This window comes from Micromonospora sp. CNZ295 (assembly GCF_004217535.1).
The window spans coordinates 1,999,753-2,115,095 of sequence record NZ_SHKZ01000001.1; the positions used below are offsets into that span (position 1 = coordinate 1,999,753).

Here is a 115,343-nt window from a genome sequence, read left to right on the forward strand (position 1 = left end):
ACCGGTTCCTCGCCGGCCCGGTCAGCGGGCTGGACGGACCCGGGCGGGCGCTGCTGGCTGCCGGCTACCCGGTCCTGCTCACCGCCGTGGTGCTGGGGCTCAGCCTGGCCGTCCACCGGGGACTCCGGTCCGCCGGCGAGGACTGGCTGTTCGACCTGCCGCGCCGGGTCCGGTCCGGCCGAGGCCCGTCGCCTCGCGCCGACGCCGGCCGAGGCCCGATCCGCCGCGCTGGCGCCGGCCGGGCCGCGATCGTCCGCGCCGGCCACCTTCCGGCCGGCCCGCACCTCGAACCCGAAGGAGAGACCATGTCCCGTACCGATGTCCCGGTCCTGCCGGACCGGTCCCGTGTCGAGGAGGCCGCCCACTGGTTGGCCGGGCGGGTGGTGCGTACGCCCGTGCTGAACTCCCCGGCCATCGACCGGCTGGCCGGTGTCCGGCTCCTGTTGAAGGCGGAGAACCTCCAGACCGGCGGCTCCTACAAGATGCGCGGGGCGATGCTGGCGGTGGGGCGGCTCGTCGCGGCCGGGCACACCGGCGTGGTCGCCCAGAGCACCGGCAACCATGCGGTGGCGGTGGCGCTGGCGGCCCGCCGGCACGGGCTGGCGGCGACCGTGGTGCTGCCGGTGGACGCCGCGCCGACCAAGGTGGCCCGGGCCCGGGCGGCGGGGGCGCGGGTGATCCTCGCCGGCACCACGGTCGAGGAGCGGCTCGCGACCGCCCGCCGGCTCGGCGCCGAGCAGGGCCACCCGCTGATCGACGCGTACGACCACCCGGACGTCATCGCCGGGCAGGGCAGCGCCAGCCGGGAGCTGATCGAGCAGGCCGAGCGGGCCGGGACACCGCTGGACGCGCTGGTGGTGCCGGTCGGTGGCGGCGGGGGTGTCGCCGGCGCCTGCCTGGCCGCGGCCGGCACGCCGATCGAGGTGTACGGGGTCGAGCCGGTCGGCTGCGACTCGCTGGCCCGCAGCCTGGTGGCCGGCCGGCCAACGCCGGTCGCCCCGGCGGACACGATCGCCGACGGGCTGCGCCCCACCTGCGTGGGTGAGTTGCCGTTCGCCGTCGTGCGCGACGCGGTGCGGGGCGTCGTCCGGGTCGACGACGACCAGATCGCCGAGGCGTTCCGGCTGCTCCTGCTGGAACTCAAGGTGCTCGCCGAGCCGTCCGGCGCGGCCGGGCTGGCGGGTGCGCTGCGCCTGGCGGCGGATCCCGGCGCGGTGGTGTCCGCTCCGGCCGGTGCCGGCCGCGCCGGGGGCGATCAGCGGTACCGCACGGTCGGCGTGGTGCTGACCGGCGGAAATGTCGAGGCGGAGCTGGTGGCGCGGTTGGCGTCCCGGCAGCTCGCCGACCTGACGACGGAAGGAGCGGCGGCATGAGCGAGCAGGCACGTGTCGGAGTCCTGTTCGGCGGCCCCTCGGCGGAGCACGAGGTCTCCTGCGCCTCGGCGCTCGGCGTGGCCCGGGCCCTGGCCGACGCCGGTCACCGCGTGGTGGCGATCGGCATCACCCGCACCGGCGGTTTCCGTCTCGTGCCGGACGCGGTGCTCGCCGGTCTCCGCGCCGGCACGGGCACCGGTCGGGCGATCGACGACCGGCTGCCCGTGACCGGGCCACCGGTGCAGCTGCGCGCCGGAAACCGGGCGGGAACGGCGGTGGTCACCGTGACGAACTCGCCCGGTGCGGTGCACGCCGAACTGGACGTGGTCTTCCCGGTCCTGCACGGCCCGTACGGGGAGGACGGGGTGGTGCAGGGGCTGCTCGAGTCGCTGGGCGTGCCGTACGTCGGGTGCGGCATCCTCGCCTCCGCCGTCGGGATGGACAAGGTCGCGATGAAGCGGGCGCTGCGCGGCGAGGGCGTACCGATCACCCCGCACGTCTCGTTCGACGCGACGACCTGGCGGGAGGCGGACGACCCGGAGAAACTGGTGCTCGGCCTGCGCCGGCCGCTGTTCGTCAAGCCGGCCCGGATGGGTTCCTCGATCGGGATCTCCCGGGTGGCCGAGGGCGACGACCTGGCGGCGGCGGTGGCGGAGGCGCTGCGGCACGACAGCGTCGTCCTGGTCGAGCAGGGCGTGACCGGTCGGGAGCTGGAGTGCGGCGTGCTCGGCGGCTGGCGTCCGGAGGCGTCCGCGGTCGGCGAGGTGCGGGTGGCCGGTGGCTGGTTCGACTACCGCCAGAAGTACTTCGGCGACGCCGACCCGATGACCGTCCCGGCGCCGCTGCCCGAGGAGGTCACCGAGCGGATCCGCGAGCTGTCGGTGCGCGCGTTCGCCGCGATCGGCGGCTGGGGCCTGGCCCGGGTCGACTTCCTGTACGACGAGGCGACCGGTGACCTGTACGTCAACGAGCTGAACACGATGCCCGGCTTCACCGCGCACTCGATGTACCCGAAGGTGTGGGCCGCCGCCGGCGTGGGCTACCGCGAGGTGGTGGACCGGTTGGTCGGGCTCGCCGTCGAGCGGCACGCGGGTCGGCCGGCGGGCGTACCGGAGGGCACGCGATGATCCTGCTCTCCGATCCGCGGGTGGCGGCGGTGCCCAGCAGCGACGACGGGGAACCGCTCGTCGACCTGCGGGACGTCCCGGAGCTGCGGCTGGACGGTCGGGCCGCCGATCCCGCCGGGGCGTACGCCCGGGTGCGCCGGGGTGTCGCGGAGCGGTTGCTGGCCGCGCAGCGCGCCCTGCCCGACGGCCTGCGCCTGCTGGTCATCGAGGGGTACCGGCCGTACCAGGCGCAGCTGGACATCTTCCTCGGCTACCGGGACGAGCTGCGCCTTCGGTACCCGGAGTGGTCGGCCGATCGGCTGCACCGGGAGACCACCAAGTTCGTCTCGCCGGTGGAGGTGGCCCCGCACAGCACCGGCGGGGCGGTGGACCTGACCCTCTGCGACGTCGGCGGCGTCGAGCTGGACATGGGCACGGCGATCGATGCCACCCCGGAGGCCAGCGCCAACGCCTGCTTCACCGCGGCCGCGCACATACCGGTGGCGGCGCGCCGGAACCGGCGGGTGCTGGTGGCGGCGCTGCGCGGGGCGGGCCTGGTGAACTACCCGACGGAGTGGTGGCACTGGTCCTACGGCGACCGGTACTGGGCGCTGCTGACCGGGGCGCCGTGCACCCGCTACGGGCCGGTGTGACCGTCGGGTTCATTTGAAGGTTTGTTTTCGACAAGGGTCACAGGCCTGAACCGGGCATCGCTCCCACGCCGTACCCGCCCGCGACACGGCACCAGCGGACGAGGAGGAACGACGTGAGGGTGCAGCGCAAGCACGTACTGGCGGCGGGGGTGGCGGTGGCCGCCGCTGCGGCGGTGGCGGTCGGCACGGGCCTCGGGTTCGCCGACACCGCCTCGCCCCGCGCCTCCGTCTGCCAGGGCTCGGTGACCTTCTCGGCCGAGGGTGGTGCGCCCGCGGCGACCAGCAACCGCTTCCCGGTCGGCACCCGGCTGCGGGTGACGAACCTGGACAACAGCCGGTCGACCGAGGTGACGGTGACGGGGCCGTCGGGCAGTTGCGTGCTGCTGAACGCGGCGGCGATGGACCTCGTCCGGGAGCCGGGGAAGAACGTCATCCGACGCAACGTGGTCGAGGTGGTCGGCGAGGGTGCGGCGGCCGCGCCGTCGGACCCCGCGACGGTACGCCCCGGCTCCGCCTCGCCCGGTTCGTCCGGACCGGTCCCGGCCTCGGTCTGCCAGGGGGCGATCACCTTCGCCGGGGCGGCCGGAGCGCCGGCCGCGACCAGCAACCGGTTCCCGGTCGGTACGCGGCTGCGGGTGACCAACCTGGACAACGGCAAGGTGGTGACGGTGAGCGTGACCGGCCCGTCCGGTAGCTGCGTGCTGCTGAACGACGCCGCGATGGAGGCGATCCGCGAGCCGGGCAAGAACCTGGTCCGCCGAAACACGGTCGAGCTGGTGCGCTGACCCGAGCGCGACCAGGGGCCCCTCGCCACGGCGGTGCGATGGCGAGGGGCCCTGCGGCGCGGCCGGCGTACGGTGGCCGCGCCGGTGGTGGTGCCCCGCTAGAGGGTCAGCGTCCAGGCGTCCAGGTAGCCGGTGTCGCCGCCGGCGGCGTCCTGGATCCGGAGGGTCCAGGTGCCGTTGCGGGTCTCGCTGGAGAGGTTGACGGTGTAGGTCTGGTTGATGTTGTCGGCGGAGCCGCCGCTGCGGTTGTGCAGGGTGTAGGTGCTGCCGTCCGGTGCGACGAGGCTGACCACCAGGTCACCGATGTAGGTGTGGACCAGGTTGACCGCGACCTTGCTGGTCGAGGAGGCGGTGCCGGTGCAGCCGCTGATCGCGATGGTGCTGGTCACCGTCGCGTAGTCGCTGATCGTCACGTTGCCGCCGTTGGTGCCGGTGCACTGCTGGGTGCCCGAGCCGGCGAGGTTGAGCGTCCAGCTGTTCAGGTAGCCGGTGTCGCCGGCGGCGGCGTCCTGGACGCGCAGCCGCCAGGTGCCGTTGGCGACCTCGCCCGAGAGGTTGACGGTGTAGGTCTGGTTGATGTTGTCGGCGGAGCCGCCGCTGCGGTTGTGCAGGGTGTAGGTGCTGCCGTCCGGTGCGACGAGGCTGACCACCAGGTCACCGATGTAGGTGTGCACCAGGTCGACCGCGACGGTGCTGCCGGCGCCGGCGTTGCCGCTGCATCCCGAGATCGTGATGGTGCTCTCCACCGTGGCGTTGTCGCGGATGGTCACGTCCGTGCCGTTGGTCTGGGTGCAGCCGGACGGCGGCGGGGGCGTGGTGCCGCCGTCGCCCACGTAGAGCAGCTTGTTGGGCGAGCCGGTGCCGGGGTTGCTGACCGCGTTGCTCGTGGCGTCGGCGACCAACTTGTCGCGCACCTGCTGCGGGGTGAACGACGGGTTGGCGGCGAGCACGAGCGCGGCGGCGCCGACCACGTGCGGGGTGGCCATCGAGGTGCCGCTGATGGTGTTCGTGGCGGTGTTGCTGGTGTGCCAGGCCGAGGTGATCGAGCTGCCCGGGGCGAAGATGTCCAGGCAGGATCCGATGTTGGAGAACGACGAGCGGGCGTCGGTGCTGGTGGTCGAGCCGACCGTGATGCCGGCGGGGGTGCTGGCCGGCGAACTGTTGCAGGCGTTGGCGCCGCTGTCGTTGCCGGCGGCGAGACCGTAGCTGACGCCGTCGGCGATGGACCGGGCCACCGCGTCGTTCAGGGCCTGGCTGAAGGAGCCGCCGAGGCTCATGTTGGCCACCGCGAGCTGGCCGGCGGCGTGGTCGGCGGTCACCCAGTCGACGCCCTGGATCACGCCCGCGTCGGTGCCGCTGCCCGAGCAGTCCAGTACCCGGACGCCGACCAGGGTGACGCCCTTCGCGACCCCGTACGTCGTGCCGCCCACCGTGCCGGCGACGTGCGTGCCGTGCCCGTTGCAGTCATCCGCGCTGCCGCCGTCGATCGAGTCGAAGCCGGAGACGGCCCGCCCGCCGAAGTCGTTGTGGCCGAACCGGATGCCGGTGTCGATGATGTACGCCTTCACGCCGGAGCCGGTGTTCGGGTACGTGTACGAGTTGTTCAGCGGCAGGGCGCGCTGGTCGATCCGGTCCAGACCCCAGGACGGGGTGGGGCTCTGCGTGCCGGCGAGCCGGATGGTGTGGTTCTGCTGCACGTACTGGACCGACGGGTGGGCGGCGAGGCGCTTGGCGGCCGTCTCGGAGAGCCGCGCCTCGAAGCCGCGCAGCGCGTGCTGGTAGGTGCGGGCCACCGAGCCGCCGTGCCGGCCGACCAGGTCACGGGCGGTGTCGGTCACCGCAGCCCGGGCCGCCGAGGTGTCCTTCAGCACCACGATGTACGAATCGGCGACGGCGGTCGCGCCACCGGCCTGGAGAATCTGCCCCTCGGCTGGGGCGGCGGGGGCGGCGGTCGCGGGGGCGCTGAACGCCACGGCGGTGGCGGCCGCGGCCGCCAGCACACCGAGGCGCCGGCGGCGCGCGAACGGCTGGGGAGTCGTCATCCCTCGGGTGTTCCTCTCGCTTGACGACGGCGGGTCACGCCATCGATCACAGTTGATCAAGGTGAGAAGAATGTAGAGGGCCGACGGTCGAATGTGTAGATCTTTCGATATTTGGCTGGCGGTGGTAAAAGATGTCTCGGCCACAGCCGGGCCCGGCCCGGCCCGCCAGCGTCAGCTGCCGAAAGCCGCCTCCAGGATGTCCAGGCCACGGTCCAACTCAGTGACGGATATCACCAGCGGGGGCAGGAGGCGCAGCACGTTGCCGTACGTGCCGCAGGTGAGGGTGAGCAGGCCGGCGGCGTGGCAGGCCGCCGACACCGCGGCCGTGGCGGCCGGGTCCGGGGTGAGGGTGCCCGGCCGCACCATCTCCACGGCGAGCATCGCGCCCCGGCCGCGCACCTCGGCGACGCGCGGGTCACGGGCGGCGACGGCGCGCAGCCGGTCGCCCATGACCTGGCCGATCCGCCGAGCGGCGCCGGCCAGGTCCAGCTCGTGCATCGTCTCGATGCTGGCGAGCGCCGCCGCGCAGGCGATCGGGTTGCCGCCGTACGTGCCGCCGAGGCCGCCGACGTGCACCGCGTCCATCAGCTCGGCCCGGCCGGTCACCGCCGCGAGGGGCAGGCCGCCGGCGATGCCCTTGGCGAGGGTGACCAGGTCCGGCTCGACGCCCTCGTGCTGACAGGCGAACCAGTCGCCGGTGCGGCAGAAGCCGGTCTGGATCTCGTCCGCGATGAAGACCACCCCGGCCGCCGTCGCCCACTCGCGCAGTGCCGGCAGGAACCCCGCCGCCGGTACGACGAAGCCGCCCTCGCCCTGTATCGGCTCGATCAGCAGCGCCGCGACGTTCTCGGCCCCGACCTGCTTCTCCACCATCTCGATGGCCCGGGCGGCCGCGGTCGGGCCGTCGAGGCCGCCGTCGCGCAGCGGGTACGACATCGGCACCCGGTAGATCTCACCGGCGAACGGCCCGAACCGGTGCTTGTACGGCATGTTCTTCGCAGTCAGCGCCATGGTCAGGTTGGTCCGGCCGTGGTAGGCGTGGTCGAACACCACCACGGCCGGTCGTCCGGTGGCGTGCCGGGCGACCTTGACGGCGTTCTCCACCGCCTCGGCGCCCGAGTTGAACAGCGCCGACCGCTTCTCGAAGGTGCCCGGGGTGAGCGCGTTGAGCTGCTCGCACACCGCCACGTAGGACTCGTACGGCGCGACCATGAAGCAGGTGTGCGTGAAGCGCTCGACCTGCGCCTGCACCGCCTCCACCACCCGGGGGGCCGAGTTGCCGACGTTCGTGACGGCGATGCCGGCGGCGAAGTCGATCCACTCGCGCCCGTCGACGTCGGTGATGGTGCCGCCGCCCGCCCGGGCCACGTAGGCGGAGACGACGCTGCCGACGCCCCGGGCGACGGCGGCACCGCGCCGCTTGTGCAGTTCGTCAGAGGAAGTCATGCGGCTGTGCCTTCTTTCGTTCGCGACTGCGGGGCTCGCAAACCCGGCTCCACTCCCCGCGCCTCACTAGGCCTCGATGTTGTGCATGACGTGCTTGATCCGGGTGTAGTCCTCCAGGCTGTAGACGGAGAGGTCCTTGCCGTGCCCGGAGTGCTTGAAGCCGCCGTGCGGCATCTCGGAGATGAACGGGATGTGCGTGTTGACCCAGACGCAGCCGAAGTCGAGTCGGCGGGTCATCCGCATCGCCCGGCCGTGGTCCTTCGTCCAGACCGAGGCGGACAGCCCGTACTCGACGCCGTTGGCCCAGCGCACCGCCTCGTCCTCGGCAGCGAAGCGCTGCACGGTGATGACCGGGCCGAACACCTCCTGCTGGATGACCTCGTCGGCCTGCCGTACGCCGGAGACGACGGTCGGGGCGTAGAAGTAGCCGCGGTCGCCGAGCTGCGAACCGCCGGTCTCGACGTTCGCGTGGTCCGGCAGCCGGTCCACGAAGCCGCGTACCCGGGCGAGCTGGTTGGCGTTGTTCAGCGGGCCGTAGAGCACGTCCTCGTCGTCCGGCGCGCCGGTCTTCGTGTTGCGGGCCTGTTCGGCGAGGGCGGCCACGAAGTCGTCGTGGATTCCGGGGCCGGCGAGCACCCGGGTCGCGGCGGTGCAGTCCTGACCGGCGTTGAAGTAGCCGCCCACGGCGATCGCCTCGGCCGCCGCCGCGACGTCCGCGTCGTCGAAGATCACCACCGGGGCCTTGCCGCCCAGCTCCAGGTGGGTCCGCTTGAGGTCGGGCGCGGCGGCGGCGGCGGCGACCTCCATGCCGGCGCGGGTCGAACCGGTGATCGACACCAGCTGCGGGGTCGGGTGGGAGACGAGGGCGCGGCCGGTGTCCCGGTCGCCGCAGACGACGTTGAACACACCCGGCGGGAAGAACTCGGCGGCGATCTCGGCCAGGAGCAGTGTGGACACCGGGGTGGTGTCGGACGGCTTGAGCACCACGGTGTTGCCGGCGGCCAGGGCCGGGGCGATCTTCCAGACCGCCATCATCAGGGGATAGTTCCAGGGCGTGACCTGGGCGCACACGCCGATCGGCTCGCGCCGGACGTAGGAGGTGTGGCCGGCCAGGTACTCGCCGGCCGAGCGTCCTTCGAGGAGGCGGGCGGCGCCGGCGAAGAAGCGGAACTCGTCCACGGCCGGCGGCAGCTCCTCGTCCGCGGTGAGCTGGCGCGGCTTGCCGGTGTTGCGTACCTCGGCGTCGACCAGCTCCGCCGCGCGGGCCTCGACCGCGTCGGCGAGCTTGAGCAGCGCCTTCTGCCGCTCGGCCGGGGTGGTGTCGCGCCAGCCCTCGAAGGCGGTGGCGGCGGCCTTCATCGCGGCGTCCACGTCGGCCGCGCCGGACACCGGCGCCTGCGCGAACACCTCGCCGGTGCAGGGGTCGATCAGGTCGGCGTAGCCGCCGTCGGCCGGCTCGACGTACTCGCCGTTGACGAAGTTCCGCAGCTGCTGCTGGTCGCTCATGACGGGATCAACTCCGTTGGGGGAACGGTCTGCGCGATATCGCAATGTGCTTGCCATCTTGGCCACTGAATTCGCAGCAGACAAGGCCTACGGCGACTGTTTTCGTCGGCCCGTCGGTCGTCTAGGCTGCTCGGCGTGGAGTCCGTAGCCTTCTATGTCGCCTCCCGTCCCGCCCGCGGCGCGGACGAGCTGACCGTCCACCACCCGTACGACGGGCGCGCCGTCGGGCGTACCACCCTCGCCACCCCCGACCAGGTCGAGGCCGCCGTCGCGGCAGCCGCCGGGGTGGCCGCGGCGGCCGCGGCCCTGCCCGCGCACGCGCGCGCGGCGGCCCTGGACCACGTCTCCCGGCGGCTCGCCGAGCGGGCCGACGAGGTCGCGGCGCTCATCACGGCCGAGAACGGCAAGCCCGTCAAGTGGGCCCGGGCCGAGGTCGGCCGGGCCGTGTCCACCTTCCGCTGGGCCGCCGAGGAGGCCCGCCGCTTCTCCGGCGAGCTGCAACGCCTCGACACCGACCCCGCCGCCGGCGGCCGGATGGCCCTGGTGCGCCGGGTGCCGAAGGGCCCGGTGCTGGGGATCGCGCCGTTCAACTTCCCGCTCAACCTGGTGGCGCACAAGGTCGCCCCGGCCGTCGCGGTCGGCGCCCCGATCATCGTCAAGCCGGCCCCGGCCACCCCGCTGTCGGCGCTGCTGCTCGGCGAACTGCTCGCCGAGACCGACCTGCCGGAGGGCATGTTCTCGGTGCTGCCGCTGCCCAACGAGCGCGCGGCCGACCTGGTCGCCGACCCGCGCCTGCCGGTGGTGTCGTTCACCGGTTCCGGTCCGGTCGGCGCGGCCATCCGCCGGTCGGTGCCGGAGAAGCACGTGACGCTGGAACTGGGCGGCAACGCGGCGGCGGTGATCTGCGAGGACTGGAACTCCGACGAGGACCTGACCTTCGCCGCGCACCGGATCGCCACGTTCGCCAACTACCAGGCCGGGCAGTCGTGCATCGCGGTGCAGCGGGTGTACGTGCACGAGTGGCTCTACGACGGCTTCCTGCCGCGGCTCGTCGCCGCCGTGCAGGAGCTGCGCACCGGTGACCCGTCGTCGGAGCTGACCGACGTCGGGCCGCTCGTCTCGGAGGACGCCGCCCGCCGGGTCGAGGCCTGGGTGGACGAGGCGGTCACGGCGGGCGCCCGGATCGAGGTCGGCGGCCAGCGGGAGGGTGCCGCGTACCCGCCGACCGTGCTGTCCGGAGTCCCGAAGGACGCCAAGGTCAGCGCCGAGGAGGTGTTCGGGCCGGTGCTGGTGGTCGCCCGGGCGGAGACCGACGACGCCGCGTTCACGGCGGTCAACGACTCGCCGTACGGGTTGCAGGCGGGCGTGTTCACCCACCGCCTGGACACGGCGTTCCGGGCCGGACAGGTCCTCGAGGTGGGCGGGGTGATCGTCGGGGACGTGCCGTCGTACCGGGCCGACCAGATGCCGTACGGCGGGGTCAAGGGCTCCGGCGTCGGGCGGGAGGGGGTCCGCAGCGCGATGGACGACTACACCGAGCCGCGCGTCCTCGTCCTCACCGGCGTCGCGGTGTAAGGAAGAGCCCCCGGTTGACAACGGGGTCGCGGCTCACCACGTGCCGTCGTCGCGGACGCGGGCCGGGGCGCGGCCGAGCACGAGGGTCGTCAGGGCGGCGTCGACCGTCTCGCCGAGGAACCACTCGCCCGCCTGGTCCAGCGCGAAGACCCGGCCCTGCTCGTCGACGGCGAAGACGCTCTCGCCGAACTCGGAGCCGAACGGGAACAGCCGCGCCCCGATCACCGCTCCGAAGTCGGCCAGGACGTCGGCGGTGTGCGCGCAGTGCAGCGGGTTCGTCGTGAACCGGCTGATCCACACCGCCTCGCCCGGGCCACGGCGGCTGCTCACCACGGCGGGGAAGTCGGTGAGCGCCCGCCGCGCGGCGGGGAACGGCGCATGCCGGTGCGAGCGACCGGCCACCTCGCACGTCTCCCGGATCGCCCCCGCCGCGAGGGCCGGGTTGAACTCGCTCTCCTCCCAGCCGCCCTCCATCAGCGCGTCGGCGACCTCGGACGGGAAGCGGCCGGCGTGGTGCGGTGGCTGCGGGTCGGGCCGCCACTCGGCGGTGAAGGCCAGCTCCGACCAGGGCAGGACGTTGAAGTGCACGAGGAAGTTCAGGCACGAGTCGCAGCCGCGCTCGGCCCGGCCGGCGTACCGGTCGCCCGGTTCGCGTACCCGGAACACCTCGAAACGGGCCTGCCCGAGCAGCGTCTCCGCATCCGGCACGGCCATCGGCTCGATGCCCTCGGCGGCGCGGCGGTGATCGTACTCGTGCAGCACGTCCGAAACGACGATCAGCTCGGCGTGCCGTTCGCCGCCGCGCACCAGATGGCCCGGGGGCAGCCCGGCCAGGTACGCCCGTACCAGCGGGTGGTGGTTGAGCTCGACGTCGCCCTTGGCGCCCTGGGCGCGGAACAACCGGCCGTCGAGGCTCAGGTGCGCGGCGGTCGCCGGGGTGGGCAGCCGCCGGATCTCGCGTAGCAGTTGACCGGCGGGATCGACGGTACGCGGCGGGGTGAGGCCGGCCGGACGGCTGCGCCGGTACATCCGCTCGACCTGCTCGACCGGCACCCGGGGCCAGGTGGTCACCTCGCCGGTCCGCTTGTCGACCACCGTCGTCGGCAGGTCGCCCGGCACCGTGCGGGCCTCAGTGGACACGAGGGACCGGATCACGAAGCCCAGGTCGAACTCGTCGACGATCGGCTGGCACTCGTGACCGAGACGTTGTGAGTCGCGCCGGGCCCACACGGCGGCGATCTGCTCGGCCTGCTGGCGGTCGATCACATCCCTGAAACTACCGGACCCCACGGCTTCGTGGCAGCCGGTATGGTTCCCCCTACCGACGGTGATCGGGGAGGGTGTGCGTTGGGCGAGAGCGCGGACCGGGACGCCAACTGCGCGCTACGGGCGCGGTTCGACGAGGTGTACGAGCAGTACCAGCACTTGCGGTCCGGTGTGGACGAACTGCACCGGAAGCTGGCCGACCTGCGGATCAGCCGACGCTCCGACGACGGGCGGGTGACCGTGGTCGTCGGCGCCCGGGGTGACCTGATCTCGGTGGACCTCGATCCCGCGATCTACCGGGACCGGGACGCCCGGGGGCTCGCCCGGGCGATCACCGAGACGGCGCAACGGGCCGCGTCGGCGGCCGCCGACGCGGCGCGGGAGCTGACCGCCGGCTACCTGCCCGAGGGCACCGGAGCGGCGGATTTCCTGCGTACCGGTGACCTGTCGGCCCTGCTCGGGCGGGCCGACGCCGCGCTGCGCCGGGAAACCTGATGGGCGACCAGCTCTGGCTCGACCCGCAGCGGGCCCGGCGCGGCGGCGCCGACCTGGCGTCCGCCGGTGCCGAGGTCGCGGCCCGCCGCCGGCAGATCGGCGGTGAGATCGCGGCGGCCAGCGCCGGGCGGCCGTGGGGGCGGGACGACATCGGCGGCGCGTTCGAGCGCGGCTACCGCGGCTTCGAGCAGACGGTGCTGCGCGTCTGGGAGGGGGTGGGCCGGCACCTCGAAGGGCTGGGGCTGGACGTGGTCCGGTCCGTCGACGCCACGCAGCGCACCGACGCCGCCAACGCGGGCCGGATCGGCCGCGTGGTCGACGGCCGCTGACCGGCGAGGACGCCGATGACGTTGCTGCCGAGCCCCATCCCGCACCCGCTCGACTACTCGCCCTGGGACCTGCCCGGCTGGATGTACGACGCCCTCGACTGGGTGGTCGGGGTGGAATGGCCGGACGGCGACGAGCGGGCGGTGTGGGACCTGGCCGACCAGTGGTACGCGGTGGCCGCCACGCTGGGCGGCCCGCACGCCGACGCCGTCACCGCGGCCGCCGAGGTACGCGACGGGTACGGCGGGGTGGGCGCGGTGGCGACCGCCTTCGACGGCGCCTGGCGCCGGATCGCCGAGGGCGACGACGCCCCGCTGCCCGTGCTGCTGGTGGTCAGCCACGACCTGGGTCGGCTGGTCGAGGAGTGCGGCTGCGACATCGAGGGCGCCAAGCTGGAGGTCTGGATCGAGCTGGGCATCCTGGTCGTCGAGCTGATCGGTCTGGCGGTCGCCACCGTGCTGACCGCCGGCGCGGCCTCACCCGCCGCGGCCGCCGCGATCACCGCCACCCGCGTCATCGTCCAGCAGATCTTCAAGCGGCTCCTGGCTCAGCTCGCCCGCAAGGCCCTCAAGCAGGGGCTGAAGGAAGCCGGGGAGCGCGCCGCCAAGGAGGTCGCCCAGGGCGGCGTCCGCGGGCTCACGCGGCGGGCGGTGGTCGGTGGCCTGTCCGAGGCGGCCGAGGAGTCCGGCGTCACCCTCGCCACGCAGGCGTACCAGAACTCCACCGGCCGCCGGCACGGCCTGGACGTGACCGATCTGACCACCTCGGCGGTCGGCGGGCTGGCCGGCGGCGCGGTGGCGCCCCTCGCCGGCCTGGGCCGGCACGCCACCGGCCGGGGCGCCCGGATCGGCGAACACGTCGTCCGCGAGATGACCGGCGAGGTGCTCGCCGAACAGGCCGCGAGCCTCGCGACGGGCCAGGGGCCGGCGTCCGTGGAGGAGGCCGCCCGGGCGGCCGTCTCGGGCGTGCGCGGCTCGGCCACCACCCAGGCCGACGCGGCTCTCCACGCCCGCCTCGACGGGCGGCTCAGCGCCCTGTCGGGGATGCCGTCCTTGCCGGCGCCACCCATGGTGTCGGACCCGTCGCCCGGTGGTCCGTCCATCGTGTCCGGCGCCGTGGGTCCGACCGCGTCCGGCACCGCCCCGGTGGACGCGATCGTGCCCACCCAGCGATCGGGCGAGGTCGACACGACCGCTGTCGCGAGCGTTGCGGTGGTCGGCGGCGAGGCGTCCCCCTGGGGTACGGGGGCAGCCGAGCCGGCACCGTCGCGGGCCGGCGACGCCGCTGTCGTGGCCGACGCGTCCGGCCCGTCGTCGACGGAGCGGGTTGCGCCCGACGCGCCTCCGTCGCCCGCCAGCCCGGTGCTCTCCGCGGTGGCCGACGGGCCGACCGCGCCGGTCACCGTCACCGGACCGGTCGCGCCGGTCCCGGTCGACGGCACGGGTGCCGCACCGGCGGTCGCCGCGTCGTCGCTCGCCGGCCCGGGAGCGGCAGTCGCCGCCGGCCCACCGGTGGCCACCTCGACGGGCCCGGCGGTCACGACCGGCCCACTGACGCAAGCGGCCCCTCCGGCGCCACCAATCGTCGGGCCGGTCCCGCCGGTGGCCACCGCGTCACCGGTTCCGCCCGTGACTGCGGGTCCGGCGCCGCAGCCGGGTCCGGTGGCGCAGCCGGGTCCGGTGGCGCAGCCGCTTGCCGGGCCGGCCGTGTCCGCCCCCGCACCTCCGCTGGCCCGATCCGGCGCTGCGCCGCCGCTCCCGCCGCTCGACGCCGGCTTCGCGCCACCCCTGCCGCCGGCCCCGCCGCTGCGGCCGACGGACGACCCGCTGGTGGCCCGACCGGAGGCGCTCCGCCCCCGCAGTCCGGAGTGGTACGCGGCGCGGTGGGCGGCCGACCAGGATGCCTTCGAGCGGCGCCGCTACCGGGGGCACTTCGAGTTCCAGCGGAACAACCACGAGGAGAACCGGCGCCGCGACCGCGCGGAGCAACTGCGCTGCGCGGCGGATCGCGCGTACGACGAAGCCCGGTGGCTGCTCAGCGAGAGCCGACGGCTCGGGCAGGCCGGGTACCGCGCGGTGTCCGACCAACTCCGCGCCGAGGGCCGGGAGCGCGAGCGTTGGTGCCATCGCCAGCGGGATCTGGCGGAGGCGGTCCTGGCCGGTACGGCCGCCCCCGGCGTCGTGACCGTGCGCGGCGAGGACTTCGAGCGCGTCAACGACGACGTCGGGGACCTGGCGCCGGGCTCCGTCCGGGCCGGCGACCGGTCGGCGTTGACCGGCGACGATCACCCGCCGCCGATCGACCGGTCCCGGCCGTACCGTCGCCGCGGCGGGCTGCGGCCCCCGCTGGCGCTGCACCAGCGGGACGTCGAGCGGCAGGTACCACGCCGGTCCGACGGGACGGTGGTCCGTACCCCCGATCCCCGGGTCGGTAGGTGGTTCGGGCTGCTCAACGACGGCGGGCCGCAGGCCGACCCGACCCGCGGCATCAACTGTGTCGACTGCACCCTGTCCCTCTTCGAGACCTGGATGCACGGCCGGCCGCGGGTCTCGGCCCCCCGCACGTTCGACGCGTACGCCCTCGGCGACGTCACCCGCCCGCTCAACGGCGAGGCGAACGGCCCCGGCCGGATCGAGGACGTCACCGGCGGACGCTTCCAGCGCCTCTGCGAGCCGTCCACGACGTCGCCGGCCGAACGCGCCCGCGTCCTGGACGTCGGATACCGGAACCTGCGCGACCAGTTGCTCGTCGGCGGCCACGGCAGCTTCGCGTTCGTCATCAACCAGTGGGAGGGCGGCGGCTCCCACATCTGGGTCGCCCTGAACCAGAACGGCAGCATCCTCTACCTCGACCCGCAGTCCGGCGAGATCGCCGCCCGGCCGCTGGGCCGCCACCGCGGCGTCCCGCATCCGTACAACGCGGTGGACGTGGACGTCCTCGTCATCGGTGGGGACGGGGCGCCGATGCCACTGGCGGGCCTGCGGCGCGGCCTGTTCAGCCAACGACCGGACCTGCCGGCGTACCCGCCGGCGACCGAACACCAGGGGTACGGCGAGCCGTACCTGAACCGCCTGCACCTCTTGGCCAGCCCCGGGTCGGGTGTCTCAGGCCTTCCGCCTGGGGGAGAACATCATGAGACGTCGGCTGAGGGTGAGCGCCAAGAGCGTTGGGCTGATGTCAGGGCAATGCTTCCTTCCGATGACTCGGGCTACCAGATATCACCTCGAGACTGCGACTTCCTGGGGATAGCGCCGGACGCGGTTGTCGCATGGGCTGAGCGGATTGCGCCGCTCGGTCTAGCGGCGGATACCTTCGGCCGACTGTGCTCAGATCTGTTTACTGCATTGGAGGCCGACGGCATCCGTCCCGATCAAGTTGATGTCCGTCTCAAAGGATCCTCGGTCGAATTCTTTTCTGGACCACACAAAAGGCTACCCACGAAAGCTGAACTGGCTGAGCAGCCGGAGGCTTATGCGCGGCTGATCGAATGGCAAGGAGAGGGTGAGCTGCCGTTGCGCCGGCCGTTCGACTCTATGCACCGGTTGGGATTGGAGGACCCTAGCGACTACGACTTTCAAATCTCATCAGACGTTATGGTTGAACGGGCGCGCACCTTGGGAGGGCAGAGCTACCCAGACGTGCCCGTTGTGAACAAGACGTACGGGTTTATAACCAAGAGGATTGGCCGGCTGTGCTTCCCTGCTCTGCACGCGTGGGCTTCTGAGTACAGCGAGCGCCTCGGACGAGACGTTGTGCCGGCGATCTTCTCCAGCGTTGGTCCGCCGAACCGCTCGCACGTCGGCGTATCATCCCATTTCCGGGATTCTGATTGGCGGATCGAGGAAGGCCGTGATTGACAGCTGGGCTTTCAGACTGACGGAGAGGCTCGACCAGTCGACACTCGACAGACTGCGGTCCCGACTTGGACTGCAAGCATCCGGCAGGTTGACGGACGACTGGGACGAACTGTTCGGCGAGGTTCGCCGGATGATTGACGGAGGCTGGGTCCAGGTCGATCTGTGGCGGGACGTGGACACCTCAGAGTGGCGGATCGATGTCGAGATGCCCGCGGACCTGCCTGAGGAGGAGGTGGAAAGAACGCTTGCCGAGGTGCAAGAGGCGGTTTCCTCCGCCGGTTTGACGGTCGCGTCAAGCCTCAAACGGCCCAGCCGGCCCGCTGTCTAAAGGCCTGTTCGATAGCTGAAGGGAGCACCTCATCCCTACTGAGGATGGGACGGCGTGTCAATAGGTCTGATGGGCTATACGTACGCCAATCTCGCAGTCAACGATGCGGACTCGGAAATTGACCAGACGTTGAGCGCTGGATTGCGCGAGGCGTTCCGACCTGGACTTGAATCAGGAATGAGCCTGCTGCGGAGGCGCTGATTGTTGCGTCCGATGGTTCCGTACGAGCATCCCGGCGACGTCGCCGCCGCCCACGCCGTCCAGGATCGGCTTCGTCCCCTCGTCGACCTGGTCGGCCCCGGACCGACCGCGCCGGCTCGGGTGGCCGGCCTGGACGTCGCGTACGACGACGTCGGCGACCGACTCGCGGCGGCCGTGACGGTGCTGGACACAGCGACCCTGACCGTCGTTGATCGAGCGGTGAGTGTCGGGCGGCCGGCCTTTCCGTACGTGCCCGGGTTGTTCGCCTTCCGGGAGCTGCCCGCGCTGCTCGACGCGCTGCACCGCCTGAGTACGCCGCCGGAGCTGCTCGTCTGTGATGGGCACGGGCTGGCACATCCGCGCCGGTTCGGGTTGGCCTGCCATCTGGGCGTGCTCACCGGGCTGCCGGCGGTGGGGGTCGGGAAGACGTCGCTGGTGGGCCGGTGGACGCCGCCGGGCGAACGGCGGGGCGCCTGGACGCCGCTGGTGGACGGTGACGAGGTGGTGGGCGCGGTGCTGCGGACCCGGGACGGGGTGAAGCCGGTCTTCGTCAGTGTCGGGCACGGCATGAGCCTGATGAACGCGATCGACCGGGTGCTCGCGCTGGCGCCGCGCTTCCGGCTGCCGGAGACAACGCGTACGGCGGACCGCCTGTCCCGCGCCACCCTGGCCTCCGCCCAGCCCGCCGCCGCGGGCCCTCGTCGCTGATCATGAAGTTGTGGCTGCGACACGCCGGCGGCGAGCGCCAAAAGTTCATGGTCAAAAGCTGGGCCGGTTGCGGAAGGTGCATGATCAACTAGCCGGGGGTGGGGGCAGCGAGGACAGTAACGGGGGGCACATCCGGGGCGCTCTATGACCGGGGGTCCTTCGGGCCCGGTAGTAGCCTGACCGGCGAACCCCGATCGGGGAGAAACGGCGAGGTGATCATGGCGGTACGGCGGCTCACGGCACGGCTGGCGACGGTCTGCGCGGTCGTCGGCGCGCTGGTGACGTTCGGTGCGTCGCCGGCGCTGGCCGAGGAGGACCCGGTCCGGGTGAACGCGGCTGGGCGGTTCACCGCCGGCGGTGCGGCTCAGAGCGTCGCCGTGGAGGTGCGCAAGCGCACGGACGGCTGCGTGCTGCTGCGCACCGCGCTCGCCCTGCGCCTCGACGGGCTCCGCGGGGATCAGGTCCGGGTGCAGGTCAACGCGGGTGGCCAGTGGTTCCCGGTGGCGCTCTCCGGTGGCGGCGGTGGGGTGAACACCGCGGTGACCTCACCGGCGAACCCGCGGCTCTGCAAGGGCAAGCGCATCACCGTGCGGTACCGGGTGGCGTTCGCCGCCGACACCCCGGAAGGCCGGCTGGCCGTCGTCGGCGAGGCCACCAACGCGGTCGGCCAGGTGCTCGGCCGGGGCTCCGACGGCTCCCGGGTGGCCGGCGGCAAGGTCTCCGCGTCGCCGACGCCGTCCCGGTCGCGGACTCCCTCGCCGACGCCGAGCGCCGAGGAGACGGAGGCGGCCACCGCCGAGGACGGCACCTCGGTCGACGCCCTCGCCAACCCGGGCGGTGCGGCCAGCCCGGTGGCGGCCCAGTCGTCCGGCGGCTCGATGATCATGTTCTTCGGAATGGCCATGGTCGCGGTCGGCATCGTCCTGATCGTCCTGCTGATCCGCCGCTTCCGGGAGGACAAGACGCCGACCCCCGGCGCCCCGCCGGCCCCGGGCACCTACCGCTCCGCGCAGGCCCCACCCCCCGTCCCGGGCCAGCCCGGCCAGGTGTACGGGAATCCGGTCGGCGGCCGCCCGGCCACACCAGGGCTCTACGGCGCCCCGCCGGCACAGCGCCCCGCCCCGGGTCTCTACGGATCCCCGGCCGAAGCCACCCAGATGATGCCGGGTGGGCCGGAACCGCAGGACCCCCCGGCGGCCCCTCCGGCCCCACCCGTCCCGGGTCAGTACGGCACCCCGGCGTCGCGTCCGCCGGCCGAGGAGGACCGCACCCGGTTCATGCCCCGGCTGCCCGACTGAGGGCGCCGGTCCACGAGCTGGCCTGGCGGTTCGCCGGCCGGCTCTCCGTGTGGGCCGGAGCGCCCGGCGACCCTCCGATACGCTCAGGCCGTTGACGACCAGCAGCGCGAGGAGCGGAACCGGTGACTGATCTGTCCCAGATCGTGAAGGCCTACGACGTTCGTGGGACGGTGCCGGAGCAGTGGGACGAGCGGGTGGCGGAGGCGCTCGGTGCGGCCTTCGCCCAGGTGCTCAACGCCTCCGGAGAGTCGGGCGAGGCGGTGCTGATCGCCCACGACATGCGCGCCAGCGGTCCCGGCCTCGCCGCCGCCTTCGCCGCCGGCCTGCGGGCGGAGGGGCGTGCGGTCGTCGAGCTGGGCCTGGCCTCGACCGACATGCTCTACTACGCCTCCGGTTCGCTCGGCCTGCCCGGGGCGATGTTCACCGCCAGCCACAACCCGGCGCAGTACAACGGCATCAAGCTGTGCCGCTCCGGTGCCCGCCCGATCGGCCAGGACAGCGGCCTGGCCGAGATCCGGGACCGGGCGCAGGCGCTGCTGGCCTCGGGTGACCCGCGTCCGGCCGGGGAGCCGTCCGCTGCGGTGCACCGGCGCGACCTGCTCGCGGACTACGCGGGATACCTGCGCAAGCTGGTCGACCTCTCCCGCATCCGGCCGTTGAAGGTCGTCGTGGACGCCGGCAACGGCATGGGCGGCTACACCGTCCCGACCGTGCTCGGCGACGCGGCGCTGCCGGCGCTGCCGCTGGAGATCGTGCCGCTCTACTTCGAGCTGGACGGCACGTTCCCCAACCACGAGGCGAACCCGCTGGACCCGAAGAACCTGGTCGACCTTCAGCGGGCGGTCCTCCAGCACGGTGCGGAGATCGGTCTGGCCTTCGACGGCGACGCCGACCGCTGCTTCGTCGTCGACGAGCGCGGCGAGCCGGTCTCGCCGTCCGCGATCACGGCCCTGGTCGCCGCGCGTGAGCTGGCGAAGCACCCGGGCTCGACGGTGATCCACAACCTGATCACGTCCAGCGCGGTCCCGGAGATCATCCGGGAGAACGGCGGGGAGCCGGTCGTGTCCCGGGTCGGGCACTCGTTCATCAAGGCGGAGATGGCGCGGACGAACGCCATCTTCGGTGGCGAGCACTCCGCCCACTACTACTTCCGGGACTTCTGGTTCGCCGACACCGGCATGCTCGCGGCGATGCACACCCTGGCCGCGCTGGGGGAGCAGTCGCTTCCGCTGTCCGTGCTGGCCGGCGAGTACGAGCGCTACGTCGCCTCCGGAGAGATCAACTCCACGGTCGACGACCAGACGGCGAAGGTCGCCGAGGTGCGGGCCGCGTATCCCGAGGCCGAGGCCGACGAGCTGGACGGCCTGACGCTGCGCTTTCCCGACGGTGCCTGGTTCAACCTGCGGGCCTCCAACACCGAGCCGCTGCTGCGGCTCAACGTCGAGGCCCCGACCCGGGAACGGATGACCTCGCTCCGCGACGAGGTGCTCGACCGGGTTCGCCGATAAGATCCCGTGCGCCGGCCGGCACCGCCGACCGGTCAAGTCACAGAGGTGGAAGGAGCCGCGCCGTGGCCCTGGACCCGCAGTTGCTCGAGATCCTCGCCTGCCCGGACACGCACCACGCCCCGCTCGACTACGACGCCGGGGAGCAGACGCTGACCTGCACGGAGTGCGGCCGGATCTTCGAGGTCCGCGACGACGTACCGGTGCTGCTGCTGGACGAGGCGCGTGGCGGCCCGGCGGAGCGGTCGTGATCGACGGTACGGCCGGGGTCAGCGGCCAGCGTGAAGCCGACGAGGCGCTGCTCGACGACTCGGACGCGCTCGCCGAGCGGGATCCGGGCGGGATGCTGCGGCACACCGCCTCCGCCGGGGCGCAGGTCCGCGAGTCGGCGGCGCTCACCGCGGAGGCCAACCTGTCGGTGCTGGCCGACGAGGGGCGCCCGCGGGCGGTGGTGATCGCCGGGATCGGCACGGCCGGGCGGACCGGTGACGTGCTGGCGACCGTCGCCGGGCCGCGTTGCCCGGTGCCGGTGATTCCGCATCGCAGTGCCGGCGTGCCCGGCTGGGTGGGCGCCGCCGACGTGGTCATCGCGGTCAGCGCCTCCGGCCGGAGTCCCGAGGCGCTCGGCGCGGCCGAGGCGGCCCACCGGCGGGGCGCCCGCCTGGTCGCGGTCGGCGCTCCGGACTCGCAGCTGCAGTCGGTGGCGGAACGCGCCCGGGCCCCGTTCATCCCGGTGCCCCGGCGCGCCCCGGCCCGGGCCAGCCTCTGGGCGCTCACCGTGCCGGTGCTGCTGGCGGCTCGTACGCTCGGCCTGGTGAAGGTCAACGAGGCGGACCTGGCGGAGACCGCGGCGCGGTTGGACGCGGACGCCGACCGGTGCCGCCCGTCCGCCGAGTCCTTCGTCAACCCGGCCAAGTCGCTGGCGCTGGGCCTGGCCGGCTCGATCCCGATCGTCTGGGGCTCGTCGCCGCTGGCCACCGTCGCGGCTCGCCGCTTCGGCGACACGCTGTCGGCGAACGCCCGCTACCCGGTGGTCTCCGGGGCGCTGGGCGAGGCCGGCCGCGGCCGGGTCGGCCTGCTCGACGGGGTCTTCGGCGGCCTGGTCGAGGGGGAGCGGGACATCTTCGCCGACCCGGAGGACGAGGCGCCCACCGGTACCCGGCTGCGGTTGGTGCTGCTGCGCGACGGCGGCCTCAACCCGGAGGACGACGCCGACGAACCGCTCGTGGTCGAGGAGCGGCGCGCGGAGGCGGTCCAGACCCTCGCCGAGCGGCGGGGAGTGCGCTGCGACGTGGTGACCGCCGAGGGCGGTTCGGCGCTGGAACGGCTCGCCTCGCTGATCGCGGTTCCGGACTTCGCCTCGATCTACCTCGCCCTGGCCCACGGGCTGGACCCGATGGCCGTCCCGGCCATCACCGAGATGAAGGAGCTGGCAAACCAGTGAGCGAGCGCAGCGAGGTGGCGGCGTGAGCGAGCGCAGCGAGGTGGCAGCGTGAGCGCCAACGGTGGGACGCGGGCGATCGTCGCTGCCCTGCTGGCCAACGTCGGCATCGCGGTCACGAAGTTCATCGCGTTCCTGCTGACCGGCTCGTCGTCGATGCTGGCCGAGTCGATCCACTCGGTCGCCGACTCCGGCAACCAGGGCCTGCTGCTGCTCGGCGGCCGGCGGGCCAAGCGCGCGGCCACCCCGCAGCACCCCTTCGGGTACGGCCGGGAGCGCTACGTCTACGCGTTCATCGTCGCGATCGTGCTGTTCAGCGTGGGTGGTCTCTTCGCGCTGTACGAGGCGTACCACAAGTGGTCGCACCCGGATCCGATCGAGTCGTGGAAGTGGGTTCCGGTCACCGTGCTGGTGGTCGCGATCGTCATGGAGTCGTTCTCGTTCCGGACCGCGATCAAGGAGTCGAACCTGATCCGGGGCAAGCAGTCCTGGGTGCGGTTCGTCCGCCGGGCCAAGGCCCCCGAGCTGCCCGTGGTGCTCCTGGAGGACCTCGGCGCGTTGGTCGGTCTGGTCTTCGCGCTCTTCGGCGTGAGCATGACGCTGGTCACCCACGACGGCCGCTGGGACGCGCTCGGCACCGCGATGATCGGTGTCCTGCTGGTGACGATCGCGATCATCCTCGCGATCGAGACCAAGAGCCTGCTGCTCGGTGAGGGCGCCGAGGCGCACGACGTGGCGGCCATCGAGAAGGCGGTGACCGGCGGCCCGGAGGTCGAGCGGATCATCCACATGAAGACGCTCTACCTCGGCCCCGAGGAGCTCATGGTGGCGGCGAAGATCGGCGTGCCGGCGTGGGAGACCGCCGAGGCGCTGGCGCGCGACATCAACGCCGTCGAGGCGCGGATCCGCGCCGCCGTTCCCGAGGCCCGGGTCATCTACCTGGAGCCAGACATCTACAACCCCGCCGCGAACCAGGCCGGTGCCGGCAACGCCACGAACTCCGAAGCCGAGCCCGGAGAGGTCGCGGGACGGTCCGGAGGCTGACCGGTGGAACTGCTGTACGGGCCGATCCGGAACTACGCCTGGGGGTCCCGCTCAGGGATCGCCACGCTGCAGGGGCGGCCGGTCCCGAGCGACGAGCCGGAGGCGGAGCTGTGGCTGGGCGCGCACCCGGGCGCGCCGGCCGCGGTGGACCGGGACGGCGCCCGGGTCAGCCTGGTGGACCTGCTCCTCGCCGAGCCGGGGCACTGGCTGGGCGAGCAGGTGGTCGACCGGTTCGGCACCCGGCTGCCGTTCCTGCTCAAGGTGCTCGCCGCCGACGCGCCGCTCAGCCTCCAGGCCCATCCGGATCCGGAGCAGGCCCGCGCCGGCCACGCCGCCGACGCGGCACTGCCGGCGGCGCAACGCAACTACGTCGACCCGCACCACAAGCCCGAGTTGCTCGTGGCGCTCACCTCGATGGAGGCGCTCTGCGGTTTCCGGGATCCGGTGGTGTCGGCGGAGGCGCTCGCCGCGTTCGGCGTACCGTCGCTGGAGCCGGTGCTGGCCGCGCTGCGGACGGGGCCCGCGGGCCTGGCCGAGGCCGTACGCCTGCTGCTGACCTGGCCGGCGCCCGAGCGGGGCCGGATGGTGGCGGACGTCGCGTCGGCCGCGGTCGACGGTCCGGACGCGGAGCTGGCGCGGCAGTTGGCGGGTGCGTACCCGGGTGATCCGGGTGTGCTGGTCGCGTTGCTGCTCAACCGCGTGCGGATCGAGCCCGGCGAGGCGATCTGGATGCCGGCGGGCAACCTGCACGCCTACCTGCGGGGCATGGGTGTGGAGATCATGGCCGCGAGCGACAACGTGTTGCGCGGTGGCCTGACGCCGAAGCGCGTGGACGTGGACGAGCTGCTGCGGGTGCTGCGGTTCGAGGTGCTGCACGACCCGGTGGTGCGGGCGACCACGGTGGCACCGGGGGTGGCCTGCTGGCCGGTGCCGGTGGACGACTTCGCGCTGCACCGGGTCCGGGTGGACGCGGAGCGTCCCGAGGTGACGTTGTCGCTCGCCGGGCCCCGGGTGGTGCTGTGCTGCTCCGGCCGGCTGACGGTGGACGACGGCACCGGCAAGGTGGTGCTGGGGCCGGGGCAGGCCGCGGTCGGCCCGGCCGCGGCCGGTGACCTGCACGTCTCCGGCGTGGGCGAGGCGTACGTCGGGAGCTGCGGACCGCTGCGCTGAGCGTGCTCGGCGTGCGACACGTGCCGGCCGGCTCGGTACAAGTCCGACTTTCCCGGAATCGCTTGACGTGGCCGTGCCGCAGTGTGACTCTATGAGTACGCAGCGTTATCGCGACGACGGTCCGAGAGCGCGCGGGGAACCAAACCGGGGGGATGCACGGGGCGGCCGGAGGGTGGACGGAGAGTCCGTCCATAACCGACCGCCCCGTGCGCTGTCATGGACCGGGCGGTCCTCCGTCGGTGCGCGAGCGTAAGGTGGATGGTCGCGCTGCACATCGTCCGACAGGAGCTTTCATGACCAGCACCCTTCCGGCGTCCACGAGTGGAACGTCCCGGCCGAGCACCCTCGCCGAGGGCGACTTCAAGGTGGCGGATCTGTCGCTTGCTGAGTTTGGGCGTAAGGAGATCCGGCTTGCGGAGCATGAGATGCCGGGTTTGATGGCGATTCGTGCTGAGTTTGCTGAGGCGCAGCCGTTGGCGGGTGCGCGGGTCACCGGTTCGTTGCACATGACGATTCAGACCGCGGTGTTGATCGAGACGCTGGTCGCGTTGGGCGCGCAGGTCCGGTGGGCGTCGTGCAACATCTTCTCCACCCAGGATCACGCGGCTGCCGCGATCGTCGTCGGCCCGGACGGCACGCCGGAGGCTCCGGCGGGGGTGCCGGTCTACGCCTGGAAGGGTGAGTCGCTGGGCGAGTACTGGTGGTGCACGGAGCAGGTGCTCACCTGGCCCGACGGGCAGGGCCCGAACATGATCCTCGACGACGGCGGTGACGCGACGCTGTTGGTGCACAAGGGCGTCGAGTTCGAGAGGGCCGGTGTGGTGCCGCCGGTGGAGTCCGCCGACTCGGAGGAGTACGCGGTCATTCTGGACCTGTTGCACCGCTCGCTGGCCGCCGATGGGCAGCGGTGGTCGCGGATCGCGGCGGGGATCCGGGGTGTGACGGAGGAGACCACCACCGGGGTGCACCGGTTGTATGAGATGCACCGGGCGGGCACGTTGTTGTTCCCGGCGATCAACGTGAATGATTCGGTGACGAAGAGCAAGTTCGACAACAAGTACGGCTGCCGGCATTCGCTGATCGACGGGATCAACCGGGCCACGGACACGTTGATCGGCGGCAAGTTGGCCGTGGTGATGGGTTACGGGGATGTGGGTAAGGGCTGCGCGGAGTCGTTGCGGGGGCAGGGCGCCCGGGTGGTGGTGACCGAGGTCGATCCGATCTGCGCCCTGCAGGCGGCGATGGACGGCTATCAGGTCGCGACGCTGGATGACGTGGTCGAGACCGCGGACATCTTCATCACCGCCACCGGCTGCTTTAACGTGATCACCAATGAGCACATGGCGCGGATGAAGCACCAGGCGATCGTGGGTAACATCGGGCACTTCGACAACGAGATCGACATGGCCGGTCTGGCCAAGCGTGCGGATGTGACCCGGGAGAACATCAAGCCGCAGGTCGACCTGTGGCGTTTCGCCGACGGGCACGCGGTGATCGTGCTGTCGGAGGGGCGGTTGTTGAACCTGGGCAACGCCACCGGCCACCCCAGCTTCGTGATGTCCAACTCGTTTGCGAATCAGACGATCGCGCAGATCGAGTTGTACACCAAGACCGACCAGTACCCCACCGGCGTGTACGTGCTGCCCAAACACCTCGACGAGAAGGTCGCCCGGCTGCACCTGGACGCCCTCGGCGCGAAACTGACCACCCTGACCAAGGAACAAGCCGCCTACCTCGGCGTGCCCCAGCAAGGCCCCTTCAAGCCCGACCACTACCGCTACTGACCGGACCGGCCACGGCCGGGCCGCCGCTGCCAGCCAGCGACGGCCCGGCCGTTCCGTGTCCGGCGTGGGATCAGTCGGGGCGGCCGGGCGACCGCCGGGAAGGGCGCACCCAGGTCCAGACGCACCACGCCAGCCAGGCGAGCGAAACCGCCGCCGCGAGCGGCCGTAACCGCAGCGCGCTGAGCAGCAGCACCAGCGCGAGCACGGCCAACCAGGGCCCGAAACCCCTCATGCCCGCCATCGCCGAAGGTCGAGCGGCACGGCGGGCACCTCGGGTGCCGGTGCGGCGCTGGTGGGGGTGACGAGCTCGTCGGCCATTCGTGTCCTGTCCTGGGGCGGAGAAGCCGGATCCTCCCACAGGACGGCGCGGCGAGGTCGTCTAGGCGGGTATCGAGTTGCTGCCGGCGCGGACGCAACTCGGCGGAGAGTGATATGCCGGTGGGGCATATTCATGCCGCTCAGGAATATTGCTTTCCCGCGAGTCTGTCTTCGCGGCGCGACACGTCGAGTCGGCCGGGCTTCGTCGGTTGTGCTGGCGAGCGAACGACCGGTGCGGACGGCGGGATCGGCGAGGCCGCTGGGACCGATGTGGCGGCGGTGGTGGCGTCGGACCGCCCGGACGGGGATCATGGTGGGCACGCGGGGTCCGTCGGCGACCGAGGGCAGTACCGTGCCGGAGGACGCGGATCCCACCGATGGAGATGGGGATGGAAAATTAATCCCATGAGAGCTCGGGTACTGGTGGTCGACGACGACCCCGCGCTCGCCGAGATGCTCGGCATCGTCCTGCGCAGCGAGGGGTTCATGCCCGCGTTCGTCGCCGACGGCGAACGTGCGCTGGCCGCGTTCCGGGAGAACCGGCCGGACATCGTGCTGCTCGATCTCATGCTGCCCGGCATGAGCGGCATCGACGTGGCGCGGTCCATCCGGGCCGAGTCGGGCGTTCCGATCGTCATGCTGACCGCCAAGAGCGACACGGTCGACGTCGTCCTCGGGCTGGAGTCCGGCGCGGACGACTACGTGGTCAAGCCGTTCAAGCCGAAGGAACTGGTCGCCCGGATGCGGGCCCGGCTGCGTCGGGGTGAGGACGTCGCCCCCGAGCTGCTCACGATCGGGCCGCCCGGCAACCAGATCACCATCGACGTCCCGGCGCACACGGTCAGCCGCAACGGCGAGGAGGTGAAGCTCACGCCGCTGGAGTTCGACCTGCTGGTCGCGCTCGCCCGCAAGCCGCGCCAGGTCTTCACCCGGGAGGTGCTGCTGGAGCAGGTCTGGGGCTACCGGCACGCCGCCGACACCCGGTTGGTCAACGTGCACGTGCAGCGGCTGCGAGCCAAGATCGAGCCGGATCCGGAGCGACCGGAAATCATCCTCACCGTGCGGGGCGTGGGCTACAAGGCGGGCACCGGATAGCCTGGTCACACTGTGGCCACCTCCTCGATCCCGGGCTCGACGACGACGGCTTCCCCGCGGCGCGCCGCCGCCGGGGAGCTGTGGCGTGCCCTGCGCGCTCGGGGGGCGCGGGTGGTCGCCGGGCTGCACCAGACCTGGCGCCGCTCACTGCAGGTGCGTGTGGTGACCATCACACTGCTGGCGTCCAGCCTGCTCGTGGGTGGCTTCGCGTACCTGATCGCCGACAAGATCACCAACATCCTGCTGGAGAGCGCCGAGGCCGACGTGCACGCCCGCCTGCGTGGCGGGGCGTCGTACGCGGCCAAGCAGCTCGGCCTCTACAACCAGCCCAACGAGGCCCAGTTCCAGGAGACCGTCGACGGCACGGTGAACTACCTGGCCGGCGGCGACCCGCAGCAGACCACCGGTGTGGTGGTCGCGCTGACCGGCGACAGCTTCCCCGGGATCATCCAACCCCGGACGTCGCCGGCAGTCGGCGATCTCGGCCGGCTGATCAGCCCGGAGTTGCGCGCCACCGTCGCGGAAGGCGCCGTCGCCAGCCAGATCAGCACCGGGCGGCTCGGCGAGGCACGCACGAAATATCTGGTCTACGGGTCGCCGGTGCCCACCCGGTTCGGGCAGGTCGAGCTCTACTACCTCGTACCGCTGACCGAGCAGGACGCCACCGCCGCCGAGGCCCGGGCGACCGTGGCCGCCACCGGCGTCGCCCTGGTGCTGCTGCTCGGCCTGCTCGCCGCCCTGGTCACCCGCCTGGTCGTGACCCCGGTACGGGTGGCCGCCCGGACGGCCCAGCGCCTCTCCGCCGGCCTGCTCGACCAGCGGATGGCCGTCAACGGGGAGGACGACCTGGCGCTGCTCGCCGCCTCCTTCAACCAGATGGCGACGAACCTGCAACGGCAGATCCTCCGGCTGGAGGAGATGTCCCGCCTGCAGCGGCGGTTCACCTCGGACGTGTCGCACGAGCTGCGGACGCCGTTGACGACGGTCCGGATGGCGGCCGACCTGATCTTCGCCGAGCGGGACGAGTTCGACCCGGCGGTGGCCCGCAGCGCCGAGCTGCTCCAGGCCGAGCTGGACCGGTTCGAGGAACTGTTGACCGACCTGCTGGAGATCAGCCGCTTCGACGCCGGCTTCGCCGCGCTCGACGCCGAGCCCACCGACCTGGTGCCGGTGGTGCACCGGGTCGCCGACCGGCTGGCCGGCCTCGCCGAACGGGTCGGGGTGGCCATCGAGCTGGACGTGCCCGGCGGCTCGGTGATCGCCGAGGTCGACCCGCGCCGCGTCGAGCGAGTGCTGCGCAACCTGGTCGGCAACGCCGTCGAGCACGGTGAGGGCAAGCCGGTGCGGATCACCCTGGGCATGGACGAGACCGCCGTGGCGGTCACCGTGCGCGACCACGGCGTGGGGCTCAAGCCCGGCGAGGAGAAGCTCGTCTTCAACCGGTTCTGGCGGGCCGACCCGTCGCGGGCCCGGCAGACCGGCGGCACCGGCCTGGGCTTGTCGATCAGCCTGGAGGACGCCCGGCTGCACGGCGGGTGGCTGGAGGCGTGGGGCGCGCCGGGCCAGGGCGCCCAGTTCCGGCTCACCCTGCCGGTCCGCGCCGGCGATCGGCTCACCACGTCGCCGCTGCGGCTGGTGCCGGCCGACGCCGCCCTGCCCTTCGGTGGCCCACGCGGGGGCGGCCTGCTCGCCATCGGCCCGGGCAGTTCGGGCGCGCTGGCCGTCGGTCCGGCGCCGGCCGCCGAGCAGGCGGAGGTGGGCAGATGACCCGACGGCTGGTCGCCGGCCTGCTCGGCGGCATCCTGCTGGTCACGGCGGCGGGCTGCGGCATCCCGGACAACACCGAGGTGCGCATCGAGGGTCCGGGCCCGGCGACCGAGGCAGGTGCCAGCAGCGGGGGCCGGGTGGAGCCCCCGGGCCGTACGGCGAGTGACAGCCCGGCGGAGTTCGTCGAGAACTTCCTTTCGGCCGCCGCCGGTGAGCCGGACGGGGCGTACGACCGGGTGCGCCAGTTCATCGACAGCGCCGACCGGTCCCGGCTGCCGCACAAGCAGGGCAGCGAGGTGGCGCTGACCGTGATCCGGCTGCTGGAGCAGCCGAAGATCGTCACCGCTCCGGACGAGATCCGGGTCACCCTCAAGGTGCAGCAGGTCGGGCAGTTGGGGGCCGACGGCGTACTGGCGCCGCCGGAGGCGACCACGACGTCGTACGAGTTCGGCCTGCGCCCGATCGTGCAGGAGGCCAGCGAGAAGACCAACTGGTTCGTGGTCGACCCACCCCCGGTGCCGTTGCTCAGCGTCCAGGCGCTGGAGACCTACTACACCCCCAGGACGATCTACTTCTGGAGCACCGACCGCCGCCGCCTGGTGCCGGACCAGCGCTACCTGCCTCGTGCCGTGCCCAACGACCGGCAGGTCACCGAGGTGGTCCGGTGGCTGATCGGCGGCCCGTCGGCCTGGCTGCGCAAGAGCGCGAGCCCCCTGCCGGACCGTCCGCGGCTGATCAACAACGCCACCCGGACGGACGACCGCTGGGAGGTCAACCTGGACATGCCCGGTGACGACAGCACCCGTCTGGAGCTGTTGGGCACCCAGCTCGCGCACTCGCTGCCGGAGCTGGACGGTCAGCTCGAGCTGAAGGTCGGCAACCAGTCCCGGTTGGTCATCGACGATCTGCAGCAGCGCCGCGAGGCGCTCCCGGTGTACCAGCTCGGCAGCGAGCCGCCGCAGCCGTTCTGTGTCTACGAGGGTGCCGTCCACCCCCTTCAGTACGCCGATCCGGCGGACGTGCCGGTGCCGGTGGCCGAGGTGGCGAACACGGGTGTGGTCTCGGCTTCCTTCAGCCGCTCCGGGCAGCGGGTCCTGGCCGCTCTCGTGGTGGCCGGCGGGAACGGCCGGCAGCACCTGTCCGCCGGGTTCGGCACCGCACCCGTCGCGTCGTTCAGCCGCAGCGCCGGGAGCTTCCGGAAGATGGGCCGGCCGGTCTGGCTGCGCTCGGCCGATCCGCAGGCCCCCACCGGTCTGGTCGTCGGCGACGGCCGGCTCTACCGGTTCGACGGGCGGGCCAATCTGCACGAGGTGCAGCTGGCCGTGCCGGGGGCCGTGACGGCCGTGGCGGCCTCCCTGGACGGCCACCGGACCGCGGTCATCGCCGGTGGCGGGCTGTATGTGGCGTCGGTGGGCCAGGAGGGCGACGGGCTGACCTTCGGCCCGCCGCGCCGGCTGCCCACGTCGCTGACCGGGCTCACCGCCGTCGACTGGTACGACGAGAACAGGCTGGTCGTGGCCGGGTCCAACGGTCAGCCGGCGATCTACGAGGTCGGCGTGGACGGCGTCCGGGAGACCGAGCTGCAGGCCACGGGCGCGACGGTCACCCACCTGTCGGCGTACCCGGCGAACCCGGCGGCCCGGTTCGGGATGGTCCTGTACGAGGCCAACCGGGTGGCGTTCCGGGGCTTCCCGTCCGAGCGGATCGAGCGCGCGCAGGTGGGCGGCGTCGATGACGCCTCCGCCCGCTCGGGCGACCCGACCGTGCCCTTCTTCCTGTACTGATCTCCGTGCGGGACCTCGGCCGGCTCGTCGCGGACCTCGGCGCTCTGGTGCTTCCGGCGGACTGCGCCGGCTGCGGGGAACGCCGGCCCGGGCTGCGCCACGGCGTCTGCCCGGACTGCGTCGCCGTTCTCGACGGGCTGCGGCCCCGGCCGGTACGTCCGACCCCCGCGCCGGCCGGCCTTCCGCCCTGCGTGGCTCTCGGCCCGTACGCGGGCCCGCTTCGGGAGACGCTGCTCGCGTACAAGGACCACGGCCGGCACGGGCTGGCCCGGCCGCTGGGCGCGCTGCTCGCCGAGGTGGTGGCCGTCGCGGTCGGCGCGGCGCGGCCGGTGCTGCTGGTGCCGGTGCCGGACACTCCGGCCGCGGCCCGCGCCCGCTACGGCGACCACCTGGGCCGGCTGGCCCGCCACTGCGCCGGCCGGCTGCGCGGGGTCGGCTGGCCGGTGGCGGTCCGGCACGCCCTGCGGGCCCTGCCCCGCCCCGACTCGGTGACGCTGGACAGCGCCGGCCGCGCCGCGGCGGCGGAGGCGGCGTTCCGGCCGCGCCGAGGGTGGCGGCCGGTGCCGGCGGACGCGGCCGTCGTCGTCCTGGACGACATCGTCACCACCGGGTCGACGCTCGCCGCGGTGAGCCGCGCGCTGACCGCCACCGGCCGCGCACCCTCGGTGGCGGCGGTGCTCGCCGCCACCGAGAAAAGGCACCAGTCGTAACCGATCGTGTTTCCGTTTCACCCGTTGGTGTACGAGCTGTGAAAATTCCTGGGCCGTCCAGACAACCAGGGGTGACGGCCGCCGGAACAGGAGTTAGCGTCGTGCTGTCGGGGGTAGGAGGAGGTCTCCCACCCGCCCCCGGCGGTGAAAGGAGGCGTAGCCGCACTGACCGGTCGACGCCGAGTGGGACCGCCCCCGACGGACGCGACCGGCTACCGCATGAACGACCGTCCGATCTAGGGAGGTCACGTGGACATCGTGGTCAAGGGCCGAAATGTCGAAGTGCCGGACCATTACCGGGTGCACGTAGCGGAGAAGCTCGCGAAGATCGAGCGCTACGACCAGAAACTTATCCGCGTCGATGTCGAGCTGTTCCACGAGCGCAATCCGCGCCAGTCGGACCACTGCCAGCGGGTGGAGATCACCTGCGTTTCCCGTGGCCCGGTGATCCGGGCCGAGGCCTGCACGAACGACTTCTACAGCGCGCTCGACGCCGCCATCGCCAAGCTCGACACCCGGCTGCGCCGGGCGGCCGACCGGCGCCGGGTCCACCGCGGCCGGCCGCCGATCTCCGTCGCGGCCGCCACCGCCGGTCTGCCGGTGGCCGACCTCGCCGCTCCCGCGGCCAAGAACGGCGCCACGGCGACGGCCGTGGCCGAGCGGGTCGAGGAGGAGGAGTACGACGACCAGCCCTGGCACATCGCGCGGGAGAAGGTGCACCCCGCCGAGCCGATGACCATCGACGACGCCCTGTTCCAGATGGAACTGGTCGGGCACGACTTCTACCTGTTCCAGGACAAGGAGTCCGGCCGGCCCAGCGTCGTCTACCGGCGCCACGCGTACGACTACGGGATCATCTCCCTGGACATCTGAGCCGGGGCAGGTGCGGAGCCGGGTCGGATCGACCGACCCGGCTCGCCGACCGGCCGCCCCTCCACCGGCGCGGCCCGGTCAGCCTTCGAGGTCGCCGGGCAGCAGACCGAACAACGTGGTGTCGGCTCGGGTGCCGTCGACACCGGGGAGCCGGCCGCGCTCCCTGCCCTCCCGGCGGAAGCCGGCCCGCTCCAGCACCCGCTCGGAGGCCGTGTTGCCCACATGGGTGCCCGCCCAGATCCGTTCCAGCCCCACGTCGGCGAACCCCCAGTTGGCGAGCAGCCGTACCGTGCGGGTGGCGTAGCCGCGCCCCCGCCAGTCCGGCAGCAGGCTGTAGCCGACCATGGCCTGCCGGGTGGCCGGCTCGTCGTACATCAGCACGCAGGTGCCGGCGGCGTCCCCGCTCGCGGCGTCGAGGATCACCAGGTTCGCGGCCTGGCCGCTCAGCCACCGGCTCATGGCCTGCCGGCAGTGCTGTTCGACGACCTGCCGGGCGGGTGGCTCCGGCGGTACCCGGCTGGCGACCACCTCGGGGCGGGTGTGCAGCCCGTACATGAGGTCCACGTCGACGGGACCGAGCGGGCGCAGGGTCACCACACCGTCGGTGAGCCGGCCGCCGGGCAGGTCCGGTAGCAGTCGGGGGGCCGGCCCGGGCGGGTCGTCGGCGAGGCGTACCCAGGCGATCGAGTCGCGTCGCCCGCCGTCGCGGGCCGGGCCGGCGTTTCGGCGTACGCCCTCGTGGTGGAAGCCGGCTGCCATCGCCACCCGCTGGCTGGCGGCGTTCTCGGGGTCGGTGAGCAGCTCCAGCCGGGCGGTGCCGGTGGCGAACGCCCGCTCGGCGAGCGCCCGGGTCGCGGCCGTGGCGACGCCCCGCCCACGGGCCCACGGTGCGGTCCAGTAGCCGATCTCCGCCTGCTGCCGGACCGGGACCGGGTTGCTCAACCCGACGGTGCCCAACAGCCGGTCGGTGGTCCGGTCGGCGATCGCGTACGCGGCGCCACCGGTGGCCCAGGCCGCGGGCGCCCCCTCGGTGATCCACCGACGCGCGTCGGCCTCGGTGTACGGCGAGGGCAGGCCGGGCAGGAAGCGCTGGGTCAGCGGGTCGGCGCAGCCGGCGGCGATGTCGGCGGCGTCGTCGGGGCGGAAGGGGCGCAGCCGGACGCCGTACGCCTCGACGGCCTCCGGCGTCATGCGAGGTCCTCCGCGACGAGCGCGCCGACCCAGGCGTCCGTGCGGGTGCCCCGGTGGTTGAGCGCGGCGCGGGCGGTGCCCTCGAACCGGAACCCCGCCTTCTCGGCCGCCCGCCGGGACGCGGAGTTGCCGACGTTCGCCCGCCACTCGATCCGGGCGAGGCCCAGCGCGGTGAAGCCCCAGGCGCCCAGCGCGGTCAGCGCGGCGGACAGGTAGCCCCGGCCCCGCGCGTGCGGCGCGGTCATGAAGCCGACGCTGGCCAGCAGCGGATCGGTGGGGGAGAGCCGCAGGTCGATGGCGCCGGCGAACCGGTCGGCGGGGTCGGCGATGGCGAAACAGGCGCTGGTGCCGGCGGCCCACGCCTGCTGGCCGTAGGCGAGGTACGCCTCGGCGTCGCAGCGCTCGTACGGGTCCGGGACCGTGGTCCAGCGCAGCGTGTCGGGGTCGCGGCAGGTGACGACGATGCCTTCGACGTCCCGTTCCTCCATCGGGCGGAGCCGCACCTCGCCCGCGCCGACCGTGGCGAACAGGACCGGCTGGGCCTGACCGAAGACGGCGGCCCGGCGGGCCTCGAGCGTGCCCGGGCCGGCGGGCCCGGTCTCGCCCGGCGCCGGGACCTCACCCGGCAGCAGCGAGCCGAACCACTCGTGGGTGCCGTACGCGGGGTCGGCGGCCCGGAGCCGCCCCTCGATCTGGAAACCGGCCCGGAGCGCGACGAGCCGGGAGGCGTGGTTGCCGACGAGCGCACCCCAGAGCAGCCGGCGCAGCTTCAGGCCGTCGAACGCCCAGCGGGCGAGGGCCCGGGTGGCGCGGACGGCGACGCCGCGACCCCGCGCCCAGGGGGCGGTCCAGTAGCCGACCTCGCTGGTCTGATGGGCGCTCCGGTCGATCGAGATGAGGCCGCAGGCGCCGAGCAGTTCCCCGGTCGTCGCGTCGCAGACCGCGAACGGCGCGCCGGTGCCGCTCTCCCACTGCTGGCGGGACGACTCGGTGACGAACGACTGGGCGTGTTCCGGCAGGTAGGGGCGCGGAACGGTGGTCCAGCGCTGAATGTCCGGATCCTGGCAGGCGCGGTGCACGGCGTCGGCGTCGCCGGCCTGCCAAGGCCGCAACAGAAGACCGGCTTCGGTGATCTCGATCGGCTTCACCCGAGCCATCGTGCCGGATCGTTCGCCCACGGCGTAACCGGATAACGCGTCACCCGCGACCCGCACGTACGTTATGACTGTTTCGACCGCTCGGACCCCTGCCACCAGTGACCGCCGACGCGGTGGAGCGCCTACGATAGTTCGAGACTGTCTAGGGGAGCGTTGATCCGTGTCGATTCTGGAAAAGGTCCTCCGCGCCGGCGAGGGCCGCATGGTGCGCCGGCTGAAGGCCATCGCCGCCGCCGTCAACTCGATCGAGGACGACTACGTCAACCTCACCGACGACGAACTGCGGGCACTGACCGAGCAGTTCAAACAGCGGCTGGCCGACGGCGAGACGCTCGACGACCTGCTGCCCGAGGCTTTCGCGGTGTGCCGCGAGGCGGCCGCCCGCGTGCTCGGCCAGCGCCCGTACGACGTCCAGGTGATGGGTGGCGCGGCGCTGCACTTCGGCAACATCGCCGAGATGAAGACCGGTGAGGGCAAGACCCTGACCTCGGTGATGCCGGTCTACCTCAACGCCCTCTCCGGCAACGGCGTGCACGTGATCACGGTCAACGACTACCTGGCCGAGCGGGACGCCGCCTGGATGGGCCGGGTGCACGAGTTCCTCGGCCTCACCGTCGGCGTGGTGCTGCCCAACCGGCCGGCCGCCGAGCACCGGGCCGCGTACGAGTGCGACATCACCTACGGCACCAACAACGAGTTCGGCTTCGACTACCTGCGCGACAACATGGCCTGGTCGAAGGACGATCTGGTCCAGCGCGGCCACAACTTCGCCGTCGTCGACGAGGTCGACTCGATCCTCATCGACGAGGCCCGGACCCCGCTGATCATCTCTGGTCCGGCCGAGCACTCCGCCCGGTGGTACGGCGAGTTCGCCGCCGTGGTGGCCCGCCTCCAGCCCGGCAAGGACGGCGAGGGCGACTACGAGGTCGACTACGCCAAGCGCACGATCGCCGTCACCGAGCGCGGCGTGGCCAAGGTCGAGGACCGGCTCGGCATCGACAACCTCTACGAGTCGGTCAACACCCCGCTGGTCGGTTACCTCAACAACGCGATCAAGGCCAAAGAGCTCTACAAGCGCGACAAGGACTACATCGTCAGCGACGGCGAGGTCCTGATCGTCGACGAGTTCACCGGCCGCATCCTGCACGGCCGCCGCTACAACGAGGGCATGCACCAGGCGATCGAGGCCAAGGAGGGGGTGGAGATCAAGCAGGAGAACCAGACCCTCGCCACGATCACCCTCCAGAACTACTTCCGCCTCTACGAGAAGCTGTCCGGCATGACCGGTACCGCCCAGACCGAGGCGGGCGAGTTCAACAAGGTCTACAAGGTCGGCGTGGTGACCATCCCGACCCACCGGCCGATGATCCGCCAGGACCGCCCCGACGTCATCTACAAGACCGAGAAGGCCAAGTTCAACGCTGTCGTGGAGGACATCGCCGAGCGGCACCACGCGGGCCAGCCGGTGCTCGTCGGCACGGTCTCGGTGGAGAATTCCGAGATCCTCTCCCAGCTGCTGCGCCGCCGGGGCATCCCGCACTCGGTGCTGAACGCCAAGTTCCACGCCCGCGAGGCGGAGATCGTCGCCCAGGCGGGCCGCAAGGGCGCGGTCACCGTCGCCACCAACATGGCCGGCCGCGGCACCGACATCCTCCTCGGCGGCAACCCCGAGTTCCTCGCCGCGACCGAGCTGCGCCAGCGCGGGCTCGACCCGATCGAGCACGAGGAGGAGTACGCCAAGGCGATGGAGGAGGTCCTGCCCAAGTGGAAGCAGGCCTGCGACGCCGAGGCGGAGGAGGTCGCCGCCGCCGGCGGTCTCTACGTGCTGGGCACCGAGCGGCACGAGTCCCGGCGCATCGACAACCAGCTGCGCGGCCGGTCGGGCCGGCAGGGTGACCCCGGCGAGTCCCGCTTCTACCTCTCGCTCCAGGACGAGCTGATGAAGCGCTTCCGCTCCGGCGCGGTCGAGGCGGTCATGGAGCGCTTCAACATCCCGGAGGACGTGCCCATCGAGTCGAAGATGGTCACCCGCCAGATCAAGAGCGCCCAGGCGCAGATCGAGGCCCAGAACGCCGAGATCCGCAAGAACGTCCTCAAGTACGACGAGGTCATGAACAAGCAGCGCCAGGTGATCTACGCCGAGCGGCTGCGGGTGCTCAACGGCGAGGACCTGTCCGACCAGGTCCGGAACATGATCGACGACGTCGTCGAGGCGTACGTGCAGGGTGCCACCGCCGAGGGGTACGCCGAGGACTGGGACCTCGAGCAGCTCTGGGCCAACCTCAAGCAGCTCTACCCGGTCGGCGTCACCATCGAGGAGCTGGAGGAGGAGGCCGGCGGCTCGCGGGCGAGCATGGACGTCGACTTCCTGCTCAGCCGCCTCAAGGAGGACGCGCACGCCGCGTACGACCGCCGCGAGGAGCAGCTCGGCGAGGAGGGCACCCGCCAGCTCGAGCGGATGGTCCTGCTCCAGGTGATCGACCGCAAGTGGCGCGAGCACCTCTACGAGATGGACTACCTCCAGGAGGGCATCAGCCTCCGGGCGTACGCCCAGCGCGACCCGGTGGTGGAGTACCAGCGCGAGGGCTTCGACATGTTCGCCACCATGATGGACGGCATCAAGGAGGAGACGGTCGGCTTCCTCTACAACCTGGAGGTGCAGGTCCAGGAGCCGGAGCCGGAGCCGGACGAGGTCAAGCTGTTGGAGAAGCCGGTCGAGATCCGGGCCAAGGGCCTGGGCCGGGCGCCGCAGCAGCAGGGCCTGCAGTACTCCGCGCCGACCATTGACGGCGAGGCGGGGCGTGGCTCGGTCGCGGTGGAGCGCGCCGACCAGGCGCCGCCGCCGGCCCGGCCCGCGTCCTCGGCTCCGGCGGCTCCCGGCCGCACCGCCCCGACCGCTCCCCAGCGGTCGGCGAAGGGGGCGCTCGGCCACGCTGTCGCGGCCGGCACCGCCCGCCGGCCCGCACCCGGCCAGGCCGAGGGCAGCAACGGCCCCTCCCGCAACGCCCCGTGCCCGTGCGGCTCCGGCCGCAAGTACAAGCGCTGCCACGGCGCCCCCGGCGGGGCCGCCTGACCGGAGCCGTCAGGGCCCAGCCAGCTCGACCCGACCGGGCCGCGGTCTCCCCTCACGGGGGATCGCGGCCCGTGCCGTTTCCGGAATCCGCCGCTGCGCGTCAGAGGACCTGGAGGGCGGTGCAGAGCCAGCTGCCGCGGCGGTGCTCCAGGCGCAGGGCCATCGCCGACGTCCGGCCGGCCGGCCCGGCCAGCACGACGGCCGCCTCGACGATCCCGTCGCGCGGCTCGCACGCCCGTAGCCGGCGCAGGTGCACGGCCGGCCGGGTGGAGCGGCGCCGCGCCGGACCGGAGCGGGGCGTGGCCCGGGCCAGCTCGGGCAGCAGGTCGGCCGCCCGGGCTGGATCGAGCAGGGGGCGCAGCTGGTGGGGCGGGCGGTAACCGTTGACGACCTCCAGGCAGGTGGCGACGAACCGGTGCGCCGCCCGGGTCGCCTCGGGAGTGGCGGTGACCAGTGCCGCGGCGGGCAGCGGGAGCGGTGCGCGGCCCGGACCGGGCGGAGCCGGTCGGGACCGGTGCCGGCGGTCCGGCGGGCGCGGGATCGAGCCGCGTGCGGCCTCGAAGAGGTCGAGAGCGAGTTGGCCGTGGGCCGGCCAGCGCGCCGGGTCGTCCTCGACGCAGGGCGGGTCGAAGGAGGGGGCCGGACGCAGCCGGACGGGCGGCCGGACCGGACCGGGACGACGGTAGTCGGGCATCCGGGGCCCTCCAGATTCCTGCGTTTGCTTTCGTTTCCCTACGGACAGCATCGATTCTCGGGCACGGCAGAGCCCTCGGTCAATGCTCAGGGTCCTGTTCGGGTCACTCCGCGTCGCGGTCGGCGAGCGGATTGCTGCGTACCCACTCGGCGGTCTCCGCGTGCTTGCGGTCGATGTACTCCTCGAGCCGGGCGCGCTCCACGCGCCACTGGCCCCGCCCGCCGATCTTGATCGCGGGCAGTTCGCCGCTGCGCACCATGTGGTAGACCTGCGAATCCGAGACGTTCAACTCGGCGGCGACATCGGACAGCAGCAGGAACCTGGGCTCCGCCACGGAGACTCCCTGGGTTGGCAGCGTTTGCATCAGTTTGCCACCGCCGGCCCGGTCCGGCCCAGCGCCGGTCCGTCGCGCGGCCGGTTCCGCGCCGGGACACTCCGGGAGGGAGCTTCCACCGGGGCGGGTCTGGGTGTATGACGGTCACGGCGTACGGCATGATCGGCGCCGGTGCCGGCATCCGCCGGTGGAGGACCTGAGCAGGGGAGACGACCGGTGAGCGACGACCGTGTCCGGGTGTACGTGCCGGCGACCGTCCCGATGCTGACCCTGCTGCGCGCCGACGGGCTGCCCGCCGCCTCCGCGCACGCGGTCACCCCGGCGCTGCGCGAGTGGTATGCCGAGGGCGACGAGGAGGAACTGGAGTACGTGGCCTTCACCCGGGCCGCCCAGGACGCCCTGCAACTGCTGCGGGCCGACCCCGCCGCGCCCCGGCGCCGCGTCGTCGTCTCGGCGGACCTGCCGGCCCCGATGGTGGGGCGCGGTGACGGGGACCTGGGCTCCAGCATCGTCGAGTTGACCGGGCTCGTGCCGGTGGCGGCGGTGGCCGCGATCCACGTCGACGGCTCGGACGCGGTCGAGGACGTCGCCGCCGCGGCCGAGGTGGTGAGCGAGGCGCTCGCCGGCGACCCGGACGCGCAGTTCACCGTCGACGGCGCCGAGGACCACGAGCTGGAGTGGTACGACGTCACGGAGCTGGACCAGCTGCTCGACGCGGCCGGCTGAGGCCGGCGGGCCCGGGCCCGCCGCAGGCGGTGGCGCCGGGAAGGCCGGGGTCAGTCGGCGTCGGCGTCCCGCGGTGCCGGCCCGAGGGTACGGCCGAAGGCGATCATCGCGGTCAGCGCGCCGACGAAGAGCACCCAGATGCCGTTGTCCAGCCGGGAGGTGCCGAGCGAGGTCTGCGCCACCGCGTCCGCCTCGCTGAGCGCGCTGGCCAGGTCGAGCAGTTTGCGCCCGCCGGTCCGCAGGATCACCTCGGTGAGCAGCAGCAGCAGGCCGGGGCCGGCACCGGCCAGCAGGTACGCCGGCCAGCGTAGGCCGGGCGTCTCCGGGGTGCGGCGGGTCGCCCGGCGGCGGGCCCAGGTGAGGTAGCCGAAGGCGAGCAGCCCGGCGACCAGGCCGGCGAGCAGCGACTCGGTGCGGGACACCCACTTCGCGGCGCTGAGCAGCGACTCCTGCGTGTCACCCGCGCCGAACAGGTCGAACAGCGGGTCCCGGGCCCGGCTGAACGCCACCACGAAGACGAGCGTGCCGAGGGCGGCGGCCACCACCGCGCCGACCACGGGCGCGGTCCGCGCCCCGGCGACCGCGCCGCCGATGATCGCGGCGGCGGCGGTGGTGCCGGCGATCACGTTGGTGGTCGCGTTGTCGGCGTACGTGAGGTTGACGGCGAACGCGGCGGCGAGGCCGACCAGCAGGCCGGTGGCGACCGCCGCCACGAAGCGCACGGTGGCCCGGTCCCGGCCGCGGCGCGCGAGCAGGTCGACCCCGAACAGCGCGAAGGCGGCGCCGGCGACGAGCGCGGCGGAGATCACGCCGGGCAGCGCGAACGCGGAGAGGCTGATCGCGGTGACGCCGGCCGCCGCCGAGGTGATCGCCTCCCGGGTCGACCAGAGCATCGCGGCCAGCCAGGCGAGCGCCAGCAGGGCGAGCGCCGGAGCGCCGGGCGCGAGCGGGGGCGTCGCGCCGGCCGCCGCGTCCGGGGTCGACTCGTCGGTGACCGGGCTCGGCTGCTCCGACTCCGCGGCGGAGGAGCCGCCGGGCTGCTTGGTCATCGTCTTCCCTTCGACGGACGCCCGGCCCACGCGAGGCCGGCGGTTCACCGGTCACCCAGGGTACGCGTCCGCCGTCGCCGGCTTCCCGGAGCGCGTCCGCCGCGGAGCGGGGGTGGTGGGGTGCGGGCCGGGTCGTGGGAGAATCGGCCGAGGTCCCGCCGCCGTGACCGGCCCTGGCCGGCTGGCGCCCGGCGTCCGGTCGTCCGGCCGGTGCCCGCGGGTCCGATTTCGCCACCGCTGTCGAGATCGCACAGGAGCCTGTGATGGACGCCGTGTTCTCCGTACCCGAGCCGCGCAACGAGCCGGTACGCACCTACGAGCCGGGGAGCGCCGACCGGGAGCGGCTGCAGCGGCGGCTGGCCGAGCTGGCCGCCGAGCGGATCGACCTGCCGATGACCATCGCGGGCGAGCGGCGGATGGCCGGCGGTGAGTCGATCGACGTGGTGCAGCCGCACAAGCACGCGCACGTGCTGGGCGTCACCGCGCACGCCACCCACGACGACGCCCGCGCCGCGGTCAAGGCCGCGAAGGACGCCGCGCCGATGTGGCGGGCGCTGCCGTTCGAGGAGCGGGCCGCGGTCTTCCTGCGCGCGGCCGACCTGCTCGCCGGCCCCTGGCGGGACACGCTGAACGCCGCCACGATGCTCGGTCAGTCGAAGACCGCCGTCCAGGCGGAGATCGACGCGGCCTGCGAGTTCATCGACTTCCTCCGGTTCAACGTCCACTTCGCCCGCAAGCTCCTCGCCGAGCAGCCGATGTCCTCTCCGGGCGTGTGGAACCGGTTCGACCACCGGCCCCTCGAGGGCTTCGTCTACGCGGTCACGCCGTTCAACTTCACCGCGATCGCCGGCAACCTGCCGTCGGCCCCGGCCCTGGTCGGCAACACCGTGGTGTGGAAGCCGGGCCCCACCCAGCAGTTCGCCGCGCACTTCACGATGCGGCTGTTCGAGGCGGCCGGCCTGCCTCCCGGCGTGATCAACATGGTCACCGGGCGGGGCGAGGAGGTGTCCGACGTGGTGCTCGCCGACCCGGACCTGGCCGGCATCCACTTCACCGGCTCCACGAAGGTCTTCCAGCACCTGTGGCGGACCGTCGGCGAGAACATCGCCCGGTACCGGGGCTACCCCCGGCTGGTCGGCGAGACCGGCGGCAAGGACTTCGTGGTCGCGCACTCCAGCGCCGACGTGGACGCGCTGCACACCGCCCTGATCCGGGGCGCGTACGAGTACCAGGGCCAGAAGTGCTCGGCGGCCTCCCGCGCGTACGTCCCGCGGTCGATCTGGGAGGGTGGGCTGCGGGACCGGCTCGCCGCCACCGTGGAGTCCCTCAGCTACGGTGACGTGACCGACTTCAGCAACTTCGGCGGCGCCGTCATCGACGACAAGGCCTTCTCCCGGCACACCGCCGCCCTGGAGCTCATCTCCGGCGACGACACCTGCCGGATCGTCGCCGGCGGCACCGCCGACGACTCGGTCGGGTACTTCGTGCGGCCGACGCTCTTCGAGTGCACCGACCCGGCCCACGAGACGTTCACCACCGAGTACTTCGGGCCGATCCTCGGCGTGCACGTCTTCGACGACGCCCGGTTCGACGACGTGGTCGCCCAGGCGGAGTCGATCGCGCCGTACGCGCTGACCGGGTCGATCTTCGCGACCGACCGCCGGGTGGTCGACCGGGTCGCCGAGACGATGCGGTACGCGGCGGGCAACTTCTACGTGAACGACAAGCCGACCGGCGCGGTGGTCGGGCAGCAGCCCTTCGGTGGTGCCCGGGCCAGCGGCACCAACGACAAGGCCGGCTCCTGGCACAACCTGGTCCGCTGGACGTCGCCGCGGACGATCAAGGAGACCTTCGTCCCGCCGACCGACCACACCTACCCCCACATGGGCTGAGCGGTGCGGAGGGGCCCCGGCCGAGGCCGGGGCCCCTCTTCCGTGACGGGTGCGACAGCTGATGCGCCCCCTGCGGACTGTCGCCCGCCGACAGTGCACATAGGAACCCCCCATCGGGTGGCGAAACCGCCAAATCCTGGACGCCGGGTCGGCAAAGTGGCAGCGTGATGGCTATGGCGGAATCCGGAGTCAACCCCACGGCGGCAGCCCTGCTCGGGCTGCTCCACGAGGGCCCGATGACAGGTGGCCAGTTGATGGCCGCCGCCGAGCGCCGGTTGGCGCCGTATTGGTCGATGACCCGCAGCCAGGTCTACCGGGAGCTGCCCGTGCTGGCCGAGAAGGGGCTGGTCCGGCTCGGCAAGCCCGGGCCGCGGATGAGTCAGCCGTACGCGATCACGGCGGCCGGGAAGCGGACGTTCTCCAGGTGGCTCGCGGAGGACCCGGGCCGGGACACCATCCGTAACCCGATCGCCCTGCGGATCGCCTTCGGCGACCTCCACTCGGCCAGCCAGCTCAAGAGCCTCCAGGCGGCGGCGAACGAGTACCACACCGAGGCCCTGGCGCGGGTCCGCGAGCAGGTGAAGAACGCGAAGAAGGAAGGCGAGACGTACGACGCCAGCGCGCTGGAGTTCGCCGTCGCCTATCACAAGGCGGCGCTGTCCTGGCTGAAGTCCGCCCCGGTCGGGTGACGCAGTACGCTTGTCTGTCGTGACCGCTGCCGACTTCGCCGAACAGCTCAAGGACCTCGACGCCACCCTGCGCAACATCGAGTCGGTGCTCGACATCGACACGCTGCGGGCGGACAAGGCACGCTTGGAGGAGGCGGCCTCCGCCCCCGACCTCTGGGATGACCAGGCCAAGGCGCAGCAGGTGACCTCCCAGCTGTCGTACGTCAACGGTGAGATCGGCAAGCTCTCCGAGCTCCGTTCCCGCCTCGACGACGCCCAGGTGCTCCTGGAGCTGGCCGAGGCCGAGTCCGACCCGGGCGTCCTCGCCGAGGTCGAGACGGAGATCACCGGGCTCACCAAGGCCATCGAGGAGATGGAGGTCCGCACCCTGCTCTCCGGGGAGTACGACTCCCGGGAGGCGCTGGTGGCGATCCGGGCCGGCGCCGGTGGCGTGGACGCGGCGGACTTCGCCGAGATGCTGCTGCGGATGTACCTGCGCTGGGCCGAGCGGCACGGCTACCCGACCGAGGTCTACGAGACCTCGTACGCCGAGGAGGCCGGGCTCAAGTCGGCCACCTTCGCGGTCAAGGTGCCGTACGCGTACGGGACGCTCAGCGTCGAGTCGGGCACCCACCGGCTGGTCCGGATCAGCCCCTTCGACAACCAGGGTCGCCGGCAGACCAGTTTCGCCGGTGTCGAGGTGCTGCCGGTCGTCGAGCAGACCGACCACATCGACATCCCCGAGAACGAGATGCGGATCGACGTCTACCGGTCGTCCGGTCCCGGTGGGCAGAGCGTGAACACGACCGACTCGGCGGTCCGGATCACCCACATCCCGACCGGGATCGTGGTCACCTGCCAGAACGAGAAGTCCCAGCTGCAGAACAAGGCCTCCGCGTTGCGTGTCCTCCAGGCCCGGCTCCTGGAGCGCAAGCGCCAGGAGGAGCAGGCCAAGCTCCAGGGCCTGAAGACCGACGCCGCGGGCTCGTGGGGCGACCAGATGCGCTCGTACGTCCTGCACCCGTACCAGATGGTGAAGGATCTCCGGACCGAGCACGAGACGGGCAACCCGTCGTCGGTGTTCGACGGCGAGCTGGACACCTTCATCGAGGCGGGCATCCGGTGGCGGAAGCAGCAGCAGCTCGCCGGCGACAGCGCGTGACCGATCGTGGGCGCAGCGCGTCGTCGATCTTCACGATCCCCTGCAAATCGATGACGCGCCTCGCAACCGAGGGGCGTGGGGCTTGGCAGTCCGGTTACACCGCGTAGACTCACCACCCGTGATTCAGCTTGAGCAAGTGACGAAGACGTACCCGAAGGCGTCCCGGCCTTCGCTCGACAACGTGTCCGTCGCGATCGAGAAGGGCGAGTTCGTCTTCTTCATCGGCCCATCCGGCTCCGGCAAGTCCACGATCATCAAGATGCTGCTGCACGAGGTCACCCCCAACAAGGGTCGGATCGTCGTGAACGGCAAGGACGTCACGTCGATGCGTTCGTGGAAGCGACCCGCCTTCCGGCGCTCGATCGGCTGCGTCTTCCAGGACTTCCGCCTGCTGCCGAACCGCACCGCGTACGAGAACGTGGCGTTCGCCCTCGAGGTGATCGGCAAGACCAAGGCGGTCGCCCGCCGGGTCGTTCCCGAGGTGCTGGAGCTGGTCGGTCTGGGTGGTAAGGAGCACCGCTACCCGCACGAGCTCTCCGGCGGTGAGCAGCAGCGGGTGGCCGTCGCCCGGGCCTTCGTGAACCGTCCGCTGATCCTCCTCGCGGACGAGCCGACGGGAAACCTCGACCCGGACACCTCCATCGAGATCATGCGCCTCCTGGACCGGATCAACCGCACCGGCACGACCGTGGTGATGGTGACGCACGACTCCAACATCGTGAACCAGATGCGCCGCCGCGTCATCGAGATCGAGAGCGGCCGGATCGTGCGTGACCAGGCCCGCGGTGTCTACGGGTGAGCCGGCGCCGCACCCCGCCTGACGACGACCACCTCATGCCGGAGCCCCGGAGGAATCCCCGATGCGCGTGAAATACGTCCTGTCCGAGGTCTTGGTCGGACTGTGGCGCAACGTGACCATGACCGTCGCGATGATCATCACGATGGCGGTCTCGCTGACCATGCTCGGCGCCAGCGGTCTGATCTACACCAAGGTCGCCGACATGAAGGAGCTCTACTTCGAGAACATCCAGGTCTCCATCTTCCTGGACAACGAGGTGACCGATCAGCAGAAGGCCGAGCTCCAGGCCAAGCTGGACGCCGACCCGCTGGTCGCGGAAGTCACCTACGTCAACAAGGACGAGGCCTTCAAGCGCTTCCAGGACATGTTCCGGGACTCGCCCGACCTGCTGAGCGCCGTCAAGCCCGACGTGCTGCCCGAGTCGTACCGGCTGAAGCTGGTCGACCCGCAGGAGTACAAGGCGATCAACGAGCAGTACACGAACGTCGAGGGCGTCGATCAGGTGGTCGACCAGAGCCGGGTCCTGGACAAGATCTTCAATCTCTTCACCGCCGGCCAGAACATCGCCCTGGTCGCCGCGGTCGCGATGGCCATCGCCGCCCTGCTGCTGGTCGCCAACACGATCCAGGTCGCCGCGTACAGCAAGCGGCGTGAGGTGGCGGTCATGAAGCTCGTCGGCGCGTCGAACTGGTTCATCCAGGCGCCGTTCGTCCTGGAGGCCGTGGTCGCCGGGCTGATCGGCTCGGTGCTGGCGCTCGGCGCCCTCGTCGGCCTGAAGGTGTTCCTGTTCGACGGCGCGCTCGCCGCGCTCCAGGGGCTGTTCGCGCCGGTCAGCTGGGGCGAGGTCCTCCTGGCGTTCCCGCTGATGGCCGGCGTCGGGGGCCTGATCAGCGCGGTCACCGCCTGGGTCACGCTCCGCTTCTACCTGCGGGTCTAGCCGGGAGTACGGGTGTGACAGGGCCCTTCCGCGCTGGAATAAACGGCGCAGAGGGGCCCTTGTGTCTCCGGTAGCATGATCTCCGCTCTCCGGTCGCCGGCGAGCGACCAGGAAGGGAGGTGGCGCCGATGCCACGGGAAAAGGGACGCAAGGTCGTCGCCTCCAACCGGAAGGCCCGCCACGACTACTCGATCCTCGACACCTACGAGGCGGGGATGGCGCTGACCGGCACCGAGGTCAAGTCCCTGCGGGCCGGGCGCGCGTCGCTGGTCGACGCGTTCGCCCAGGAGCGCAACGGCGAGCTGTACCTGCACGGGATGCACATCCCGGAGTACACGCAGGGCACGTGGACCAACCACGAGCCGCGGCGCACCCGCAAGCTGCTGCTCAAGCGGCTGGAGATCGACCGGCTGATCGGCAAGACGCGGGAGAGCGGGCTCACGCTGGTGCCGCTGCAGGTCTACTTCTCGGACGGCTGGGCCAAGGTCGAGCTCGGCCTCGCCAAGGGCAAGAAGGCGTACGACAAGCGGCAGGACCTGGCCAAGAAGGACGCCCAGCGGGAGATCGCGCGGGCCGCCGGCCGGCGCGGCAAGGGAATGGATGACTGATTTGTCCGCTCCATCCGAGGCCGGCGCGCCGGCCTCCGGGGCGGGATGAAAGCCGTTGCGTCAGGCGTTAGGCTTGATGGTGCCGCCGACAGGGGCGGCCCGTCGAGGGGGTGACTGGTTTCGACTTCGTACGTTGCGGCAGGGGAAGCGAGCCGAGGAAGCCGACGTCGTCTCGTGAATCGTTCGTCGGAAAACAATAAGCGCCAAGCAGAATCGCGCTGACTTCGCTCTCGCCGCCTGAGGCGGGTAGCGAGTCTGTCGGCCTGGGAGTGCCTTCGACCCAGTTAGCCGGCATCAGCTAGGAGGCTGGCCAATCGGACCCGGTCGCGGGGTCCGTGCGGCGAGATCAATCAGCGACTGGGCCCGTCACACCGACTCGCTCGCGTGATCGGAGGGGCCGAGTAGAGGCACAGCGAGCTGCGCTCGGAGAAGCCCTGACAAGGCGGCGAAGGACCCGGGTTCGATTCCCGGCACCTCCACCACCTGACCTGTGCGCCCCGGTCCTCCCGGACCGGGGCGCACAGTCGTCTTTCCGCCGGTGCGCCTGTGACCAGTGGGGCGGTTGGGGCGGATGGGTCGAATGTGGCGAGGCAGGCCCCTGGACAGGCCGGGCCGAGGAGGTTCACCATCGGCGTACGCGGTCACAGCGCGGGGAGGTGCCCATGGTCACCGGTCCGATCCAGCAACCGTCCGCCGCCCCCACGTCGGCCCGGCCCACACCGGCCCGCCGACGCCGGGCGAACCTGCTGAGCGGCGCCCACTCGCTGAGCCGGGCGGCGCTCGACACCGAGCCGTACTGGCGGGAGCGGCTCCTGCGCCGCCTGGGGCCGGTGCGTCAGGAGTTCGCCGAACACGTGCGGCTCACCGAGGGCCCCGCCGGCCGGTACGCCGAACTGCTCCACCACGCTCCTCGCCTGCACCACAGCGTGCAGCGCCTGGTGCGGGAGCACGACGTCATCGTCGCGGCCCTCGACGCGCTCCGGCAGGCCGCCGAGCGGCCGGCCGGGTCGGCGGAGGAGCTCCGCCGCGCCACCGACCACCTGGTGTGGGCGCTGGCACGGCACCGGCAGCGCGGCGCGGACCTGCTCTGGCAGGCGTACCAGACGGATCTCGGCGGCGAGGACTGACCGGTTTCGTCGCCGGCCCGGAACCGAAGCGGCCGGGGCAACGTCCAACCGATATGCGTCGAATGGTCACCTTGCTGAGTCTGTCCCTGCTGGCTGCCGCCGGCTGCGCGCCCGCCGGCTCGGAACCGGACGCGGCGCCGGCCACGGCCGATCGGGCGTCCGCGTTCGAGCGCCGGGCCGCCGAGGTCGCCGAGGCGTGGCGGCCCGGCCCGCAGTGGCGTGACGGGTACGTGCCGCTCCAGGAGCCGACGGTGCTCGTCGGCGATCCGGGTTTCAGCCCGGCGACCCTGACCGCCTTTCAGGCGGGCTGGTACCGGGACCAGATCCCGCTGCCGACGGCGCGGCCCGCCGACGGAACGATCCGGTTCCCCGACGGCACTCTCACCGTGCCCCTGGTCGGCGCGGTGGAGGCGTACCGGCAACTGGACCAGGGGGACCCGCCGCCGTGCGGGGGCCGGCCGAAGAACCCCGCGACGCCGCCCCCGGCCCAACCGGACGGACCGGACGGCACGGTGAGCAGCGGCCCGCAGGCCGCCTGCGTCCCGCTGACGGTCACCGCCGTCGAGCTGGGTGACGTGGCGGTCCGCACCAGCCGGGGCGAGGCCCGGGTGCCCGCGTGGATCTTCACCGTCGACGAGTTGACCGCCCGGGTGGCCCGGCTCGCGGTCGCCCCGGCGGCCGTCGGCGCGGCGCCCGAGCCGAGCGCACCCGCCGTGCCCACGCCGGACGAGGTGGTCGGCGCCCAGGACCTGCGCGCCGTGGACGGCGCCACGCTGACCGTGCGGCTCGGGACCGGTGCCTGCGACACCGACGTCCGGCCACTGGTGCACGAGCGCGACGACGTCGTCGTGGTCGGCGGCGGGGTGACCCGGTCGACGGAGGTCTGCACCGAACAGCTCGTGCTGGAGCCGGTGACCGTGCGGTTGGCCGCGCCGCTCGGCGCCCGGCCGGTGCTCGACGTGCTCACCGGCGCGCCGCTGCGGCTCACCACCGGCTGACCGGCACCGGCCGCGCGGCGCCGGGAGTCACAGCAGCGCGGGCACCTCGGTGCGGATCGGCGCCGGCAGCACGGTCGGCCGGTCCGTCCGCAGGCCGGCGGCCAGCGCCTCGCCGAGCTGCTCCGGCGTCTCCACGGTCGCGGTCGCGCAGCCGTAGCCGCGGGCCAGGGCGGCGATGTCCACCCCGGGCAGGTCGAGGCCGGGCACCCCGGGCGTCTGCTTGAAGTCGGCGAACGCCTTGAGGATCGCGTACTGCTGGTTGACCGGGACCACGACGACCAGCGGCAGGCGCAGCCGCGCCGCGGTCCACAACGCCTGCACCGAGTAGTGGAACGACCCGTCGCCGATCACCGCGACCACCGGCCGATCCCGACCGGTGTCCCGCTGCGCCAGCGCGATGCCCACCGCGGCCGGCAGCCCGTAGCCGAGCCCGCCGCTGGCCATCGTGAAGTACGAGCCGGGTCGGGTGATCGGCAGCCGGCGGCGCAGCGCGGACAGGTTCGACGGTGACTCCTGGACCAGCACCCCCTCCGCGGGCCAGTACCGGGCCAGCGCGGCGAACAGCGCGTCGGCGCTGAGCGGGGCACCGTCCTCGGGCGGGGGCGGCGTCGGCCGGGCCGGTGGCGGTGGACGGTCGGTCGGTGGGAGCAGGTCCAGCAGGTCCGCCAGGGTCAGCCCGGCGTCACCCAGCAGGCTGTCGCCGACCGGCGCGCGGGCGGCCTCCTCCGGGTCGTCGGTGACCTGCAGCAACCGGACGCCGTCGGGGAGGTGGTCGCCGGGGACGTGCGGGTAGTAGCGGAACACCGGCGCGCCGACGACCAGCACCGTGTCGTGGCCGCGCAGCTTCTCCGCGAGCGGCGCGATGGCGTACGGGAGGACCCCCCGGAAGTGCGGGTGGTCCTCGGGGAAGGTGGCGCGTTCCGGTGCGGGCGCGGTCCACACCGGTGCGCCGAGCCGCTCGGCGAGCGTGACCGCGGCCGGCCACGCGTCGGCCCGGTCCACCGCGGCCCCGAGGACCAGCACCGGTGCCCGGCTGGCGGCCAGCACGGCGGCGAACTGGCCCAGCCGGTACGGGTCCGGTGCGATGCGGGTGGAGACCGTCCGGGGTCGCTGGTACGGCTCGGCCGGCTGGCTCCAGTCGTCCAGCGGAAGCGACAGGAACACCGGGCCGGCCGGGGGCTGCACGGCCGTCGCGTACGCGCGCATCAGCGCCGCCGGGACGTCCTGCGCGCGGGCCGGCTCGTGGCTCCATTTCACGTACGGCTGGGGCAGCTCGGTGGCCCGGCGGCTGGTCAACCGCGGCTCGAGGAGCAGCATCTCGCGGGTCTGCTGGCCCGCCGTGACGATCAGCGGGGCCCGGTTGTGCCAGGCGGTGACCAGGTTGCCCATGGCGTTGCCGGTCCCCGGCGCGGTGTGCAGGTTGACGTGCGCCGGGCGGCCGGTGACCTGCGCGTACCCGTCGGCCATGCCGACCGCCGACGCCTCGTGCAGCGCGTGCACGTAGTGGAAGTCGTCCGGAAAGGCGGCGAGGAACGGTTCCTCGGTCGATCCGGGGTTGCCGAAGACGGTGGTCATGCCGAGGTCGCGCAGCAGGTCGTACGTGGTGTCGCGGACCGTAGCCATCGTCTTCAGACGTTATCGCCTTCGCCGCGGGCCGCTCCGGTGTTTCGGCTCATGGCAGCGCGAAGGGCAGCTTGATGCCGTCCAGCGCCCGGCCGCAGGCGCAGTCCCGGTCGGTCGGCAGCGCCGCCACCGCCGCCAGCAGCAGCCCCCGCAGCCGGTCGGTGTTCTCGCCGAAGACGCGGAACACCTCCTCCTGGGTCACCGACCCGCCGCCCGGCACGCCCGCGTCGTGGTCGGTGACCAGTGCGATCGAGGAGTAGCAGAGGGCCAGTTCCCGGGCGAGCACGGCCTCCGGGTGGCCGGTCATGTTGACCACCGTCCCGCCGATCGAGGCGAACCAGCGCGACTCGGCGCGGGTGGAGAAGCGGGGCCCCTCGACCACCACTACCGTGCCGCCGTCCACCGCCGGCACGTCCCGCTCGGCTGCGGCGGCGAGCAGCGTTCGCCGTCCCGCCGGGCAGTACGGGTCGGCGAAGGAGACGTGTACCGCGCCCCGGTCGTAGTAGGTCTGCGCCCGCCCGCTGGTGCGGTCGATCAGCTGATCCGGCACCACGAAGGTCCCCGGGCCCAGCTCCGGGCGGAGGCCACCCACCGCGCAGGGTGCGAGCACCTGGCGTACCCCGAGCGAGCGCAGCGCCCACAGGTTCGCCCGGTAGGGGATGTTGTGCGGCGGGTGCCGGTGGTCCCGGCCGTGCCGGGGGAGGAACGCCACCCGCCGGCCGGCCACCTCGGCGATGGTGACCGCGTCCGACGGCGGGCCGTACGGAGTGTCGACGCGGTGCTCGGTGGCGCCGTCGAGCAGCGCGTACAGGCCCGACCCACCGATCACCGCCAGTTCCGCCGTGGGATTCACCGGCCCTCCCCCCAGGTCTGTCGATCAGCCGACCGTCAGACCTTAGCCAGCGGCACGGGCGCGGGTTAAGGTGCCAGGCATGGCGTTGACGGTGTGGCAGACACCGGTGTCCCCGGCCGGTTCCGTGCGGTCGGTCTGACCCCGGTGTCCGGCATGCAGGGAGAGGGGCAGGCGATCGGCGGGCGGGCAACGGAGTCGATGGCCGGGCGGCTGCTGGTCGCGACACCGACGCTCAAAGATCCGAACTTCGACCGCACCGTGGTCCTGTTGGTCGCCCATGAGCCCGGCGGCGCGCTGGGTGTCGTCCTCAACCGGGCCACCGAGGTGCCCGTGGCCGACGTGCTGGGCGACTGGGGTGAGTTGGCCCGGCACCCGGCCGTGCTCTTCGAGGGGGGTCCGGTGCAGCCGGATTCGGCGATCTGCCTCGCCCGGATGCGGCACCCGATGAAGCGGCTCAAAGGGTTCCACCAGGTCTCCGGAGCGGTCGGCACGCTCGACCTGTCGGTCGACCCGGACCGGTTGCGGGAGAGCATCGGCGGGATAAGGGTCTTCGCCGGCTACTCGGGGTGGGGTTCGGGTCAGCTCGAGCAGGAGATCGAGGAGGGCTCCTGGTTCGTGCTGGACGCGCTGCCCGGCGACGCGTTCGTCGACCGTCCCGACGACCTTTGGCCGATGGTGCTGCGCCGGCAGGGTGGCATGATGGCGGCGGTGGCCCATTTCCCGCCGGACGTCGCCCTCAACTGATCTTGATGCGGCGCGGCACCCCGCGGTGTGACCATGCCGGGTGACGTGTGTATAGTTCTCCCGTGCCCGGGCGACCGGGCCGACCGCAAGGGGCCGTGGCGCAGCTGGTAGCGCACCACACTGGCAGTGTGGGGGTCAGGGGTTCGAGTCCCCTCGGCTCCACCCTTCACGATCAGGGCGTTCGTCGGACATGACGGGCGCCCTTCGTCGTTGCGCGGGCAGGGAGGGTCGCGCTCGTGCTGTGCACGGTGCCGGATCAGGCCGTGGCGCTCGCGGAGCCGCGCCGAGTGCCACGACCCGGCAGGGAGACTGGGAGCCCACGATGAGCACGCACACTCCGGTCACGGTCTACACCCGGCCCGGCTGCCCGTACTGCATGCGTCTGCGCTTCGGCCTGCGTCGCCGCAGGATCACCTTCGCGGAGGTGAACATCTGGCAGGACCCTGCCGCGGCCGCCGCCGTCCGTGCCGTCGCCGACGGCAACGAGACCGTACCCACCGTTCACGTCGCGGGGCAGTGGCTGGTCAACCCGTCCGCCAAGCAGGTGGAGCAGCTTGCCCGGAGCGGCTGACCCCGATCGCTGAGCAGAGCCCAGGGCCAGGACTCGACGATGGTTGATCTGTCGGCTGGTGGGTGTCAGACTCCCGCTTGGGAACGCTCCCAACGACTCCTGTCGATAGCCAACGGAGGTCTGCTCATGCGCCGCACCACCGCCGCCCTGATCGGCGTGGCCATCCTGGTCGCCGCCACCGGCTGCGGCACCGCACGCGAGGACCAGGGTGCTCCCGCGCCCCCGGGGATGAGCCAGCCGGCCGGCGACAGCACCCCGGTGCCGAACGGCCCGAACGTCGCCGAGGCGCTGGACATCGCCAACCGGCAGTTCAAGCTGCTCGCCGACGGCGACTGGGCCGGGGCGTACGCGCTCTGGACCGAGTCGGCCAAGAAGGAGGTCGCCCGGCAGGACTTCGAGAAGGTGAACCGGGCCTGCCCGTTCTTCCAGGGTGAGCAGATCCAGCTCCAGGACGTCAAGGCGGTGAACATGGAGCTGGTCGAGCTGACCTGGCGGCACGGCGACCACGTCGGGCACAGTGCGCTGCGCCGCGACGGCAGCACCTGGCGGTACGACCCGGGCGGCGAGACGCTCGTCGAGTACGCCGCGGGCGCGGACGCGGCGATCGCCAAGCGGAAGGCCGACAACCGCTGCCCCGCCGCCTGACGCGGCCGGGCCTGGCGCGGGGGTGCCGGGGGCGCCGGCCGCCACCCGCAGTCGACCGGTCACACGGCGCGACCTTTCTTCGCTACCCTCCCGTCAATGTCCGATCGATAGACGGGAGTATTTATGGGCATCCCTGAAAGGTTGCCGAGAAGGATCCTGGCCGGGGCGGTGTCGGCCGCCGTCGTGGCGCAGCTGGCGATCTTCGGCAGTGCGGCGTCAGCAGGGGAGAAGCCCCTGTGGGAGGTGGAGGTCGCGAAGATCCCCACCGCGGAGTACACCCGGGACGCGAAGCTCTACATCACCGAGTCGTGCCAGGCGTTGAGCCCGTACGTGGAGGGTGGGCTCGGCGACCGCCGGCTGGCTCCGGTGCTGGCCGACGTCGAGAGCCGGTACTTCGACGGCGCGCGGCTGAAGAGCGCCGCCGACGGCGAGGTCGCGTTCGACAACCTGGAGCACCTGGAGTCGTTTCTCAAGAGCCGGATGACCGGCGCCAGCCCGCCCAACGGCGAGGCCGAGCAGGCGCACGTGCGGGCGCTGGTGGAGACGCTCACCGGTGTCCGGCTGCTGGCCGACGCGGCGATCCAGGACGCCGAGGCGACCATCGGCCCGTTCCGGGCCAGCCCACCACCCGCGCCCGCCCCGGTGGGGCTGACCGAGGCGTTCGCGGATCTGGAGGCGGCGAAGGTCAACCTGGCCAAGGCCGACGAGATGCTGCGCAAGGCCAACCCGGAGCCGGCGACCATCCAGGCCGGGCGGGCCTGGGCGAACGGCTTCAACGTGCTGGCCCGGCTGGGCATCACCTACGAGGGCGACCACGACAACGACGGCGTGGTCGACGTGGTGGAGCTGCGGTTCGGCGCCAGCCCGCTGCTGGTCGACTCCGACGGTGACGGCCTGACCGACAAGTTCGAGATCACCGAACTGGCCGGCTGGACCGCACCGAACAAGGTCGACACCGACGGGGACTCGGTCGCCGACGGCGCCGAGGACGTCGACAACGACGGCCTCACCAACCTCCAGGAACAGGATCTCGGCACCTCGCCGACCAACCCGGACACCGACGGCGACGGCGTCAACGACGGCACCGAGGTGGCCCAGGGCAGCAACCCGCTGGTCGCCGACCAGCCCCGCGCTCCCCCGGCGCCGGGTGACCTGCCGCCGATCGTTCCCGCGCCCGACTTCGGAGACACCGACGGTGACGGGCTGTCCGACGTCGCCGAGGACGAGATCCTCACCGACGTCAACAACGTGGACAGCGATGGCGACGGTCTGTCAGACGGCACGGAGGTCGACGACTGGGGTATCAACGCGCTCGCGCAGGACTCCGACGGCGATGGCCTCCGCGACGACTACGAGGTGGCCCACGCCGGCGACCAGGGCCTCGATCCGGGTCGCCCGGACGAGCAGATCAGCAAGTGGACGTACGTCGCCGACTTCGCGCTCGGCCTCGTCGCCGGCGAGTTCGCGATGCGGGACTCGATGGCCTGGCTGGCCGGCAACATCTGCTCCGGCGCCCTGAGCCTCATCCCGGTGGTCGGCTGGATCGCCGGTGCGATCACCGACATCCGGGACGCCGTGGCCGCCGCGATCCGCGGCGACTGGGTCGGCGCGGGCTTCAGCGTCCTGGGTCTGATCCCGTACGCCGGCGACGCGGTGGCGATCCCGGCGAAGGTCGCGAAGTTCGTCCTTCGCTACCTGCACCGCCTGGACGCCGTGGTCTTGATGGTCGCGCGCAACGACAAGCTCGCCGACGCGGTCAAGGACCTGGCCTTCGAGCTGATCCTCGGCGAAACCTACGCCTACCTGCAGGGCGGTGACCAGACGTTCAACTTCAGCGCGCTGGCTGCCGGGTCGCGTTTCAGCGATGCCGACATCCGCAAGCTCTCGAAGGGGGACCGCACCAAGTGGAAGGCGATCGAGGATGCGATGAAGCTGCCCAACCACAAGCCGGGCGTGCCGATCGCACCGCAGCGCAACGCCAAGGCCGGCGAGGCAGCCCTGGCTGCCATCCTGCCGAACTGTGACAACACGCACATCGTGCCCACGCCGGGCTACCCGAGGGCGCGATCGAAGCATCGCAAGCCGGACTGCGTCGAGCGGGACGCCGCCGGTAACATGATCCTGCACGAGGTCAAGACCGGCGTTCCGATGTGGATCGAGAGTCTGATCGACGAGTGCCTGAAGGACGCCTGGATCCCCACCCCGGAGGGCAAGGCCGTCCACGGTCAGCACAACATCCAGAAGGTGCACTGGCACTTCATCGCGCACGACGGCTTCAACAGCGTCGGCATGGCCCCGCAGCTGTTGGAGTGCCTGACCAACAACAACATCGATTTCACCATCCACGCACCGAGCGGAGCGTAGTTGCAGTGAGCCTGGAGATGGGCATCGTCCCGTCCGGGGCCGAGCTGAGCAGGGCGACCGTGGTCGCCCTGCTCAGCAGGCTGCTCGGCGATGATCCGGACCTTCACGAGGGTGTCGCGGCCGGCGAGTACGCCGAACCGGTCTGGGACGGCGAGCGCATCAGCACCCAGTGGTTCATCCACCCGGGCACGGTGGGGGTCAGCGAGCTCGTCGTCTCGATCTGGGACTCCTTCCCGCTTCGGCCCGCCGCAGGATTCCGGGCCGAGGTGACGCCGATCATCGAGGTTCTGCAGGAGTTGGCGCAGGCGACGGGTGGGCGGTTCATCGTCGAGGAGGGCGATGTCACCGGCCGGCCGCTGGCCGAGGTGCTCGACCTGATCTCCTCGGACGGGGACCGCGTCACACCGACCGGGATGGTCCTCGACGCCGTCACCGAATCTCCCGAGGACTACCTCCGGCGTTACCTGGCCGCCGGAGACGCACGGCTCGCCTGGCTGCGCGAGCAGACCGCCCGGACGGGCGGACCAGGACGGCTCGACCATTCCCGCGAAAGCCTCGTCCCGCTGTGGAGCTGGGCCATCGGCCGGCTCCGGCTCCGCCCCCCGGACGCGCCGCGGAAAAAGGTGGTGCTCGAGACCGGGGGCACCTTCCAGCGCCCGACGGGTGCCGTCCTGCCAATGTGGTACGGGCGCCGTCCGACTCTGGCTCCGGACCACTGGTCGGACGAGTCCCTCGAACTCATCGACGCGGTGGCGTTCTACACGATGGAGTGCGTGCGCCACGCCGTGCCGGAGCTGACCTGGCAGGTGGGACACAAGGACTACTGGGGCTACCACTTCGAGGGCCTGCCCGTGCTGACCGGTCGCAGCGTCGATCTGGAGCCGATCGACTCGCTGCTGCCGATAGCCGGGAAGGTGGCCTACCGGATGCTCACTCCGGAGGCCGACCCGGCGGATCCGCGCGCTCCCCGCGCCGAGGACCTGCGGGACTGGTACGACGCCGCCGTGGCGGAGCGCCGGTCAGCCAGCCGGTGAGCGGGCCGCCGGCCTAACCGGGCGGCGCGTCGGTGGGGAAGCGTTCGGTTCCCAGGACGGCGAGCAGCCGCAGCTTCTCGCACGCCTCGGTGCGCGGCGGAGCGGTGAGCACGAGCAGCGCCTGGGACTGGTCCTCGGTGAACAACGCCTGGCAGTCGAGCTCGATCGGGCCGAGCTCGGGGTGGATGAGGGTCTTGTGGTCCGCGAACCGCTTGGCGACCTCGTGCCGGTCCCACAGCTCGGCGAACTCCGTGCTCGCCTTCTGCAACGCCCGCACCAGCTCACCGGCCCGCGACCGCGGACCCATCGACCCGTAGGCGGCGCGCAGGTTCGCCACCTGGGCGCGGCTCTGCCGGTCGCGATCCTCCGCGGGGTAGCGCAGCCGTTCGGCCGGATCGGTGAACCAGCGGTAGATCTCACTGCGCGCGAGACCGGTGTACGCCGACCGGTCGCCGAAGAGCGCCTCCGCCATCCGGTTCTGCACCAGCGTCTCGCCGAGGTTGGACTTGATCAGTGCCGGGGTGTCGTGGAGGCGGTCCAGCACGCGCAGCAGGGCGGGCGCGACGTGTGTCGTGGCCGCGACGGGGGAGGGCGCGTTCCGCCCGGCCACCTGGAACAGGTAGTCCCGCTCGCTGCCCGTCAGCCGCAGCGCCCGGGCCAGCGACGCGAGCATCTGCTCGCTCGGCTGCGGGCCGCGCTGCTGCTCGAGGCGGGTGTAGTAGTCGGTCGACATGGCGGCCAGGGCGGCGACCTCCTCCCGCCGCAGGCCCGCCGCCCGACGGCGTACGCCGCCGGGAAGCCCGATGTCCTCAGGCCGCATCGACTCCCGCCGGCGGCGGAGGAAGGCGGCCAGCGCTGCACGGTCCACGGTCCCAGTATCCGTGGGCCGGGGACCGGAACCAGGGATCGCCGATCCCCCGACAGGCGCTCTCTGCCCCGCCCACCCGCCGGACGCCACTCTCGATCCCATGGACATCTCCGGTAACACCATCTTCATTCCCGGCTCCACGAGCGGCATCGGCCTCGCTCTCGCCCTCGCGCTGAAGGCCGAGGGGAACACGGTGATCGTCGGCGGCCGGCGGGACGATCTGCTGAAGCGGATCGCCGCGGAGCACCCCGGCCTCGACACCGTGCGGATCGACACGACGGACCCCGCGAGCGTCGAGACGGCGGCCCGGGAGGTGCTGGCGAGGCATCCCGATCTCAACGTCCTCGTCACGATGGCCGGGATCATGCGCGTGGAGGACTGGCGTCGGCCGCAGACCTTCCTCGCCTCGGCCGAGGCGGTCGTGACGACCAACCTGCTCGGCCCGATCCGGCTCATCGCCGCGTTCGTCGAGCACCTGCGGGCACAGCCGGACGCCACGATCGTCACCGTCTCCTCGGGGCTCGCGTTCGCGCCGCTCAAGGCCACGCCCAGCTACAACGCGTCGAAGGCCGGGATCCACATGCTCAGCGAGTCGATCCGGCTCCAGCTCGCCGACACGACCGTGAGGGTGGTGGAGCTCGAGCCGCCGGCGGTGCGTACGTCGCTGCTGCCCGGCCAGGAGAACAACGACGTCGCGATGCCACTCGAGGAGTTCGTGGCGGAGGCCGTCGAACTGCTCCGGACGCAGCCCGACGCGCGGGAGATCCAGGTCGAGCGGGTCAAGTTCCTGCGGTACGGCGAGGCGCGCGGCGACTACGACCGGGTCGTCGCGACACTCAACGCCGCCGACCCGCACGCACGGTAGGCCCTGGGTCGGCCGCTGAACGATCGAACTGTTCGGGGCCGCCGCCCGTACCAGTGTGCGGGAGGTGGACGCCATGCCCGCACGCCGGATCCTGGTCGCGGCGCTGGTCGCGGTGGCCGCCGTACCCCTCGCCGGCACACCGGCCTCGGCCCACGGCGCGCCGACCAGCCCGGTGAGCCGTGCGGCGGCCTGCGGGCCCGAGGGCGACCACGCGGGCAGCCCGGCCTGCCAGGCGGCGATCGCGGCCGGCGCCGCGCTGCGGGAGTGGGACAACATCCGGGTCTTCGGCGTCGACGGGAAGGACCGGGAGCGGATCCCGGACGGGGAGCTGTGCAGCGGTGGGCTGTCCGCGTACCGGGGACTGGACCTGGCCCGCGACGACTGGCCGGCGACGGAGCTGACCGCCGGCGCGCGGTTCACCTTCCGCTACCGGGGAACCATCCCGCACGAGGGGACGTTCCGGCTCTACCTCACCCGCGACGGGTACGACCCGTCGAAGCGGCTGCGCTGGGCCGACCTGGAGCGGGCGCCGTTCGTACGGGCGACCGACCCGCCGTTGCGCAACGGCGCGTACCGGTTCTCGGGGCGCCTACCGGCGCGGACCGGGCGGCACCTGATCTACACGGTGTGGCAGAACTCCGACTCCCGGGACACCTACTACTCCTGCTCCGACGTGATCTTCCGGAAGTCGGCCGGAAATTCCGCGCCGGCCGGGCCGGGCCGATCCCCGACGCCCTCCCCGGCCGGTCCGGTCGAGGAGGCGACCGCGCTGGGCGGCCCGGCAGCCGCCGCAGGCGGGGACGGTGGCGGTGCGCGTACCTCATCCGGAACCGCGACCGGCGGTGTGCCGGTGGCGGCGGTGTCCGACCTGGGCCTGGGGCGCTGGCCGCTGATCGGCGGCGCCGGCGTGGGCACGCTGCTGCTGGTCGTGATGGTCGCGGCGCGGCTGCGGCGGGCCGGCAGCGTGCCGGTCGGCCGGCCCTGCGAGGTGCGCAACCATCGGGCCGGTCGCCGACGGGAGTGGTGACAAGCCCTAGCCAGGGACCGGGTCTCGGCTTAACATGCACGCGCTTGGATTATTTCGGAACTTTACCGGAAGTTTTCTGGCGCCCCGCCGCCCCGATCGCGTGAGGACCCCCCCGATGCGCTCCTGGTACCCCCACCGAACACCACGCCGGTCGCGGACCCTGGCCGCGCTGTGCTCGGCCGCACTCATCGCGGCCATCGCCGCGGCACCGGCTCCGGCCGCCGCCGCGCAGACCGTCCTTTCCAACGACTTCGAGTCCGGCTCGTACGCCCCCTGGGGGCCGCGCGGCGACGTGACCCTGGCCGTCGCCGACGAGGGCCACGAGAGCGCGCACAGCCTCTCGGTCACCGACCGCACGGCCAACTGGCAGGGCCCGGCGACGAGCGCGACCGCCCTGTTCAAGCCCGGTACGCCGTACTCGGTCACCGCCTGGGTGAAGCTGCCGGCCGGCACCGAGGGCAGCGCTGGCGTGCACTTCACCGTCGAGGCGACCCCGGCCGACGGCGGCGACAACACCTACACCTGGATCGGCGGCAACGTCCCCACCACCGCGGACGGCTGGGTACGCATCGGCGGCGACTACACGCTGCCGGCCGGGGTCGGCTCGGCCACCCTCTACGTAGAGGCGGAGGGGAACACGCCGTTCCTCCTCGACGACGTTCTGATCACCGGGCCGGACGGCGGGCCGGGCGGGCCGGAGCCGGGCACCACCGTCATCGACACCGACTTCGAGGACGGGTTGGACGGCTGGGGCCCGCGGGACGGCGGCCCGGGTGCCCCGACCGTCCGGCTCACCGACGTCGCGCACGGCGGCGCGGCCGCCGCGCTGGTCACCGAGCGGGTCAACCAGGGCGCCGGCCTCGGTCGCGACGTGACCGGCCTGTTCGAGGCGGGCACGACCTACGAGTTCAACGGCTGGCTGCGGTTCGCCGAGGGCCAACCGGCCGACGAGATCTGGCTCAGCCTCGCCAGCACCACCGACGGCAGCCAGTCGTTCAGCACCCTCGCCCGGTTCGACACCGTGACCAACACCGGGTGGACCGAGGTGACCGCCCGCTTCACGATGCCGGCCGCGGACAGTGCGTTCCTCTACTTCGAGACCCGGTGGCAGGGCGCCGACGTGCCCGGCAACACCAGTGACTTCCTGGTCGACGACGTCGTCGTCCGGGTGCCCGAGCCGCCGGTCATCGAGGACCTCACCGGCATCCACGAGACCACCGGCTTCCCGGTCGGCGTGGCGATCGACAGCCGGGAGACGGTGGGCGCGGCCGCCCAGCTGCTGACCCGGCACTTCAACCAGATCACGGCCGAGAACCACATGAAGCCCGAGGCCTGGTACGACACCGACCGCAACTTCCGCCCGCACGAGCAGGCGCTGGCCCTGATGGACTTCGCCCGGGACAACGACCTGCGCCTCTACGGCCACGTGCTGGTCTGGCACAGCCAGACCCCGGCCTGGTTCTTCCAGGACGCGGCCGGCGAGCCGCTGACCACGTCCGCGGCCGACCAGCAGGTGCTGCGCGAGCGGCTGCGTACCCACATCTTCAACGTCGCCGAGTCGCTCAGTGAGCGGTACGGCCGGTTCGGCTCCGCCACCAACCCGCTCTACGCGTGGGACGTGGTGAACGAGGTGGTCAGCGACAGCGGCGAGCACGCCGACGGGCTGCGCCGCAGCGAGTGGTACCGGATCCTCGGTGAGAGCTTCATCGACCTCGCGTTCGAGTACGCGCACGAGGCGTTCAACGACGTCTACGCGGTCGCCGGAGCCGACCCGGTCACCCTGTTCATCAACGACTACAACACCGAGCAGAGCGGCAAGCAGGCCCGCTACCGGGCGCTCGTGCAACGGCTGCTCGCGCGCGGCGTGCCGATCGGCGGGGTGGGTCACCAGTTCCACGTCTCGCTGGCCATGCCGGTCGACAGCCTGGAGGCCGCGCTGGCGGCGTTCGCGGACCTCCCGGTGACGCAGGCCGTCACCGAGCTCGACGTCACCACCGGCGCCCCGGTCACCCAGGCGAAGCTCATCGAGCAGGGCTACTACTACCGGGACGCCTTCCGGATCTTCCGGGCGCACACCGACGACCTGTCCGCGGTGACGGTCTGGGGCCTGACCGACGGTCGCTCGTGGCGGTCGAGCAGCGGCGCGCCGCTGATCTTCGACGACAACCTGCGGGCCAAGCCGGCCTATCACGGCGCGGTGGACGGCGAGCTGCCCGCCCGGTTGCGGACGGCCAACGTCTTCGCCGGTGACGTGCCGATCACCACCACGGCCGCCACCACGGACCTGACCTGGCGCAAGCTTCCGCTGCACCCGGTGGAGGACAAGGCGAAGTTCCAGCTGCGCTGGGCGCCGGACCACCTGACCGCGTACGTCACGGTCACCGACGCCACCGTCTCCGACGACGACCGGGTCAGCTTCGTCCTGGGCGGCGAGACGTACCGGGTCTCCCGGGACGGCACCGGTGACGTGCCGGCCGTGGGGGCCGCCCGGGACGGCGGCTACCACCTGGTCGCCCACCTGCCGCTGACCGACGCCGCCCAGGGCGACACGCTCACCCTCGACGTGCAGGTCACCGACGGCGGTACCACGTCCGGCTGGAACAGCCCCGGTGCGGTCGGCACCCTAACCCTGGTCGAGGAGCTGTCCTACCTGGAGGTGCTCCAGACCGCCACCGCGCCGGTGATCGACGGCACGGTCGACGCCGCCTGGGCCGCCGCGGGTGTGGTGACGACGGCCAAGGAGGTCTCCGGCACCGACGGCGCGATCGCCGAGGTCCGTACCCTCTGGCGGGACCAGACGCTCTACGTGCTCGCCGAGGTCACCGACCCGGTGGTGGACGTCTCCGGCTCCGACCCGTGGACCCAGGACTCGGTCGAGATCTACGTCGACGCCGGCAACTTCAAGAACGGTTCCTACCGCTACGACGACACCCAGATCCGGATCAGCGCCGACAACGTCGTCTCGTTCGGCACCGGTGACGAGGCGTTCCAGGCCAACCGGCTGACCAGCGCGGCGGTGCGCACCGAGACGGGCTACACCGTCGAGGCGGCGATCAGCCTGCTCGAGTACGGCGGCCTGGACACGTTCCACGGTCTGGACTTCCAGGTCAACGACGCGTCGAACGGCACCCGTACGGCGATCCGCAACTGGGCCGAGCAGGAGGGCGCGGGCTACCAGAGCACCGCCCGGTGGGGCGTGGGCCGGCTGGTGCGGGGCTCCAACGTGGCGGTCGTGCTGACCACGTTCACCGAGTGGCAGTCCGGGAAGGGCGGCGGCTACTGCGCCACCATCACCGCCACCAACAAGGGCGACCAGCCGGTCGAGTGGAACGCCGTCGTCCGGCTCGACGGCGACATCTACACCGCGTGGAACTTCGAGCGGGAACGGCTGGCCGACGGCAGCTACCGGATCCGGGGCGTGGGCTGGAACCGGGTCCTGGCACCGGGAGCCAGCACGTTCAGCGTCGGCTACTGCGCCAACGTGTGACGTCCGGCGCGCCATGACCGGTGGCGGCCACCGCCGCATCGCGGGCGGTGGCCGCCACCGGCGCGGTCGCCGGACCGGACCGGTCGATGGCGTGGAGCCTCAGCCGAGGTGGCGGTCGATCTCGGCCAGTTCCTCGGCGGTGAAGTCGAGGTTGTCCAACGCGGCGATGTTGGCTTCGAGCTGCGGCACGCTGCTGGCGCCGATGATGAGGCTGGTCATCCGCGGGTCCCGCAGCGCCCAGGCGAGCGCGAGCTGGGCCAGCGACTGCCCGCGCCGTGCGGCGAGGTCGCCCAGCGCCCGGATGGTGGCCATCCGCTCCGCGTCGAGGTCGCTCTCGTTGAGGAAGACGCTGGTACGTACCCGCGAGTCCGCCGGGATGCCAGCCAGGTAGCGGTCGGTGAGCAGGCCCTGGGCCAGCGGGCTGTACGCGATGCAGCCGGCGCCGACCCGCTCCAGCGTGTCGAGCAGGCCGTCGGCCTCGGTCCAGCGGTTGAGCATCGAGTACGCCGGCTGGTTGATCAGCAGCGGCGTACCGAGGTCGCGGAGGATCGCGGCGGCCCGCTCGGTCTGCTCCGAGTCGTAGTTGGAGATGCCGACGTAGCGGGCCTTCCCGGAGCGGACGACGGCGTCGAGCGCGCCCATCGTCTCCTCCAGCGGGGTGTCCGGGTCGAACCGGTGCGAGTAGAAGATGTCCACGTAGTCCAGGCCGAGGCGGCGCAGCGACTGGTCCAGCGAGGAGATCAGGTACTTGCGGGAGCCCCACTCCCCGTACGGGCCGGGCCACATCAGGTAGCCGGCCTTGCTGGAGATGACCAGCTCGTCCCGGTACGGCTTGAGGTCGGTGGCGAGCATCCGGCCGAAGTTCTCCTCGGCGGCGCCCGGCGGTGGGCCGTAGTTGTTCGCCAGGTCGAAGTGCGTCACGCCGAGATCGAAGGCGCGCCGGACGATGTCGCGCTGCCGTTCGTACGGCCGGTCCGGGCCGAAGTTGTGCCAGAGGCCGAGCGAGATCGCGGGCAGCCGCAGCCCGCTGCGCCCGCTCCGCCGGTAGGTCATCGTCTGGTAGCGCTCATCGGCGGCGAGGTAGGTCACGATCATGAGCCTACTCGCGGCGGTCGGGCCGATCTCCCCGCCGCGGGGGAGTCGCGGCGGCCGGCGGCACCGGCAGAATGGGCCGGATGAGAGCCCCCGCGGTCCTCGCTCCGCTGGTGGCCGCCAGCACCTGGCGGCGTTCCCGGCCGCGATCCGCCGGCTCGCCGGCGCGTACGGCGGGCGGGGCACCGACCGGCTGCGGGCCGCCCGGCTCACCGACCGGGAGGCCGAGGTGCTGCGGCTGATGGCGACGGGACTGTCCAACCCGGAGATCGCCGAGCAGTTGGTGGTCGGGGTGGAGACGGTGAAGACGCACGTCGGGAACGTGCTGGCCAAGCTCGGGGTGCGGGACCGCACCCAGGCGGTGATCGCCGCGTACGAGTCGGGGTTCGTCATCCCCTCCGGGTGACCGGTTCCCCCGTGCGGGGGAGCCGGTTCACCCTCGGCCGGGAGGGTTCGCGGGGCGGTCCGGCCGAGGCTGGAGGCATGACGACGACCACCGTTCCCCGCCGTTCCCGGACGGCCGGCTGGCCCGACCGGCTCGCCCCGCTCGCCGCCGGCTGGCTCGGCCTCTGGGGCGTGCTCGCCCTCCTCGCCACCATCACCGGCGCCGGCTACCCGTTCGGCGCGAGCGAGTCGCGGCCCAGTGGGGCGAACCTGCTCCGGCTGCTCCCGGTCGAGGCGGGACCGCCGCTCTTCGCCGGTCTGCTGCTCACCGCGGCGGTCGCCGCGCTCGCCATGGGCACCGCCCGGCCGTCGCGTCCGCTGCGCGCGGCTCTGCTCGGGTACGGCTGGGCGGTTGCGTTCGTCCTGGCCGTGGTCGTGCCGGACAGCACCGTGCTGGCCACCCTCGGCTACGCGCCGATCCTGCTCGTCGGCGCACCGTTCGGCTGGCCGCCGGTGGACTACTCGGAGATCTTCACCTGGGCGCTGTTCGCCAAGTTCGCCGCCGTCGCGGGCGGCGGGCTGGTCGCCGGGGCGGCGCTCACCTTCGCGCGGCGTACCGCCGGGGCCTGCCTCGCCTGCGGCCGGGACGGCGCCGACCGGGCCTGGACCACCGCGGCGGCCGCGGCCCGCTGGGGTCGCTGGGCGGCGTGGACCGCCGCGGCCATCCCCTTCCTGTACGCGCTGACCCGGTACGCCTGGGTGGTCGGCATCCCGCTCGGCCTCGACCCGGAGTTCCTCGACGAGATGCACCGCACGGGACAGGTCTGGGCCGGCTTCGGGCTGGGCGCGTTCGCGACCGTCGGCTCGATCCTCACGCTCGGCCTGGTGCAGGGCTGGGGCGAGCGGTTCCCGCGCTGGCTGCCCGGGCTCGCCGGCCGGCCGGTGCCGGTGCAACTGGCCGTGGTGCCGGCGACCCTGGTGGCGGTGACGGTCACCGCCGCGACCCTCGGCCTGTTCAGCATCCCGGAGTTCTGGCGGCTCGGCGGCGGCTTCAGCGCGGCCTCCGCGCCGATGCTGCTGTGGCCGCTGTGGGGCCGGGCCCGCAGGTCGCGGGTGGGCTGGCCGCTGTCGGATCGGCCGGTCCGACCGCGTCGGCAGCCGGGCGCGCGCCCCGCTGCCGAGATAGCGTGGGTCGGGTGACTGCGCCTTCCCCGGTTATCCCGGTCCCGCCGGCCGACCTGCCCGGCACGCTCGGTGAGCTGCGCGCGGCCGGCCACCGGTACCGCACCGTCAAGCAGGAGCTCCGCGACAACCTCCTGGCCCGGATGGGTTCCGGCGCCGACCGCTTCCCCGGCGTCGTCGGGTACGCCGACACGGTGCTGCCCGAGGTCGAGCGGGCCCTGCTCGCCGGCCACGACCTGGTGCTGCTCGGCGAGCGGGGCCAGGGCAAGACGCGGCTGATCCGGTCGCTGGCCGGGCTCCTCGACGAGTGGACGCCGGTGATCGCCGGCTCGGTCCTCAACGAGCATCCGCTGCACCCGATCACCCCGGCCTCCCGGGCGCTCGTCGCCGAGGCCGGTGACGACCTTCCGGTGGGCTGGCTGCACCGTTCGATGCGGTACGGCGAGAAGCTGGCCACCCCGGACACCAGCGTCGGTGACCTGATCGGCGACGTCGACCCGATCCGGATCGCGGAGGGCCGTACCCTCGGCGACCCGGAGACCATCCACTTCGGCCTGGTACCCCGCACCAACCGGGGCATCTTCGCCGTCAACGAGCTGCCCGACCTGGCCGAGCGGATCCAGGTGGCGCTGCTCAACGTGCTGGAGGAGCGGGACATCCAGGTCCGCGGCTACCAGCTCCGGCTGCCGCTGGACCTGTTCCTCGTGGCCAGCGCCAACCCGGAGGACTACACCAACCGGGGCCGGATCATCACCCCGCTCAAGGACCGGTTCGGGGCCGAGATCCGGACGCACTACCCGCTCGACCTGGAGCTGGAGCTGGAGCTGATCCGGCAGGAGGCGGACCTGGTCGCGGAGGTGCCCGAGCACGTGCTGGAGGTGCTCGCCCGGTTCGCCCGCGCGGTGCGCGAGTCGCCCTCGGTCGACCCGCGCTCCGGGGTGTCCGCCCGGTTCGCGATCGCCGCCGCCGAGACGGTCGCCGCGGCGGCGCTGCGCCGTGCGGCGCTGCTGTCCGTGGGGGATTCCGAGGCGCCGGTGGCCCGGGTGGGTGACGCGGTGTCGGTGACGTCGACGCTGCGCGGCAAGGTGGAGTTCGAGAGCGGCGAGGAGGGGCGGGAGATCGAGATCCTCGCCCACCTGCTGCGGACCGCCACCGCGGAGACCTTCCGGGCCCGCCTGGCCGGGCTGGACCTGTCCGGTTTCCTCGCGCTGGTCGACGACGACCGGGTGATCGAGACCGGCGAGCTGGTCGGCTCGGCCGAGCTGCTGCGCCAGGTCGGCACCGTGCCGGGGCTGGCGAAGGCGCTCGACCGGCTCGGTCTGGGTGACGCGCCCAGTCCTGGGCAGGCGGCGGCCGGTGTCGAGTTCGTTCTCGAAGGGCTGCACCTGACCCGCCGGCTCGGCAAGGACGTCGCCGACTCCGGCCGGACCCGCTACGGCGGCCGAGGCTGACCGTGGCCGGCAACCGGTTCCGGTACGGCCAGTGGCGCGGCGGCCCCGACCCGCTTGCGCCCCCGTACGACGTGCGGGCCGCGGTCGACGAGGTCGGCGCCGAGGTGCTGGCCGGCGGCAGCCTGCGTGAGGCGCTGCGGAACCTGCTGCGGCGCGGGCCGCAGGGGCGGGGTGGCCTCGACGACCTGTCCGCGCGGGCCCGCCGGCTGCGCCGCGAGGCGCTGCGCCGGGGCGACCTGGACGGAGCGGTGACCCGGGCGCGGGCCCTGCTGGACCAGGCGCTCGCCGCCGAGCGGGACGAGCTGCGCGGTCGCGACGACGAGCACGCCCGGTTCGCCGAGGCGGTGCTGGACAACCTGCCCCGGTCGACCGCCCGGGCCGTCGAGGAGCTCTCCGGGTACGAGTGGGCCAGCGCCGAGGCCCGGGCCACGTACCAGCGGATCCTCGACGGGCTGCGCGACGACGTGCTCGGTCAGCGCTTCGCCGGGCTGCGGGACGCGGTGCGGGCGTCCGCCGACCCGGCCGCGCAGCAGCGGCTGGCCGAGCTGATGCGGGACCTCAACGACCTGCTGGCCCGGCACGCCCGGGCCGAGGACACCACCGACGCGTTCGCCGAGTTCATGCGCCGGCACGGCGAGTTCTTCCCGGAGCAGCCGAAGGACACCGACGAGCTGGTCGACGTGCTGGCCCGCCGGGCGGCCGCCGGGCAGCGCCTGATGAACTCGCTGTCCGAGCGGCAGCGCGAGGAGCTGGCCGGCCTGATGCGCCAGTCGCTGGGCGACCGGCTGGCCGGCGAGCTGGCCGCGCTCGACGCGAACCTCCGCGCGCTCCGGCCGGACCTGCGCTGGGGGCGCGGCGAGCGGGTCCGGGGCGACCAACCCCTGGGGTACGCGGACGCGGCCGGCGCGCTCGGCGAGATCGCCGAGCTGGACGACCTGTTGGACGCCCTCGAGCAGGAGCACCCGGGCGCCACCCTGGACGACGTCGACGTCGACGCGGTGTCCCGGACGCTCGGGCGGGACGCCGCCGACGACGTGCGCCGGCTGCGTGAGTTGGAGCGGGAGCTGCGCCGGCAGGGCTGGGTGAGCCGCGACGCGGAGGGGTTGACGCTCAGCCCGAAGGCGCTGCGCCGGCTCGGCGGTGCCGCGTTGCGGCGGGTCTTCGCGGATCTCACCGCGGGCCCGCGCGGCCAGCACGACCTGCGCTCCGCGGGCGCCGCCGGCGAGGTGAGCGGGGGTTCCCGCCGGTGGGAGTACGGCGACGAGCAGCCGCTGGACGTGGTGCGCACGCTGACCCGGGCGGTACGCCGGAGCGGCGGCGGTGTGCCGGTGCAGCTCGCCGTCGAGGACTTCGAGGTGGTGGAGACCGAGCGGCGGGCGTCGGCGGCGGTGGCGCTGTGCGTGGACCTGTCGTACTCGATGATCTCGCAGGGCCGGTGGGGCCCGATGAAGCAGACGGCGCTGGCGCTGGCGCACCTGATGGCCACCCGGTTCCCGCAGGACGCCCTGCAGATCGTGGGGTTCGGCCGGGCGGCGGTGCCGCTGACCCAGCAGGAGTTGGCGGCCGTCGAGCCGGACCTCCAGCAGGGCACGAACCTCCAGCACGCGCTGCGGCTGGCCGGCCGGCACCTGCGGCGGCACCCGGACGCCGAGCCGGTGGTGCTGGTGGTGACCGACGGCGAGCCGACGGCCCACCTGGACCCGGACGACGGGGAAGCGCTGTTCCACTGGCCGCCCCTGCCGGAGACGGTGGAGGCCACGATCCGGGAGGTCGACCGGCTCACCCGGTACGGTGCGACGCTCAACCTGTTCCTGCTCGGCGACGACCCGGGCCTGCGGCGCTTCATGGACGCCGTCGCCCGCCGCTCGAAGGGCCGCCTGTTCACCCCGGACACCGACGACCTGGGCGAGTACGTCGTCTCCGACTACCTCCGCACCCGCCAGTCCCGCCGCCGCTGACCACGCGCGTCGATCATGGAGTCGTGGTGGTGGACAAGAGCCGCCCATCTGGGTGAACCGGGCACCACAACTCCATGATCGGCGGGGCGGGGCGGGGTTGACTGGCGGGCATGGACAGCAGCGGGCTGCGGCGGGCGTACGCGGAGGTGCTCGCGGAGGTCGAGGCTGGGGGGTTCGGGAAGCCGCCGGAGGGGCGGCTCAGCGCCGAGCAGATCGTGGCGCACCTCGCCGCCAACGACGAGCTGATGGCCGAGGCGACGGAGGCGGTGCTCGCGGGCGGCACCTTCGCGTACTACGACCTGGCCGGGGTGCACCGGCCGGAACTGGACGCGCTGGTCGCCCGGTGCGGCGGTCTGGACGGCCTGGCCACCCTGCTGCGCGCCACCAGCCAGAAGCTGTTGACGCTGGTCGACCGGCTCGGCCCGGCCGAGACCCCGGTCGAGACGCATCTGCGCGAGGGCTTCGACCTGCGGGTCGACGAACCGCTGCCGTGGTCCCGCGTGCTGGACCTGCACGGGAGGGTCCACCTTCCCAAGCACCTGGCCCAACTCCGCACCCTCCGCGCCTGACCGCGCCCCCGGTCGTGCACCTTCGTGGTCGCGCCGCGGGCTGGAGCTACCGGGGTTGACCGATCACCCAAGCTGCCACTGCTGCTCGGGTACGCCCGCGCAGGTGGCCTGCCGGATGACGGTGCCCGCCTCGGCGCCGCCGTTGTCCGGCCGCGCGCACCGGCCGCTGTGCAGGGCCGCGAGCAGCACCTGCCCGCCGACGGGCACGAGCCGCCACTGCTGGTTGGCGTTGCCGTGGCACGGGTACTGCTGCAGCCGAGCCCCCTCGTCCTGGCTCTCGCCCGCCACGTCGAGGCACAGGTTGGAGGCCTGGTTGACCAGCGTCACCAGGTCCGGGCCGACCGGGTTCGGGACCCATCGCTGCTCGGGGCCGCCGGTGCAGTCGGCGAGCTGCGCGGTCGCCTGTTCGCCGCCGCCGTCCAGGCCGAGGCAGCGGCCGGACGCCACGCCGCGGAAGACCGTCGGGCCGGTGGGAACGGCCGCCGCGGTGGTCGGTGCGGCGCTCGGGGACGCCGCCGCGGTGGTCGGGGCGGGCTCAGCGGTGGCGGGGGTGGGAGCGGCGGCGGCCGAGGGCGTGCCGGCCGCCGCGGGTACGACCGGGGTGTCGCCGCCACCGCCCAGCACGCCGGTGGCGAGGAACGCACCCAGCACGAGGCCGACCGCGCCGACCAGCACCGCGACCCGCATCAGCGGGTCCCGGGGCAGGCCCGGACGGGCGGCTCGGCGGCCGTAGACCGTGCCGGACGGGTCGGGGTGGTCACCGGGTGCGGACATACCGGCATCCTGGCCCACCGGCGGGGGCCAGGGCCAGCCGCCCCGGCCGGGCGTGACTCGGTCGATGGCCCGGGCGCTGTGCCGGGCGAGCGGTCAGCGGGCCGGCTCCGGGTCCGTGACGTCGGCGACGGTGGCGTCGAGCGCCTCGAGCGCGGCGTCGGCGGCGACCGCGACGGCCACCCCGTGCTCGCCGGCGCCGAGGGTGATGGTCCGGCCGGTCAGCCGGGTGTCGGCGACCACCGGCCAGGCGGTGCGGGAGCCGAACGGCGTGATGGTGCCGCGCTCGTAGCCGGTGGCCGCCTTCGCGGTCGCGGCGTCCGGCATGGAGAGCCGGCTGACCCCGAGCAGGGTCCGCAGCTTCGGCCAGGAGATCATCCGGTCGCCGGGCGTGAGTACGAAGAGGTGGTCGTCCTCGCCGCGACGGACCACGATGGTCTTGACCACGTCCGGCACCTCCACTCCCCGGGCCTGCGCCGCCTCGGCGAGGCTGCGCACGGGACCGTGCCGGATGACCCGGTACGGCAGGCCGATGGCGTCGAGGGCGGCGAGGGCGGGTGACGGCATGCCGGCAACGCTAACCCGACGTCGCTGCTCGGGACGCGAAACGGCCACCGTGGACATCCCGCGAGAACCGGCGCCAGCGCGTAAGGTGATCTCATGTACGCCGTGCGTGATCATGACCAGGCGGTGGCCCGGCTCCGGCGGTCGTACGCGGCGGTGCCGCCGGGGGAGCCGGTCCGACTCGCCAAACGCACCTCCAACCTGTTCCGCCCGCGCAACGCGCCCCGGGCGCCCGGGCTGGACGTGAGCGGCCTCGACGGCGTGCTGCGCGTCGACCCGGCCGCCCGCACCGCCGACGTGCAGGGCATGTGCACCTACGAGCACCTGGTCGACGCGACCCTGCCGCACGGGCTGATGCCCCTGGTGGTGCCGCAGCTGCGCACCATCACGCTGGGCGGTGCGGTGACCGGTCTCGGCATCGAGTCCACGTCGTTCCGCAACGGGCTACCCCACGAGTCGGTGACCGAGCTGGACGTGCTCACCGGGGCGGGCGAGATCGTGACGGCCCGGCCGGAGGGCGAGCACGCCGAGCTGTTCGCGGCGTTCCCCAACTCGCTGGGCAGCCTCGGATACGCGACCCGGCTGCGCATCGAGCTGCAGCCGGTGGGCCGGCACGTCGCCCTGCGCAACGTGCGGTTCACCCGGCTGGAGGAGCTGGCCGACGCGATCGGGGAGGTCAGCGCCACGAGGGAGTGGGCCGGGGAGACGGTGGACGCGATGGACGGGGTGATGTTCAGCCCCGGGGAGGCGTACCTGGTGCTCGCCACCTTCACCGAGGACGCCGGGCCGGTCAGTGACTACACCGGCCGGGACATCTACTACCGGTCGTTGCGCCGGCGCACCCGCGACGCGCTGACCGGGTACGACTATCTCTGGCGCTGGGACACCGACTGGTTCTGGTGCTCGGCGGCGTTCGGGGTGCAGCATCCGGTGGTCCGGCGGATCTGGCCGGCGCGCTGGCGGCGCAGCGACGTCTACCACCGGCTGGTCCGGTTGGAGCACCGGCACCAGGTGGCCGCGCGGATCGACCGGTGGCGTGGCCAGCCGGCGCGGGAGCGGGTCGTGCAGGACGTGGAGATCCCGCTGGAGCGCACGGCCGACTTCCTGCGCTGGTTCGCCAAGGCCGTGGGGATGACCCCGGTCTGGCTCTGCCCGCTGCGGCTGCGCGAGCCGTCCGGCCCGGGTTCGGCGCGGGCCTGGCCGCTGTATCCGCTGCGGCCGGGGCAGGACTACGTCAACATCGGTTTCTGGGGGAGCGTGCCGATCGCACCGGGCGCCGCCGACGGCGACGTCAACCGGGCGATCGAGCGCGAGGTGTCGGAGCTCGGTGGGCACAAGTCGCTCTACTCCGACGCGTATTACGACCGGGAGGTGTTCGACCGGCTCTACGGCGGCGACACCTGGCGGGCGGTCAAGGACCGCTACGACCCGGAGCACCGGCTGACCGGACTGTACGAGAAGGCGGTAGCACGAGCATGAGCGTCATCGATCGAGATCAGGGAGCGGCGAGCGCTCCCGCGACACCGCCGGCGGGGGGCCGGCGACCGCGTCCGACCGTGGCCGACGTCGTCGGGGCGTTGACCACCGGGCCGCTGCCGGTGCGGGTGACCGGGTACGACGGCAGCGCCGTCGGCCCGGCCGACGCCGGCATCACGCTCGCCATCCGTTCCGAGCGCGGCCTGTCGTACCTGCTGACCGCGCCCGGCGACCTGGGCATGGCCCGGGCGTACGTGAGTGGCGACCTCGGGTTGGAGGGGGTGCACCCGGGTGACCCGTACGAGGCGCTGCGGGTGCTCAAGGACGACGTGCGGCTGCGCGTCCCGCCGGTCGCCGAGGCGCTGGCCCTGGTGCGCGCGCTCGGCTGGGAGCGGCTGCTGCCGCCGCCGCCCCCGCCCCAGGAGGCGCTGCCCCGCTGGAAGCGGGTGATGAACGGGCTGCGCCACTCGCGTACCCGGGACAGCAACGCGATCTCGCACCACTACGACGTGTCGAACGCGTTCTACGAGAAGGTGCTCGGCGAGTCCATGACGTACACCTGCGCGGTGTTCCGCTCGCCGGACGACACGCTGGAGACGGCGCAGGCGGCCAAGTACGACCTGGTGGCGCAGAAGCTGGCGCTCAAGGCCGGGATGCGGCTGCTCGACGTGGGCTGCGGCTGGGGCGGCATGGTCCGGCACGCGGCCCGGGAGTACGGCGTGCGGGCGCTCGGGGTGACCCTGTCGCGGGCGCAGGCGCAGTGGGCGCAGGCCGCGATCGAGCGGGAGGGGCTGACCGGCCTGGCGGAGGTGCGGCACCTCGACTACCGGGACGCCCCGGGTGAGCAGTTCGATGCGGTCTCGTCCATCGGGCTGACCGAGCACATCGGCGTACGCAACTACCCGGCGTACTTCGGGTTCCTGCGGGACCGGCTGCGACCGGACGGCCGCCTGCTCAACCACTGCATCACCAGGGCCGACAACCGGGCGCCGCACCGCTCGGGCGCGTTCATCGACCGGTACGTCTTCCCGGACGGCGAGCTGGCCGGGCCGGGCCGGGTGATCTCGGAGCTCCACGACGCGGGTCTGGAGGTGCACCACGAGGAGAACCTGCGCCAGCACTACGCGCTGACCCTGGCTGCGTGGTGCCGCAACCTCAAGGCCAACTGGGACTTCTGCGTCTCCGAGGTCGGCGCGGGCACGGCCCGGGTGTGGGGCCTCTACATGGCCGGTTCGCGTATCGCGTTCGAGCGCAACGGCATCCAGCTGCACCAGGTGCTCGCCACGAGGACGGGCCCGGCGGGGGAGACGACGTACCCGCTGCGCCCCGACTGGCTGCCCTGACCGGTCCGCACGAAGGCCGCGCCGATCATCGGCGCGGCCTTCGTCATCGCCGGGGTCCGGGGTCGGTCGCCGGGGCGGTGCGAGCTGCGCGGCTGCCACGGGACGGCCTCCCGGGAGCGCCCGTCTCGCCCGGGAAGGTGGTCTGTCGCCCGAATCAGGAAGCTCCTCACCTTTTGGTCGCCGAATGTGTGACTATTTCGTCATAGGCGCCGTTCAGGTCGAGTGCCGGGGTTCATCACACTCCTACACCTGCTGAATGGTGCCTTCCGCCTGTGTCCTCAATCGACTGATGGCGATCAGTTGTTGAGTCTGGCCAGGCCTGACCTAGGTGAGGAGCAGCAACATGATGGGACGTACCCGACTGTGGGCAGTTGCCCTGGCGGCCGGTGCGGCGGTGGTGGCCACCGCGGCGGGCACCGCGGCCATGGGCGACGGCAGGGACGACTCCGGCGACAAGCGCGACTGGAGTGACTCGCGCGACTGGGGTGACTCCCGCGACCACGGCGACCGGAAGGGTGAGCGGTTCGACGTGCGGGCGCACCTCGACGGCTACCAGGAGGACCCGCTCACGATCTCGACGCCGGGCAACGGCCGGTTCGAGGCTCGCGTCGACGAGGAGAAGAAGGAGATCTCGTACAAGCTCAGATACGAGGACCTCGAGGGGGATGTCCAGCAGGCGCACATCCACTTCGGCGGCAAGCACCAGAGCGGCGGGATCATCGCCTTCCTCTGCTCGAGCGTGAAGGACGGCAAGCACGGCGCGCCGAAGGGCACCCAGGAGTGCCCCGACGCCCCGGCCACGATCGAGGGCACGATCAAGCCCTCGGACGTCATCGGTCCGGAGGAGCAGGGCATCAAGGCCGGTGAGTTCGGCGAGGTGGTCGACGCGATCAAGGCCGGCGTCACGTACGTCAACGTGCACACCGACAAGTACCCGAACGGTGAGATCCGCGGCCAGATCAAGACCGACGACCGGAAGAAGGACGGCGAGGACTGGGGCTGGGGCTCCGAGGACGAGGAGTCGGGCTGGAGCAAGGACGACGAGGAGTCGGGCTGGAGCGAGGACGACGAGGAGTCGGACTGGTCCAAGCACGACGAGGAGTCGGACTGGTCCAGGGACTGGTCCAAGGACGACGAGAAGTCGGACCACGGCAAGGACTCGGAGCACGGCAAGGACTCGGAGCACGGCAAGGACGCCAAGGACTCGGACCACGGCAGGGACGCCAAGGGCGGCGACGCCCGGGACGAGCGCGGTGACCACAAGGACTCCGAACACCGCGAGGGCTGACGGTTCACCCGAAGGGGCATTCCCTCGATGAGGGAATGCCCCTTCATCGTGGAACCGGCCGGAGTTCGAGGTGATTACCCGCGCCCCGGTGGGTACTGGCGGGCGATGTTCTTCATCTTCGGCCTCCGCACCAACGTCAGCCGGTCCGGCGTGGTGCAGCAGGTCTGCCGCAACTGCGGCAACCACGCCGCCCAGGTCGTCACCCGCCGGTCGACCAGGTTCACGCTGTTCTTCGTCCCGCTCATCCCGGTCCGCACGCGGTACGTGCAGCAGTGCACCTTCTGCGGCGCCCAGTACGACGTCGCGAAGGCCGACGCGCAGCGGCTCACGCTCGCCTGAACCGATGGTCCGCTTCCTCCGCTGGCTGATCGGGCTCGGTGCGCCGGCCGGCTCCGCGACGGCCGCCGGGGCGGATCGTCCGCCGGCGCCCGCCGCGGTGCGCGTCGCCGCCCGCCCGCGCTGCACGCCCGGACGCCGGCGCCGCCGCCGTCGCGGCCGCCGTCCGCTGGCCGGCACCGCCCTGCCCCGCTCGCCGTGGAACCGCTCGGCGGGCCGCTGACCGGCCGGTGACCGGCCCTGTGATCTTCGCCCCGACCGGGCGGCCGTCCCCACCCCTGGCAATTAGCCTGGAGCGGCTGCAAGGAACGAGGGAATCTGTGCGCAACCACCCAGCCGTCGTGCTGGTCGCCGTCCTGCTGTCGACCTTCTCGCTGCCGCTCTCGCTGACCGGGGCGTCGGTCGCGCTGCCCGACATCGGGCGGGACCTCGACGCCGGCCTGGCCGCCGTGCAGTGGGTGGTCAACGGCTACAACGCCACCTTCGCCAGCTTCATGCTCGCCGCCGGCGCGCTCGCGGACCTGTTCGGCCGGAGGCGGGTCTTCGGCACCGGGCTCGTGATCTTCGCCGGGGCCGGGCTGCTCGCGGTCGGCGCCGACAGCATCCTGGTGCTCGACCTGCTGCGTGCCCTCGCCGGCGTCGGTGCGGCGGCCGCCGCGACCAGTGCCTCGGCCATCCTGGCCGGCACCTTCCACGGCCGGGCGCGGGTCCGCGCGTTCAGTGTCTTCGGTACGACGATCGGGGCCGGGCTGGCCTTCGGTCCGTCGATCTCCGGGCTGTTGATCGACGCCCTCGGGTGGCGGGCCGTGTTCGCCGCGCCGGCGCTGGCGGCGGTGGCGGTGCTCCTGCTGACTCCGTGGCTGCCGGAGTCACGACAGCCGCACGCCGGCCGGATCGACTGGCCCGGCACGGTGTCGTTCACCGTCGCGCTGTTGCTGCTGATCTTCGGTTTCGTGCAGGGCCCCGAGTACGGCTGGGGTGACGTGCGGATCGTCCTCGCGTTCGTGGGGGCGGTGGCGCTGCTCGCCGTCTTCGTCCGGGTGGAGCGGGCCCGCCCCGAGCCGATGTTCGACCTGGCGCTGCTGGCGAACCCCCGGTTCGTCGGGATCTGCCTGGCGGCAGCCATCGTCGTGGCCGTCATGGTGCCGCTGCTGGTCTACCTGCCGTCGTACTTCACGACCGTGGTCGGGCTGACGCCCGGCGCGGCCGGCGCGACCCTGATCCTGCTGACCGCGCCGACGGTGGTCCTGCCGGTGCTCACCGGGGCGCTGACCCGGCGGGTGCCGGCTCCGGCGGTGATCGTCACCTCGGTGGCGGTGGTCGCCGCGGGCGCGGCGTGGGCCACGGTCCTCGCTCCGGGCAGCGACGCCGGTGACCTCGCCGGCCCGTTGCTGACCATCGGCGTCGGCATCGGGCTGTCCATCGGGCTGCTCGACGCGCTCGCCATCGGCAGCGTCGCGCCGCACCGGGCGGCCACCGGCGCCGGGATGATCAACACCGCCCGGCTGTCGAGCGAGACCGTCGCGATCGCGGTCGTCGGCGCGGTGCTGGCGAGCACCACCGCCGGTCGGCTCGCCGAGCCCGGCTTCACCAGCGGGCTGCGGGCCGTGCTCTGGTCAATGGCCGGGGTGACGGTGCTGGTCGCCGTGACCGTTGCCGTCCTGCTCCGGGGTCGGGCGCGGGAGCGGGAGCCGGTCGTCGGCTGACCGGCCGCGCCGCTTGAGTCCGGGGGCGCCGCCGCCGTCCCGCGAGCACCGGGGCGCCGCCGCCGTCCCGCGAGCACCGGGCGGCGGCGCGGGCCGTCGGCCCGGGCCACTACCCGCCGTGACCTGAGCCCGGCAGCAGTGTGGCCGCCCAGCGATATTCCTGACCGGCATAGTTATGCCGGAGGGGCATAACGCTTAGCGCCGACATCTTCTCCGCGCCGCGACACGCCGAACGACACGCCGAGCGGTAAGTCGGCTTGACCCTCACGTTGCGGGAGGCGGCAGCCTGGGTCGCGGAAGGGAGGGAGACCATGGCGTACACGGTGGGACAGGTGGCGAGGGCGGCCGGCGTGACGGTCCGGACGCTGCACCACTACGACCAGATCGGGCTGCTGTCGCCGAGCGGTCGCAGCAGCGCCGGCTACCGGCGCTACGACGACGCGGACCTGGAGCGGCTGCAGCTGATCCGGTACTACCGCGAACTCGGTTTCCCGCTGGAGGAGATCGCCGCGATCCTCGACGACCCGGCGAGCGACCCGGCCGAGCACCTGCGCCGGCAGCACGAGCTGCTGAGCGCGCGGATCGGCAAGCTGCAGGAGATGGTCGCGGCGATCGAGCTTGCGATGGAGGCGCGGAAGATGAACATTCCCCTGACGCCGGAGGAGCGCTTCGAGGTCTTCGGTGACTTCGACCCGGACGAGCACGTCGCGGAGGTGGAGCGCCGGTGGGGCGACACCGAGGCGTACCGGGAGTCGGCCCGGCGCACCGCCGGCTACACCAAGGAGGACTGGCTGCGCAACAAGGCCGCGAACGAGGACTGGGGCCGCCGGTTCGCCGAGGTGATGGCCTCCGGCGCGGCGGCGGACAGCCCGGCGGCGATGGACCTGGCGGAGGAGCACCGGCAGTTGATCAACCAGTGGTTCTACGACTGTCCGTACGAGCTGCACACCTGCCTCGCCGACATGTACGTCGGGGACCCGCGGTTCACCGAGTACTTCGAGACGATCCGGCCGGGGATGGCCGCGTACCTGAGTGAGGCCATCCACGCCAACGCGGTCAGCCGCGCGTGAGACGCCGTGGCCCTGGCGGTGTGCCAGGGCCACGGCGTCCGGTCAGTCGCCGATCGTCGCGTGCAGGATGCCGCGGCCGAACGTCGCCGCGAACAGCGTCTCCGACCCGGCGTGGAAGTGCAGGTCCATGACCGGGACGGCGGGGAACGACGCGCCGACCTTCAGCCAGACGCGGCCGAGGTTCGGGGTGAAGAAGACGCCCATGTCGGTGCCGACGTAGAGCCACTGGCGGTGCTTCGGGTGCCGGATCACGTCGTTGACCGGCGCCTGCGGGAGGTTGCCGGAGATGTCCCGCCAGTTCGCCCCGCCGTCGGTGGTCATCAGCACGTGCGGCTGGGTCTCGCTCTCCGAGCGGAAGCCGGAGTACGTCACCCAGGCGGTCCGGGAGTCGGCCGGGTCGACGGTGACCCGGGTGATCCACCGGTCGGGAAGGTCCGGGTCGGTGAGCCGGGTCCAGGTGCCGCCGCCGTCCCGGGTCACCCACAGGTAGCCGTCGTCGGTGCCGACGTACACGACGTCCTCGTCGCTCGGGGCGATGCCGATGGTCGTGATCGTCGCGTACGAGGTGGCGTTGCGGGGTGTCGGCCCGCCGGTCAGGTCGGGGCTGACCGCCCGCCAGGTGCGGCCCCGGTCGTCGGAGCGGTTGAGCACGTTGGAGCCGAAGTAGACGGTGTCCGGGGCACCGGGCGCGATCTCCAGCGGCGAGACCCAGTTGAACCGGGTGCCGGCGAACCGGGACCGGATCGACTGCATCGTGTCGCCGCCGTCGTCCGAGCGGGCGCAGCCGCCGTTCTGCGAGCAGGCGTACACGTTGTTCTGGTCGGCCGGGTTGATGCGGTTCATCATCCCGTCGCCGCCGCGGTAGAGGTTCCAGTCGGCGGCGCCCCAGGAGCGCAGCGAGCCGTTGTCCTGGGTGCCGCCGGAGACCCGCGAGGGGTCCTGCGCGCTCGCGTCCATGGCGTAGAACTGCATGTACGGCTGGACGGAGGCGGCGGTCCACGGGCCGACCACGTCGCCGCCCTGGTCGGACCAGTAGAGGCCGCCGTCGTTGCCGACGTACACCCGGCCCGGGTGGTGCGGGTCCCAGGCCATCGCGTGCTGGTCGACGTGGATGCCCCGGCCGGTCACCCAGCTCAGGCCGCCGTCGCGCGACTCCATCATCGGCACGCCGGCGGAGAACACGTGGTCGGCGTCGGCGGGGTCGACCCACAGCCGCCCGAACCACCAGGCGAAGCCACCGTCGGCGGCGTCCAGCGCGGCCTCGCCGGACATCGGCCGGGTCCAGGTGGCGCCCGCGTCGTCGGAGACGAAGAATCCGGTCAGGTTGCCGATCCGGTCGTTGGTGATGGCGTACGCGCGGTCCGGGTCGTTGGGCGCGAACGCGACGCCGATGCGGCCCGGGTCGGTGGTCGAGGCGGGCAGCGGCGCGCCGATCCGGGCCCAGGTGGCGCCGCCGTCGGCGGAGCGGTACAGGCCGGAGCCGGGGCCGCCGTACTCACGCCCGTCGGGGTAGCGCAGCTTGTCCCACATGGCGGCGAGCAGCACGTCCGGGTCGGCCGGGTTGATCGCGACGTCGATCGCGCCGGTGGAGTCGTTCAGCCCATCGAGCAACTGCCGCCAGGTCGCCCCGCCGTTGGTGGTCAGGTAGACGCCGCGGTCGCCGCCGGTGTCGAAGAGCCGCCCCTGGGCGGCGACGACGATGCGCCGCGGGTCGGTCGGGTCGATGCGGATGCGCCCGATCGCGCCGGTGTCGGTGAGGCCGAGGCTCTGCCAGGTCGCGCCGCCGTCGGTGGAGCGGTAGACGCCGGTGCCGTAGTAGGAGCCGCCGCCGCCGTGGTCCGGCTCGCCGGTGCCGGCGTACAGGGTGCCGTCGGGTGCGATGGCGAGGGCGCCCATCGACTGGGGGAGGTCGTCGGACCAGGCGCTGGTGAGGGTGGCGCCGCCGTCGGTGCTCTTCCAGACCCCGCCGGTGCCGGCGGCCACGTAGACCGTGCCGGGGGTCGCCGGGTCGAGCACCACGTCGATCAGGCGTCCGCCGATGTTGGTGGGCCCGAGCAGCCGCCACTGCACGTCGGACAGCTGTGGCGAGCCGCGGCGGGTCGCGCCTTCCAATGTGCGGGCCTGGGCCAGCGCCTCCTGGTACGCGGTGGCCGGGATCGAGCCGTCCGCGTTGGCGCGCTGCGCCCACATCCACTCGGCCGGCGCGGCCGGGTTCTCCTCCTCGAACGCGATCGGGACCGGCGGGTCGCCCGCCAGGTGCACCAGGGTCGTCGCGACCGCGAGCGCGGCGGCCACCACCCCCGCGCCGATCAACCGGAACCGTGTCCGCCTCGACAGCACCGACCGCATGGGTTCACCCGGCCTTCCGCAGCATCGTCGCCGCTCGATGTGGCGGTCAGCGTACGCGGACATCGACGTACGTGGAAGGACGCTTCGACTGTCGTAGGACTGTGCGACCGTCGCTGCAGGATCAGACACACCGGAGGTTCGACAAGTGCTCATCGTCGCCGGAACTCTGCACGTCGACCCGGAGGACCGGGACGACTACCTCGCCGGCTCCGCCGAGGTGGTGACGGCCGCCCGCGCCGCCCCCGGGTGCCTCGACTTCGCGATCAGCGCCGATCTGGTCGAGCCTGGCCGGATCAACGTCTACGAGCGGTGGGACAGCGAGGACCAGTTGCTCGCGTTCCGCGGTTCCGGTCCGATCGAGGAGCAGCAGGTGGCGATCCGGGGCGCGGAGGTCCACCGTTATCTGATCGCCGGCGTCGAGGCGCCCTGACCTGGTTGGCGGGGCGCCCGGGTCACCCGTCCAGGTAGTCGTAGACGGTCCGGGCGAGCCGGCGGACCACCTCGTCGCCGGTGGCGATCGGGCCGCCGGTGAGGAAGGCGACGGCGACCTCGGTGCCGGGGATCAGGTAGTAACCGACGTCGTGTGAGGCGTCCGGCAGGTCGCCGGTCTTGTGGGCGACCGGCACGCCGGGTGGCAGCGCCGCGGGGATCTTGGTGTTCAGGGTCTGCCGGCGCATGAAGCCGATCATCAGGTCGCGGCTGGGCGGCGCCAGGATGTCGGCGTCCCAGACCGCGCCGAGCAGCGAGATCACGTCGTCCGGGCTGGTGTAGTTCTCCTCGCCGCGGCGGGCCGCCTCGGTGTCGAGCATCTTGCGGGCGAGGATCGTCTCGCGCTGGTTCATCGCGTCGATCAGGGCGTTGACCGGCGCGAATCCGCCGAGGTAGTCGATCAGCACGTTCGCGGCGGTGTTGTCACTGTAGATGATCATGTATTCGGCGAGCCGGTACAGCGTCACCACCTGGGGGAAGGTCTCGTACTGCAGCTGACCGGTGCCGCCGACCACGTCGGCCGGGGTGACCAGCACCCCGTCGTCCAGCGACACCTGGCCGCAGTCCACCCGGCGCAGCAGCTCGACCAGGATCCACAGCTTGATCACGCTGGCCGCCTTCGGGCGGAACTCGCCGTTCACGGCGATCTGCTGGTCGCCGTAGCGGCCGGAGAGGTCGCGGACCGCCACGCCGGCCGGGTTGGTCGGGGCGGCGGCGGCCACCACCTCGGCGAGCTGGCCGGTCAGGGGCACCAGCCGGCGGCCGGCGGCCGGGTCGGTGGGCGGCATGGGGTCGGTGACCACCGTGCCCAGATGCCCGTCCGGCGGCCCGGCGGGCGGGAACACCGCGAGGAAGCCACGGCTGCGGCCGGTCAGCGGGACCTGGTAGGCGTAGGTCGTACCGTCGATCGTGACCCGGCCGCGGGCGGTGCCGCTGCGCACCCGCATGCCGGGGTCGCCGACCCGGCCGGTGTCGCCGTCGCAGGCCCGGTACCGGACGGTCCGGGTCGCGGCGTCCACCGAGAACACCCCGCCGGCGAACGCCAGCCACGCCAGGTCACCGACCGGCCGTGCCGGCGCGGGCCGTGGTCCACCGCCGTCGGCGAGCGCCGGCTGCGGGAGCAGCGCCAGCACGAGGGCGAGCAGGAGTACGCGGACCGTGGCCGGCCGCGAAGATGAGTGCTTCTTGTCGGTTTTCCTCACGTTTGCACCATAAGGAACGGGCGCGGCGATGCGCGGGGCGCGCGGCCCGGTCACCCGATGGAGGCCGGCGGATCAGGACGGCGGCGGTGCCGGCGGGCGCTCCGGCGGCAGGCTCGGCGCGAGCCGGCGCAGCGAGATGAACGCCGGCACCAGCGCCTCGTACAGCTCGGAGAAGAGCGGCAGCAGCGATGCGTACGTCGCGGCGGCGGCCGGGTCGGGGTGGACGGTCTGATCGATCGCGACGAGGTCGCCGGCGACGTCGATGGACTCGACCAGACCCAGCGCCTCCATGCCCAGCAGCGCGGCACCGAAGCTCGACCCCTCGTGACCGGTGGGGAAGTGCACCGGCATGCCGAGCACGTCGGCGAGCATCTGCCGCCACAGCGGGCTGCGGGCGAAACCGCCGCTGGCCCGGATCTCGCGGATCTCGTTGCCGGCGGCCCGGATCGCGGCGAGCACCAGCGCGAGCTGCTGGCAGACCCCCTCCAGCGCCGCCCGGACCAGGTGCCGGCGCTGGTGCCCGTGGGTCAGCCCCACGAATGCGCCGCGCGGCAGCGCCGACCAGTGCGGGGCACGCTCGCTGAGCAGGTACGGCAGCATGAGCAGCCCGCCGGAGCCGACCGGCGCCTGCTCGGCCTCGGCGAGCAGCTCCTCCTCGGCGTCCGGGCCGAGGTCGGGCGCGAGCGCGCCGCCGGCCCAGCCGAGGACCAGGCCGCCGTTGTTGATGGCACCGCCGACCGCCCAGCGCCGCTCGGTGAGCGCGTAGCAGAACACCCCGCCGAGCGGATCGACGCGCGGCTTCTCGCACATCACCCGGATCGCGCCGCTGGTGCCGATCGAGCAGGCCGCCATGCCGGGGGCGACCGCGCCGAGCCCGAGGTTGGCCAGCGGCCCGTCCCCGGCGCCGACCACCACGGGCGTGCCCCGGGGCAGCCCGGTCGCCGTGGCCGCCTCGGCGGTGAGGCCGGGCAAGACCCGGGTGGTGGACACCAGCTGGGGCAGCTGCGCCTCGGTGATGCCGGCGATGCCGAGTGCCTCGTCGTCCCAGGAGAGCTGGTGGATGTCCATCAGGCCGGTCGCCGAGGCGATCGAGTGGTCGGTGACCAGCGCGTCGCACAGCCGCAGCAGCAGCCAGTCCTTGATGCCCACCCAGTACGCCGCCCGGCCGAAGAGCGTCGGCTCCTGCTCGGCGTACCAGAGCAGCTTCGGCAGGGGCGCCATCGGGTGGACCGGCGTGCCGGTGCGCCGGTGCAGGGCCAGCCCCGACGGCACCGCCCGCAGCCGCTCGGCCTGCCGGACGGACCGGGCGTCCGCCCAGGTGAGCGACGGGGTGAGCGGGTCACCGGCGGGGTCGAGCCCGATCAGGCTGTGCATGGCGCTGCCGAACGACACGGCGGCGGGCGGCCGGCCCAGCTCCGCCGCGACCGTCCGGAGCGTCTCCAGCACGGCCGCGTGGATGCGGTACGGGTCCTGCTCGGCGTACCCGGGGTGCGGCTCGTCGAGCGGGTAGCCCACGGAGTGGTGGGCGAGCTGCCGCCCCCGGATGTCGTACGCGACCGCCTTCGCGCTGGTGGTGCCGATGTCGACGCCGATCACGACGTCCGGGAGCGTGTCGGTCACCGGCCCACCCCCTCGTCCCGGCCTCCCGAACGCCGCTGACGTTACCGAGCCGGGAATGCGCCGGACGCGGAATCCGGCGTCCTGGCGACGACACGCCCGGAGGCGAGGAAGCCGTCCCGCGAAACCGCCCTATCGTCCGGGTTGGTCCACCGATCGGGCAATTTGCGTCTCGCAACCCGTCCCCGTGCGGCCGGCACCGGAGTTAACCGATGTGACACCCCGGTTGGTGGGCCTACGCGGCGAAGGAGTCGGCGTGGCAATGACTGATTCGACGGGTTCGACGTGGCGGTACCGGTGGGCACACCGGCAGAACGAACGGCGGCATCGGACGTTCCGCGAAGCCGACGGGGCGTGGCGGCGGCGCGACGAGGAGCTGCGCCGCCTGCGTACCCTCGCCGAAGAGGTCGAGGGCACGGCCGACGCGGGTGCCGGCCTTCCCATCGAACTCACCCCCGGTGAGGTGGTCTTCTGGGTGTTGCCCGCCGCCCAACTGGTCGAGGTCCGGCACAACGCGGTGCTCCCCGCGCCCGACCTCACGGTCACCGCGCAGCCGCAGCCGCTGCGCAACCGGCGGCCGGACGGCATCCGGGTCGCCGACGCCGGGATGGCGGTGATCACCAACCGCCGCCTGGTGCTGCTCGGCGGGCGTGGCCGGCGCGACTGGGCGTACGGGAAGATGACCGGCCTGGCCCACGACGCGACCGCGCCGGTCACGCTGATCCAGGTGCTGGACCGGCGGCGCGCCTCCGGGCTGCTGCTGCCGGTCGACGTGGCCGCCGACTTCCGGTTCAAGCTGACCCTGGCCTTCGCCGACGCGATCGAGCAGCGCGCCGCGGTCATCGCGCAGCTCGACGAGGCGATCACCGAACACGCCCGGGTCAAGCCGGTCCGGCCGGCCATCGCCACACCCGGGCAGGCACGGCTGACCGGGTTCGTGCCCGGTGGCCGCCGGACGGTGGCCATCGTCGCCGGGATCGCCCTGCTGGTGCCGCTGGCGCTGCTGGAGTCCGACCCGTCCGACCCGACCCGGTCCGAGGTTGCGGCCGCCGCGACCCCCGGGGGCTCGGCCACCTCGGCCACGCCGGCGACGCTCCCCGCCTCCCCGCCCGGACCTGCCCGGACTGCCGCGGCGCCGGCGCCGGCCCGGTCGCCGTCGCCGTCCGCCTCGAAGAAGCTGTGCGGGGCGCCGGCCAACCCGATGGGCTACGGCTTCTGCGCGGGTTCGCGGGTCCGCAGGCCGGCGGTCCAGGTGTGCGACTGGTTCGACTGCGTGCCCGAGTTCTGGGCCGGCCGGGGGTACCTGGTGCAGTGCGCGGACGGCTCGGTGAGCCTCGCCGGCGGCAGCCCCCGCGCGTGCGGCAGGTACGGCGGCGTCCGCCGTACCTTCCGGCACTGACCGGTCCTGCCGGTCCACTGATGTTTGACGATGCCGGCCGTGACCGACCGGATTGTGAAACGTTGTACCGTACGTGACGGCGACTTCACCCCCCGCCGACAACGGTCGACGGTCGTCCTGGCGCGCCCGGTGGGCCGAGCGGGAGAACGACCGGCGACGGCGCGTGTACGCCGGTGACGCGCAGGTGTGGCGCCGCCGAGCCGACGAGTTGACCCGGCTCCGCGTCGAGGCCACCGGCCTGCTCGGGGCCGGCCCGCCAACGCCGGCCGTGCCGGTGAAACTGCGCCACGGTGAGGTCGTCCACCGCGTACTCCCGATCGCCGAGCTGGTCGAGGTCGACAGCCGCAACGACGCCGCGCTGCCCACGCCGGGGCTGGCCGTCGACCCGGCCGGCACCGACCTGCCGGCGCGTCCGTTGCCGCGCGGCATCCGGGCGGTCGACACCGGCCGGGTGGTGGTCACCGACCGCCGGGTCGCCTTCCTCGGCCAGCGCCGCCAGCGGATCTGGTGGTACGAGGACCTGGTCGGCCCGGCCCACCATCCACATGCCCCGGTGACCCTGCTGCCGACCAACGACGGCTCCCCGCTCGCCGGGTTGCTGGTGTCCCGTCCGGCGGCGCTGACCTTCCGTTTTCATCTCACGCTCGCGTTCGCCGATGGCCTCGGCAACCGGGACGCCGTCGCCGCCTGCCTGGACGACCTGGTCGCCGCGCACCAGCGCGTCCGGCCCCCGGCGCCTCCGGTCGCCGTGCCCGACCAGGCGCCGCCGGCCGCCCGCCTGCAGGACCGCCGGTTTGCCGGCGTCGCGGTGGCGCTGGCCGCGTCGCTGGTGGCCGTCACCGCCGTCACCACCGGGCCGGCCCTCTACTCGGCCACCCCGGTGGGGAGGCCGAGCCCGGTTGTCGTCACGGACGTGACCGGCTCCTCCGGCGGTGCGCCGAGGGCCGGTGCCGCGCCCGCCGCCACGCCACCGCAGCCCGTACCGCCCGCCGCGACACCGTCTCGCCGCGCGACCCCGTCCATCACCGGCTATCCCGGCCGCCCGATGCCGGCCGCGCCGGCCACCGTCGCCGCCGACGCGAGCGCTTCCGAGGTGGTGCCGCAGCCGGTCCCGTCGCTGCCGCCGCTGGTGCTCCCGGTCGACCTCTGCGGTGCCCCGCCCAACCCGTACGGCTACACCTACTGCGGCGGCCTGCTGATCCACGACCCCGCCGCCGACGTGTGCGGCTGGTTTCGCTGCGTGGCCGACTTCGGCAGGGGGAAGGGATTCCTCGTGCAGTGCGCGGACGGGCTGATCGGCTGGGTCGGGGGACCGGGCGGCACGTGCGGGCAGAACCGCGGCCCGAAGCGCCCGGTCTACCGGCGGCTGGTCATCTGACCGGGACGGTCATTCCGGCTGGTGGCACACGGCCTCGACGTTGTTGCCGTCCGGGTCGCGGACGAACGCGCCGAAGTACGTCGCGTGGTATTCCGGCCACAGCTTCGGGGCGTGCAGCACCTCGGCGCCGGCCGCCACGGCGGCGTCGTGGAATGCCTGCACGGCGGCTCGGTCGGGCGCGGTGAACGAGCATCGGTGTCCCCTCGTCGGTGGGTCGTCGGACGGGCGCAGGCTACGACCCCGGTGTGACACGTCGGTGGCCGGTTTCGGCGAGTGTCTTGACAGCGGGTCGGTCGCCGCCCACCCTGTCTTATAGTCCTACTGCCGTAGGACAATAGGGGAGGCTACGGCGAGTGATCGAGTTCGTGTTGGACAGCCGGTCGAAGGTGAACACCTACGTGCAGCTGGTGCAGCAGGTCAAGCAGGCGTTGCGGGTCGGCATGCTGGCCCCCGGCGACCAGTTGCCGAAGGTGCGCGACGTGGCCCAGTCGCTGGCAATCAACCCGAACACGGTCCTCAAGGCGTACCGGGAGCTGGAGATCGAGGGTCTCGCGGAGGGGCGCCCCGGGGTGGGCACCTTCGTCACCCGCAGCCTGGCCGGGGCGTCCCTGCCCAACCAGGCCGAGCTCCGCGCCGACCTGGTCGCCTGGCTCCAGCGGGCGCAGGCCGCCGGGCTGACGCCGGAGGACATCACCGCCCTGGTCGAGACGACGCTGCGCGCGTCGCTCCCCGTCGAACCACCACAGCAGACCGCGTCGGCGCGATGAGAGGACAGCCCATGCAGACAGCGGTGGAGACCGACCGGCTCGGCAAACGGTACGGCAGGCAGTGGGCGCTGCGGGACTGCTCGCTGCACCTGCCGGCCGGCCGCATCGCCGCCCTGGTCGGCCCCAACGGAGCGGGCAAGAGCACCCTGCTCCACCTGGCGGTCGGGCTGTCCCGACCGGACGTCGGCGAGGTGCGGATCTTCGGCGAGTCCCCGTACCGGAACCCGGAGGCCCTGGCCGACATCGGCTTCGTCGCGCAGGACACCCCGCTCTACCGCGACTTCACCGCCGCCGACCTGATCACCATGGGCGGCAAGCTGAACCGGCGGTGGGACTCCCCTCTCGCGCGTACCCGACTGGCCGATGTGGGGGTCCCACCGGACAAGCCGGTCGGCCGGCTCTCCGGCGGGCAGCGCGCCCAGGTCGCGCTGGCTCTGGCCCTGGCCAAGCGGCCCCGGTTGCTGCTGCTCGACGAGCCGGTGGCCAGCCTCGACCCGCTGGCCCGCCGCGAGTTCCTGCAGACCCTGATGGGCAACGTCGCCGACACCGGCACCACCGTGCTGCTCTCCTCGCACCTGCTGGCCGACGTGGAGCGGGTCTGCGACTACGTGATCGTGCTCAACGCCGCCCGGGTGCGGCTCACCGGGCCGGTCGACGACCTGGTCGCCACCCACCGGCGACTGGTGGGCCCACGCCACGACGGCGGCGCGATCCCCGGCGTCACGGAGATCGTCCGGGCCAGCCACACGGACCGGCAGTCGACGCTGCTGGTCCGCACCGACGGGCCGGTCGATCCGCTGTGGACCGAGCGCGACCTGGCCCTGGAGGACGTCATCCTGGCCTACCTCGCCGACGGCGACACGCAGGCCAGCCACGAGGCATGGGGGGTGCCGGCATGATCTGGCTGACCTGGCGGCAACACCGCCGCGAGGCGTTGTTCACCCTGGCGGGGCTCGCGGTGGTCGGCGCGCTGATCGCCGTGACCGGGCTGGCGATGCGCAACACCTTCGACGACTACGGGCTGCCCGACTGCCTGCGGCGCATCCGGGAGACCGGTGGGGGACGCGCCCTCGGGGAGACCTGCGACCAGGCCTTCAACCGGTTCTACGACCAGTACGACATCCTCAACCTGGCGGGCGTGCTGTTCCTGGCGCTACCGCTGCTCGTCGGGCTGTTCTGGGGTGCCCCGTTGATCGCCCGGGAGGTCGAGCAGGGCACCCACCGGTTGGTATGGACCCAGGGCATCAGCCGCCGGCACTGGGCGCTGGTGAAGGTCGGCCTCATCGTGCCGGCCGTCCTCCTCGCGGCCGTCGGCTACGGGCTGGGTGTGTCCTGGTTGATGTCCCCGCTCAGCCAGGGCTGGGAGCAGAACCGGTTCGACGCGTTCCTGTTCGACATGCAGGGCGTGGCGCCGGTCGGGTACACGCTCTTCGCGGTGGCGCTGGGCATCTTCGCCGGCACCGTCTGGCCCCGCCTGCTTCCCGCGATGGCCACCACGCTGGTCGGCTTCATCGGCGTACGCGTCGCCGTGGGCGTCCTGGGCCGGCCCCGCTACCTGCCTCCCGAGGAGCTCACCTTCCCGATGCAGGGCGCCACCGAGATGGCCGACCGGATGGACGGGGACTGGATCCTGGCCAACGGCATCCGTGACGCCTCGGGCAAGCTGGTCTTCCCCAACGCCCAGGTGAACTGCCCCGAAGGCGCGACCGGCCCGGACGGTCGCGAGTGCGGCGCCGAGCTCGGGCTCGGGCCGGGCGCCCACAACTGGCAGCTCTACCAGCCCGCCGACCGGTACTGGCTGTTCCAGGCGATCGAGACGGGTGTCTTCGTCGCGCTCGCGGCGCTGTTGATCGTCCTTGCCGTCCGCCGGATCCGGCGGATCGCGTGACCGGGCGGGGGTGCGGGCCGCCGGCCCGCACCCCCGACTCCGCCGATGCGCCTACGGGGAGGGTTGGCGCATCCAGTCCGACGACACCCGGGTTCGGGTACTGGGTTCGCCGGACCCGAGGCCGGCCCAGTCGGTGCGGCCGGCCCAGTTCGACCCGCCGGCCGGCGCCGGCTCCGGCGAGCCGCCCGGCCGGTCCAGGCCGAGGCCGTCCACGCCGATCGGCCGGTCCTGGTTCTTCGGGCCGGTGAGGATCTCGTCGGGCGTCAGGGCCGCGGACTCCTCGGCGGTGGGTTGCGGCCAGCGCCGCCACCGGTGGACGCTCCCGACCGCGACGAGCATCAGCGAGCCGACCAGCAGACTCGTCCCTGTCCGCACCGGGGTCATCAGGTCGACCTGGTAGCCGCCCAGGGTCACGGTGTGGTCGAGCAGGGTCGTCACCACGTCCGGGCTGACCAGCAGAAGCAGATAGCTGGCCGAGTAGACCGACCCGGCGAGCACCGCCCCCGCCGGGGAGAACCGCAGCGTGGCGACGAGGCCGAGCAGGATCCCGGCCGCCACCAGCACCAGCACCGGTCGAACGAGGTCGCTGGTGGCCGGCACACCGCCGTCGGGAGCCTCCGCGAACTCCCGCACCGCCCGGTCCTGGCCGGCGGCGAACAGGACCCACGAGATCGGAGCCACGACGGCTGCGGCGAGCACAGTTCCGAGGTGTCGCATCCGGGCAACATACTGATCTTCCTGCGCGAACAGGGTGCCCGCTAAGAGAAACTTAAGGTCGCCGCGCCGCACGCGAGCCCCGGGTCGGCCGTTTCCGCCCGGGTGACCGATCCGAGCCTGGCGGCGGTGGCGGGCGTCGGACCGGCCTGCTGTCATGGTGCCCGTGAAGGAGACAGACGTACGCCGCAGCGTCGAGGCGGTGTGGCGGATGGAGGCCGGGCGGGTGGTCGCCGGGATCGCCGCGATCGTCCGCGACGTGGGCCAGGCCGAGGAGTTGGCGCAGGACGCGCTGGTCGCGGCGCTGGAGTCGTGGCCGCGCGACGGCGTACCGGCCAACCCGGGGGCCTGGCTCACCACGGTCGGCAAGCGGCGCGCCATCGACGCGGTGCGCCGCCGGCAGACCGGCGAGCGGGTGGTGGCGGAGCTGGGCCGCGACCTCGACGAGCGGATCACCGTCGACTTCGACGCCGCCGTCGAGGAGCGCATCGAGGACGACCTGCTCCGGCTCATCTTCGTGGCCTGCCACCCGGTGCTCACCCCGATCGCCCGGGCCGCGCTGACCCTGCGGCTCGTCGGCGGCCTCACCACCGCCGAGATCGCCCGCGCGTTCCTCAGCACCGAGTCCACCGTCGGCCAGCGGATCACCCGGGCCAAGGCCACCCTCGCCGAGGCCCGGGTGCCGTTCGAGGTGCCCGGCCCGGCCGAGCGCACCGAGCGCCTCGGGTCCGTGCTGGAGGTCGTCTACCTGATCTTCAACGAGGGGTACGCGGCCACCGCCGGCGACGACTGGATGCGTCCCACCCTCGTCCAGGAGGCGCTGCGCCTGGCCCGGCAGCTGCAGGGGCTGATGCCCGACGAGCCCGAGGTGCACGGTCTCGCCGCGCTGCTGGAGATCCAGGCGTCGCGGGTGCACGCCCGCACCGGCCCGGACGGCGCGCCGATCCTGCTCAACGACCAGGACCGCACCCGTTGGGACCAGCTGCTCATCCGCCGCGGCCTGGCCGCCCTGGACCGGGCCCGCACGGAGCACCCCGGCCCGTACACGCTCCAGGCCGAGATCGCGGCATGCCACGCGCGGGCGCGTACCCCCGAGGAGACCGACTGGGCGCGGATCGCCGCCCGGTACGCGGAGCTGGCCCGGCTCGTGCCCTCGCCCGTGGTGGAGCTGAACCGGGCCGTGGCCGTCGCGCAGGCCGACGGGCCCGCCGCCGGTCTCGAGGTGGCCCGGGCGCTGGCGGACGAGCCGGCGCTGGCGACGTACCACCTGCTGCCCAGCGTGCTCGGTGACCTGCTCGCCCGGCTCGGCCGGCACGACGAGGCGCGGCGTGAGTTCGAGCGGGCGGCGGCGCTGGCCGGCAACGCCCGGGAGCGGGCGTTGCTGCTGTCCCGCGCCGCCGAGTGCGGCTCGAAAAAATCTTGAGAACGGATGTCGGATCCGGCGCGGCCCGCTCGACGCGTCAGTGAGCGCCGAACTGGTTCCCTACCTGGAAGGATTCCGAGATGCGCTACATGCTGATGCACAAGCTCGACGAGAACGAGCCCCGCGCCTTCGACCCGAGCCCCGAATTCATCGAGAAGATGGGCGCCTTCATCGAGGAGGCGGCCAAGGCCGGCGTCCTCCTCGCCGGTGAGGGCCTGGAGAAGAGCAGCAAGGAGTCCGGCCGGATCACCGCCGACAAGGGCAAGGTGACGGTCACCGACGGGCCGTTCACCGAGACCAAGGAGCTGATCGCCGGGTTCGCGCTGCTGGAGGTACGCGACAAGGACGAGGCGATGGAGTGGGGGCGCCGCTTCACGAACCTGTTCATCGAGGAGGGCGTCTACGTCGAGGTGGATGTCCGCCGGGTCTTCGAGGGGCCGGCGGAGGCCTGATTCGCGCTGGGGTGCGGGTGCTCCGCCCGCACCCGGCCGCGCGTTGCCGGGTCCGGGAGGGTCAGCCGGCGTCGGACGTGTCGCTGTCGGCGATCCGGTGGCCGAGTACGGTCGAGAGCCGCTCCAGGAACTCGTCGACCTGATCGCGGACATATCCGCGCAGCGCGATGGGCAGGGCGACCCGCTCGCGGTCCAGGTCCGCCTTGGCCTGCTCGATCCGCGGCGCGTCGCCGGAGCCCAGCGCCGCGTCGCACCGCCTGACGAGCTCGTCCACCCGCACCATGTCGTAGCCCCGCAGGGACGCGCTGAAGATCGGCGGCGCCACGGACGATTCCTGGCCGGGCGGGCGGAGCTGCCCGGGCACGCTCTCGCCGGAGGGCTGCCGGCCGGCCGCGACGAACGTGACGCCCAGCACGGCTGCGAGGCAACCGGCGACGACGAAGGGGATGGAGTCGCCGGCCACGCCGCACAGCAGCACGAGGGCGCCAGACCCGATGAACACGATGCCGAGCGCACGTCGGCTTCCGCGCTGCTCCACGCTGGTACCTCGGTCTCCTGAGGGGTTGTCGATGGAGAGCATCGCACGGCGGCACAAGAGGGGGTCGACGTCACCTGACGACGTTTCCCGGACCGCCCCGCGGCACCGACATGCCCGGCGGTCGCCTTTGGAGCTGAGCAGTCTGTGCGCCCACGGTGAGGATGATCCATCCATGAGTGCAGCTCCACAGCGTCCGCGAGCGGTACTCCCTCCGCGACGGCGAGAGCCGGTCGCACCCGGAGGCACGGCCGGCTCTCGCGCTCGGCGCTGCGGAGGCTTAACCCACCGTCGCCCGCTCGAGCGGCGGCGCGGCGACCGGCCGGAACGCCCGCCCGGCCAGGGTGCCCGGCCACCAGGTGCGGCGACCGAGGTCCAGGGCCAGGGCCGGGACGAGCAGGCTGCGCACCAGGAACGTGTCGAGCAGCACCCCGACGCTGATGATGACCGCCGTCTGCACCGACGGCACCAGCGGCAGCACGCTCAGCGCGCCGAACGTCGCGGCCAGCACCACACCCGCGCTGGTGATCACTCCGCCGGTGACGGTGAGCGCGTGCAGCACGCCCGGCCGGTGCCCGATCCGCGCCGCCTCCTCGCGGGCCCGGGTGGCGAGGAAGATCGTGTAGTCCACGCCGAGGGCGACCAGGAACAGGAACGTCTGCAGCGGAATCCCGACGAACAGCTCCGGGTAGCCCATCGCGTCCAGGATCAGCCCGGCCGCGCCCATCGCGGCCACGTAGGACAGCACGACGCTGGCCAGCAACAGCAGCGGCGCGACCAGGGCCCGCAGCAGCAGCACCAGGACGACGAAGACGACCGCCAGCACCAGCGGCACCACCGTCCGGTTGTCCCGGTCGACCGTCCGCTCCTCGTCGATCAGGTACGCGGTGTCCCCGCCGACGAGCGCCTGCGCGCCCGGCACGGCGTGCACCGCGTCGCGGAGCCGCCCGACGGTGGTCAGCGCCGCGTCGCTGTCCGGCGCGTCGGCCAGGACCGCCGGCACGCGCACCCACCGGCCGTCCGGGGAGGGCTCCGGCGCGCCGACCTCGGCCACCCCCGGCACGGTACGCGCGGCGGCCATCACCTGGTCGGTCGTGGCGGCGGAGGCCAGGATCTCGGCCGGGGCGACGGTGCCGCTGGCGTAGTGCGCCTCGATCATCCGCTGGCCGGTGATCGACCCGACCTCGGTGGTGAAGGTCTTGTCTCCGGGCAGGCCGATGCTGAGGTTGCCGATGCCGAAGCTCAGGGCGACCAGCGCGGCCGCCGTACCCAGCCAGACCGGGCGGGGCCGCCGCCCGACGAACCCGGCGATGCGCCGCCACACGCCGTGCTCGGCCGCCACGGCGAGGTTGACCGCGTCCGGGGAGTAGCGGGGCACGAACGGCCAGAACAGCCATCGCCCGAAGATGACCAGCACGGCCGGCAGCAGCGTGGTCATGGCGAAGAACGCGGCGGCGATGCCGACCGCGCCGACCGGGCCGAGCCCGCGGGTGGACGGCAGGTCCGCGGCGAGCAGGCAGAGCAGACCGAGGGCGACGGTGGCCGCCGAGGCGGCGATCGCACCGTACGAGCGGCGCAGCGCGACCGCCATCGCGGCGTGCCGGTCGGCGTGCCGGCGCAGTTCCTCCCGGTAGCGGGCGATCAGCAGCAGCGCGTAGTCGACGCCGACGCCGAAGACGAGGACGGTCATGATGCTCTGGCTCTGGAAGTCCACGGCCAGGCCGGCGTGCTTGGCGAGCAGGTACACCACCGCGCTGGCGAGCTGGTTGGCCAGCGCGACCGTGATCAGCGGGATCAACCACAGCACCGGGCTGCGGTAGGTGATGAGCAGCAGCAACGCCACCGTGCCCGCGGTCGCCAGCAGCAGGGCGCCGTCCATGCCCTCGAACGCGTCGAAGACGTCGTCCTCGGCGGCGGCCATACCGGTCAGGGCGGTACGCAGGTCCGCCGGCGCGTCCGCGGCCAGCCGGTCCTTGATGGCCGACACCGCGTCGGCCCGCTGGGCGTCGTCCCCGGCCACCGGGAAGGAGAGCAGCAGCGCCTGCCCGTCCTCGCTGGGCACCGGCGGGGGCACCTGGCCGCCGTCGGCGTACCTCAGGAAGGCCGCGCGGTCGGCCTCGGCCTTGGCGCGGTCGGCGGCGGTGAGCCCGCCGTCGCGGACGTAGACGGCGACGGCGAGCGGTTTCTGCGAGTCGGGGAACGCCTCCTGCGCCCGCTGAGCGGCACGCTTGGCCTCGGCGGTGGCGGGCAGCGCGCCGAGGGTGTCGTTGTCCTGCACCTCGGTCAGCTTGATCGCCAGCGGACCGGCCGCCGCGATCAGGACGAGCCAGAAGACGAGCAGCGCGTACTTGCTGCGGCGGCCGGCCAGTCCGTGCCGCACGGTTTCGATTGTCCTGGTCATGCCCTCGATCCTTGGCCGGCTCCCGGGCGAGGACAGGAGTGTCAGGTCCCGTCCGGAGGTGGTGGTAGCACCACCGATCCGGTGGGCGGGCGTGGCGCAGAATGGGCGCCGTGGACAGCTCCGTACGTGCCGTGGTGTGGCGCTTGGTGCGGCCCGGCGCGCTTGCCGCCGGGCAGGGCCTGGCCGTGGCGCTGCTGTGCTTGACCACCAACGTGGTGCTGTTCGTGCTGTCGGTGGTGTCGTTGGCGTTGATCCCCGCGTTCGGCATCGGGTTCGCGCTCTTCCCGGCGGTGACCGTGCTGGTGCGCTGGTCGCTGACGCTGCAACGCCGGCTCAGCCGGTGGAGCCGGGCGCCGATCGCCTCGCCGTACCAGCCGGCGCCGGACGACGCGCCGCTCGGCACGTGGCGGCGGTTCCGGTGGGTGGTCGGCGACCCGTCGACCTGGCGGGACTTCGCGTGGCTGATCCCGGGTGCGGTCACCGGCGGGGTGTGCCTGCTGGCGTTCGCGCTGCCGGCGTACGGCCTCGAAGGGGTCCTGCTGGTGCCGGTGCTGCTCTACGTCATCACCGACTGGTACGGCTACGGCGTCTTCTGGCCGATGGGCAACTTCGTGCAGGCGTGGCTGTCCATCCCGCAGGGCTGGCTGCTGCTCGGCGGCGGGCTGGCCGTCGCGCCGTGGCTGGTGTGGCTGCACTTCCGGTTCGCCGGGTTCTTCCTCGCCCCGACGCGGGCGCAGGAGCTGGCGCTGCGCGTCCGGCACCTGGCCGCCACCCGCGCCGACACCATCGACACGCAGGCCGCCGAGCTGCGCCGGATCGAACGCGACCTGCACGACGGGGCGCAGGCCCGGCTCGTCGCGCTGCGGATGAGCATCGGCCTGGCCGAGGAACTCCTCGCCGACGACCCGGCGCGGGCGGCGCGGCTGCTCAGCGAGGCCCAGGAGGCCAGCGGCCAGGCGCTGGTCGAGCTGCGCGACCTCGTCCGCGGGATCTACCCGCCGGTGCTCGCCGAGCGCGGCCTGGACGGCGCGGTGCGGGCCCTCGCGCTCACCGTCAACCCGCCGGTGGCGGTGGACCTGGACCTGCCCGGCAGCCCGCCGGCGGCGGTCGAGTCGGCGGCGTACTTCGCGGTGGCCGAGCTGCTGACGAACGTGGCGAAGCACAGCGGCGCGTCGCGGGCCTGGGTCCGGTTGCGCTACTCCGACGGCGCGCTGCGGGTGGAGGTCGGCGACGACGGGCGCGGTGGCGCCTCCCCGGAGGCGGGTACCGGCCTGGCGGGCGTGCGACGCCGTCTGGCAGCCTTCGATGGCACGATGACCGTGACGAGTCCGCCCGGCGGACCGACTGTCGTGACCATGGAGCTGCCGTGCGAGTTGTCATCGCGGAGGACCTCACCCTCCTCCGGGACGGGCTGACCCGCATCCTCGACGCGTACGGCTACCAGGTCGTCGAAGCCGTCGCCGACGGGCCGTCGGTGCTGCCGGCGCTCACCCGGCACCGGCCGGACGTGGCCGTCCTCGACGTACGCCTGCCGCCCACCTTCACCGACGAGGGCCTGCAGGCGGCGCTCGCGGCCCGCGCGCAGCTGCCCGGCCTGCCGATCCTCGTGCTGTCCCAGCACGTCGAGCAGCTGTACGCGCGGGAACTGCTCGCCGACCGGGGCGGGGGAGTCGGCTACCTGCTCAAGGACCGGGTGTCGAACGTCGCGCAGTTCATCGACGCGGTCCGGCGGGTCGCCGACGGCGGCATGGTGATGGACCCGGACGTCGTGTCGCAGCTGCTGGCCCGCAACGCGGGCGCCGACCGGTTGGGGGAGCTGACCGCGCGGGAGCGGGAGGTGCTGGGGCTGATGGCCGAGGGCCGATCGAACGCGGCGATCGCCGGGCGGTTGTACGTGACCGAGAAGGCGGTCAGCAAGCACATCAACAACATCTTCAGCAAGCTGGGCATGCCGCCGTCGGACGACGACAACCGGCGGGTGCTGGCGGTGCTCGCGTACCTGAACGGCTGATCACCGGCCCGGGTCTTCCCACCGTGAACAAGGGGGCTGCGCCCGGTACAGCAGGCTGGGCAGCGGCGCGAGGAGGACGAGTTCCTCCAGGCACGCCGCGCACTGCCGCAGGTGGATTTCGAGTTCCTGCCGCTCGATCGGGCCGAGGGCGCCGATGAGCAGCGAGGCGACCCAGATCGTGAACGGGCACGGCGGTTCAGCTGTCATGGTCTACTCCGCGTTGCCGATCGAGCCAGCCCGGCCAGATCCGCTCGGCGACGCGTAGCGGCAGCCGGCCACCGAGGTGCATGGCTCGGGCTACGCCGCGGTACCCGGGCGGGAGTCCGGCGGCGATGACGATGTGTCCGATGATGACCGGCGTGATGAGGTACGTGGCCCAGCGGTGCAGGCGCTGCAGCCAGACGAACCCGGCCCCGCCGGTGACCAGCACCAACCCGACTCCGCTGCCGATCAGGGCCACGAACAGCCCGATCATCAGCAGGTTCGCGACGCGTTGTCCCGGGTCGAAGTGGCCCTCGTGTCGGGCGAACCGGTCGGTCACGAGCGCGCCCGGCCAGCGGGCGAACCAGCCCAGGTCGCCGCGGTCGTAGCGCAGCGACTCCCGGACGAACGTGCGGGTTGCGCGTATCCCGAGCGTCAGCGCGCCGGCGGCCAGTGCCATCAGCGCCCAGCCGGCGTACCGGTGCAGGCTGGTGTCGGCGATCCCGGTGAGCCGGGCGGCAACACTGGGCTGCCCATCCCGCCCGGCGACCAGCCACCAACCCGAGCCCAGCAGGGCCAGCACGGTGAGATACGTGAGTGCGTGGAACCACCGCGTGGCGCGGGAGTAGCGCCGAACGGTGCCTGAGTTGTGGGCCATGCCGTCAGTAGCCGTACGGGTCGGTGCCGGAGGACGTGGGCGGCGCGCCGTCGCCCCCGGCGCTGGGTGAGGGGGCCGGCCCGCCGCCGCTGCCGACGGTGATCGGCGCGGTGGCCTCGGCCCCGGCCGGTGAGTGGTTGGCGTTGCGCAGCGACACGTGCATCGTGTGCTGGCCCGAGGGCGCGTCGGTGATCTGGGCGGTGTCCGACTCGACGATCAGGTAGTCGGATTCGTTGTCGTCGAACCAGATGTGGACATGGTGCTGGCCGGACTCACTCGGGCCGAGCGGCACGCTGCTGTCGACCTTGACGGTGAACGGGTTGGCGACGGTCGCGCCGCTGACGGGCTCGACGACGACGACCGTCAACCCGCCGCTGTCGTCCCCGGTCGCGCCGTTCGTTCCGGTGCAGGCGGTCGCCGTGGCCAGCATCGCCATGGCTGTCGCGATCCTGAGTCTCATACCGGTACTACCTGCGCCGACGTGCTGCGGGATCTCTCGCCGCAGAAGAGATCCCGTACCCGCGTGTTCTGCGTAGTACTGAATGTGGGTGTCAGTGACGAGGCTCTGGTCGCCGGGATGGCGGCCGGGGACCCGCAGTCCACGGCGAGCTTCGTGCGCCGATTTCAGGCCCGGGTCTACGGCCTGGCGGTCAGCATCGTCGGGACGACGGCCACGGCCGAGGACGTCGCTCAGGAGGCGTTCGTGCGGGCCTGGCGGTACGCCGGCGGCTACGATCCCCGCCGTGGCGCCGTGCTGCCGTGGCTGTTGTCCATCACCCGCAACGCGGCGATCGACGCGATCCGGCTGCGCCGTGATCGCCCCTACGAGCCGGAGGTGATGCTGTCGCTGCTCACCGCTGCGGAACGTGCCACCACCGAATCGGCCGACGAGGTGGCCGACGCCGACCGCATCCGTGTCGCCCTGCGCAGCCTGCCACCAGAACAGGCCGTCGCCATCGTCCTGGCGATCTTTCACGGACTCACCGCGAAGGAGATCGCCGAGCGGGAGGGCGCACCGCTGGGCACCGTCAAGACGAGGATCAGGCTGGGCATGGCCCGGCTGCGCGACCATTTCGAGGTACGTGATGAGTGAGCTGCCAGAGTGTCGCGACGTGCACGGCCTGCTGCCGGAGCTCGCCGCGGGCGCGGCGGCCGGGGATGACCGGGCCCGGGCACTGGCCCACGTCTCGGGCTGCCAGGACTGTCGCCGGGAGCTCGACGAGCTGGCCAGGACCGCCGATGCCGTCCTGCTGCTCGCGCCCACCATCGAGCCCCCGCCGCGGTTCGAGAGCACCGTTCTCGCCCGGCTGGACGCGGCGCCCGCACCGCCACCCCGGCGGCTGCTGGCCCGCCGGCGAGTCGTGGCGGCCCTGGCGTTCGCGGTCTCCCTGCTGGTCGCCGCAGGCGGCGGTGCGCTGGTCAGCCAGTCGCGTACCGCGGAGGACCGGCGCCTCGCCGACCAGTACCGGCAGACCCTCGCCGTCGCCAACGGCCGCTACCTCAAGGCAGTCGCCCTGACCACTGCCGACGCGCGACCGGCCGGAACCGTCTTCCTGTACCAGGGAAACCCGTCCTGGGTACTGGTCACCGTCACCGCCGCCCCGGCCGACGGCGCCTACGCCGCCCTCGCCGTCGACCGTGCCGGCGCCACTCACGCGATCGGCACCTGCCAGGTCACCAACCGCACCGGAACCTACGGATACCAGCTAGGTCTGGCGGTCGCCGAGGTCAGCCAGGTCCGCCTTCAATCGGCCGGCGCCGTGCTGACCGGCAACCTGTAGGCGGTCGGACAGCGCCGAGAACGACGCATCCGGACACAGTGGGTGGACCGGCAGCAACGGGGCCGGCTTCCGGTCGCGGCCGGATGCGATGGCGAAGTCACCCGCCGCCGCCACGGCTCTGCCGACGAACCGAGGGCGGGACGCTCGCCGGGCTGCGGGTGCCACCGGAATCCGCTCCGAACGTCCGGCTCTACCTCACCTTCGCGTTCGCTGGCGTGCCCGGCGAACGCGACGCCCTGGCCGTGTACCTCGATGAGCAGATCATTGCCCGCGAGCGGGCGCGGCCGGCGGCGCCCGGCCCGGCCGACGCCGCTCCGCTGATCGCGGCTGCACGACCGGCGGATCGCGGTGCGGCGGCGGCCGTCGGATGCTCGTCACGGCCGGCGCCGCCCGCGAACACCGGGAATGCGAGGCGCGGCCTGCGGCCGCTCAGCCGCAGTTGCCCCAGCTGTACCGGCCGGCACCCTGCCAGCTGGTGCCGTAGAGGACCTCGCCGCTGTACATCACGCACTTGTCCCGCGCGGAGCGCTGGATCGCGGCGTAGTACTTGAAGTTTCCGGAGTCGTAGACCCAGGAACCGCCCGACACCCGGATGCCGGCGGACATCCCGGTCGTCGAGCCGACGGCCACCCGCTTGAGGGTGGCGACGCAGTTGTAGCCGCTGGCGCTGTTGTACATCAGGTAGACGTCGCCCACCTTGGTGCCGTCCGGCGCGGTGATCGACCGGTGGCCGTCGCTGACGTGGGCCCACGCGCCACCGAAGTCGTTGTTGCAGGCCTGCGCCGCCGTGAACGGATTGGTCGCGGCCTGTGCGGGTGTGGCGAGTGTCAACGCCGCAACGGTCGCGGAGAGAGTCGAGATGGCCAGCCGTCGGGCGAATCGGCGCACACAGTCCTCCAATGCTCAGGCGCGAAGATCGCGCACGTGAGCCGCCATGATCCCATAGTGGATGGTGGCCATGATCAGAAGCCGGCACGAGACCGCCCGGTTCTTGATCGCGTTGACGCTGCGCCGTATCGCCCTCCGGTTCCAGCGGAGGCGAACCGCGTGAACGGTGACAGGCGCGTCGCGCCTGTTTCACCCACGAGCCCGGTCAGCAGGGTGTATAAGTGTTATGCAAGGAGGGCCGGTAATGCTTATATCGACGACTGCCTGGCGGTTGCTGACTGAGGCCGGTGTCACGCTCATCCCGCGCGACGCCGACCACATCGAGCTGACGTGCGCCGGTGCCCGGGCGACGCTAACTGTCGTCGCGTCTCCGACCCCGCTGAGCCCTAGAGACATCGCTGCTCTGGTCCGCCGCCATCCAGAACCTTGTCTGATCGTCGTGCCGGCGGCTACGCCCGCCGTTCAGGAAGCAATCGAGGCGGCCGGCTGGTCTTGGTTGGTCGACAACGGGCAGCACGTAACCGGATCGCTACGCGTCGGCAACGAACGAATCGCCCTGCAGCCTCCGGTAGACGCGGTCAAGCGATCCGGCAAGCCCGGTCCGATGCCGTGGGGGACCTTCACCCTGGTTCGCCGGATGATCCAGCGTCCGTACGCCACCCAGCAGGAACTGGCCGCCCTCGTCGGCGTCTCCCAGCCGCGAGTCTCCCAGGCCCTGCGCGCGCTGGCCGACGAGCACATCGTGCACCGCGCACCGGGTGGATGGACGGTCCGGGACATCGATCAGGCGATCCGGTGGTGGCTGGCGACCTACCCGGGGCCGGGCGGAATCAGCACCTACTGGTACGGCTTGACGCCAGCGGTCGAGCAGGCCCGGATGGTCGTCGCGGCAGCCGAACCAGACAGCGTCGCTGTCTCCGGAGATGTCGCGGCCGACATCATCGCTCCCTGGCGCGCCCCGGCCCGGGCGATCCTCTACGCCCACACCGGAGTGGACCTGGCGAATGCCGGCCTCGTCCCCGCTGGCGAGGAGGAGGCGACGCTCGAATTCACCGTGCCGAGGGACCCGGGACTGTGGCAGCCGTCCGGCACGGAGCTACCCGCCACGACCGGTCTTCCCCTCGCCGACCCGCTCCAGGTCCTCTGGGACGTGCGGCGTGCGCCGGGCCCCGACAGCGAGGAGGCGGCGCAGCGCGTGTGGGATGCGTTGCGCCGTCGTCACCGTGAGCGGGGGTATGCGGCATGACCGAGCCGAGGCCAGCGAGTCCGGTCCCGGCCGAGCAGGTGCCGCTGCGCGAGACCGCTGATGCCGACTTCGCCGCGTTGCCCACCGTCATCGCCGATCCTCGCCTCCCAGCCGCGCTCATCGAGCGTGGCTACCGGTCCCGGGAGGCTGCCAACCGATTCACGCGGGACGCGGATGATCAAAACGGTCAACTGAGCCTGGTGATCGACATCCTCGCGCCGTCGTACCGAGGTGGGTTGGTGCCCAACCAGCGCCACGGCGATCTGGTGGTAGACGAGGTACCGGGCCTCGTTCTTGCGCTGCACCGGCCCGCCGAGCTGCTGGACGTCCGCGTCCAGCTCACTACCGGTGAGGGCCTGCGCCTGCGCCTCGCGCTCCCGGACGTGACGTCCGCGCTCTGCCTGAAGGCGCTCGCCTACCGCGGGCGGTTCGCGTCGAAGGACGCAGTCGACCTGTGGCGGCTCATCCATGCGGCGTACACCGCCGGGCTTCGGACTGCTGACTGGCCGGTCAGCGTCACCGGTCGCCAGGCCGCGGACGTGCTGCACCGGTTCTTCGGCACACCCGCCGCGGCCGGCCTCAAGCAGATGTCCCCCAGCGCCGCGGACCGCACTCGGATGCAGGCCCTGGTCCGACAGGTGGTGCCACCCGGATAGCCGCTGGGCTCATGTGGGGCTCGACGAATGGGGGCCTTGTCGGTCATGAGGAAGGTTTTCGACTTCCAGCCCCCCATCCCAAGGGTCCGATATGGATTGCTGAACGTACTCTGCACAAGGGGTAGCGAGCGCTGCCCGCCACGGTGACGAGCGGAGCCCCGGGGCCCCGGACGTCGGTTGGGCCAAACAGACGGGGGATTCCATGTTCGAGCGGCTGGGCACATTCGTCGTGCGCCGAGCGTGGTGGGTCATCGCAGGCTGGTTGCTCGCGGCGTTCGCCATCATCTTCACCGCACCGTCGCTGGGCGACATCACCTCCGCCGACCAGGAGAGCTTCCTGCCGCGTTCCTACGAATCGGTGCAGGCCACCGAGCTCGGCCAGAAGGCGTTCCCGCAGGCGGCCACCGCGACCGCGATCATCGTGGTCAAGCGCGCCGACGGGCAGCCGCTGACGCCAGCGGACGAGGCGAAGGCGGGCCAGCTCGCCGAGTCGCTCAAGGCCGCGAACATCCCGCACACGTCCGGTTATGTGACCGGTCCGCCGGCGGTGGCGCCGGACAAGTCGGTGCAGGTGGTCAACGTCGGGCTCGACGCCCCCGCCCCGGACGACCCGGCGCTGCTCGACGCCGTCCGCGACCTGCGGACGGCCATCGGCCCGGAGCTTGTGGGCAGCGGGCTGACCGCGGGCGTGGCCGGCGACGTGGCGAGCTTCGTCGACAACGAGGACACGTTCAACGAGGCCTTCTCGGTGGTCGGCATCGCGACGATCATCCTGATCATCGGACTGATCCTGATCATCTTCCGCAGCCCGATCGCCGCGTTGCTGCCGATCGTCGTGATCAGCGTCGTCATGAGCGTCACGACCGGGCTCGTCGCGGTCGCGGGCAAGGTATTCGACCTCACCGTCAGCCAGGATCTGCAGACGATCCTGCTGATCGTGCTGTTCGGCATCGGCACCGACTACATCCTGTTCCTGCTCTTCCGCTACCGCGAGCGGCTGCGGGCCGGTGACGACAAGCGCACCGCGATGATCGTCTCCGTCCAGCGGGTCGGCGAGGTCATCACGTCGGCCGCGGGGGCGGTCATCGTGGCGTTCCTCGTGCTGCTGCTGGCCTCCCTGGGTTTCTTCGGCTCCCTCGGCCCGGCGCTCGCGATCGCCGTCGGCGTCATGCTGGTCACCTCGCTCACCCTCATCCCGGCGGTCGTCTCGCTGCTCGGCCGGTTCGTCTTCTGGCCGTCCAAGGCGTGGCAGCGTGCCCCGAAGGCCACCGTGCCGCACCGCCTCGGCACCGCCATCGGGCGCCGGCCGGCGCTGGTCGCGGTGGCATCCGGCGCCCTGCTGGTCGCCCTCGCCGCCGGCGTGCTCGGCTACAAGGCCGACTACGACTTCAGCGCCGGCTTCCCGCAGGACACCGAGTCGGCGAGGGCGGCGAAGGACCTGCAGCGCGGGTTCGCCGCGGGCGCACTCGCCCCCACCGAGGTCTACCTGACCACCGACAACGGGACACCGCTCACCGAGCAGCAGGTCAGCGACTTCGCGGCGGCCGCGGCGAAGGCGCCGGGCGTCGGCCAGGCACAGCCACCGGAGCGCGGCAGCGACCCGAGTGTCGCCAGGGTCAGCCTGCTGCTCAACGAGAACCCGGTCTCCAACGAGGCGATCACGCTGGTCCGCGAGGACCTGCGCGACGCCGTGCACGCGGCCGCGCCGCCGGGCACCCGGGCGCTGGTCGGTGGGACCACCGCGATCTTCGCGGACATCAACTCGGCGAACAACCGGGACCTGTCGGTGATCCTGCCGGTGGCGGCCGGCCTGATCGCGCTCATCCTCGCGTTGCTGCTGCGCAGCCTGGTCGCGCCGATCTACCTGGTGATCGCGGTGCTGCTGAACTTCGCCGCCACGCTGGGCGCGACGGTCTACGTCTTCGAAGGGCTGCAGGACCAGCCCGGCGTCACCTTCCAGCTGCCGATCATCCTCTACCTTTTCGTGGTCGCGATCGGCACCGACTACAACATCCTGATGATCGCCCGACTACGCGAGGAGGCACGGGAGGGCAACGAGCCGCGCCAGGCCGCCGCCATCGGCGTCGAACACGCCGGCCCGACGGTCGCGGCCGCGGGCCTGATCCTCGCCGGAACGTTCGCGGTGCTGATGCTCGCGCCGATCTCGTTCCTGCAGCAGATGGGCTTCGCGGTGGCGATCGGGATCGTGCTGTCGGCGTTCGTCATGTCGATGTTCTTCGTGCCCGCGCTGACCGCGCTGATCGGGCACACCGCGTGGTGGCCGGGGCACGGGGACCAGCGGCCGGCCGGTGGGCGGCACGCCGCGTCGGCGTCGGCGAGCGTGACGCAGACGTAGCGGGGGGCCTCCCGCTCTGCTACCGCACTCGGACGCGGGCCCCGGCCGGCAGGTGGTGCCGGCCGGGGAGCCGCTGAACTCAGTGGACCTCGACGAAGGGGCGGTTGAGGTGCGCGGTGGCGAGCACCGCGCGATCACGGCGGGCCGAGTCGAGCAGGCCCCGGCGGGTCAGCCGGGCCAGGTCCTGGTCCGCCTCGTACCGGTAGGCGACATCCGGGTCGGCGATCTGCACGGCGTGCACGAGCACATCGCCGGTTACCACCACCTGGTCGTTACGGCCCCCCTCCACCAGCACCGACTGGTGCCCCGGCGTGTGGCCGGGAGTGGGCACCACCCGGATGCGGTCACCGCGACGGCCCACCGGGGTACGCCGGGTGGGCGTCGCGGTGTCGCCGCTGAGCACCACCGCGCCGTCCACCGCGTGCAACTGCCCGGCCGACTGCAGCGGCCGCACCGCGTACCCCAGCATCTCGCTGCCACTGGCCTCCAGCGCGTCGAGCTCGCGCTGCTGCACCACGTACCGCGCGTTGGGGAACATGGGAGCGCCCTCCGCCGTGACCGTCCAGCCGGCGTGGTCCTCGTGCAGGTGCGTCAGCACCACCGTGTCCACCTGCCGCACGTCGATCCCGTTCTGGGTCAGCACCTGCGGCAGCGCGCCCGGCACCGGCGCCCACGCCGACGCGGGGCTGCCCTCCGGCCCGACACCGGTGTCGACCAGCGTGTACCGGTCGCCGGGGCGGCGGATGGCGTAGCAGCGGAAGTCCAGGTTCCACGTCCGGTCCGGCCCGAACGCGGCCGGGTCGATGCGCCGCGCCGCCGCCCAGTCCCGGTCCGACGCCCCGGCGAAGGCGTCGTCGTAGCTGAGGAAGAACGGGCCGGCGGCGTCGCGCAGCGCGAGGACGTCGAAGCAGCCCACCGAACGGCTGGCCGGGCGGTCGGGCCGGGCACTCGCCTGCGCGGGGCGGGCGGCGAGGACACCGCCGCCCACGGCCGCCGCCCCGAGCAGCAGGGTCCGCCGGCTGATCGATCCTTGCGGGTACGACACGGAGATCTCCTTCGTTGACGGGGTACGCCGACCGTCGGGGGCCGGCCCGGCCGACCTGTGGGCCGGCCGCGGTCAGGAGATCAGCGGGCCGAGGGTGGGTGCCAACCATTCGAGAGGCTTCTAATGTTGGCGCTGTGCTGACCCTCCACGTCGACGCGGACCGGCTCGTCCGGTCCCGGTTCGCGCTGTCGCGACTGACGGAGGTCACCAACGCCCTGGAGGTGCTCGCCCACCCGGAGCGGGCGCCGTACGCGCGCAGCTGGGTGACCCACGCCCGGCGCAACCTCGACCCGGGCGCGGTCGACGTGCTGTTCGAGCTGGTCAACGCCGCCGCCGGGTACATCCCCGACTTCCTGTCCCCGCTGCCCGGCACGTACGAGCCGACGCTCGAAGAGGAACTCGCGGCCGTGGCGGCGACCACCGCCGAGGACGTCGACCGGCAGCTGCGGATGGCGTACCGGATCGGCCCGCCCCCGCCGGAGGTTCTGGAGCGCAGCCCGACCGGACGCGACCCGCGACCACCACTACCGGCCACGGTCGCCCGGGTGCTGGCCCGCCGCGGGGAGGCGGCGCTGCTCACCCGCGTCGTCGACCAGCTCAACCGCTTCTGGCGGCACACCCAGGCCGACCTGTGGCCGACCCTGCACCGGGTGCTCGACGAGGACATCCGGCACCGCGCCACGGTGGCCACCCGGACCGGGCTCGCCGACATCGTCCGCACCCTCGACCCGCGGCTCACCTGGGACGGCAGTCGGGTCACTCTCGACTCGCACTCCGAGCTGTCCCTCGACGCGGCGCAGGGGCTCATCCTGGCGCCGTCGGCGTTCCTGCCCCGCCCAGCGGTGTACCTGGGCGATCCCGGCCTGGTCATGGTCGGCTACCCGGCGCGGGGGCGGGGCCAGGTGTGGTCGCAGCCCACGGCGGTCGGCGAGGAGACCGGCGTGCTCGGGGCCCGCCGGGCCGCTCTGCTGACCGACTTGGGTACGCCGTTGACAACCACGGAGCTGGCGGTGCGGCACGGGATCAGCCCGGCCACCGTGTCGTACCACCTGGGGCGGCTGCGGCGGGCCGGGCTTGTGGTGTCGTCGCGGGACCGGCATGAGGTGCGGTACGAGCGGACGCGGTCGGCCGCGGAGATGCTGCGGGCACTGCGCGCGGGGTAATGACGGCGCGGCTGACGATCGGGTAGTCGGCCGTCCTGCTGGCCCGCTCGGCAAAGTGTGTGGTTCGTCCTGATGGCGTCTTGGTGAGGTTGAGGCGGCGCCGGAGGCCGAGGCATGGAGGATTGTCCCAGCAGCAATTACTCGTCGTCGGACTCGAGTTCCCGCTGCACCGCCGCGCCGGCGTCGGCTTCCGGTCGACGGCGCCAGTCAAGCGCTACGACGACGCGGCCAGCTGCAGAGACTTCGAGGCCAAGCTCCCGGCTACGGTGCAGCCGGGAGCCTTCTGCCGAGTCGGTCTGGCGGTTCTCCGGATCGGGACTGACCGCAACGAGCAAACGAGGGCCTTGCGCGCCATCGATGCCTGGCACTGTCCGCCACTGGCCGCGCCATCGTGGCCGCATTCCGGGGACGGGTTGCTGGGGCGCAGTCTCTAGTACGGCAGCCGCCGTTCGGGATCATGGCTGAAGTTCGAGGTTGAGGCGGCGTGTGTAGTGGGATCGTCGAGCTCTGGCTTGATGCCGGCGTCGCCAGCCTGACCAGTGCAATCGATGGGCGAGGTCGCTGATCGGGCGGATGATGCAGGCGTTGATCAGGCGGCGGACCTCGTTGACGGTCAGCTTGATCAGTCCGGTGTCGGCCGGGTCGTCGTCGGCGGCGTCGGCGGCGCAGATCGCCAGGACGGCGAGGGCTGCCAGGGCGAGGGTGGTGAAGCGGTGCCAGGAGTCCCAGCGGCGGACCTGGTGCTGGTCCAGGCCGACCTGGCTCTTGGCGGCCTGGAAGGCTTCTTCGACGGTCCAGCGGATGCCAGCGACCCGGACGAGTTGGGCGAGGGTAGCCGGGTATGGCGTCCAGCAGCGGTAGAAGGCGAGCTCACCGGTGGTGGTGTTCTTTCTGATCAGGAGGCTGTGCTGGCCGCCGTCGTCGGGGTCAGCGTCGGTGCACACGTCGTCCAGCCAGGCCCAGTCGTAGAAGCGCGGTCCCTTCGACCCGGCGCCGGCTGAGCGGCGCTGCCACGCCGAGGCGGGTAGGTCAGCGGCGATCCGGTCGGCGCGGACCCGGGTCTTGCCGCCGTCGAGCGGAACCAGGTGGCTGCGGGACACGGCCAGGACGTAGCCGAGTGCGTGTTCGCGCAGGTGGGCGCGGAAGGCGGCGCTGTTGCCGTAGGCCTCGTCCGCGGCGGCCCACCCTGCGGGAACACCGGCGTCGAGGGCAGCGGTGATCATGTCAGCGGCCAGCTCCGACTTGGTGGCGAACTCGATCTCGTCGGGCACCCCGGCGGCCTGGCAGCGATCCCGATCGTCGGTCCACGACGCCGGCAGATACACCTGCCGGTCGATCAGGGTGTGCCCGTCGGCGCCGGCGTAGCCCAAGAACACCCCGACCTGGCTGTTTTCGATCCGCCCAGCGGTGCCGGTGTACTGGCGCTGCACCCCGACCGAGTGCATGCCCTTCTTCAGGTCACCGGTCTCGTCGACCACCAGGACCGCGTCAGGATCGCCGAAACGGTCGGTGACCAGCTGCCGCAGGTCGTCACGGACGCCGTCGGCGTCCCACACCGCCCGGTACAACAACCGCTGCATCGCGTCCGGCCGCGCGTGCCCGGCCTGCTCGGCCAACTGCCAACACGTCTTGACCTCAAGATCGGACAGCAGGCCCGTCACGAACTCTCCCGCCGCACGGCGCGGCTCCACCCGCCCGAACCGGTCCGCGAAGCACCCCAGCACCTCCGCCAGCACCCGCTCCCACCGAGCAACGGCTACGCTGTGGCACGCGGCCACCGCAAGATCTGATGTTGTGTCCACAACGCACAGACGATCACGCGGTGGCCGTCTCGCGTCCCCCCGATTCACCAGCAAGATCTCAAACGGCGGCTGCCGTACTAGGAGTTGGATCTCCCGATCCTCGATGGTCCGACTAATGATTTCTTGTTTCGCTGACTGTTCCCGCTCTCGTCCGGTAGTCGCATCCGAATACATGTAGCCGGTACGCATCTCCACTGATTCATCAACATCAATAATGTCGCCGTCCGGCGCTGGTCTTCGCGCCGATCGAACCGTTTGTTCTAGGCGGTGCACAACGGCGAGATCAGCCGTCGGAGTGGATGTGTCTTCCGTGAAGCGGAAGAAGTCGATGGTGGTCTTGTCCCGCTGCATCCAGCTCCACGCCATGCACACCGGGTCACAGCCTGGCCGGCGGCTCCATTTCAGCAGCTCATCGAGGCGGCTTCGTTGCGCCGAAGCAGTCAGAACGTTCTGGGGCGGGCGACGGCTTCGGCCGCGCGATTCCCCAGCGAGTACCGCCCCTCCGCCAGCGAAGCGAAGGTCGGGTCGATGGCCTTGGCTTGGATAGACGTCCTGGAGAGGTAATGGCAGCGCGTCGAAGTGAGCGACATTGTGGAGCTTTGGCTCATCCTTCCGTACAACCGCCGTCAACGCGCCGAGCGCCAACACCTCGGTGGCGAAGCGCCGAATATGGGACGACGAAGCATCGAATGCTCGGTGTCGCCGAAGTGCGTGGCCGGGCGGGGTCTGTCCAAACAAGGACATGACCAGAGCCATCTCCCGCTCGACAAGCTCCATCAAGAGGCTCCCTCGATAGGGAACCGCCAACGCATTCACCCGAAGAACTTCCGCGAGGTTGAGCTCGAGGGGGCGCTGCTGAGGATGTTTACATCGGTAGGGCCGACCGGGTTGCCTGGCGACGGAACCGACACCAGGAACCTCCTAATCCTGACTTCAGCCATTCAGGTCTCCCTGCCGGTCATGGCCATCGGAGATCGGAGTTCGCCTGGAGGAATCATCCTACTCGTCAGCCGGATGTCCCCGATGTCACCAACTCGACAATCATTCATGATGCGCTATCAAGCCGCGCCCTAGGCGGCGATAGCTCGGGCTGCGGCGTACACGTCGGCGGGGAGCGGGTGCTGCAGCTGCCAGATGATGCGCATGGGCCGGTCGCCGGTGTGCTCCCGGTAGGTCATGGCGCCGGCGTAGAGGTAGGCCGGCGCACCGAGGTCGCGGTCAGCCATCTTCGTCTCGCGTACGAAGAGGTGCACCGTCGAGCCGTGCTTCTCGTGGTTGATGTAGCGCTGCCCAGTCGCTGACGCCGAGGACGTGGTGCTCTGCGACTCCCACTGGAACAGCGTCTGGGTGATGGCCCGGTCGGCGTACATGGTGGTGGGGGAGTAATGCTCTTCCGACTTGACCAGGGTCACGAAGAAGAGGTCGGCCTGGGCGTTCGGCAGCCACTTCACGCCTTCGCGCAGCGACCCCGGGTTCGGCATGCCGAAGGCGGCGCATGCCTCGTTGCGGCTGTACCGGGCGTGCACCTGCAGCGGCAGCCCGTCGACCGGCACCGTGACCCGGTGGATTCGGTCCCGCAGCACCTCGGCCACCTGCCGCAGTTCCGCGCAGCGCGCCGGCTCGGCCCAGAGCCGCGACAGCCGCTCCTCCCGCTCGGTCAATGGCGCATTCGGACCCCAGAGGTCGAAGTGCAGCATGTCCCACAGCCGCCCGGCCTCCGGCCGCTCGCCGGCCGCCACCCGAGCCAACAGATCGAGCCGGTCCAAGTCGTCGAGGTGCAGCATTCGCCCAATCGCCCTGCCCAGCTCACGGTCATCGGGACCGGGCGGCGAGGTCTCCAACCCGGCGAGCCGCCGTAGCCCGGTCCACCCGCCGATGCTTGCCGACCGGTAGATGTCCTCGATCTCCACGCCAGCCTCGCGCAGGAAGTCGCTCAGGCTCACGTCCCCGAGCAGCCGCAGCTCTCGGGTCAGGCCGGTCCTCGAGGTCGGCATCGCCGACTTCAGGTTGGCCAGCACGACGTCCTTCGTCACCCGGTCGAGCTGGATGTGGCAGCCGCTCGGCAGGGACGGGAAGTCATCGCGTACGGCTTCGGTGATCGCCCGCCGGCTCACCCCGGTCAGGGCCCGCCAGCGCAGGTCGAAGCGGAAGTTGGCGTGCTGTCCGCCGATGAAGTCGAGGACGGTCAGGCAGGGCTTGTCGTCGTCCAGCCGCAGGCCACGGCCGAGTTGCTGGAGGAAGATCGTGGCGCTCTCGGTGGGTCGCAGCATCAGGATCGTGTCGACCATCGGCAGGTCGACACCCTCGTTGAACAGGTCGACGGTGAACAGCACCCGCAGCGTGCCGTCTCGGAAGTCCTTGAGGAGAGCTTGCCGCCCGGTGACGACTCGGGAGGTCACCGCCGCCGACGGGACGCCGTGCTTGGTGAACCAGTCCGCCATGAACTCGGCGTGCCCGATGCTCACGCAAAACCCGAGCGCCCGCATCCGTCCCACGTCGACGGTGTCTCGTACCGTCCGCAGCACCATCCGCGCCCGCGCATGGTTGCCGGTGTAGACGCCGTCCAGCTCCGCTGGGTCGTACCCCTGCCCGCGCTTCCACCGCAGCTGCGACAGGTCCACGTCGTCGTGCAGCCCGAAGTACTGGAAGGGTGCCAGCAGCTGCCGCTCCAGGGCCTCCCACAGGTGCAGCTCCACGGCAGCGCGGCCGTCGAACCACCGCCGCACGTCGCCGCCGTCGCTGCGGTCCGGGGTCGCGGTCAACCCCAGGAGTACGCGCGGCCGCAGCCGCTCCAGCAGTCGGGCGTACGTCGGCGCCTCCGCGTGGTGGAACTCGTCGACGATCACCATGTCGTACGCCTCGGGGTCGATCTCACGCCGGTGCAGCGACTGGATGGAGGCGAAGACGTGCCGCCAGTGCTGCGGCTCCCGCCCTCCGACGAGCGTTTCGCCGAAGCTGCCGTCGCCCATCACCTGCCGGAACGTCGCCAGGCTCTGTCGCAGGATCTGCTCCTGGTGGGCAACGAAGAGCAGCGAGTCGACGGTCTTCTCGCGGTGGAGCCGGCGGTAGTCGAGCGCAGCGACCACCGTCTTGCCGGTACCGGTGGCCATGACGACGAGGTTCCGCCAGCGGCCGTGGACTTTGCGCTCGGCGTCGAGGTCGGCCAGGACCTCGGCCTGGTACGGGTACGGCCGCACGTCCAGGTTCGCGATCTCGGTGGGCGCCTCGTTGGGGCGCTCCCCGCGCAGCGCGATCCGGAGGCGGTCGGCGTCCTTGCCGGGCTCATAGTCCTCGAAGGCCGGGTCGTTCCAGTAGTCCTCGAACGTCGCGGTGAACGTGTCGATCACGTGCGGCTGCTCGAGGTTCGAGATGCGGACGTTCCACTCGACGCCGTCGACCAGGGCGACCTTCGACAGGTTCGACGAGCCGACGTAGGCCGTGGTCGTGCCGGTGCGGCGGCGGAACAGCCAGGCCTTGGCGTGCAGGCGGGTGGTCCGGGTCTCGTAGGAAATCTTGATATCGGCGCCGAGCTCGGCGAGCCGGTCGAGGGCTCGCTGGTCGGTTGCCCCGAGGTAGGTCGTGGTGATGACGCGGAGGCGGCCGCCGCGGTCGATCAGGTCGCGGATTGCTGGCTCGACGATGCGCAGGCCGTACCACTTAATGAACGCGCAGAGCAGGTCGACCTGGTCTGCGGAGGCCATCTCGTGGGTGACCTCGTGGCCGATGCGCGGCTGGTGGCGGCCGTTGACCAACAGCGCACCGGTGGAGAGTGGCGTGGTCGGGTGCACCGGGAAGGCAGGTGCGGCCGGCGGGGTTGGCGGCGCGGCGATGGCGTGGAGCAGGCGTTGGGTGTCCGCGATCTGGTCTGCGGTGTCGACCGCACGCGGCTCGGCCTGGGCGATGCTCTCGGCGATTCGGTTGGCCAGCTCAACCTGGCGGGCAAGCTTGTCGTCGCCACCGCCGACGGCGAGCAGCGCCCGCCGGGCCAATCCTGCGATGTGCCGAGCGAGCACGTCGGGCGCATCGGCCGGTTCGATCTTGTCGTGTTGGACCAGGACTGGATCGACCTGCTGAAGCCGCGCGGCGAGCTGTTCGGTGATCAGGTGCTCGTAGATGCCCCGGTCAAGGTCGGCCACCCCGGGAACCTAACAACTTTCCGCAGGTCAGTGTGTCCGGTGCCGACGCCGATCGCTGTAGTTGACCTTGCAGTTGCCCGTCGGATATGAAGCACGGGTGACCGCCCCGCATTGCCCCCAGCCTGGTGAGCACTACCTCACCGAGGTCAACAAGGGCTCCATCCGTATGCAGACCTGGCAGCGACACCTCAACGACATGTACGCGCGCGGCTATCGGCTGGCGCACGTCTTCGAGCAGGATGGCAACACCGTCCAGGTCTACGAGCATCACTGGCATCCCGACGGCTTCCGCGCCTGAATCCTCCGACTGGGTGCCCCATTCCCACGGGATGGGGCAGACAAGGTGAGCCCCAGGCCATAGCATTGATGCTATGGCCTGGGGTAGCGTCGAGCTGGAACCAGAAGTCCGAGCATGGCTGGAGGAATTGCCGGGCGAGTACTTCGCAAGAGCTGCGTTCTATATAGATCTGCTGGCAAGCCGAGGTGTGTTGCTCGGCGAGCCGTACACCAGGCAGCTCGATGGCAAGTTGCGAGAGCTGCGGTTCTACCTGGATCGTGACGCCGTCCGTCTGACCTACTGGATAGCCTCTGAGCGAAGGATCATCCTTCTGACGGTGTTCCGGAAGACACGGATGCGGGAGGACCGAGAGGTCGAGCGGGCTCGCCGGGCGCTCGAGCGTTGCGTGGCTGAACGGCATACCGTGGTCGAGGGGGCAGAGTGATGGCTGATCGGGTTGACTGGAATGACCTGCGGGAACGCCGGATGGCCGAGCCCGGTGTGGCTGAGGCATACGAGGCGGCACGCCTTGCCTTCGAGCTCGGCCAGGAGGTGCGACACCTGCGGGAGCGCAATGGCTGGAGTCAGAGTCAGCTGGCACGGGCCGCGGGCATGACGCAGTCGGCGGTTGCCCGCTTCGAAGCCGGCGGCACCGTCCCGACCTTGGCTGTTCTCGAACGGCTCGCTCACGCGTTGGACCGCAAGCTGGACGTGAAGTTTGCGCCGAAGGCGGATGCCGCCTGATCAGGCGCACCTGTCGGCAGCACCGGGTAGGGGACAGCGAAGCTGGCTGCGAAGCTCAGGTCTCAGTAGAGGCGCGCTCGAAGAGGCGTTGGCGTTCGGCGGCCACGACCTCTCGGACGAGTTCAGCCTCGGACAGGTCCACCGCCTCCGGGGTGGCACCGGCCAGGTCGCTGACCCGGGCGAAGTCGTCGAAGAGCTGCTTCTTCCCGGCGAGCAGTTCGACGATCCGCTGATCGACACTGTCTTCGGACAGCAGCCGGTGAACCTGCACCGACTGCACCTGACCCATCCGGTGTGCGCGGGCGATGGCCTGGGCCTCCGTCGTGGGCTTGAGCTGCGGCTCGCAGATGACGACGACGGACGCGGACTGGATGTTGAGCCCGACGCCGCCGGCCACGATCTGCGCGACGAGAACGGCGCCGTGCTTGGCCGATGCGAACCGATCCACGATCTGCTGACGGTGGCTCGCCGGAACCGACCCGGTCAGGGGTCCGAACACCGGTCCCGGAAGGGACCGGGCCACCAGGTCCAGCACCTCCCTGAAGTAGGAGAAGACGATGACCCGCCGCTCGTTCTCCTCCGCCTCACGGACGACCTCGATGAGCCGTTGCAGCTTCGCGGACTGCGGCCCCTGGAGCATGGCGGCCTGGCGCATCTCCATGAAGTTCCCATGCTCGACCGCCGCTCGATAGCGGGAGGTGTCCGCCGTGGACATGGGCAGCCATTCCTCGACCTCGATGAGTTCCGGGAGCTCGGTCAGGACGTCTTCCTGGTTGCGGCGCAGATAGGCGGGTGCGACCTGCCGCCGGAACATCCTCGGCGAGAGGTCCGTGGCGTCGACGGTGAGGTCGGGGCGTACGTAGGACGCCAGATTTCGGAACTCGTCGACCTTGTTCTCCAGCGGCGTGCCGGTGAGCAGGATCGCGCGGTCCGCGCGCCCGATGAGTTCCTGCGTCCTCATGGATCGCTGCGCATACGGGTTCTTGATGTAGTGGGCTTCGTCGACCACGACGCATGCCAGGGCGGGAAGCTTTTTCAGGGCCCGCTCCCACCAGCCGAGGGTCTCGTAGGTGGTGATGGCGACCCCGCCGTCGCGCACCCAGGCCCGGGCGGCGTGGTCGCGCCCCGGTCCGTGGACGCGGTGCGGCCGCAGCTTCGACTTGCTGGTCACCTCGCGGACCCAGTTGGTCACCACCGCGGCCGGGGACACCACCAGGAAGTGGGTCTCCCCGCGGCTGCGTAGGTGGGCGAGGACGGCGAGGGCCTCGACCGTCTTACCGAGGCCCATCTCGTCCCCGATGATGACCTTGCGCTGCACGAGGGCGAAGCGGGCCGCGAAGCTCTGATAGCCGCGCAGCGACGCCGTCAGGTGTTCGCCGCTGAGTGCCTGGTCACGCACTGCCTGGATGATCTCCTCCGGGAGATCCCCGTGCGCCGAGTCGTCGTCCTCCGTGACGAACCCGAGCTCAGAGAGCATCGCGAAGTAGTCGGCGGGTCGGGCGAGGAAGTCGTCCCACGGGTCCGCGCTGACGCTTCTCGGGGCGGACGCGGAGGACATGCCGAGCAGTTCGGCCCGTCGTTTGACGATCTGGATGCTTTCGCGCACTGCTGCGGCGGGGAGC

General features: G+C 72.4%; 101 protein-coding genes, 1 tRNA gene, 1 other RNA gene and 1 pseudogene (2 of these 104 only partly in view). 73 read left to right on the forward strand and 31 right to left on the reverse strand.

What is annotated here, in order from left to right; all coding sequences use genetic code 11:
- From EV376_RS09575 to EV376_RS09590, 4 genes are all read left to right on the forward strand, one after another.
- Positions 1–1,373 carry the 3' portion of a pyridoxal-phosphate dependent enzyme gene (locus tag EV376_RS09575; RefSeq protein WP_130321837.1) on the forward strand. Its footprint begins 892 nt before the window's first position, so only the last 1,373 of its 2,265 coding nucleotides appear in the window; its start codon lies beyond the left edge, outside the window; the stop codon is at positions 1,371–1,373.
- Positions 1,370–2,500 (forward strand): D-alanine--D-alanine ligase family protein, encoded by a 1,131-nt coding sequence (locus EV376_RS09580; RefSeq protein ID WP_130321839.1) that lies wholly within the window; start codon positions 1,370–1,372, stop codon positions 2,498–2,500. Before EV376_RS09575 ends, EV376_RS09580 begins: the two co-directional genes overlap by 4 nt.
- Positions 2,497–3,132 carry a M15 family metallopeptidase gene (locus EV376_RS09585; protein WP_130321841.1) on the forward strand — a complete coding sequence of 212 codons (636 nt, stop codon included), beginning with the start codon at positions 2,497–2,499 and terminating at the stop codon, positions 3,130–3,132. The genes EV376_RS09580 and EV376_RS09585 overlap by 4 nt, the downstream gene beginning before the upstream one ends.
- 113 nt (positions 3,133–3,245) lie before the next feature.
- Positions 3,246–3,917, forward strand: coding sequence for an RlpA-like double-psi beta-barrel domain-containing protein (locus tag EV376_RS09590; protein ID WP_130321843.1), 672 nt, complete (start codon positions 3,246–3,248; stop codon positions 3,915–3,917).
- Positions 3,918–4,015: 98 nt separating this feature from the next.
- Here the strand turns inward: EV376_RS09590 and EV376_RS09595 are convergent, their stop codons facing one another.
- From EV376_RS09595 to EV376_RS09605, 3 genes are all read right to left on the reverse strand, one after another.
- Entirely contained in the window at positions 4,016–5,959 is a 1,944-nt protein-coding gene (locus EV376_RS09595; protein ID WP_130321845.1) for a S8 family peptidase, read from the reverse strand.
- A 171-nt stretch (positions 5,960–6,130) separates the two neighbouring features.
- Positions 6,131–7,405 carry a 4-aminobutyrate--2-oxoglutarate transaminase gene (gabT, locus tag EV376_RS09600; RefSeq protein ID WP_130321847.1) on the reverse strand — a complete coding sequence of 425 codons (1,275 nt, stop codon included), beginning with the start codon at positions 7,403–7,405 and terminating at the stop codon, positions 6,131–6,133.
- Between the two features lie 66 nt (positions 7,406–7,471).
- Complete coding sequence (locus EV376_RS09605; RefSeq protein ID WP_130321849.1) at positions 7,472–8,911, reverse strand: gamma-aminobutyraldehyde dehydrogenase; 1,440 nt, start codon at positions 8,909–8,911, stop codon at positions 7,472–7,474.
- A gap of 135 nt (positions 8,912–9,046) precedes the next feature.
- Between EV376_RS09605 and EV376_RS09610 the strand changes: the two genes are divergently transcribed.
- Positions 9,047–10,486, forward strand: coding sequence for an aldehyde dehydrogenase family protein (locus tag EV376_RS09610; RefSeq protein ID WP_130321851.1), 1,440 nt, complete (start codon positions 9,047–9,049; stop codon positions 10,484–10,486).
- 33 nt (positions 10,487–10,519) lie between these two features.
- Here EV376_RS09610 and EV376_RS09615 read toward each other — a convergent pair whose 3' ends face one another.
- The gene (locus EV376_RS09615; RefSeq protein WP_130321853.1) at positions 10,520–11,752 is read right to left on the reverse strand and encodes an SUKH-3 domain-containing protein; all 1,233 of its coding nucleotides are present in this window, start codon (positions 11,750–11,752) and stop codon (positions 10,520–10,522) included.
- Between the two features lie 81 nt (positions 11,753–11,833).
- Here EV376_RS09615 and EV376_RS09620 point away from each other — a divergent pair, with 81 nt between their 5' ends.
- The 12 genes from EV376_RS09620 (at position 11,834) to ahcY (ending at position 25,910) form a co-directional block, all read left to right on the forward strand.
- Entirely contained in the window at positions 11,834–12,247 is a 414-nt protein-coding gene (locus EV376_RS09620; protein ID WP_130321855.1) for a YbaB/EbfC family nucleoid-associated protein, read from the forward strand.
- Entirely contained in the window at positions 12,247–12,576 is a 330-nt protein-coding gene (locus EV376_RS09625) for a hypothetical protein (protein WP_486482569.1), read from the forward strand. The genes EV376_RS09620 and EV376_RS09625 overlap by 1 nt, the downstream gene beginning before the upstream one ends.
- A gap of 15 nt (positions 12,577–12,591) precedes the next feature.
- Entirely contained in the window at positions 12,592–16,431 is a 3,840-nt protein-coding gene (locus EV376_RS09630) for a toxin glutamine deamidase domain-containing protein (protein WP_130321859.1), read from the forward strand.
- 88 nt (positions 16,432–16,519) lie between these two features.
- Positions 16,520–16,759, forward strand: coding sequence for a hypothetical protein (locus tag EV376_RS09635; protein WP_130321861.1), 240 nt, complete (start codon positions 16,520–16,522; stop codon positions 16,757–16,759).
- A gap of 213 nt (positions 16,760–16,972) precedes the next feature.
- Positions 16,973–17,668 (forward strand): deoxyribonuclease V, encoded by a 696-nt coding sequence (gene nfi, locus EV376_RS09640; RefSeq protein ID WP_130321863.1) that lies wholly within the window; start codon positions 16,973–16,975, stop codon positions 17,666–17,668.
- A 212-nt stretch (positions 17,669–17,880) separates the two neighbouring features.
- Positions 17,881–18,966, forward strand: coding sequence for a hypothetical protein (locus tag EV376_RS09645; RefSeq protein WP_207228089.1), 1,086 nt, complete (start codon positions 17,881–17,883; stop codon positions 18,964–18,966).
- 122 nt (positions 18,967–19,088) lie between these two features.
- Positions 19,089–20,474: a phosphomannomutase/phosphoglucomutase gene (locus EV376_RS09650; RefSeq protein WP_130321867.1), complete on the forward strand. Its 1,386-nt coding sequence runs from the start codon at positions 19,089–19,091 to the stop codon at positions 20,472–20,474.
- A 62-nt stretch (positions 20,475–20,536) separates the two neighbouring features.
- On the forward strand, positions 20,537–20,722 hold the full coding sequence (locus tag EV376_RS09655; RefSeq protein ID WP_130321869.1) for a Trm112 family protein: 186 nt from the start codon (positions 20,537–20,539) through the stop codon (positions 20,720–20,722).
- Complete coding sequence (locus EV376_RS09660) at positions 20,719–21,915, forward strand: SIS domain-containing protein (protein ID WP_130321871.1); 1,197 nt, start codon at positions 20,719–20,721, stop codon at positions 21,913–21,915. Before EV376_RS09655 ends, EV376_RS09660 begins: the two co-directional genes overlap by 4 nt.
- Positions 21,916–21,963: 48 nt before the next feature.
- Entirely contained in the window at positions 21,964–22,956 is a 993-nt protein-coding gene (locus EV376_RS09665) for a cation diffusion facilitator family transporter (protein WP_130321873.1), read from the forward strand.
- A gap of 3 nt (positions 22,957–22,959) precedes the next feature.
- Entirely contained in the window at positions 22,960–24,126 is a 1,167-nt protein-coding gene (gene manA / locus EV376_RS09670; protein WP_130321875.1) for a mannose-6-phosphate isomerase, class I, read from the forward strand.
- Between the two features lie 293 nt (positions 24,127–24,419).
- Positions 24,420–25,910, forward strand: coding sequence for an adenosylhomocysteinase (gene ahcY / locus EV376_RS09675; protein ID WP_130328590.1), 1,491 nt, complete (start codon positions 24,420–24,422; stop codon positions 25,908–25,910).
- Positions 25,911–25,980: 70 nt separating this feature from the next.
- Here ahcY and EV376_RS30120 read toward each other — a convergent pair whose 3' ends face one another.
- Entirely contained in the window at positions 25,981–26,142 is a 162-nt protein-coding gene (locus EV376_RS30120; protein WP_165437970.1) for a hypothetical protein, read from the reverse strand.
- 491 nt (positions 26,143–26,633) lie between these two features.
- Here EV376_RS30120 and mtrA point away from each other — a divergent pair, with 491 nt between their 5' ends.
- From mtrA to hpf, 5 genes are all read left to right on the forward strand, one after another.
- The gene (gene mtrA / locus EV376_RS09680) at positions 26,634–27,323 is read left to right on the forward strand and encodes an MtrAB system response regulator MtrA (protein ID WP_130321877.1); all 690 of its coding nucleotides are present in this window, start codon (positions 26,634–26,636) and stop codon (positions 27,321–27,323) included.
- 90 nt (positions 27,324–27,413) lie between these two features.
- Complete coding sequence (gene mtrB, locus EV376_RS09685) at positions 27,414–29,090, forward strand: MtrAB system histidine kinase MtrB (protein WP_130328591.1); 1,677 nt, start codon at positions 27,414–27,416, stop codon at positions 29,088–29,090.
- The gene (locus tag EV376_RS09690; RefSeq protein WP_130321879.1) at positions 29,087–30,874 is read left to right on the forward strand and encodes an LpqB family beta-propeller domain-containing protein; all 1,788 of its coding nucleotides are present in this window, start codon (positions 29,087–29,089) and stop codon (positions 30,872–30,874) included. The genes mtrB and EV376_RS09690 overlap by 4 nt, the downstream gene beginning before the upstream one ends.
- A gap of 47 nt (positions 30,875–30,921) precedes the next feature.
- Positions 30,922–31,584, forward strand: coding sequence for a type I phosphoribosyltransferase (locus tag EV376_RS09695; protein ID WP_130328592.1), 663 nt, complete (start codon positions 30,922–30,924; stop codon positions 31,582–31,584).
- A gap of 249 nt (positions 31,585–31,833) precedes the next feature.
- The gene (gene hpf, locus EV376_RS09700; protein ID WP_130321881.1) at positions 31,834–32,457 is read left to right on the forward strand and encodes a ribosome hibernation-promoting factor, HPF/YfiA family; all 624 of its coding nucleotides are present in this window, start codon (positions 31,834–31,836) and stop codon (positions 32,455–32,457) included.
- Between the two features lie 78 nt (positions 32,458–32,535).
- Here hpf and EV376_RS09705 read toward each other — a convergent pair whose 3' ends face one another.
- Both EV376_RS09705 and EV376_RS09710 read right to left on the reverse strand, forming a co-directional pair.
- Positions 32,536–33,648: a GNAT family N-acetyltransferase gene (locus EV376_RS09705; RefSeq protein WP_130321883.1), complete on the reverse strand. Its 1,113-nt coding sequence runs from the start codon at positions 33,646–33,648 to the stop codon at positions 32,536–32,538.
- The gene (locus EV376_RS09710; protein WP_486482882.1) at positions 33,645–34,805 is read right to left on the reverse strand and encodes a GNAT family N-acetyltransferase; all 1,161 of its coding nucleotides are present in this window, start codon (positions 34,803–34,805) and stop codon (positions 33,645–33,647) included. Before EV376_RS09710 ends, EV376_RS09705 begins: the two co-directional genes overlap by 4 nt.
- A 160-nt stretch (positions 34,806–34,965) precedes the next feature.
- On the opposite strand from EV376_RS09710, the gene secA reads away from it, so the two are divergent.
- Entirely contained in the window at positions 34,966–37,878 is a 2,913-nt protein-coding gene (gene secA / locus EV376_RS09715) for a preprotein translocase subunit SecA (protein WP_130321887.1), read from the forward strand.
- Between the two features lie 100 nt (positions 37,879–37,978).
- On the opposite strand, the gene EV376_RS09720 is transcribed toward secA, so the two are convergent.
- Positions 37,979–38,572 carry an Rv3235 family protein gene (locus EV376_RS09720; RefSeq protein WP_130321889.1) on the reverse strand — a complete coding sequence of 198 codons (594 nt, stop codon included), beginning with the start codon at positions 38,570–38,572 and terminating at the stop codon, positions 37,979–37,981.
- Positions 38,573–38,675: 103 nt separating this feature from the next.
- Positions 38,676–38,906 (reverse strand): helix-turn-helix domain-containing protein, encoded by a 231-nt coding sequence (locus tag EV376_RS09725; RefSeq protein ID WP_207228091.1) that lies wholly within the window; start codon positions 38,904–38,906, stop codon positions 38,676–38,678.
- A gap of 216 nt (positions 38,907–39,122) precedes the next feature.
- On the opposite strand from EV376_RS09725, the gene EV376_RS09730 reads away from it, so the two are divergent.
- On the forward strand, positions 39,123–39,632 hold the full coding sequence (locus tag EV376_RS09730) for a DUF6912 family protein (RefSeq protein WP_130321893.1): 510 nt from the start codon (positions 39,123–39,125) through the stop codon (positions 39,630–39,632).
- A gap of 50 nt (positions 39,633–39,682) precedes the next feature.
- Here EV376_RS09730 and EV376_RS09735 read toward each other — a convergent pair whose 3' ends face one another.
- Positions 39,683–40,681 carry a hypothetical protein gene (locus EV376_RS09735; RefSeq protein WP_130321895.1) on the reverse strand — a complete coding sequence of 333 codons (999 nt, stop codon included), beginning with the start codon at positions 40,679–40,681 and terminating at the stop codon, positions 39,683–39,685.
- A gap of 263 nt (positions 40,682–40,944) precedes the next feature.
- On the opposite strand from EV376_RS09735, the gene pruA reads away from it, so the two are divergent.
- The 9 genes from pruA (at position 40,945) to EV376_RS09780 (ending at position 48,872) form a co-directional block, all read left to right on the forward strand.
- Complete coding sequence (gene pruA, locus EV376_RS09740) at positions 40,945–42,573, forward strand: L-glutamate gamma-semialdehyde dehydrogenase (RefSeq protein ID WP_130321897.1); 1,629 nt, start codon at positions 40,945–40,947, stop codon at positions 42,571–42,573.
- Positions 42,574–42,746: 173 nt separating this feature from the next.
- Entirely contained in the window at positions 42,747–43,262 is a 516-nt protein-coding gene (locus EV376_RS09745; RefSeq protein ID WP_130321899.1) for a helix-turn-helix transcriptional regulator, read from the forward strand.
- A 19-nt stretch (positions 43,263–43,281) separates the two neighbouring features.
- Complete coding sequence (gene prfB, locus EV376_RS09750) at positions 43,282–44,403, forward strand: peptide chain release factor 2 (protein ID WP_130321901.1); 1,122 nt, start codon at positions 43,282–43,284, stop codon at positions 44,401–44,403.
- 118 nt (positions 44,404–44,521) lie between these two features.
- Positions 44,522–45,202, forward strand: a complete 681-nt coding sequence (gene ftsE, locus EV376_RS09755) for a cell division ATP-binding protein FtsE (RefSeq protein WP_130321903.1) — start codon at positions 44,522–44,524, stop codon at positions 45,200–45,202.
- A 61-nt stretch (positions 45,203–45,263) separates the two neighbouring features.
- Positions 45,264–46,139, forward strand: coding sequence for a permease-like cell division protein FtsX (gene ftsX / locus EV376_RS09760; RefSeq protein WP_130321905.1), 876 nt, complete (start codon positions 45,264–45,266; stop codon positions 46,137–46,139).
- A 128-nt stretch (positions 46,140–46,267) separates the two neighbouring features.
- On the forward strand, positions 46,268–46,747 hold the full coding sequence (smpB, locus tag EV376_RS09765) for an SsrA-binding protein SmpB (RefSeq protein ID WP_130321907.1): 480 nt from the start codon (positions 46,268–46,270) through the stop codon (positions 46,745–46,747).
- A 106-nt stretch (positions 46,748–46,853) separates the two neighbouring features.
- Positions 46,854–47,229, forward strand: a transfer-messenger RNA (tmRNA) gene (gene ssrA, locus EV376_RS09770).
- A 180-nt stretch (positions 47,230–47,409) separates the two neighbouring features.
- Positions 47,410–47,874 carry a hypothetical protein gene (locus tag EV376_RS09775; RefSeq protein WP_130321909.1) on the forward strand — a complete coding sequence of 155 codons (465 nt, stop codon included), beginning with the start codon at positions 47,410–47,412 and terminating at the stop codon, positions 47,872–47,874.
- Between the two features lie 53 nt (positions 47,875–47,927).
- Positions 47,928–48,872 (forward strand): hypothetical protein, encoded by a 945-nt coding sequence (locus tag EV376_RS09780; protein ID WP_130321911.1) that lies wholly within the window; start codon positions 47,928–47,930, stop codon positions 48,870–48,872.
- A gap of 27 nt (positions 48,873–48,899) precedes the next feature.
- Here the strand turns inward: EV376_RS09780 and mdlC are convergent, their stop codons facing one another.
- Positions 48,900–50,495 (reverse strand): benzoylformate decarboxylase, encoded by a 1,596-nt coding sequence (gene mdlC, locus EV376_RS09785; protein ID WP_130321913.1) that lies wholly within the window; start codon positions 50,493–50,495, stop codon positions 48,900–48,902.
- A 49-nt stretch (positions 50,496–50,544) separates the two neighbouring features.
- Positions 50,545–51,348 carry an S-methyl-5'-thioadenosine phosphorylase gene (locus EV376_RS09790; protein WP_130321915.1) on the reverse strand — a complete coding sequence of 268 codons (804 nt, stop codon included), beginning with the start codon at positions 51,346–51,348 and terminating at the stop codon, positions 50,545–50,547.
- Between the two features lie 153 nt (positions 51,349–51,501).
- On the opposite strand from EV376_RS09790, the gene EV376_RS09795 reads away from it, so the two are divergent.
- The 6 genes from EV376_RS09795 to EV376_RS09825 all read left to right on the forward strand — a co-directional run bounded on the left by EV376_RS09795 (position 51,502) and on the right by EV376_RS09825 (position 56,706).
- A complete protein-coding gene (locus EV376_RS09795; RefSeq protein ID WP_130328593.1) occupies positions 51,502–52,092 on the forward strand; it encodes a YqgE/AlgH family protein in 591 nt (196 codons plus the stop codon).
- 89 nt (positions 52,093–52,181) lie between these two features.
- A tRNA-Ala gene (locus tag EV376_RS09800) sits at positions 52,182–52,254 on the forward strand.
- Between the two features lie 160 nt (positions 52,255–52,414).
- Complete coding sequence (locus tag EV376_RS09810) at positions 52,415–52,663, forward strand: glutaredoxin domain-containing protein (protein WP_130321917.1); 249 nt, start codon at positions 52,415–52,417, stop codon at positions 52,661–52,663.
- Positions 52,664–52,789: 126 nt separating this feature from the next.
- Positions 52,790–53,308, forward strand: coding sequence for a hypothetical protein (locus EV376_RS09815; protein ID WP_130321919.1), 519 nt, complete (start codon positions 52,790–52,792; stop codon positions 53,306–53,308).
- 141 nt (positions 53,309–53,449) lie between these two features.
- Positions 53,450–55,672: a hypothetical protein gene (locus EV376_RS09820; protein ID WP_130321921.1), complete on the forward strand. Its 2,223-nt coding sequence runs from the start codon at positions 53,450–53,452 to the stop codon at positions 55,670–55,672.
- 5 nt (positions 55,673–55,677) lie between these two features.
- Positions 55,678–56,706: a hypothetical protein gene (locus EV376_RS09825; protein WP_130321923.1), complete on the forward strand. Its 1,029-nt coding sequence runs from the start codon at positions 55,678–55,680 to the stop codon at positions 56,704–56,706.
- 13 nt (positions 56,707–56,719) lie between these two features.
- Here the strand turns inward: EV376_RS09825 and EV376_RS09830 are convergent, their stop codons facing one another.
- Complete coding sequence (locus tag EV376_RS09830; RefSeq protein ID WP_130321925.1) at positions 56,720–57,574, reverse strand: MmyB family transcriptional regulator; 855 nt, start codon at positions 57,572–57,574, stop codon at positions 56,720–56,722.
- Between the two features lie 100 nt (positions 57,575–57,674).
- Between EV376_RS09830 and EV376_RS09835 the strand changes: the two genes are divergently transcribed.
- From EV376_RS09835 to EV376_RS09845, 3 genes are all read left to right on the forward strand, one after another.
- Complete coding sequence (locus tag EV376_RS09835) at positions 57,675–58,439, forward strand: SDR family NAD(P)-dependent oxidoreductase (protein WP_130321927.1); 765 nt, start codon at positions 57,675–57,677, stop codon at positions 58,437–58,439.
- Positions 58,440–58,512: 73 nt separating this feature from the next.
- On the forward strand, positions 58,513–59,466 hold the full coding sequence (locus tag EV376_RS09840; RefSeq protein ID WP_130321929.1) for a lytic polysaccharide monooxygenase: 954 nt from the start codon (positions 58,513–58,515) through the stop codon (positions 59,464–59,466).
- A 115-nt stretch (positions 59,467–59,581) separates the two neighbouring features.
- The gene (locus tag EV376_RS09845) at positions 59,582–62,953 is read left to right on the forward strand and encodes an endo-1,4-beta-xylanase (protein ID WP_165437971.1); all 3,372 of its coding nucleotides are present in this window, start codon (positions 59,582–59,584) and stop codon (positions 62,951–62,953) included.
- 99 nt (positions 62,954–63,052) lie between these two features.
- Here EV376_RS09845 and mgrA read toward each other — a convergent pair whose 3' ends face one another.
- A complete protein-coding gene (gene mgrA, locus EV376_RS09850; protein WP_130321933.1) occupies positions 63,053–64,048 on the reverse strand; it encodes an L-glyceraldehyde 3-phosphate reductase in 996 nt (331 codons plus the stop codon).
- Positions 64,049–64,181: 133 nt separating this feature from the next.
- On the opposite strand from mgrA, the pseudogene EV376_RS09855 reads away from it, so the two are divergent.
- From EV376_RS09855 to EV376_RS09875, 5 genes and pseudogenes are all read left to right on the forward strand, one after another.
- Positions 64,182–64,451, forward strand: a pseudogene (locus tag EV376_RS09855) (response regulator transcription factor); the annotation flags it as partial.
- Positions 64,452–64,528: 77 nt separating this feature from the next.
- On the forward strand, positions 64,529–65,629 hold the full coding sequence (locus EV376_RS09860; RefSeq protein ID WP_486482570.1) for a hypothetical protein: 1,101 nt from the start codon (positions 64,529–64,531) through the stop codon (positions 65,627–65,629).
- Positions 65,617–67,062, forward strand: coding sequence for a magnesium chelatase ATPase subunit I (locus tag EV376_RS09865; RefSeq protein ID WP_130321937.1), 1,446 nt, complete (start codon positions 65,617–65,619; stop codon positions 67,060–67,062). Before EV376_RS09860 ends, EV376_RS09865 begins: the two co-directional genes overlap by 13 nt.
- 2 nt (positions 67,063–67,064) lie before the next feature.
- The gene (locus EV376_RS09870; RefSeq protein ID WP_130321939.1) at positions 67,065–69,020 is read left to right on the forward strand and encodes a VWA domain-containing protein; all 1,956 of its coding nucleotides are present in this window, start codon (positions 67,065–67,067) and stop codon (positions 69,018–69,020) included.
- A 110-nt stretch (positions 69,021–69,130) separates the two neighbouring features.
- Positions 69,131–69,589: a hypothetical protein gene (locus EV376_RS09875; protein ID WP_130321941.1), complete on the forward strand. Its 459-nt coding sequence runs from the start codon at positions 69,131–69,133 to the stop codon at positions 69,587–69,589.
- A 63-nt stretch (positions 69,590–69,652) separates the two neighbouring features.
- On the opposite strand, the gene EV376_RS09880 is transcribed toward EV376_RS09875, so the two are convergent.
- Together EV376_RS09880 and EV376_RS09885 are read right to left on the reverse strand one after the other, a co-directional pair.
- Complete coding sequence (locus EV376_RS09880; protein WP_130321943.1) at positions 69,653–70,363, reverse strand: RICIN domain-containing protein; 711 nt, start codon at positions 70,361–70,363, stop codon at positions 69,653–69,655.
- 93 nt (positions 70,364–70,456) lie between these two features.
- Positions 70,457–70,927, reverse strand: a complete 471-nt coding sequence (locus EV376_RS09885) for a YbaK/EbsC family protein (RefSeq protein WP_486482571.1) — start codon at positions 70,925–70,927, stop codon at positions 70,457–70,459.
- A gap of 93 nt (positions 70,928–71,020) precedes the next feature.
- Here EV376_RS09885 and EV376_RS09890 point away from each other — a divergent pair, with 93 nt between their 5' ends.
- From EV376_RS09890 to EV376_RS09920, 7 genes are all read left to right on the forward strand, one after another.
- Entirely contained in the window at positions 71,021–72,403 is a 1,383-nt protein-coding gene (locus EV376_RS09890; RefSeq protein WP_130321947.1) for an FAD-binding oxidoreductase, read from the forward strand.
- Complete coding sequence (locus tag EV376_RS09895; RefSeq protein WP_130321949.1) at positions 72,400–73,743, forward strand: class I SAM-dependent methyltransferase; 1,344 nt, start codon at positions 72,400–72,402, stop codon at positions 73,741–73,743. The genes EV376_RS09890 and EV376_RS09895 overlap by 4 nt, the downstream gene beginning before the upstream one ends.
- A 343-nt stretch (positions 73,744–74,086) precedes the next feature.
- Positions 74,087–75,031: a CHRD domain-containing protein gene (locus EV376_RS09900; RefSeq protein ID WP_130321951.1), complete on the forward strand. Its 945-nt coding sequence runs from the start codon at positions 74,087–74,089 to the stop codon at positions 75,029–75,031.
- A 105-nt stretch (positions 75,032–75,136) separates the two neighbouring features.
- Complete coding sequence (locus EV376_RS09905) at positions 75,137–75,370, forward strand: zinc-ribbon domain-containing protein (RefSeq protein WP_130321953.1); 234 nt, start codon at positions 75,137–75,139, stop codon at positions 75,368–75,370.
- 4 nt (positions 75,371–75,374) lie between these two features.
- Positions 75,375–75,590 carry a hypothetical protein gene (locus EV376_RS09910; protein WP_130321955.1) on the forward strand — a complete coding sequence of 72 codons (216 nt, stop codon included), beginning with the start codon at positions 75,375–75,377 and terminating at the stop codon, positions 75,588–75,590.
- A gap of 97 nt (positions 75,591–75,687) precedes the next feature.
- Positions 75,688–77,073 carry an MFS transporter gene (locus EV376_RS09915; protein ID WP_130321957.1) on the forward strand — a complete coding sequence of 462 codons (1,386 nt, stop codon included), beginning with the start codon at positions 75,688–75,690 and terminating at the stop codon, positions 77,071–77,073.
- Positions 77,074–77,384: 311 nt separating this feature from the next.
- Complete coding sequence (locus EV376_RS09920; protein ID WP_130321959.1) at positions 77,385–78,143, forward strand: MerR family transcriptional regulator; 759 nt, start codon at positions 77,385–77,387, stop codon at positions 78,141–78,143.
- 42 nt (positions 78,144–78,185) lie between these two features.
- On the opposite strand, the gene EV376_RS09925 is transcribed toward EV376_RS09920, so the two are convergent.
- On the reverse strand, positions 78,186–80,492 hold the full coding sequence (locus tag EV376_RS09925; RefSeq protein ID WP_130321961.1) for a sialidase family protein: 2,307 nt from the start codon (positions 80,490–80,492) through the stop codon (positions 78,186–78,188).
- Positions 80,493–80,637: 145 nt separating this feature from the next.
- Here EV376_RS09925 and EV376_RS09930 point away from each other — a divergent pair, with 145 nt between their 5' ends.
- Entirely contained in the window at positions 80,638–80,922 is a 285-nt protein-coding gene (locus EV376_RS09930) for an antibiotic biosynthesis monooxygenase (protein ID WP_130321963.1), read from the forward strand.
- A 22-nt stretch (positions 80,923–80,944) separates the two neighbouring features.
- Here EV376_RS09930 and EV376_RS09935 read toward each other — a convergent pair whose 3' ends face one another.
- Complete coding sequence (locus tag EV376_RS09935) at positions 80,945–82,183, reverse strand: serine hydrolase (RefSeq protein WP_130321965.1); 1,239 nt, start codon at positions 82,181–82,183, stop codon at positions 80,945–80,947.
- A gap of 72 nt (positions 82,184–82,255) precedes the next feature.
- Positions 82,256–83,803 carry a gluconokinase gene (locus EV376_RS09940; protein ID WP_130321967.1) on the reverse strand — a complete coding sequence of 516 codons (1,548 nt, stop codon included), beginning with the start codon at positions 83,801–83,803 and terminating at the stop codon, positions 82,256–82,258.
- Between the two features lie 259 nt (positions 83,804–84,062).
- On the opposite strand from EV376_RS09940, the gene EV376_RS09945 reads away from it, so the two are divergent.
- Together EV376_RS09945 and EV376_RS09950 are read left to right on the forward strand one after the other, a co-directional pair.
- Positions 84,063–85,199 carry a hypothetical protein gene (locus EV376_RS09945; protein WP_130321969.1) on the forward strand — a complete coding sequence of 379 codons (1,137 nt, stop codon included), beginning with the start codon at positions 84,063–84,065 and terminating at the stop codon, positions 85,197–85,199.
- 73 nt (positions 85,200–85,272) lie between these two features.
- Positions 85,273–86,577 (forward strand): hypothetical protein, encoded by a 1,305-nt coding sequence (locus tag EV376_RS09950; protein ID WP_130321984.1) that lies wholly within the window; start codon positions 85,273–85,275, stop codon positions 86,575–86,577.
- 9 nt (positions 86,578–86,586) lie between these two features.
- Here the strand turns inward: EV376_RS09950 and EV376_RS09955 are convergent, their stop codons facing one another.
- The gene (locus tag EV376_RS09955) at positions 86,587–86,808 is read right to left on the reverse strand and encodes a VOC family protein (protein WP_486482883.1); all 222 of its coding nucleotides are present in this window, start codon (positions 86,806–86,808) and stop codon (positions 86,587–86,589) included.
- A gap of 122 nt (positions 86,809–86,930) precedes the next feature.
- Here EV376_RS09955 and EV376_RS09960 point away from each other — a divergent pair, with 122 nt between their 5' ends.
- The 3 genes from EV376_RS09960 to EV376_RS09970 are packed head-to-tail and all read left to right on the forward strand — an operon-like array spanning position 86,931 to position 89,232.
- Positions 86,931–87,344, forward strand: a complete 414-nt coding sequence (locus EV376_RS09960) for a GntR family transcriptional regulator (RefSeq protein WP_130321988.1) — start codon at positions 86,931–86,933, stop codon at positions 87,342–87,344.
- An 11-nt stretch (positions 87,345–87,355) separates the two neighbouring features.
- Positions 87,356–88,243, forward strand: coding sequence for an ABC transporter ATP-binding protein (locus EV376_RS09965; protein ID WP_130321990.1), 888 nt, complete (start codon positions 87,356–87,358; stop codon positions 88,241–88,243).
- Entirely contained in the window at positions 88,240–89,232 is a 993-nt protein-coding gene (locus EV376_RS09970; protein ID WP_130321992.1) for a nitroreductase family protein, read from the forward strand. Before EV376_RS09965 ends, EV376_RS09970 begins: the two co-directional genes overlap by 4 nt.
- Positions 89,233–89,283: 51 nt before the next feature.
- On the opposite strand, the gene EV376_RS09975 is transcribed toward EV376_RS09970, so the two are convergent.
- On the reverse strand, positions 89,284–89,949 hold the full coding sequence (locus EV376_RS09975) for a hypothetical protein (RefSeq protein WP_130321994.1): 666 nt from the start codon (positions 89,947–89,949) through the stop codon (positions 89,284–89,286).
- 163 nt (positions 89,950–90,112) lie between these two features.
- Between EV376_RS09975 and EV376_RS09980 the strand changes: the two genes are divergently transcribed.
- Positions 90,113–91,369, forward strand: a complete 1,257-nt coding sequence (locus tag EV376_RS09980; protein ID WP_486482572.1) for an RNA polymerase sigma factor — start codon at positions 90,113–90,115, stop codon at positions 91,367–91,369.
- An 80-nt stretch (positions 91,370–91,449) separates the two neighbouring features.
- Positions 91,450–91,821, forward strand: coding sequence for a YciI family protein (locus EV376_RS09985; protein ID WP_130321998.1), 372 nt, complete (start codon positions 91,450–91,452; stop codon positions 91,819–91,821).
- 61 nt (positions 91,822–91,882) lie between these two features.
- Here EV376_RS09985 and EV376_RS09990 read toward each other — a convergent pair whose 3' ends face one another.
- Complete coding sequence (locus tag EV376_RS09990) at positions 91,883–92,359, reverse strand: DivIVA domain-containing protein (RefSeq protein ID WP_130322000.1); 477 nt, start codon at positions 92,357–92,359, stop codon at positions 91,883–91,885.
- 277 nt (positions 92,360–92,636) lie between these two features.
- Entirely contained in the window at positions 92,637–94,757 is a 2,121-nt protein-coding gene (locus tag EV376_RS09995) for an MMPL family transporter (RefSeq protein ID WP_130322002.1), read from the reverse strand.
- A gap of 101 nt (positions 94,758–94,858) precedes the next feature.
- On the opposite strand from EV376_RS09995, the gene EV376_RS10000 reads away from it, so the two are divergent.
- Both EV376_RS10000 and EV376_RS10005 read left to right on the forward strand, forming a co-directional pair.
- Entirely contained in the window at positions 94,859–96,172 is a 1,314-nt protein-coding gene (locus EV376_RS10000; protein WP_207228093.1) for a sensor histidine kinase, read from the forward strand.
- Entirely contained in the window at positions 96,124–96,768 is a 645-nt protein-coding gene (locus EV376_RS10005) for a response regulator transcription factor (protein ID WP_130322004.1), read from the forward strand. The genes EV376_RS10000 and EV376_RS10005 overlap by 49 nt, the downstream gene beginning before the upstream one ends.
- Here EV376_RS10005 and EV376_RS10010 read toward each other — a convergent pair whose 3' ends face one another.
- Genes EV376_RS10010 through EV376_RS30125 form a run of 3 tightly spaced genes read right to left on the reverse strand, consistent with a single transcriptional unit; the run spans position 96,769 to position 98,087 of the window.
- Positions 96,769–96,975, reverse strand: coding sequence for a zf-HC2 domain-containing protein (locus EV376_RS10010; RefSeq protein WP_130322006.1), 207 nt, complete (start codon positions 96,973–96,975; stop codon positions 96,769–96,771). It abuts the gene before it with no gap.
- Entirely contained in the window at positions 96,965–97,627 is a 663-nt protein-coding gene (locus EV376_RS10015; RefSeq protein WP_130322008.1) for a cytochrome b/b6 domain-containing protein, read from the reverse strand. Before EV376_RS10015 ends, EV376_RS10010 begins: the two co-directional genes overlap by 11 nt.
- Before the next feature lie 4 nt (positions 97,628–97,631).
- Entirely contained in the window at positions 97,632–98,087 is a 456-nt protein-coding gene (locus EV376_RS30125; protein ID WP_165437972.1) for a hypothetical protein, read from the reverse strand.
- Between the two features lie 84 nt (positions 98,088–98,171).
- Here EV376_RS30125 and EV376_RS10025 point away from each other — a divergent pair, with 84 nt between their 5' ends.
- Together EV376_RS10025 and EV376_RS10030 are read left to right on the forward strand one after the other, a co-directional pair.
- On the forward strand, positions 98,172–98,720 hold the full coding sequence (locus EV376_RS10025; RefSeq protein WP_207228095.1) for a sigma-70 family RNA polymerase sigma factor: 549 nt from the start codon (positions 98,172–98,174) through the stop codon (positions 98,718–98,720).
- The gene (locus EV376_RS10030; RefSeq protein ID WP_130322010.1) at positions 98,713–99,408 is read left to right on the forward strand and encodes a zf-HC2 domain-containing protein; all 696 of its coding nucleotides are present in this window, start codon (positions 98,713–98,715) and stop codon (positions 99,406–99,408) included. The genes EV376_RS10025 and EV376_RS10030 overlap by 8 nt, the downstream gene beginning before the upstream one ends.
- A gap of 429 nt (positions 99,409–99,837) precedes the next feature.
- Here the strand turns inward: EV376_RS10030 and EV376_RS10035 are convergent, their stop codons facing one another.
- Positions 99,838–100,296: a hypothetical protein gene (locus EV376_RS10035; protein ID WP_130322012.1), complete on the reverse strand. Its 459-nt coding sequence runs from the start codon at positions 100,294–100,296 to the stop codon at positions 99,838–99,840.
- Between the two features lie 637 nt (positions 100,297–100,933).
- Here EV376_RS10035 and EV376_RS30130 point away from each other — a divergent pair.
- The 3 genes from EV376_RS30130 to EV376_RS10050 all read left to right on the forward strand — a co-directional run bounded on the left by EV376_RS30130 (position 100,934) and on the right by EV376_RS10050 (position 104,554).
- Positions 100,934–101,542 (forward strand): helix-turn-helix domain-containing protein, encoded by a 609-nt coding sequence (locus EV376_RS30130; protein WP_165437973.1) that lies wholly within the window; start codon positions 100,934–100,936, stop codon positions 101,540–101,542.
- Positions 101,539–102,198: a hypothetical protein gene (locus EV376_RS10045; protein WP_130322016.1), complete on the forward strand. Its 660-nt coding sequence runs from the start codon at positions 101,539–101,541 to the stop codon at positions 102,196–102,198. The genes EV376_RS30130 and EV376_RS10045 overlap by 4 nt, the downstream gene beginning before the upstream one ends.
- A gap of 202 nt (positions 102,199–102,400) precedes the next feature.
- On the forward strand, positions 102,401–104,554 hold the full coding sequence (locus tag EV376_RS10050) for an MMPL family transporter (protein ID WP_130322018.1): 2,154 nt from the start codon (positions 102,401–102,403) through the stop codon (positions 104,552–104,554).
- A 79-nt stretch (positions 104,555–104,633) separates the two neighbouring features.
- On the opposite strand, the gene EV376_RS10055 is transcribed toward EV376_RS10050, so the two are convergent.
- Positions 104,634–105,599 (reverse strand): MBL fold metallo-hydrolase, encoded by a 966-nt coding sequence (locus EV376_RS10055; RefSeq protein ID WP_486482573.1) that lies wholly within the window; start codon positions 105,597–105,599, stop codon positions 104,634–104,636.
- A 134-nt stretch (positions 105,600–105,733) separates the two neighbouring features.
- Between EV376_RS10055 and EV376_RS10060 the strand changes: the two genes are divergently transcribed.
- Positions 105,734–106,762 carry a winged helix-turn-helix domain-containing protein gene (locus EV376_RS10060; RefSeq protein ID WP_130322022.1) on the forward strand — a complete coding sequence of 343 codons (1,029 nt, stop codon included), beginning with the start codon at positions 105,734–105,736 and terminating at the stop codon, positions 106,760–106,762.
- A 455-nt stretch (positions 106,763–107,217) separates the two neighbouring features.
- On the opposite strand, the gene EV376_RS10065 is transcribed toward EV376_RS10060, so the two are convergent.
- Positions 107,218–108,483: an IS701 family transposase gene (locus EV376_RS10065; RefSeq protein WP_130328596.1), complete on the reverse strand. Its 1,266-nt coding sequence runs from the start codon at positions 108,481–108,483 to the stop codon at positions 107,218–107,220.
- A gap of 1,151 nt (positions 108,484–109,634) precedes the next feature.
- The gene (locus EV376_RS10070) at positions 109,635–112,700 is read right to left on the reverse strand and encodes a DEAD/DEAH box helicase (RefSeq protein ID WP_130322024.1); all 3,066 of its coding nucleotides are present in this window, start codon (positions 112,698–112,700) and stop codon (positions 109,635–109,637) included.
- A gap of 97 nt (positions 112,701–112,797) precedes the next feature.
- Here EV376_RS10070 and EV376_RS10075 point away from each other — a divergent pair, with 97 nt between their 5' ends.
- From EV376_RS10075 to EV376_RS10085, 3 genes are all read left to right on the forward strand, one after another.
- Positions 112,798–112,998 carry a hypothetical protein gene (locus EV376_RS10075; protein WP_130322026.1) on the forward strand — a complete coding sequence of 67 codons (201 nt, stop codon included), beginning with the start codon at positions 112,798–112,800 and terminating at the stop codon, positions 112,996–112,998.
- A gap of 73 nt (positions 112,999–113,071) precedes the next feature.
- A complete protein-coding gene (locus EV376_RS10080; RefSeq protein ID WP_130322028.1) occupies positions 113,072–113,422 on the forward strand; it encodes a type II toxin-antitoxin system RelE/ParE family toxin in 351 nt (116 codons plus the stop codon).
- Positions 113,422–113,721 carry a helix-turn-helix domain-containing protein gene (locus EV376_RS10085; protein ID WP_130322030.1) on the forward strand — a complete coding sequence of 100 codons (300 nt, stop codon included), beginning with the start codon at positions 113,422–113,424 and terminating at the stop codon, positions 113,719–113,721. Before EV376_RS10080 ends, EV376_RS10085 begins: the two co-directional genes overlap by 1 nt.
- 55 nt (positions 113,722–113,776) lie before the next feature.
- Here the strand turns inward: EV376_RS10085 and EV376_RS10090 are convergent, their stop codons facing one another.
- Positions 113,777–115,343 carry the 3' portion of a DEAD/DEAH box helicase gene (locus tag EV376_RS10090; protein ID WP_130322032.1) on the reverse strand. The gene runs 1,094 nt beyond the window's last position, so the window shows 1,567 of its 2,661 coding nt (coding positions 1,095–2,661); its start codon lies off the right edge, out of view; the stop codon is at positions 113,777–113,779.

What these genes read in the sequence shown, in the direction of transcription:
- EV376_RS10015 (WP_130322008.1), bottom strand. Translation starts at nt 97,627, where the DNA reads ATGGCCCACAACTCAGGCACCGTTCGGCGCTACTCCCGCGCCACGCGG.
- EV376_RS09965 (WP_130321990.1), top strand. Translation starts at nt 87,356, where the DNA reads ATGCAGACAGCGGTGGAGACCGACCGGCTCGGCAAACGGTACGGCAGG.
- EV376_RS09710 (WP_486482882.1), bottom strand. Translation starts at nt 34,805, where the DNA reads ATGGCTCGGGTGAAGCCGATCGAGATCACCGAAGCCGGTCTTCTGTTG.
- EV376_RS09885 (WP_486482571.1), bottom strand. Translation starts at nt 70,927, where the DNA reads ATGCCGTCACCCGCCCTCGCCGCCCTCGACGCCATCGGCCTGCCGTAC.
- EV376_RS09895 (WP_130321949.1), top strand. Translation starts at nt 72,400, where the DNA reads ATGAGCGTCATCGATCGAGATCAGGGAGCGGCGAGCGCTCCCGCGACA.
- EV376_RS10030 (WP_130322010.1), top strand. Translation starts at nt 98,713, where the DNA reads ATGAGTGAGCTGCCAGAGTGTCGCGACGTGCACGGCCTGCTGCCGGAG.
- EV376_RS09810 (WP_130321917.1), top strand. Translation starts at nt 52,415, where the DNA reads ATGAGCACGCACACTCCGGTCACGGTCTACACCCGGCCCGGCTGCCCG.
- EV376_RS09745 (WP_130321899.1), top strand. Translation starts at nt 42,747, where the DNA reads ATGGCGGAATCCGGAGTCAACCCCACGGCGGCAGCCCTGCTCGGGCTG.
- EV376_RS09925 (WP_130321961.1), bottom strand. Translation starts at nt 80,492, where the DNA reads ATGCGGTCGGTGCTGTCGAGGCGGACACGGTTCCGGTTGATCGGCGCG.
- EV376_RS09815 (WP_130321919.1), top strand. Translation starts at nt 52,790, where the DNA reads ATGCGCCGCACCACCGCCGCCCTGATCGGCGTGGCCATCCTGGTCGCC.
- pruA (WP_130321897.1), top strand. Translation starts at nt 40,945, where the DNA reads ATGGACGCCGTGTTCTCCGTACCCGAGCCGCGCAACGAGCCGGTACGC.
- EV376_RS10045 (WP_130322016.1), top strand. Translation starts at nt 101,539, where the DNA reads ATGACCGAGCCGAGGCCAGCGAGTCCGGTCCCGGCCGAGCAGGTGCCG.
- EV376_RS09995 (WP_130322002.1), bottom strand. Translation starts at nt 94,757, where the DNA reads ATGACCAGGACAATCGAAACCGTGCGGCACGGACTGGCCGGCCGCCGC.
- EV376_RS09845 (WP_165437971.1), top strand. Translation starts at nt 59,582, where the DNA reads ATGCGCTCCTGGTACCCCCACCGAACACCACGCCGGTCGCGGACCCTG.
- smpB (WP_130321907.1), top strand. Translation starts at nt 46,268, where the DNA reads ATGCCACGGGAAAAGGGACGCAAGGTCGTCGCCTCCAACCGGAAGGCC.
- EV376_RS30125 (WP_165437972.1), bottom strand. Translation starts at nt 98,087, where the DNA reads ATGAGACTCAGGATCGCGACAGCCATGGCGATGCTGGCCACGGCGACC.
- mdlC (WP_130321913.1), bottom strand. Translation starts at nt 50,495, where the DNA reads ATGGCTACGGTCCGCGACACCACGTACGACCTGCTGCGCGACCTCGGC.
- EV376_RS10010 (WP_130322006.1), bottom strand. Translation starts at nt 96,975, where the DNA reads ATGACAGCTGAACCGCCGTGCCCGTTCACGATCTGGGTCGCCTCGCTG.
- EV376_RS09900 (WP_130321951.1), top strand. Translation starts at nt 74,087, where the DNA reads ATGATGGGACGTACCCGACTGTGGGCAGTTGCCCTGGCGGCCGGTGCG.
- mtrA (WP_130321877.1), top strand. Translation starts at nt 26,634, where the DNA reads ATGAGAGCTCGGGTACTGGTGGTCGACGACGACCCCGCGCTCGCCGAG.
- ahcY (WP_130328590.1), top strand. Translation starts at nt 24,420, where the DNA reads ATGACCAGCACCCTTCCGGCGTCCACGAGTGGAACGTCCCGGCCGAGC.
- ftsX (WP_130321905.1), top strand. Translation starts at nt 45,264, where the DNA reads ATGCGCGTGAAATACGTCCTGTCCGAGGTCTTGGTCGGACTGTGGCGC.
- EV376_RS09840 (WP_130321929.1), top strand. Translation starts at nt 58,513, where the DNA reads ATGCCCGCACGCCGGATCCTGGTCGCGGCGCTGGTCGCGGTGGCCGCC.
- EV376_RS09875 (WP_130321941.1), top strand. Translation starts at nt 69,131, where the DNA reads ATGGACAGCAGCGGGCTGCGGCGGGCGTACGCGGAGGTGCTCGCGGAG.
- EV376_RS10080 (WP_130322028.1), top strand. Translation starts at nt 113,072, where the DNA reads ATGGCCTGGGGTAGCGTCGAGCTGGAACCAGAAGTCCGAGCATGGCTG.
- EV376_RS09720 (WP_130321889.1), bottom strand. Translation starts at nt 38,572, where the DNA reads ATGCCCGACTACCGTCGTCCCGGTCCGGTCCGGCCGCCCGTCCGGCTG.
- EV376_RS09890 (WP_130321947.1), top strand. Translation starts at nt 71,021, where the DNA reads ATGTACGCCGTGCGTGATCATGACCAGGCGGTGGCCCGGCTCCGGCGG.
- EV376_RS09985 (WP_130321998.1), top strand. Translation starts at nt 91,450, where the DNA reads ATGCGCTACATGCTGATGCACAAGCTCGACGAGAACGAGCCCCGCGCC.
- gabT (WP_130321847.1), bottom strand. Translation starts at nt 7,405, where the DNA reads ATGACTTCCTCTGACGAACTGCACAAGCGGCGCGGTGCCGCCGTCGCC.
- EV376_RS30130 (WP_165437973.1), top strand. Translation starts at nt 100,934, where the DNA reads ATGATCCAGCGTCCGTACGCCACCCAGCAGGAACTGGCCGCCCTCGTC.
- EV376_RS30120 (WP_165437970.1), bottom strand. Translation starts at nt 26,142, where the DNA reads ATGAGGGGTTTCGGGCCCTGGTTGGCCGTGCTCGCGCTGGTGCTGCTG.
- EV376_RS09775 (WP_130321909.1), top strand. Translation starts at nt 47,410, where the DNA reads ATGGTCACCGGTCCGATCCAGCAACCGTCCGCCGCCCCCACGTCGGCC.
- EV376_RS09690 (WP_130321879.1), top strand. Translation starts at nt 29,087, where the DNA reads ATGACCCGACGGCTGGTCGCCGGCCTGCTCGGCGGCATCCTGCTGGTC.
- EV376_RS09795 (WP_130328593.1), top strand. Translation starts at nt 51,502, where the DNA reads ATGCAGGGAGAGGGGCAGGCGATCGGCGGGCGGGCAACGGAGTCGATG.
- EV376_RS09910 (WP_130321955.1), top strand. Translation starts at nt 75,375, where the DNA reads ATGGTCCGCTTCCTCCGCTGGCTGATCGGGCTCGGTGCGCCGGCCGGC.
- EV376_RS09860 (WP_486482570.1), top strand. Translation starts at nt 64,529, where the DNA reads ATGACGACGACCACCGTTCCCCGCCGTTCCCGGACGGCCGGCTGGCCC.
- EV376_RS10000 (WP_207228093.1), top strand. Translation starts at nt 94,859, where the DNA reads ATGGGCGCCGTGGACAGCTCCGTACGTGCCGTGGTGTGGCGCTTGGTG.
- nfi (WP_130321863.1), top strand. Translation starts at nt 16,973, where the DNA reads ATGGTTCCGTACGAGCATCCCGGCGACGTCGCCGCCGCCCACGCCGTC.
- EV376_RS09880 (WP_130321943.1), bottom strand. Translation starts at nt 70,363, where the DNA reads ATGTCCGCACCCGGTGACCACCCCGACCCGTCCGGCACGGTCTACGGC.
- EV376_RS09595 (WP_130321845.1), bottom strand. Translation starts at nt 5,959, where the DNA reads ATGACGACTCCCCAGCCGTTCGCGCGCCGCCGGCGCCTCGGTGTGCTG.
- EV376_RS09605 (WP_130321849.1), bottom strand. Translation starts at nt 8,911, where the DNA reads ATGAGCGACCAGCAGCAGCTGCGGAACTTCGTCAACGGCGAGTACGTC.
- mgrA (WP_130321933.1), bottom strand. Translation starts at nt 64,048, where the DNA reads ATGATCGTGACCTACCTCGCCGCCGATGAGCGCTACCAGACGATGACC.
- EV376_RS09705 (WP_130321883.1), bottom strand. Translation starts at nt 33,648, where the DNA reads ATGACGCCGGAGGCCGTCGAGGCGTACGGCGTCCGGCTGCGCCCCTTC.
- EV376_RS09920 (WP_130321959.1), top strand. Translation starts at nt 77,385, where the DNA reads ATGGCGTACACGGTGGGACAGGTGGCGAGGGCGGCCGGCGTGACGGTC.
- EV376_RS09735 (WP_130321895.1), bottom strand. Translation starts at nt 40,681, where the DNA reads ATGACCAAGCAGCCCGGCGGCTCCTCCGCCGCGGAGTCGGAGCAGCCG.
- EV376_RS09835 (WP_130321927.1), top strand. Translation starts at nt 57,675, where the DNA reads ATGGACATCTCCGGTAACACCATCTTCATTCCCGGCTCCACGAGCGGC.
- EV376_RS09625 (WP_486482569.1), top strand. Translation starts at nt 12,247, where the DNA reads ATGGGCGACCAGCTCTGGCTCGACCCGCAGCGGGCCCGGCGCGGCGGC.
- EV376_RS09630 (WP_130321859.1), top strand. Translation starts at nt 12,592, where the DNA reads ATGACGTTGCTGCCGAGCCCCATCCCGCACCCGCTCGACTACTCGCCC.
- EV376_RS10050 (WP_130322018.1), top strand. Translation starts at nt 102,401, where the DNA reads ATGTTCGAGCGGCTGGGCACATTCGTCGTGCGCCGAGCGTGGTGGGTC.
- EV376_RS09975 (WP_130321994.1), bottom strand. Translation starts at nt 89,949, where the DNA reads ATGCGACACCTCGGAACTGTGCTCGCCGCAGCCGTCGTGGCTCCGATC.
- EV376_RS09970 (WP_130321992.1), top strand. Translation starts at nt 88,240, where the DNA reads ATGATCTGGCTGACCTGGCGGCAACACCGCCGCGAGGCGTTGTTCACC.
- EV376_RS10085 (WP_130322030.1), top strand. Translation starts at nt 113,422, where the DNA reads ATGGCTGATCGGGTTGACTGGAATGACCTGCGGGAACGCCGGATGGCC.
- EV376_RS09580 (WP_130321839.1), top strand. Translation starts at nt 1,370, where the DNA reads ATGAGCGAGCAGGCACGTGTCGGAGTCCTGTTCGGCGGCCCCTCGGCG.
- EV376_RS09585 (WP_130321841.1), top strand. Translation starts at nt 2,497, where the DNA reads ATGATCCTGCTCTCCGATCCGCGGGTGGCGGCGGTGCCCAGCAGCGAC.
- EV376_RS09945 (WP_130321969.1), top strand. Translation starts at nt 84,063, where the DNA reads ATGACTGATTCGACGGGTTCGACGTGGCGGTACCGGTGGGCACACCGG.
- EV376_RS09905 (WP_130321953.1), top strand. Translation starts at nt 75,137, where the DNA reads ATGTTCTTCATCTTCGGCCTCCGCACCAACGTCAGCCGGTCCGGCGTG.
- EV376_RS09780 (WP_130321911.1), top strand. Translation starts at nt 47,928, where the DNA reads ATGCGTCGAATGGTCACCTTGCTGAGTCTGTCCCTGCTGGCTGCCGCC.